Annotated in this window: 93 protein-coding genes and 1 pseudogene (1 of these 94 only partly in view); 47 read left to right on the top strand and 47 right to left on the bottom strand. The window is 74.0% G+C overall.

Going from position 1 to position 113756, the window contains the following annotated elements; genetic code table 11:
• The 4 genes from ACZ3KJ_RS23825 to allB form a co-directional block, all read right to left on the bottom strand.
• Positions 1-1083, bottom strand: the 5' portion of a protein-coding gene (locus ACZ3KJ_RS23825) for a cytochrome P450 family protein (RefSeq protein ID WP_467529819.1). The gene continues 114 nt to the left of window position 1, outside the view; 1083 of the gene's 1197 nt are visible here — the first part of the coding sequence; its start codon is at positions 1081-1083; its stop codon lies off the left edge, out of view.
• Positions 1084-1225: 142 nt separating this feature from the next.
• On the bottom strand, positions 1226-2206 hold the full coding sequence (locus tag ACZ3KJ_RS23820) for a hypothetical protein (RefSeq protein ID WP_467529818.1): 981 nt from the start codon (positions 2204-2206) through the stop codon (positions 1226-1228).
• A gap of 54 nt (positions 2207-2260) precedes the next feature.
• Positions 2261-3385 carry an allantoicase gene (alc, locus tag ACZ3KJ_RS23815; protein ID WP_467529816.1) on the bottom strand — a complete coding sequence of 375 codons (1125 nt, stop codon included), beginning with the start codon at positions 3383-3385 and terminating at the stop codon, positions 2261-2263.
• A 45-nt stretch (positions 3386-3430) separates the two neighbouring features.
• Positions 3431-4768 (bottom strand): allantoinase AllB, encoded by a 1338-nt coding sequence (allB, locus tag ACZ3KJ_RS23810; protein ID WP_467529814.1) that lies wholly within the window; start codon positions 4766-4768, stop codon positions 3431-3433.
• A gap of 283 nt (positions 4769-5051) precedes the next feature.
• On the opposite strand from allB, the gene ACZ3KJ_RS23805 reads away from it, so the two are divergent.
• Positions 5052-5849 carry an IclR family transcriptional regulator gene (locus ACZ3KJ_RS23805; RefSeq protein ID WP_467529812.1) on the top strand — a complete coding sequence of 266 codons (798 nt, stop codon included), beginning with the start codon at positions 5052-5054 and terminating at the stop codon, positions 5847-5849.
• Positions 5850-6024: 175 nt separating this feature from the next.
• Here the strand turns inward: ACZ3KJ_RS23805 and ACZ3KJ_RS23800 are convergent, their stop codons facing one another.
• Positions 6025-6339 carry a DUF5955 family protein gene (locus ACZ3KJ_RS23800; protein WP_467529811.1) on the bottom strand — a complete coding sequence of 105 codons (315 nt, stop codon included), beginning with the start codon at positions 6337-6339 and terminating at the stop codon, positions 6025-6027.
• A 185-nt stretch (positions 6340-6524) separates the two neighbouring features.
• Between ACZ3KJ_RS23800 and ACZ3KJ_RS23795 the strand changes: the two genes are divergently transcribed.
• Both ACZ3KJ_RS23795 and aceB read left to right on the top strand, forming a co-directional pair.
• Entirely contained in the window at positions 6525-7124 is a 600-nt protein-coding gene (locus ACZ3KJ_RS23795; protein WP_467529810.1) for a nucleotidyltransferase family protein, read from the top strand.
• A gap of 297 nt (positions 7125-7421) precedes the next feature.
• The gene (gene aceB / locus ACZ3KJ_RS23790; protein WP_467529808.1) at positions 7422-9047 is read left to right on the top strand and encodes a malate synthase A; all 1626 of its coding nucleotides are present in this window, start codon (positions 7422-7424) and stop codon (positions 9045-9047) included.
• 3 nt (positions 9048-9050) lie between these two features.
• On the opposite strand, the gene ACZ3KJ_RS23785 is transcribed toward aceB, so the two are convergent.
• Positions 9051-9335: an Rdx family protein gene (locus tag ACZ3KJ_RS23785; RefSeq protein WP_467529807.1), complete on the bottom strand. Its 285-nt coding sequence runs from the start codon at positions 9333-9335 to the stop codon at positions 9051-9053.
• Positions 9336-9343: 8 nt separating this feature from the next.
• Entirely contained in the window at positions 9344-10258 is a 915-nt protein-coding gene (locus ACZ3KJ_RS23780) for a HipA family kinase (RefSeq protein ID WP_467529805.1), read from the bottom strand.
• A gap of 116 nt (positions 10259-10374) precedes the next feature.
• Here ACZ3KJ_RS23780 and ACZ3KJ_RS23775 point away from each other — a divergent pair, with 116 nt between their 5' ends.
• On the top strand, positions 10375-10614 hold the full coding sequence (locus ACZ3KJ_RS23775; RefSeq protein WP_467529803.1) for a hypothetical protein: 240 nt from the start codon (positions 10375-10377) through the stop codon (positions 10612-10614).
• Between the two features lie 202 nt (positions 10615-10816).
• On the opposite strand, the gene ACZ3KJ_RS23770 is transcribed toward ACZ3KJ_RS23775, so the two are convergent.
• Together ACZ3KJ_RS23770 and ACZ3KJ_RS23765 are read right to left on the bottom strand one after the other, a co-directional pair.
• A complete protein-coding gene (locus ACZ3KJ_RS23770) occupies positions 10817-11941 on the bottom strand; it encodes a LacI family DNA-binding transcriptional regulator (RefSeq protein WP_467529801.1) in 1125 nt (374 codons plus the stop codon).
• Positions 11942-12243: 302 nt separating this feature from the next.
• Positions 12244-13851 (bottom strand): IucA/IucC family protein, encoded by a 1608-nt coding sequence (locus ACZ3KJ_RS23765; RefSeq protein ID WP_467529800.1) that lies wholly within the window; start codon positions 13849-13851, stop codon positions 12244-12246.
• Positions 13852-13924: 73 nt separating this feature from the next.
• Here ACZ3KJ_RS23765 and ACZ3KJ_RS23760 point away from each other — a divergent pair, with 73 nt between their 5' ends.
• The 3 genes from ACZ3KJ_RS23760 (at position 13925) to ACZ3KJ_RS23750 (ending at position 17867) form a co-directional block, all read left to right on the top strand.
• On the top strand, positions 13925-15607 hold the full coding sequence (locus ACZ3KJ_RS23760) for an IucA/IucC family protein (protein WP_467529799.1): 1683 nt from the start codon (positions 13925-13927) through the stop codon (positions 15605-15607).
• Between the two features lie 119 nt (positions 15608-15726).
• Entirely contained in the window at positions 15727-16989 is a 1263-nt protein-coding gene (locus ACZ3KJ_RS23755; protein WP_467529798.1) for a VWA domain-containing protein, read from the top strand.
• Entirely contained in the window at positions 16989-17867 is an 879-nt protein-coding gene (locus ACZ3KJ_RS23750) for a hypothetical protein (protein ID WP_467529797.1), read from the top strand. Before ACZ3KJ_RS23755 ends, ACZ3KJ_RS23750 begins: the two co-directional genes overlap by 1 nt.
• A gap of 116 nt (positions 17868-17983) precedes the next feature.
• Here the strand turns inward: ACZ3KJ_RS23750 and ACZ3KJ_RS23745 are convergent, their stop codons facing one another.
• Positions 17984-18616, bottom strand: coding sequence for a winged helix-turn-helix transcriptional regulator (locus tag ACZ3KJ_RS23745; RefSeq protein ID WP_467529796.1), 633 nt, complete (start codon positions 18614-18616; stop codon positions 17984-17986).
• Positions 18617-18697: 81 nt separating this feature from the next.
• Between ACZ3KJ_RS23745 and ACZ3KJ_RS23740 the strand changes: the two genes are divergently transcribed.
• Together ACZ3KJ_RS23740 and ACZ3KJ_RS23735 are read left to right on the top strand one after the other, a co-directional pair.
• Positions 18698-19906, top strand: coding sequence for a pyridoxal phosphate-dependent aminotransferase (locus tag ACZ3KJ_RS23740; protein ID WP_467529794.1), 1209 nt, complete (start codon positions 18698-18700; stop codon positions 19904-19906).
• A 59-nt stretch (positions 19907-19965) separates the two neighbouring features.
• Positions 19966-20424, top strand: coding sequence for a hypothetical protein (locus ACZ3KJ_RS23735; protein ID WP_467529793.1), 459 nt, complete (start codon positions 19966-19968; stop codon positions 20422-20424).
• A gap of 36 nt (positions 20425-20460) precedes the next feature.
• On the opposite strand, the gene ACZ3KJ_RS23730 is transcribed toward ACZ3KJ_RS23735, so the two are convergent.
• Positions 20461-20892, bottom strand: coding sequence for an ATP-binding protein (locus ACZ3KJ_RS23730; protein WP_467529791.1), 432 nt, complete (start codon positions 20890-20892; stop codon positions 20461-20463).
• Between ACZ3KJ_RS23730 and ACZ3KJ_RS23725 the strand changes: the two genes are divergently transcribed.
• The 3 genes from ACZ3KJ_RS23725 to ACZ3KJ_RS23715 are packed head-to-tail and all read left to right on the top strand — an operon-like array spanning position 20843 to position 22308.
• Entirely contained in the window at positions 20843-20989 is a 147-nt protein-coding gene (locus ACZ3KJ_RS23725; RefSeq protein ID WP_467529789.1) for a DUF397 domain-containing protein, read from the top strand. The genes ACZ3KJ_RS23730 and ACZ3KJ_RS23725 overlap by 50 nt on opposite strands.
• Positions 20990-20992: 3 nt before the next feature.
• Positions 20993-21598 carry a histidine phosphatase family protein gene (locus ACZ3KJ_RS23720; protein ID WP_467529787.1) on the top strand — a complete coding sequence of 202 codons (606 nt, stop codon included), beginning with the start codon at positions 20993-20995 and terminating at the stop codon, positions 21596-21598.
• A 56-nt stretch (positions 21599-21654) separates the two neighbouring features.
• Positions 21655-22308 (top strand): hypothetical protein, encoded by a 654-nt coding sequence (locus ACZ3KJ_RS23715; RefSeq protein ID WP_467529785.1) that lies wholly within the window; start codon positions 21655-21657, stop codon positions 22306-22308.
• A gap of 1 nt (position 22309) precedes the next feature.
• Here the strand turns inward: ACZ3KJ_RS23715 and ACZ3KJ_RS23710 are convergent, their stop codons facing one another.
• A complete protein-coding gene (locus ACZ3KJ_RS23710; protein ID WP_467529783.1) occupies positions 22310-22744 on the bottom strand; it encodes a winged helix-turn-helix transcriptional regulator in 435 nt (144 codons plus the stop codon).
• 110 nt (positions 22745-22854) lie between these two features.
• Between ACZ3KJ_RS23710 and ACZ3KJ_RS23705 the strand changes: the two genes are divergently transcribed.
• Entirely contained in the window at positions 22855-24291 is a 1437-nt protein-coding gene (locus ACZ3KJ_RS23705; protein WP_467529781.1) for an MFS transporter, read from the top strand.
• Positions 24292-24450: 159 nt separating this feature from the next.
• On the opposite strand, the gene ACZ3KJ_RS23700 is transcribed toward ACZ3KJ_RS23705, so the two are convergent.
• The 8 genes from ACZ3KJ_RS23700 to ACZ3KJ_RS23665 all read right to left on the bottom strand — a co-directional run bounded on the left by ACZ3KJ_RS23700 (position 24451) and on the right by ACZ3KJ_RS23665 (position 31499).
• Complete coding sequence (locus tag ACZ3KJ_RS23700; RefSeq protein WP_467529779.1) at positions 24451-25278, bottom strand: glycoside hydrolase domain-containing protein; 828 nt, start codon at positions 25276-25278, stop codon at positions 24451-24453.
• A 237-nt stretch (positions 25279-25515) separates the two neighbouring features.
• Positions 25516-26895 carry a nucleobase:cation symporter-2 family protein gene (locus ACZ3KJ_RS23695; protein WP_467529777.1) on the bottom strand — a complete coding sequence of 460 codons (1380 nt, stop codon included), beginning with the start codon at positions 26893-26895 and terminating at the stop codon, positions 25516-25518.
• 315 nt (positions 26896-27210) lie between these two features.
• Positions 27211-28590, bottom strand: coding sequence for an 8-oxoguanine deaminase (locus ACZ3KJ_RS23690; protein ID WP_467529775.1), 1380 nt, complete (start codon positions 28588-28590; stop codon positions 27211-27213).
• Positions 28591-28704: 114 nt separating this feature from the next.
• Entirely contained in the window at positions 28705-29634 is a 930-nt protein-coding gene (pucL, locus tag ACZ3KJ_RS23685; protein ID WP_467529773.1) for a factor-independent urate hydroxylase, read from the bottom strand.
• Between the two features lie 4 nt (positions 29635-29638).
• Entirely contained in the window at positions 29639-30097 is a 459-nt protein-coding gene (locus ACZ3KJ_RS23680) for a hydroxyisourate hydrolase (RefSeq protein ID WP_467529771.1), read from the bottom strand.
• Positions 30098-30099: 2 nt separating this feature from the next.
• On the bottom strand, positions 30100-30612 hold the full coding sequence (gene uraD, locus ACZ3KJ_RS23675; RefSeq protein WP_467529769.1) for a 2-oxo-4-hydroxy-4-carboxy-5-ureidoimidazoline decarboxylase: 513 nt from the start codon (positions 30610-30612) through the stop codon (positions 30100-30102).
• Positions 30613-30882: 270 nt separating this feature from the next.
• Positions 30883-31251 (bottom strand): helix-turn-helix domain-containing protein, encoded by a 369-nt coding sequence (locus ACZ3KJ_RS23670; RefSeq protein WP_467529767.1) that lies wholly within the window; start codon positions 31249-31251, stop codon positions 30883-30885.
• Positions 31248-31499 carry a hypothetical protein gene (locus ACZ3KJ_RS23665; RefSeq protein ID WP_467529765.1) on the bottom strand — a complete coding sequence of 84 codons (252 nt, stop codon included), beginning with the start codon at positions 31497-31499 and terminating at the stop codon, positions 31248-31250. The genes ACZ3KJ_RS23670 and ACZ3KJ_RS23665 overlap by 4 nt, the downstream gene beginning before the upstream one ends.
• 338 nt (positions 31500-31837) lie before the next feature.
• On the opposite strand from ACZ3KJ_RS23665, the gene ACZ3KJ_RS23660 reads away from it, so the two are divergent.
• From ACZ3KJ_RS23660 to ACZ3KJ_RS23645, 4 genes are all read left to right on the top strand, one after another.
• On the top strand, positions 31838-32677 hold the full coding sequence (locus ACZ3KJ_RS23660; RefSeq protein ID WP_467529763.1) for a TIM barrel protein: 840 nt from the start codon (positions 31838-31840) through the stop codon (positions 32675-32677).
• Positions 32678-32706: 29 nt separating this feature from the next.
• Positions 32707-33624 (top strand): 2-hydroxy-3-oxopropionate reductase, encoded by a 918-nt coding sequence (locus ACZ3KJ_RS23655; RefSeq protein ID WP_467529761.1) that lies wholly within the window; start codon positions 32707-32709, stop codon positions 33622-33624.
• Positions 33625-34221: 597 nt separating this feature from the next.
• Positions 34222-34470 (top strand): hypothetical protein, encoded by a 249-nt coding sequence (locus tag ACZ3KJ_RS23650; protein ID WP_467529759.1) that lies wholly within the window; start codon positions 34222-34224, stop codon positions 34468-34470.
• A gap of 324 nt (positions 34471-34794) precedes the next feature.
• Positions 34795-35412 carry a TIGR04222 domain-containing membrane protein gene (locus ACZ3KJ_RS23645; RefSeq protein ID WP_467529757.1) on the top strand — a complete coding sequence of 206 codons (618 nt, stop codon included), beginning with the start codon at positions 34795-34797 and terminating at the stop codon, positions 35410-35412.
• A 136-nt stretch (positions 35413-35548) separates the two neighbouring features.
• Here ACZ3KJ_RS23645 and gcl read toward each other — a convergent pair whose 3' ends face one another.
• From gcl to ACZ3KJ_RS23630, 3 genes are all read right to left on the bottom strand, one after another.
• Positions 35549-37333, bottom strand: a complete 1785-nt coding sequence (gene gcl / locus ACZ3KJ_RS23640; RefSeq protein ID WP_467529756.1) for a glyoxylate carboligase — start codon at positions 37331-37333, stop codon at positions 35549-35551.
• A 491-nt stretch (positions 37334-37824) separates the two neighbouring features.
• Positions 37825-39462 (bottom strand): AMP-binding protein, encoded by a 1638-nt coding sequence (locus ACZ3KJ_RS23635; RefSeq protein WP_467529754.1) that lies wholly within the window; start codon positions 39460-39462, stop codon positions 37825-37827.
• On the bottom strand, positions 39459-41135 hold the full coding sequence (locus tag ACZ3KJ_RS23630) for an AMP-binding protein (RefSeq protein ID WP_467529753.1): 1677 nt from the start codon (positions 41133-41135) through the stop codon (positions 39459-39461). Before ACZ3KJ_RS23630 ends, ACZ3KJ_RS23635 begins: the two co-directional genes overlap by 4 nt.
• A 784-nt stretch (positions 41136-41919) precedes the next feature.
• On the opposite strand from ACZ3KJ_RS23630, the gene ACZ3KJ_RS23625 reads away from it, so the two are divergent.
• The 5 genes from ACZ3KJ_RS23625 (at position 41920) to ACZ3KJ_RS23605 (ending at position 50018) form a co-directional block, all read left to right on the top strand.
• Positions 41920-44739 (top strand): helix-turn-helix transcriptional regulator, encoded by a 2820-nt coding sequence (locus tag ACZ3KJ_RS23625; RefSeq protein WP_467529751.1) that lies wholly within the window; start codon positions 41920-41922, stop codon positions 44737-44739.
• Between the two features lie 343 nt (positions 44740-45082).
• Positions 45083-45874, top strand: a complete 792-nt coding sequence (locus ACZ3KJ_RS23620; RefSeq protein WP_467529749.1) for a S1 family peptidase — start codon at positions 45083-45085, stop codon at positions 45872-45874.
• 191 nt (positions 45875-46065) lie between these two features.
• Positions 46066-47460, top strand: coding sequence for an MFS transporter (locus tag ACZ3KJ_RS23615; RefSeq protein ID WP_467529748.1), 1395 nt, complete (start codon positions 46066-46068; stop codon positions 47458-47460).
• A gap of 53 nt (positions 47461-47513) precedes the next feature.
• Entirely contained in the window at positions 47514-48416 is a 903-nt protein-coding gene (locus ACZ3KJ_RS23610) for a PaaX family transcriptional regulator (protein ID WP_467529746.1), read from the top strand.
• Between the two features lie 153 nt (positions 48417-48569).
• Positions 48570-50018, top strand: a complete 1449-nt coding sequence (locus ACZ3KJ_RS23605; protein ID WP_467529744.1) for a family 43 glycosylhydrolase — start codon at positions 48570-48572, stop codon at positions 50016-50018.
• 40 nt (positions 50019-50058) lie between these two features.
• Here ACZ3KJ_RS23605 and ACZ3KJ_RS23600 read toward each other — a convergent pair whose 3' ends face one another.
• Positions 50059-50655, bottom strand: coding sequence for an HAD-IIIA family hydrolase (locus ACZ3KJ_RS23600; RefSeq protein ID WP_467529742.1), 597 nt, complete (start codon positions 50653-50655; stop codon positions 50059-50061).
• On the bottom strand, positions 50652-51647 hold the full coding sequence (locus tag ACZ3KJ_RS23595) for a glycosyltransferase family 2 protein (protein WP_467529740.1): 996 nt from the start codon (positions 51645-51647) through the stop codon (positions 50652-50654). The genes ACZ3KJ_RS23600 and ACZ3KJ_RS23595 overlap by 4 nt, the downstream gene beginning before the upstream one ends.
• A 559-nt stretch (positions 51648-52206) precedes the next feature.
• Between ACZ3KJ_RS23595 and ACZ3KJ_RS23590 the strand changes: the two genes are divergently transcribed.
• Both ACZ3KJ_RS23590 and ACZ3KJ_RS23585 read left to right on the top strand, forming a co-directional pair.
• Positions 52207-52647, top strand: coding sequence for an SRPBCC family protein (locus tag ACZ3KJ_RS23590; RefSeq protein ID WP_389515031.1), 441 nt, complete (start codon positions 52207-52209; stop codon positions 52645-52647).
• A gap of 246 nt (positions 52648-52893) precedes the next feature.
• Positions 52894-54339 carry a lanthionine synthetase LanC family protein gene (locus tag ACZ3KJ_RS23585; protein ID WP_467529738.1) on the top strand — a complete coding sequence of 482 codons (1446 nt, stop codon included), beginning with the start codon at positions 52894-52896 and terminating at the stop codon, positions 54337-54339.
• Here ACZ3KJ_RS23585 and ACZ3KJ_RS23580 read toward each other — a convergent pair.
• The 4 genes from ACZ3KJ_RS23580 to ACZ3KJ_RS23565 all read right to left on the bottom strand — a co-directional run bounded on the left by ACZ3KJ_RS23580 (position 54291) and on the right by ACZ3KJ_RS23565 (position 59485).
• Positions 54291-55442, bottom strand: coding sequence for an XdhC family protein (locus tag ACZ3KJ_RS23580; RefSeq protein WP_467529736.1), 1152 nt, complete (start codon positions 55440-55442; stop codon positions 54291-54293). The two genes, ACZ3KJ_RS23585 and ACZ3KJ_RS23580, sit on opposite strands and share 49 nt — an antisense overlap.
• 145 nt (positions 55443-55587) lie before the next feature.
• Positions 55588-57984 carry a xanthine dehydrogenase family protein molybdopterin-binding subunit gene (locus ACZ3KJ_RS23575; protein ID WP_467529735.1) on the bottom strand — a complete coding sequence of 799 codons (2397 nt, stop codon included), beginning with the start codon at positions 57982-57984 and terminating at the stop codon, positions 55588-55590.
• A 2-nt stretch (positions 57985-57986) separates the two neighbouring features.
• Positions 57987-58595, bottom strand: a complete 609-nt coding sequence (locus ACZ3KJ_RS23570; RefSeq protein WP_467529733.1) for a (2Fe-2S)-binding protein — start codon at positions 58593-58595, stop codon at positions 57987-57989.
• Positions 58595-59485 carry an FAD binding domain-containing protein gene (locus ACZ3KJ_RS23565; protein ID WP_467529731.1) on the bottom strand — a complete coding sequence of 297 codons (891 nt, stop codon included), beginning with the start codon at positions 59483-59485 and terminating at the stop codon, positions 58595-58597. The genes ACZ3KJ_RS23570 and ACZ3KJ_RS23565 overlap by 1 nt, the downstream gene beginning before the upstream one ends.
• A gap of 531 nt (positions 59486-60016) precedes the next feature.
• Between ACZ3KJ_RS23565 and ACZ3KJ_RS23560 the strand changes: the two genes are divergently transcribed.
• A complete protein-coding gene (locus tag ACZ3KJ_RS23560) occupies positions 60017-61717 on the top strand; it encodes a PucR family transcriptional regulator (protein ID WP_467529729.1) in 1701 nt (566 codons plus the stop codon).
• Positions 61718-62166: 449 nt separating this feature from the next.
• The gene (locus ACZ3KJ_RS23555) at positions 62167-62925 is read left to right on the top strand and encodes a hypothetical protein (protein WP_467529727.1); all 759 of its coding nucleotides are present in this window, start codon (positions 62167-62169) and stop codon (positions 62923-62925) included.
• An 804-nt stretch (positions 62926-63729) separates the two neighbouring features.
• Here the strand turns inward: ACZ3KJ_RS23555 and ACZ3KJ_RS23550 are convergent.
• A complete protein-coding gene (locus tag ACZ3KJ_RS23550; RefSeq protein WP_467529725.1) occupies positions 63730-64548 on the bottom strand; it encodes a GntR family transcriptional regulator in 819 nt (272 codons plus the stop codon).
• Between the two features lie 160 nt (positions 64549-64708).
• Between ACZ3KJ_RS23550 and ACZ3KJ_RS23545 the strand changes: the two genes are divergently transcribed.
• Positions 64709-65566: a (2Fe-2S)-binding protein gene (locus ACZ3KJ_RS23545; RefSeq protein WP_467529723.1), complete on the top strand. Its 858-nt coding sequence runs from the start codon at positions 64709-64711 to the stop codon at positions 65564-65566.
• A gap of 325 nt (positions 65567-65891) precedes the next feature.
• The gene (locus ACZ3KJ_RS23540) at positions 65892-66959 is read left to right on the top strand and encodes a DUF2637 domain-containing protein (protein WP_389515051.1); all 1068 of its coding nucleotides are present in this window, start codon (positions 65892-65894) and stop codon (positions 66957-66959) included.
• A 74-nt stretch (positions 66960-67033) separates the two neighbouring features.
• On the opposite strand, the gene ACZ3KJ_RS23535 is transcribed toward ACZ3KJ_RS23540, so the two are convergent.
• The gene (locus tag ACZ3KJ_RS23535; protein ID WP_467529722.1) at positions 67034-67519 is read right to left on the bottom strand and encodes an ATP-binding protein; all 486 of its coding nucleotides are present in this window, start codon (positions 67517-67519) and stop codon (positions 67034-67036) included.
• A gap of 1109 nt (positions 67520-68628) precedes the next feature.
• On the opposite strand from ACZ3KJ_RS23535, the gene ACZ3KJ_RS23530 reads away from it, so the two are divergent.
• Positions 68629-68997, top strand: coding sequence for a hypothetical protein (locus tag ACZ3KJ_RS23530; RefSeq protein ID WP_467529720.1), 369 nt, complete (start codon positions 68629-68631; stop codon positions 68995-68997).
• A 33-nt stretch (positions 68998-69030) separates the two neighbouring features.
• On the opposite strand, the gene ACZ3KJ_RS23525 is transcribed toward ACZ3KJ_RS23530, so the two are convergent.
• The gene (locus tag ACZ3KJ_RS23525; protein ID WP_467529719.1) at positions 69031-70773 is read right to left on the bottom strand and encodes a pyruvate dehydrogenase; all 1743 of its coding nucleotides are present in this window, start codon (positions 70771-70773) and stop codon (positions 69031-69033) included.
• 75 nt (positions 70774-70848) lie between these two features.
• The gene (locus ACZ3KJ_RS23520; RefSeq protein WP_467529717.1) at positions 70849-72930 is read right to left on the bottom strand and encodes a protein phosphatase 2C domain-containing protein; all 2082 of its coding nucleotides are present in this window, start codon (positions 72928-72930) and stop codon (positions 70849-70851) included.
• A gap of 465 nt (positions 72931-73395) precedes the next feature.
• Between ACZ3KJ_RS23520 and ACZ3KJ_RS23515 the strand changes: the two are divergent.
• Positions 73396-74387, top strand: a pseudogene (locus tag ACZ3KJ_RS23515) (helix-turn-helix transcriptional regulator).
• Between the two features lie 66 nt (positions 74388-74453).
• Positions 74454-74936, top strand: a complete 483-nt coding sequence (locus ACZ3KJ_RS23510) for a DUF456 domain-containing protein (protein WP_467529715.1) — start codon at positions 74454-74456, stop codon at positions 74934-74936.
• Positions 74937-75012: 76 nt separating this feature from the next.
• Here the strand turns inward: ACZ3KJ_RS23510 and ACZ3KJ_RS23505 are convergent, their stop codons facing one another.
• The 3 genes from ACZ3KJ_RS23505 to rsgA all read right to left on the bottom strand — a co-directional run bounded on the left by ACZ3KJ_RS23505 (position 75013) and on the right by rsgA (position 78114).
• Entirely contained in the window at positions 75013-75489 is a 477-nt protein-coding gene (locus tag ACZ3KJ_RS23505) for a methylated-DNA--[protein]-cysteine S-methyltransferase (RefSeq protein WP_467529713.1), read from the bottom strand.
• A complete protein-coding gene (locus tag ACZ3KJ_RS23500) occupies positions 75476-76861 on the bottom strand; it encodes a bifunctional transcriptional activator/DNA repair enzyme AdaA (protein WP_467529712.1) in 1386 nt (461 codons plus the stop codon). The genes ACZ3KJ_RS23505 and ACZ3KJ_RS23500 overlap by 14 nt, the downstream gene beginning before the upstream one ends.
• A gap of 134 nt (positions 76862-76995) precedes the next feature.
• The gene (gene rsgA, locus ACZ3KJ_RS23495; RefSeq protein ID WP_467529710.1) at positions 76996-78114 is read right to left on the bottom strand and encodes a ribosome small subunit-dependent GTPase A; all 1119 of its coding nucleotides are present in this window, start codon (positions 78112-78114) and stop codon (positions 76996-76998) included.
• A 464-nt stretch (positions 78115-78578) separates the two neighbouring features.
• Here rsgA and ACZ3KJ_RS23490 point away from each other — a divergent pair, with 464 nt between their 5' ends.
• The 3 genes from ACZ3KJ_RS23490 to ACZ3KJ_RS23480 all read left to right on the top strand — a co-directional run bounded on the left by ACZ3KJ_RS23490 (position 78579) and on the right by ACZ3KJ_RS23480 (position 81692).
• On the top strand, positions 78579-78863 hold the full coding sequence (locus ACZ3KJ_RS23490) for an STAS domain-containing protein (RefSeq protein ID WP_467529708.1): 285 nt from the start codon (positions 78579-78581) through the stop codon (positions 78861-78863).
• Complete coding sequence (locus tag ACZ3KJ_RS23485; RefSeq protein WP_467529706.1) at positions 78860-79789, top strand: anti-sigma factor RsbA family regulatory protein; 930 nt, start codon at positions 78860-78862, stop codon at positions 79787-79789. Before ACZ3KJ_RS23490 ends, ACZ3KJ_RS23485 begins: the two co-directional genes overlap by 4 nt.
• Positions 79790-79940: 151 nt before the next feature.
• Positions 79941-81692, top strand: coding sequence for an alkaline phosphatase D family protein (locus ACZ3KJ_RS23480; protein ID WP_467529704.1), 1752 nt, complete (start codon positions 79941-79943; stop codon positions 81690-81692).
• 16 nt (positions 81693-81708) lie between these two features.
• Here ACZ3KJ_RS23480 and ACZ3KJ_RS23475 read toward each other — a convergent pair whose 3' ends face one another.
• Together ACZ3KJ_RS23475 and ACZ3KJ_RS23470 are read right to left on the bottom strand one after the other, a co-directional pair.
• Positions 81709-83211: a cellulose binding domain-containing protein gene (locus tag ACZ3KJ_RS23475; RefSeq protein ID WP_467529702.1), complete on the bottom strand. Its 1503-nt coding sequence runs from the start codon at positions 83209-83211 to the stop codon at positions 81709-81711.
• 213 nt (positions 83212-83424) lie between these two features.
• Positions 83425-84756 (bottom strand): radical SAM protein, encoded by a 1332-nt coding sequence (locus tag ACZ3KJ_RS23470; protein WP_467529700.1) that lies wholly within the window; start codon positions 84754-84756, stop codon positions 83425-83427.
• A 145-nt stretch (positions 84757-84901) separates the two neighbouring features.
• On the opposite strand from ACZ3KJ_RS23470, the gene ACZ3KJ_RS23465 reads away from it, so the two are divergent.
• The 8 genes from ACZ3KJ_RS23465 (at position 84902) to ACZ3KJ_RS23430 (ending at position 95199) form a co-directional block, all read left to right on the top strand.
• Positions 84902-86146, top strand: a complete 1245-nt coding sequence (locus ACZ3KJ_RS23465; RefSeq protein WP_467529698.1) for an FAD-binding protein — start codon at positions 84902-84904, stop codon at positions 86144-86146.
• A gap of 173 nt (positions 86147-86319) precedes the next feature.
• Positions 86320-87570 (top strand): ROK family transcriptional regulator, encoded by a 1251-nt coding sequence (locus tag ACZ3KJ_RS23460; RefSeq protein WP_467529696.1) that lies wholly within the window; start codon positions 86320-86322, stop codon positions 87568-87570.
• 237 nt (positions 87571-87807) lie between these two features.
• The gene (locus tag ACZ3KJ_RS23455; RefSeq protein ID WP_467529695.1) at positions 87808-89070 is read left to right on the top strand and encodes an ABC transporter substrate-binding protein; all 1263 of its coding nucleotides are present in this window, start codon (positions 87808-87810) and stop codon (positions 89068-89070) included.
• Between the two features lie 20 nt (positions 89071-89090).
• The gene (locus ACZ3KJ_RS23450) at positions 89091-90056 is read left to right on the top strand and encodes a carbohydrate ABC transporter permease (RefSeq protein WP_467529693.1); all 966 of its coding nucleotides are present in this window, start codon (positions 89091-89093) and stop codon (positions 90054-90056) included.
• A complete protein-coding gene (locus ACZ3KJ_RS23445; protein ID WP_467529691.1) occupies positions 90053-90943 on the top strand; it encodes a carbohydrate ABC transporter permease in 891 nt (296 codons plus the stop codon). The genes ACZ3KJ_RS23450 and ACZ3KJ_RS23445 overlap by 4 nt, the downstream gene beginning before the upstream one ends.
• A 97-nt stretch (positions 90944-91040) precedes the next feature.
• On the top strand, positions 91041-93929 hold the full coding sequence (locus ACZ3KJ_RS23440) for a glycoside hydrolase family 2 TIM barrel-domain containing protein (RefSeq protein WP_467529689.1): 2889 nt from the start codon (positions 91041-91043) through the stop codon (positions 93927-93929).
• Positions 93930-94088: 159 nt separating this feature from the next.
• Entirely contained in the window at positions 94089-94616 is a 528-nt protein-coding gene (locus tag ACZ3KJ_RS23435) for a hypothetical protein (RefSeq protein WP_467529688.1), read from the top strand.
• 106 nt (positions 94617-94722) lie between these two features.
• Positions 94723-95199, top strand: a complete 477-nt coding sequence (locus ACZ3KJ_RS23430; protein WP_467529686.1) for a hypothetical protein — start codon at positions 94723-94725, stop codon at positions 95197-95199.
• Between the two features lie 3 nt (positions 95200-95202).
• Here the strand turns inward: ACZ3KJ_RS23430 and ACZ3KJ_RS23425 are convergent, their stop codons facing one another.
• Complete coding sequence (locus ACZ3KJ_RS23425; RefSeq protein WP_467529684.1) at positions 95203-95715, bottom strand: hypothetical protein; 513 nt, start codon at positions 95713-95715, stop codon at positions 95203-95205.
• Positions 95712-97430 (bottom strand): PHP domain-containing protein, encoded by a 1719-nt coding sequence (locus tag ACZ3KJ_RS23420; RefSeq protein ID WP_467529682.1) that lies wholly within the window; start codon positions 97428-97430, stop codon positions 95712-95714. Before ACZ3KJ_RS23420 ends, ACZ3KJ_RS23425 begins: the two co-directional genes overlap by 4 nt.
• A 250-nt stretch (positions 97431-97680) precedes the next feature.
• Here ACZ3KJ_RS23420 and ACZ3KJ_RS23415 point away from each other — a divergent pair, with 250 nt between their 5' ends.
• Positions 97681-99000 carry a jacalin-like lectin gene (locus ACZ3KJ_RS23415; protein ID WP_467529680.1) on the top strand — a complete coding sequence of 440 codons (1320 nt, stop codon included), beginning with the start codon at positions 97681-97683 and terminating at the stop codon, positions 98998-99000.
• 83 nt (positions 99001-99083) lie between these two features.
• Here the strand turns inward: ACZ3KJ_RS23415 and ACZ3KJ_RS23410 are convergent, their stop codons facing one another.
• Positions 99084-100211, bottom strand: coding sequence for a hypothetical protein (locus tag ACZ3KJ_RS23410; protein ID WP_467529679.1), 1128 nt, complete (start codon positions 100209-100211; stop codon positions 99084-99086).
• A 256-nt stretch (positions 100212-100467) separates the two neighbouring features.
• On the opposite strand from ACZ3KJ_RS23410, the gene ACZ3KJ_RS23405 reads away from it, so the two are divergent.
• Positions 100468-101082: a TetR-like C-terminal domain-containing protein gene (locus ACZ3KJ_RS23405; RefSeq protein WP_467529677.1), complete on the top strand. Its 615-nt coding sequence runs from the start codon at positions 100468-100470 to the stop codon at positions 101080-101082.
• Between the two features lie 6 nt (positions 101083-101088).
• On the opposite strand, the gene ACZ3KJ_RS23400 is transcribed toward ACZ3KJ_RS23405, so the two are convergent.
• From ACZ3KJ_RS23400 to ACZ3KJ_RS23390, 3 genes are all read right to left on the bottom strand, one after another.
• The gene (locus ACZ3KJ_RS23400) at positions 101089-101460 is read right to left on the bottom strand and encodes a VOC family protein (protein ID WP_467529676.1); all 372 of its coding nucleotides are present in this window, start codon (positions 101458-101460) and stop codon (positions 101089-101091) included.
• Between the two features lie 63 nt (positions 101461-101523).
• Positions 101524-103218: a DUF2264 domain-containing protein gene (locus ACZ3KJ_RS23395; protein ID WP_467529674.1), complete on the bottom strand. Its 1695-nt coding sequence runs from the start codon at positions 103216-103218 to the stop codon at positions 101524-101526.
• Between the two features lie 316 nt (positions 103219-103534).
• Entirely contained in the window at positions 103535-104611 is a 1077-nt protein-coding gene (locus tag ACZ3KJ_RS23390; protein ID WP_467529672.1) for a rhamnogalacturonan acetylesterase, read from the bottom strand.
• A gap of 197 nt (positions 104612-104808) precedes the next feature.
• On the opposite strand from ACZ3KJ_RS23390, the gene ACZ3KJ_RS23385 reads away from it, so the two are divergent.
• Positions 104809-106491 (top strand): rhamnogalacturonan lyase B N-terminal domain-containing protein, encoded by a 1683-nt coding sequence (locus ACZ3KJ_RS23385; RefSeq protein ID WP_467529670.1) that lies wholly within the window; start codon positions 104809-104811, stop codon positions 106489-106491.
• 12 nt (positions 106492-106503) lie between these two features.
• On the opposite strand, the gene ACZ3KJ_RS23380 is transcribed toward ACZ3KJ_RS23385, so the two are convergent.
• On the bottom strand, positions 106504-107916 hold the full coding sequence (locus ACZ3KJ_RS23380; RefSeq protein WP_467529668.1) for an RICIN domain-containing protein: 1413 nt from the start codon (positions 107914-107916) through the stop codon (positions 106504-106506).
• Position 107917: 1 nt separating this feature from the next.
• Positions 107918-108925 (bottom strand): glycoside hydrolase family 43 protein, encoded by a 1008-nt coding sequence (locus ACZ3KJ_RS23375; RefSeq protein WP_467529667.1) that lies wholly within the window; start codon positions 108923-108925, stop codon positions 107918-107920.
• 275 nt (positions 108926-109200) lie between these two features.
• On the opposite strand from ACZ3KJ_RS23375, the gene mmuM reads away from it, so the two are divergent.
• The gene (gene mmuM, locus ACZ3KJ_RS23370; RefSeq protein WP_467529665.1) at positions 109201-110136 is read left to right on the top strand and encodes a homocysteine S-methyltransferase; all 936 of its coding nucleotides are present in this window, start codon (positions 109201-109203) and stop codon (positions 110134-110136) included.
• Positions 110137-110165: 29 nt separating this feature from the next.
• Here mmuM and ACZ3KJ_RS23365 read toward each other — a convergent pair whose 3' ends face one another.
• The gene (locus ACZ3KJ_RS23365; RefSeq protein WP_467529907.1) at positions 110166-111734 is read right to left on the bottom strand and encodes a carboxylesterase/lipase family protein; all 1569 of its coding nucleotides are present in this window, start codon (positions 111732-111734) and stop codon (positions 110166-110168) included.
• Positions 111735-112311: 577 nt separating this feature from the next.
• On the opposite strand from ACZ3KJ_RS23365, the gene ACZ3KJ_RS23360 reads away from it, so the two are divergent.
• Complete coding sequence (locus ACZ3KJ_RS23360) at positions 112312-113355, top strand: LacI family DNA-binding transcriptional regulator (protein WP_467529663.1); 1044 nt, start codon at positions 112312-112314, stop codon at positions 113353-113355.
• Positions 113356-113756: the final 401 nt, after the last annotated feature.

Genomic DNA, 113756 nt, shown 5'->3' with positions numbered 1-113756 from the left:
GATCCGGGCTTCCAGGCGGGCCAGGGGCGCGCCCAGGCAGTAGTGGACGCCGTGGCCGAAGGCGAGGTGGCCGCGCGGGTCGCGGCGGACGTCGTACCGGTCGGGGTCCTCGTAGCGCAGGGCGTCGCGGTCGGCGGAGGCCAGGCCGATCAGCACCGGATCGCCCTTTCCGATCGCCACGCCCGCGATCTCCAGCGGCTCGACGGCGAACCGGTACGTGGCGTTCTCCACCGGCCCCTCCCAGCGCAGCGTCTCCTCCACCACGCCGTCGACGAGCGCCGGGTCGGCGCGCAGGGCCGCGAGCTGGGCGGGGTGGGTGAGCAGGGCGTGGACGGTGTTGGTGATGAGGTGGACCGTGGTCTCGTGTCCGGCGATGAGCAGGAGGAACGCCATGCCGCGCAGTTCCTCGGCGGAGAGCCGGTCGCCGTCCTCGGCGGTGGTGCGGATCAGGTCGCTGAGCAGATCGCCGTCCGTTGACGGCGATGGCCCGGCGCACCGCTTGTCCTCGATCAGTTCCGTGAGATAGCCGCCGAGCCGCGCGAACGCGTCGTAACCGCTGTCCCCGCTGGTGGGGGCGACCACCTCGGTCGACATCTCGCGGAACGCCGCCCGGTCGATCTCGGGGACGCCGAGCAGTTCGCAGATGACGGTGAGGGGCAGCGGGTAGGCGAAGGACTCCACCAGGTCGGCGCGGCCGCGCGGCAGCATCGCGTCGAGCAGTTCGTCGGTGATCTGCTGCACGCGCGGGCGCAGCCCCTCGACGCGGCGCATGGTGAACGCGCGGGAGACGAGGGACCGCAGCCGGGTGTGCTGCGGCGGGTCGGTGATCAGCAGGTGCTTGCCGACCAGCTCCTCGTCCATGAGCGTCATGCCGATCCGCTCCCCGTCCTTGACCAGCAGGGGGTCGGCGAGCGCGGCCCGCGCCTCCTCGTACCCGACCACGAGCCAGGTCGCGTAGTACCCGTCGGATCCGGGCGGGCGCACCCGGTGCACCGGGCCGCGCTCACGCAGCCGCGCGTACACCGCGTGCGGGTCGCGCCGGAACTCCTCGCCGAACGCTTCGAGGTCGATCACATCGGTCATCACGTTCCCCCTGCCGTCACCGCGTCAACGCGCGAGGGTACCGATCAGTGCCCGTCCCCCTGCGCCCCTCGGCGACTCGCGACTCCTGCGCATGCGGGCCCGGACGCACCGGCGGCAGCACCGCCCTGTGCCGTCCGATCCGTCAGGTCAAGGTCCGTTCCACCCGGCACAGGTAGCTGAAGTCGTGGTCCGTGAAGGCCCTCCTCAGGGGGCGGACCTCCCGGGTGGCCACGTTCAGCGCGTAGCCGCCCACTGCTCCCAGGACCCAGGCCAGACCGGGCTGCGCCAGCGCTCCGCCGGACGCCCCGAGCGCCACGGTCACCATCAGCGAACGGTTGACCCACGCCATCCGGCTGCTTCTGGCGGCGGCGTGGTGGTCCGCGACGGCCTGGTCGATCTCCCGGCGCAGCTGGGCCAGGACGCCGGCGGGGTGCTCGTAGTCGTGGCGCAGCCGGCCGAGCAGGTGGTGCAGGGCCCGCATGAGGCGCTGCCGTTCGTCCGCGTACCGCTCCCGGAAGGCGAGGACGTCGGCGGTCGCGGTGCCGGGGGCGGGGACGGGGAGCAGCCGTCCGAGTTCGATGTCCCAGCCGGTCTCCGCCTCCCCCGCGACGGGGCGCAGGGCGCGGACGTGCGCGTCCTCGCGGTCGGTGCAGGGGAGGTACGCGACCGTACGCATGTCGGCGGCGATCTCACGGGCGGCGACTCCGATGATCAGCTGCTGGACCTCGTGCGGTACGACGAGGCGCCAGAAGTCGCGGCGGTAAGGGCGGGCGAGGCCGAGGCTCAGCAGCTCCTCCTGCATCCAGTAGCTGAGCTTGGAGCCGTAGAGGAGGGCGTCCGGCGGCGACCGCCGCTCCTGGTTCTCGGCGAAGCAGCGCAGTTCCCGGCGCAGCGCCCGGCCGACGGGACCGGTCTCGCTCAGAGTTCCCAAGGTGTGGGCCGTGAGCGGCAGCGGGGTGTAGAGCGACCGGTCGCGCAGGTCCCTCAGCTCCGGTGGGACGGCGGCGGCGTACTCCAGGGGCTCGCGGGGCGTGATGGACGCGATGCCGTCCCAGTACAGCAGTCCCTGGTGGATGATCTCCTCCGGTGGCCGCACCAACGGGTGGTAGAGCAGGACCGCCATCACGCCTCCCCGTGAACACCCCTTTTATGGCAGGGGTGTTCACGGTAGCGGAGGTCAGCCGCCCAGTTCCCGGTGCCGTGCCGCGAGGTGGTTCGCGCCCTCGTCGGTGAGTGAGCCGAACAGCCGGATCCGGGAGATGCCGCCGTCGGGGAAGATGTCCACGCGCGCGTGGGTGCCCACGGCCGGGGCCGGCAGGACGAAGCGGTGATCGGTGTCCGGCTGGAGGCGGGTGCGCGGCAGGATCTCCCGCCAGGCGCCCTCGCCCGTGTCCTCCCCGTCCCGCACCGACACCGACGCCCAGCCCGCGCTGTTTCCCTTCAGGTACGCCGTGTCGATCTCCACGGCGCGGATCTGCGCCTGCGCGGCCAGGCGGTAGCGGATCCAGTCGTGGCCCCGGTCGCGGCGGCGGCGCGTCTCCCAGCCGTCGTCCATCTTGCGGGAGCGTCCGGGCTGGATGGTGTTGGTGGCCGGCGAGTAGAAGCGGTCGGAGGCGTCCTCGACGCGGCCGCCGTTCTCCAGGGCGACGACGTCGAAGGTGCCGAGGGCCGCGAGCCAGGCGGGGTCGGGCGCGACCTCGCCGTACACGCGCAGGCGGGCGATGCCGCCGTCGGGGTGCTGCCTGACGCGCAGGTGGGTGAAGCGCTGCTCCACCGCCACCGGGAAGCCGTTGGCCGCGTGGCCGCCGACCGGGGTGCGGGGGACGAGCGTCGTCCACTTCACGTCGTCGCCCAGCAGTTCCTCCGGGGCGGGGGAGCCGGTGACCGAGGTGCCCTCGACGGACACCGCCTGCGGGTAGTTGCCGCGGAAGTGGGCGGTGTCGACGACGATGCCCCGGATCACTCCGGGCGCGCCGAGGCGGACCAGCGCCCAGTCGTGGTCGTCGGCGGTGGGCCAGGGGTGGTCGGCGGACACGCCGCGGCGGCGGCGCGTCTCCCAGCCGTCCATGATCTTGCCCTTGTGGCCGAAGTGCTCGGGGTCGAACTCCGCGCGCCCGGGTATCAGGAGGTTCTCCCGCTGGGCGAAGAACTCGTCGTTGGCGGCGATCACCGAGGCGCCGAGCCGCCGGTCGGCGAGGTCGGCGTGGTGGGTGAAGGGGAAGTCGGCGGTGCGGTAGTCCGCGTACGGGTCGCCGCCGCCGTAGGGGTTCGCGTCGCCGGTGAAGCTGGGTGTCGCCGTCACGGGATGTGCCTTTCGGAGTCGGCCGCTGCGGGTGCGGGTCGGTGGTCAGTGGTCGCGGGTGAGCAGTCGCCCCCGGGGCGCGGTGAACGCGCCGTCGGCGACGACGCGCTCGCCGCGCAGCCAGGTGGACTTGACGACGCCGTACAGGGTCCTGCCGGCGTACGCGGTGACGCGGTTGCGGTGCTGGAGGGCCGCCGGGTCGACGGTGAACGTCTCGTCGGGGGCGAGGACCGCGAAGTCGGCGTCGCGGCCGGCCTCGATCGCGCCCTTGCGGCCGAGGCCCACGAGGGCGGCCGTGCGGGTGGACATCCACCGGACGACGTCCTCCAGGCCGTGGCCGCGCCGGCGCGCCTCGGTCCAGACGGCCGGCAGGCTGAGCTGGAGGCCGGAGATGCCTCCCCAGGCCGTGGCGAAGTCGTCCGTCTTGAGGTCGGCGGTCGACGGGGAGTGGTCGGTGACCACGCAGTCGATGGTGCCGTCCGCCAGCGCCTGCCAGAGCAGGTCCTGGTTGGCGGCCTCGCGGATGGGCGGGCAGCACTTGAACTCGCTGGCGCCGTCGGGGACCTCCTCGGCGGTGAGGGTGAGGTAGTGCGGGCAGGTCTCGACCGTGATGCGGACGCCGTCCTCCTTGGCCCGCGCGATGAGCGGCAGCGCGTCGCTGGACGACAGGTGCAGGACGTGCACGCGCGCGTGGAGGCGTTTCGCCTGGTCGATGAGGTGCGCGACGGCGGTGTCCTCGGCGTCGCGGGGGCGGCTCGCGAGGAAGTCCGCGTACCGGGGTCCGGGCCGCTGGGGAGCCGCGTCGAGGTGGTGGGGGTCCTCGGCGTGCACGATCAGCAGGCCGCCGAAGCCGGCGATCTCGGCGAGGGACCGGGCCAGCCCGTCCTGGTCCAGGTGCGGGAACTCGTCCACGCCCGACGGCGACAGGAAGGCCTTGAAGCCGAAGACGCCGGCGTCGTGCAGCGGGCGGAGGTCCTTGACGTTGTCGGGCAGGGCGCCGCCCCAGAAGCCGACGTCGATGTGCGCCTTGTCGGCGGCCACCCGCCGCTTGGTGTCCAGGTGGTCGACGGTGGTGGTGGGCGGGAGGGAGTTGAGCGGCATGTCGACCAGGGTGGTGATGCCGCCGGCCGCCGCCGCCCGGGTGGCGGTCCAGAAGCCCTCCCACTCGGTGCGGCCGGGGTCGTTGACGTGCACGTGGGTGTCGACCAGGCCGGGCAGCAGGACGTCGTCGCCGAAATCCTCCAGCCGGGCGCCCGACGGCACCTCGGCGTCGTACGGCAGGACGGCCGTGATGGTGCCGGCGAGGACCGCGACCGAGGCGGCGCGCGTCCCTTCCGGAGTGATGACGCGCGTCGAGCGCAGCACCAGTTCAGCGTCGGACACCCGGACCCCTCTCTGCCGCCGTTCTGCTTCCGCAAGACGGGAGTAACTCCCGCGTGACTTCCGCGTAACGGAATTCAACGTTCTGTTGAAGGAGTCTTCACTCCTTGTCGCGCCGCCGTCAAGGGTGCGCTTCTCCGCGGCGCCTCGCACGGCGCCGGTCTGGACGCTTCCACCAAGCGGAATTATCATTCCGACAGGCAGAACGTAGTGACGCACCAGCGGGGAGTCAACCGACCGCCGGGTAGGCTTCAGCTCTTCCCGCCAGTTTCGAAAGGAACGCGCCGTGCCGACGTCCAGCGCCAGCACCACCGACTCCGCCAGGTCCGCCGGCGGAGGGGTCCAGTCCCTAGAGCGCGCCTTCGACCTGCTCGAGCGGATGGCGGACGCGGGCGGCGAGGTGGGACTGAGCGAGCTGTCCGCGAGCAGCGGGCTGCCCCTGCCCACCATCCACCGGCTGATGCGCACCCTGGTGGCCTGCGGATACGTCCGTCAGCAGCCCAACCGCCGGTACGCGCTCGGCCCCCGTCTGATCCGCCTCGGCGAGTCCGCCTCCCGCCTGCTGGGCACCTGGGCCCGCCCCTACCTGGCCCGCCTGGTCGAGGTGACCGGCGAGACGGCGAACATGGCGCTGCTGGACGGCGACGAGATCGTGTACGTGGCGCAGGTGCCGTCCAAGCACTCGATGCGGATGTTCACGGAGGTCGGCCGCCGGGTCCTGCCGCACTCCACGGGCGTCGGCAAGGCCCTGCTCGCGGGCTTCCCGGACGACGAGGTGCGCGCCCTGCTGCACCGCACCGGGATGCCCGCCGCGACCGAGAAGACCATCACCACCGCGGACGGCTTCCTGGCCGCGCTCCGGGACGTGCGCGCCCAGGGCTACGCGGTCGACGACAACGAACAGGAGATCGGCGTCCGCTGCCTCGCGGTCCCGGTCCCCGACTCCCCCACCGCGGCGGCCATCTCCATCTCCGGCCCGGCCGGCCGCGTCACCGAGGCCGCCACGGAGACGATCGTGCCGGTCCTCCAGCAGGTGGCGGTGGAACTGTCGGAGGCCCTGACGAACTCCGGCCCGGCCGCCTAGCCCCACCCGTCGGGGACACCGGCCCCACCCGAGCCGGGACACCGCCTCCCGTCCGAGCCCGGGGCTTCGGCGCCATCCGAGCCCGAGGCTTCGGCGCCATCCGATTCGGGACACCGCCCCGCCCCAGCCCGGGGCTCCGCCCCCCATCCCCCAGCCGGGGCCCGCCCGCCCGCCCTCACCCCCGCTGCGACCGTCCGAACAGCTCCACGGCGTCGCGCACGTCCGACAGGCCGCGCGACAGCGCGCTCACCGAGCCGATCGCACCCGCGATCAGCAGCAGGGAGCGGCGCAGCCGGAGGATCTCCGGGGTCCCGTGGGCCGCCATCGCCGCGAGGGCGGCCAGTTCGTCCTCGGCGACGCCCCGGTCCGGGAACTCGGCCGGGAGCGCGGCGAGTCCGCGGCGCAGCCGGGACACCGCGGTCCGCAGTTCCGCCACCCTCGGATCCTCGTCGCTGCCGGTCACTGGTCTCTGCCCCACGCTCCGCAACACAGCTCTCCCCCCTGGCACACCCTTGTGCACAAGCGCTCGTGTCCCCGCCCCGCCCCGGGCGCTGGTCGGGCACCGCGGGACGCGCGGGTCAGTAAACGCCACCGCCGCGCGGCGCGCCACCGCGCGGACCGAAATTCAGTCCTGGGAAACCGCGTCGCCGGCGCCGCGTCAGGTATGCAGAACGTATGACGCACACGGAGGACGAGGTCGCCGGGCTGCTCCTGGCGGCGGGCGGCGGGCGCCGGCTCGGCGGGCGCCCCAAGGCATTGTTGACGCACCGGGGGCGGCCGCTCGTGGAGCACGCGGTGGAGGTGCTGCGCACGGCCGGCTGCGCGCGCGTCCACGTGGTCCTGGGGGCCGCCGCCGACACCGTACGGGAGCGGGCGCGGCTGGACGGATGCGTGCTGGTGGACAGTCCGCGGTGGGAGCTGGGCATGGGGTCGTCGCTGCGGGCCGGGCTCGGTTCGCTGGCCGGGACGGGGGCGCGGGCCGCGCTGGTGTCGCTGGTCGACCAGCCGGGCATCGGGGCGGAGGCGGTGGCCCGGGTGCTCGCCGCGTACGAGGACGAGTCGTCGCTGGTGGCGGCGGCCTACGGCGGGGTGCGCGGGCATCCCGTCCTGTTCGGCGCCGCGCACTGGGCGGGCGTCGCGTCGACTGCGACCGGCGACCGGGGGGCACGCGCCTATCTGAAGACCCACGACGAGGCGGTCCGGCTGGTCGAGTGCGGGGACGTGGCGAGCCCGTACGACATCGACACCCCCGAGGACCTGGCACACCTGGAGTGAGTGCGCACCTGGAGTGAGTGCGCACCTGGAGAAGGGGAGGCACGCCGCGCCGTCCTGCCTCGACCCGGAGAATCTCGACATCAACAAACCATTGAACTTCCACGATGAGGAAACTAGTATCCACTGATCAGAAGCACTCGCCGGCACCCGGCAGCGCTCGGCGGTTCCCGGCGGCCCTCGACGACCGCCGGCGGCCCCCGGCCGCGTGCGACGGCTCCGCGCCGCCCACGGGTGCCCTCCGCCCCACCCGGGTCTCCTGGCACCCGGTGCCCCGCTCGCTGAAGGAAGTGACAGCTCATGTCCGCACCAGCGCCGTCCCCGCTGGCCATCGTCGACGCCGAGCCCCTGCCCCGGCAGGAGGAGGTCCTCACCGATGCGGCCCTCGCCTTCGTGGCCGAGCTGCACCGCCGGTTCACACCGCGCCGTGACGAACTCCTCGCCCGCCGTGCGGAGCGCCGCGCCGAGATCGCCCGCACCTCCACCCTCGACTTCCTCCCGGAGACCGCCGCCGTCCGCGCGGACGACTCCTGGAAGGTGGCCCCCTCCCCCGCGGCCCTCGACGACCGCCGGGTCGAGATCACCGGGCCCACCGACCGCAAGATGACCATCAACGCCCTGAACTCGGGCGCCCGGATCTGGCTCGCGGACTTCGAGGACGCCTCCGCCCCGACCTGGGAGAACGTCGTCCTGGGCCAGCTCAACCTGAGCGACGCGTACACCCGGAACATCGACTTCACGGACCCGGCCTCGGGGAAGTCGTACGCCCTGCGCCCGGACGAGGAGCTGGCGACCGTCGTCATGCGTCCGCGCGGCTGGCACCTGGACGAGCGGCACCTGGCCGACGCCGACGGCACCCGGGTCCCCGGCGCCCTCGTCGACTTCGGCCTCTACTTCTTCCACAACGCGCGGCGCCTGCTCGACCTCGGCAAGGGCCCCTACTTCTACCTCCCGAAGACCGAGTCGCACCTGGAGGCCCGCCTCTGGAACGACGTCTTCGTCTTCGCGCAGGAGTACGTCGGCATCCCCCACGGCACCGTCCGCGCGACCGTCCTGATCGAGACGATCACGGCCGCGTACGAGATGGAGGAGATCCTCTACGAACTCCGCGACCACGCCTCCGGGCTGAACGCCGGCCGCTGGGACTACCTGTTCTCCATCGTGAAGAACTTCCGTGACGGCGGCGCCCGGTTCGTGCTGCCCGACCGCAACGCGGTCACGATGACCGCCCCGTTCATGCGGGCGTACACCGAACTCCTCGTCCGCACCTGCCACAAGCGCGGCGCGCACGCCATCGGCGGCATGGCGGCCTTCATCCCCTCCCGCCGCGACCCGGAGGTCAACAAGGTCGCCTTCGAGAAGGTCCGCGCCGACAAGGACCGCGAGGCGAACGACGGCTTCGACGGCTCCTGGGTCGCCCACCCCGACCTCGTCCCGATCGCCATGGAGTCCTTCGACAAGGTCCTCGGCGACCGGCCGAACCAGAAGGACCGGCTGCGCGAGGACGTCCAGGTCGCGGCGGCGGACCTGATCGCGATCGACTCGCTGGACGCGAAGCCGACGTACGACGGTCTCGTCAACGCCGTGCAGGTCGGCATCCGGTACATCGAGGCGTGGCTGCGCGGCCTCGGCGCGGTCGCCATCTTCAACCTCATGGAGGACGCGGCCACCGCCGAGATCTCCCGCTCGCAGATCTGGCAGTGGATCAACGCGGGCGTCGAGTTCGAGAACGGCGAGAAGGCCACGCCGGAACTGGCGCGCGCGGTCGCCGCCGAGGAACTGCGGAGCATCCGCGCCGAACTCGGCGAGGAGGCGTTCGCCGCCGGTCACTGGCAGCAGGCCCACGACCTGCTGCTCGAGGTCGCGCTCGACGAGGACTACGCCGACTTCCTCACCCTGCCGGCGTACGAGCAGCTCAAGGGCTGAACCTCAGGGAGCCGGCGTGTCCGAGTGGCCCAGGGACCTCCCCGGGGCCACTCGGTCGCGTACGGCCCGCTTGACGGCCGTCGGCTCCGGGAAGCCCTGCTCGCGGCGGTCCCACACCACCTCGTCGTTCACGCGCACCACGAAGACCCCGCCGGTGCCCGGCCGGAGCGCCAGCTCCGTCAGCTCGGCCTCGAAGGTCGTCAGCAGCTCCTGCGCCAGCCAGGCGGCGCGGGGCAGCCAGCGGCACTGCGTGCAGTACTCGATCTCGACCCGCTGTGCGTCCGTCATCCCGTCCGTCATCCCAGGTGCACCGACCAATCCTGTTCCGCCGCCGGCTTGCCGTGCAGGTCCGGGACCCGCTTGAGCCAGTCCGGGCGGCCCTGCTGGGTTCGTGCCGCCCGGAGGGCCTCCTCGGCGGCGAGTTCCTCCCGCGCGGGGAAGTCGGTGGGGAGCCAGGCCGCGGAGGCCCGCACGCGCGCGTGGAGGTGGTCCACGTACACCGCGCGGACGTCGTCCGGCGTCGTGAAGCCCTCCTCGACGGTCAGCCAGGCGTCCGGTACCTCGGCCGCGATGTCCCGCAGCAGGTCCCGGGTCACCTTCGGCGCCAGCTCGGCGTCGGCCGCCCGCACGTCGGGGGCGTAGTGGCCGAGGGCGTGGTGGCGGAAGTCGTAGGCCTTGGCGGGGTCGGCGCCGTCCCAGCGGTGGTGGAAGACGAGCGCGGCACCGTGGTCGATCAGCCACAGGCGCGGCGGAACGGTGCCCAGCGTCGGCCAGACCATCAGGTTGGAGCTGTGGACGGTGCGGTCGACGTTCACCGTGAGGGCGTCCAGCCAGACGATCCGGCCCGCCTCCAGCGGATCCACCCGGAAGTGCCGGGCGACCTCCGGGGTGAAGTCCCGGGCGCCCGGGAGGTGGTCCATGCCGAGGTTGACACCCGCGCTCGCCCGGTGCAGCTGCCGCACCTCCTGGTGCGGCTCCGCCTCGGCGATCGCCGGGTCGAAGCGCACCAGCACCAGCTCGGGGAAGCGCAGCCCCAGCGCCCGCGCCAGCCCGCCCACGATCACCTCGGCGACCAGCGCCTTGCGGCCCTGCGCGGACCCGGTGAACTTCACGACGTACGTGCCGAGGTCGTCGGCCTCGACGAGGGCGGGGACGGAACCGCCGGAGCGCAAGGGCTCGACATAGCGGGTCGCGGTAACCTCTCGCAGCATCTTCCAAGGCTCCACGGGTCGAATACCTTACTCAGCCTCACGGGTCCAGGCCGGCGGCCGGAGCACCGGTCCCGGAGCACCGTGGGCTTCCAGGAGCCTACCTGGGGAATCCCGGGTTGGAGGCGGAGTCTCAGCGCCCCCTGTCGGACGACGATCCCGATGCCGGCTACGGGGCCTACTACGGCGGCAACCGGCTCGACGAGACCGAGCCGAACAGGGGCCCCGCCTGGCTGGACCCCGCCGCGCTCACCGGCAAGGTGACGATCACCATGGACACCCTCCATCTGGACGGCGACCAGGACCTCCCGGCGCTGCGGTTCGTCGCGAGCCGGTCGCTGTTCGAGGTCGATCCGTAGGTGGTCCCCGGCGCCTTCGCGGAGGACCTGGCCGCGGCGGGTCTCCCTTCCACGTGCGTCATCCGAGGCGACGCGCCGGCGCGCCTCCTGGACCGCATGGGAGGAGGCGGGATCTCTGGTGACCCAATGGATCGGGGCTGTGGACCAGTACACCGTCTCGGTGGTGCGGCACACCGGTTCCCCGTGAGCCGTCGTCGCCGGGTCAGGCCCCCGGGGCGGACCCGCAGGAGGACCGGACCACCAGACGCGGGTGGAGGAAGAGGCGGCGCACGGGAACGCTGTCGGGATCCGGGGCGTCGAGGCGGTCCAGGAGCAGCCGCGCGGCCTGTTCGCCGAGCTGGTGCTTGGGCGGCGCCACGGCCGTCAGGGGGACGTCGGCGAGCGCGGCGATCTCGTCGTCGTAGGCGATCAGCGCCATGTCGTCCGGTGTGCGCAGTCCGTGGACGCGCAGACGGCGCATCAGCTCGATCGCGTCGTGGTCGGACAGGACGAGCGCCGCCCGGACACCGCCGGACAGGCACTCCTCGACGAACCGGTCGTAGTGTTCGGCGGCCTCCGCGGAGCCCATGGTGGGGCGGCCGCTGTCGTGCACCGGCGCGCCCGCCTCCAGCGCAAGCCGCCGCACGGCCGCCTCGTGTCCTTCGCGCACCAGGCCGGCGGTGGGGCTGCCGTTGGTGAACAGGCCCACCTTGGTGTGCCCGAGCCGCGCGAGGTGCCGTACGGCGGCGAAGGCGCCCTGCCGGTGATCGGTGGCGACGAACTCGCAGGAGGCGAAGGGGTCGTGGGGCTGACGTTCCATCAGGACGAACGGCAGCCCGGTGGCCGCGAGCCGCTCGAGCGTGCCGTCCGACAGGTCGTGGCCCTCGGGGGAGGCGACGAGCAGCCCCGTGGCGCCGGAGGCCCGCAGCTCCTCGACCCGTTCCAGGGCGTCCCCGTGGGCGTAGTCGCTGAGGCTGATCACCACGCGGGCTCCCCGCTGGGCCGCGACGGCCTGGACCCCGGCGACCACGCGCGGGTAGTAGTACGTGGCCGACGGGACCAGCAGCCCCAGGGTGCGCTCGGCCGCCGGGGGCGCGGCGGTGGCGGCGGACGGCGCACCGGCCGGCGCCGCCGGGTCCCGCGGGGCGCCGGGGCCGGGCGTCGTCAGGACGGCGCCGCCCCGCACCCGGCTCAGCCGCCCCTCCGCCTCCAGGTCGAGCAGGTCGCGGCGCACGGTGGCGCGCGAGACGCCCAGGCGTGCGGCGAGGTCGACGACCTTCAGACCGCCGGACGTCTCCAGCTCGCTGAGCAGCCGCTCATGCCGCTGGGCGACGAGCAACTCGGCCATGGCCCCTCCCTGAACAGATTCTGCGCATCTTAAAGGAAGGTGACCCATTCTGCGCCGGGGAGGGCGTGGCCCGGCTCCGGGCCCGCGTGCGGGCCCACGTCGGCGCGCGGCCGTTGACATCGGTCGGCGCGGGGCCGATGGCGCCGGCTGCTAAATGTTCACATTGCTGCACCCGATGGCGCCCGGTTGTCCGGTGACCGACCGGCACCGGCACCGGCACGGCTCCGCTCACCCTCCTCGGAGGACGAGGCACGCCCACACAGCTCTTCCTGGCGGGTGCCCGTGCCCGGCGGGGCGTCAGCTCAGGCGCCGGCCAGGGGGTTGGGCAGGGGCAGGTAGCGGGCGTCGGCGCCGTCCGCGTCCGTCCAGCGCAGCAGGAGGTTCGTCTTGCCGGGCAGGGTGGGTGCCGTGAGCAGGGCGTGGACCTCGGGGAGGTCGTGCCGGGCCAGTTCGCGGCGGGCGGCGGGCCAGGGGTCCAGGCCCGGGTGCCGTTCGGCGAGGACGGCCGCGATCTCGGTGAGGTGGTTGACGACCAGGCAGTACACGAGCCGCTCCCAGCCGGCGGCGCGGGGCACGTCCGCCGACAGCTTGACGCCCTCGGCGTCCCGGAACAGGGCCTGCACCGGAAGGCCTGCGGCGTCGACGGCGACCAGCGTGTTCTGCAAGTGGGCCTCGAGGACGACGCCGTGGTCGGCGAAGACGGCCAGCGTCGGGGGGACGACGGCGGCCAGGTACGCCTCCCACCAGGCCACCGGGTCCGCCCCGACGACCGGCAGGCCGTCGGGGGAGCCGCCGGGTGAGCCGTGGGGTGAGAGCGAGCCGCCGGGGCGGCCGGCGATCGGCCCCTCCACGAGGCTCGCCGCGAGCAGGGGGGTCGCGCCGGGCAGGACGTGGTCGCGCAGGCCGTCGCGGACCAGGACGGCCAGTTCCTCGAAGGCGAACGCGGCGGTGCGGTAGCCGCGGTCGCTCAGCCAGGCCGCCGGACCGCCGAGGGCGGCGAAGGCCGCCGTGACGGCCGCGTCGGTCCGCCGCAGCTTCAGCAGGTCGTGGCGCCACAGCCGGCGGATGTCGTTGGTGATGCGCACGTCGAGGCTGAACTTCAGGAACAGGTCCTGCCCCGGTGCGTACAGCGTGCGCACGGCGGCCGTCGGCCACGCCTCGGGCCCGGTGGCGCCGAGCCGGACCAGACGGCCGTCGGCGAAGGCGGGCGCGAGGGCGGGGGCGGCGAGGTCGAGCTGCCAGGGGTGGGCGGGCAGCAGCCGGTAGCCGGGCGGGGCCTCGCCGAGGGCGTCGAGCGCGGAGGTGTCCCCCTCCTCGACGACCTGGTCCTCGCGCAGACCGAGGAGGGCGAGCGGGAAGCGGGCGTGCGCCTCGGGCGCGTACGGCAGCCAGTCGGCGGCCGGGCCGCCGCCGCGCGCCTTGGGTGCGGGGTGGTGGGGGTGGCCGGTGACGAGGGACTGCTCGGACCGCAGGTAGGGGTCGGCGGGCGGGACGGCCCGCGCGCGTGCCGTGAGCAGGGCGGCCACCGCGTCCCTGCTGGCGAGCATCTCGGCGGGGAGCTCGCCGTTGGCGAGTCCGGTGTGCCGGCGCAGCTCCTCGGCGACCAGGGCGACCAGGGCGGTGTGGTCGAGGCGCTGCCAGGCGCCGGCCGCGTACACCTCGGGTTCGGCGGGGCGGCGGGCGCCGAGGACGCGCAGCGTACGGCCGGAGGGCAGCCGGTGCGCGAACCGTCCGTCACGCTCGGGCAGCGGCTCGGCCACCTCGCGCAGCAGACAGTTCAGCAGCGGCGCGGCCGCGTGGGCGTCGGCGAGGGCTTCCGGGCCCCGGGGGGCGGTGCGGTCGGCCGGCGCCCCGGCCTCGACGGGCGGGGGGATGAGGTCCACGCGTTGTACTCGTTCCCTACGGTTCATGCGGGCGGAGACGTTCAGTATCGCTGTCGTCGCGGCCCGCCCCGACGTCCTACTCGTACCCGAGGAGACCCCCGTGCACCATCCCCCCACCGCGGACGGCGAGTTGGGCGCCGAGCTCGCCGCCGTGCGTCCCGCGCTCGGACCGCGGTTCGCGGCCGCGCTGCCCGGCGCCCGCGCGGCGGTGCTGACCCGCCTGTGGCGGGCGCTCGCCCATGAGCCACTGCCGTGGATCGTCCGCCGCGAACAGGTCAGGGAGGGCCTCGTGCTGCACCTGGCCGACGGCCGCCGGCTGCACGGCCCGCGCCCCGACCCGTACACGACGGCCGCCTATGTGACGGTCGTCCACCTGTCCGGCGCGGGGCACGGGCGGGGGGTCGGGTACGACGATCCGGCGCGCCTGATGGGCGACCTCGCGGTGCCGCACGGCAGTGGCTTCGCGGCCGAACTCGGGCACAGCGCGGCGTCGTTGGCACTGTCACGGGCCGCGCAGGGGACGTCGGTCCCTCACTCGATGGAGTGGACCTCCCACGCCACCGGGTCGAGCGCGGACGCCGTCGGGTCGACCGCGGACACCCCCGACCGGACCACGCACACCGCCGAGCCGGCCTCGGACACCCCCGGCCGGACCGCGCACACCACCGACCGGACCGCGCACACCGCCAGGTCAGCCGTGCACGACTGGGAGTGGGAGCAGCGGGTGGTCGACGGGCACCCGTACCACCCGAACTGCCGGGCCCGGCCTGGCTTCTCGGTGGCCGAGCAGCTGGCGTACGCGCCGGAGCACCGGCCGTCCTCGGTACGGCTGGGGCTGCTGCCGGTGCCGGCCGGTGAGTGCCTGGTGTCGGGGGTGTGGCCGTCCTCGCTGCGGGACGGTGGGCGGCTGGTGATCCCGGTGCACCCGTGGCAGGCGCAGCACGTGCTCAAGCGGTCGTCCCCGGAGGGGCTGGCGGCGCATCCGCTGATGTCGCTGCGGACGCTCGCGCTGCCGGACGGGCCGCATGTGAAGACCGCGTTGAGCACCCGGCTGACGTCCTCGGTGCGGGACATCTCCATCGGCTCGATCACCGCCTCCGCGGCGCTGTCGGCGTTCGGCAAGGAACTGGCGGAGCGCACCGACGGGCTGCTGCACGTCACCCGCACGCTGGGCGCGGTCACCGCCCACTCCCCCGACCTCGCGGCCGTACTGCGCGAGCCGCCGGCCGCGTACGCGGGGCCGGGCGAGCACGTCGTACCGGTCGCCGCCCTCACCACCACGCGCCTGGCGGCGTCGCCCGACTGGACGGCGCGGTTCGCCGCGCTCGCGCTCACCGTGGCGCTGCGGCTGCTGGAGATGGGCGTGGCCCTGGAGGCGCACGGGCAGAACCTGCTGGTCGTGCTGTCGGCGTCGGGTGAGCCACTGCGGCTGGTCTACCGGGATCTCGCCGACATCCGCGTCAGCCCGGCCCGGCTGGCCCGCCACGGGCTGCCGGTGCGGGACCTGCCGGAGCGGATCCTCACGGACGACGTGACCGCGCTGCGGCGCAAGCTGTTCGGCTCGCTGGTGGCGGGCGCGCTGGCGGGCACGGCCGGCGGCCGGGACGCGCTGCGGGCGGTGCTGGGGACGGCGGTACGGGAGGTGCCGTCCACACCGGACCTCGGCGCGCTGTGCGGGGAGCCGCTGCCGGTGAAGGCGCTCACGCTGATGCGGCTGTCGCCGGGGGCGGCCGGCGACCGGTGGACGCTGCTGCCCAACCCGCTGGTTCACGGTCAGGGTTGACACGGGGCGGCCCCCGTTTGCGGTCCTCGTTTGCGGCCCCCGTTTGCGGCCCCCGTTTGCGGTCCTCGTTTGCGGTCCTCGTTTTGTGGGCGGACACCTCTGATCAATAGGATCCGCCGATGATCAGAACACAACGGCTGGCGGCGGGCGTGGGTGCCCTGCTCGCCGCGCTCGCGGCCGGGATAGCGTTCCCGGCCGGGGCGGTCGCCGACGAGACCACAGCGAGCGCGCCGAAGGTCGACCTGGTTCTCGACGTCAGTGGTTCGATGCGGACCAAGGACATCGACGGCGGGACGCGGATGGCCGCGGCCAAGCAGGCGTTCAACGAGGTGCTGGACGCGACCCCCGAGGAGGTCCAGCTCGGCATCCGCACGCTGGGCGCCAACTACCCCGGCGACGACCAGAAGACGGGCTGCAAGGACACCGCGCAGCTCTACCCGGTCGGCCCGCTGGACCGTACCGAGGCCAAGACGGCGGTGGCGACCCTGTCCCCCACCGGCTGGACGCCGATCGGCCCCGCGCTGCTGAAGGCGGCCGACGACCTCGACGGCGGCACCGGCTCCAAGCGCATCGTGCTGATCAGTGACGGCGAGGACACCTGCGCGCCGCTCGACCCGTGCGAGGTGGCCCGCGAGATCGCGGCCAAGGGCATCGGCCTGACCATCGACACCCTGGGCCTGGTGCCCAACACCAAGATGCGGCAGCAGCTCAGCTGCATCGCCGAGGCGACCGGCGGAACCTACACCTCGGTCGAGCACACCGACGAACTCACCGACAAGGTCAACCAGTTGGTGGACCGCGCGGCCGACCCCGTGGTGACGCCGGTCGCCACGCAGGGCGCGGACTCCTGCGCGAAGGCGCCGACGCTGACGTCGGGTCTGTTCACCGACCGCGAGGAGTTCGGCCAGGAGCGCTGGTACCGGGTGGAGGTCGAGCCGGGCCAGGAGCTGCGCGCCTCGGTGAGCGTGTCCGCGGACCGGACCGTGAACCCCGACTACGGGGTGCTGCTGCGGGCCGTCACGACGCACGGCCGGGAGATCGTGCGCGGCGAGGCGGCGGGCAACGGCCGTACGGACGTGATCTCGACCGGCCTGCGCCATCCGACGGCGGAGAGCGACGAGGAGGACGCGCCGGCCGAGACGGTGTGCCTCCAGGTGACCAACTCGTTCTCGGCCGGCGCCGGCGTGAAGACCACGCCCGGCCTGCCGCTGGAGCTGACCGTGGACGTCGTCGACGGCCCGTCGCAGGCGGACGACGTGGCCTCCTTCGGCCTGGGCCGCGGCTGGTGGCTGCTCGGCGCACTGATCCTGACCGGCTTCGTCGCCGGTCTGCTGTGGGGCTGGCTGTCGCGCTGGCGCGTCGCGGTGTGGAGGACCAACTGATGGGGATCACACGGGTGCGGATGACACGAGTGCGGATCGCACGGGTGCGGATGACACGAGTGCGGATCACACGGGTGCTGAGCACCGCACTGCTGGCGCTGGGGCTGGGGCTGGGGTCGGCCGCGGGTCCGGCCGCCGCCGACTCCACCCCCTCGGCGAGCCCGTCCGACGACGCCTCCGCGCCGACCTCGGCCGGTACGTCGTTCCGTACGGCGACGGAGGTCGAGCAGGGGCAGACCGCCACCGCGAGCGCCTCCACCGGCGACTACCTGTACTGGTCGTTCCCCGCGGACGCGGAACAGCGTCCCACCGTGCGGGCGACGGTGAAGCTGCCGGACGAGCACGTCGCCCAGACCTGGCAGATCGACGTGTACGACGGTCTGCGGCGCCGCCAGGCCTGCCAGTACGGCGCCCAGACGCGCACCGCCGCCCAGGGCGCGGCGTCCGTCGAGGTGGCCTGCGTGCTGCGCACGGTCCGCTCCTGGTCGGAGGAGTGGGCGAACGACCCGCTGCCGGGCACGTACTACGTCCGTCTCACGGCCGTCGGCCTGAAGGCGGCGGACCTGGGTCTGCCGGTGAGCGCCGAACTGCGGGTGGACTCCAAGGACATCGGCGGGTCGGCCGCGGTGGACGGCTGGCTGGCCGAGCCGCTGGTGCCGGGCGTCGCGGTCACCTCCGCGGCGCAGGAGGACGACGACGGCTCGGACTCCGCCGTGCTGTCGAGCCTCGAACCGGACGACGGCTGGTCGTCCGGCTGGTGGTCGGACCGCTGGGTGTGGACGGCGGTGGGCGGCGTGCTGGCGGCGCTCGCCGGCATCGGCGGCTACGCGCTCACCCGCGGGTCGGGCCGCCCGGCCAGGGTGCCGCCGGGCGCCTGACGCGCCCCCGAAGGCAGCACCTGACGTCCCCTCGGAAGGCCCACCGCGACACCCGCGGCGGGCCTTCCGTCCGTCCGGCCCGCACCACCGGTCACACGCTTCTGAGCCCCTCTCGCCTACCCCTCCCGCAGCGCCTTGGCCAGGATGCCGTCGCCCTCCACGGCGATCCGCCCGTCGCGGACCGCGTCGAGCAGGCGCACCTCGCCCCGCGCCAGCGCCGTGCAGGTCTCCCCGTCCAGGGTGAGGCGGGCGTCGGGCTCCCCGGGGGCGGGTCCGTCGCCGTACACGGCCCCCTCCTCGGCGCCGACGCGCAGATGGAAGTCCCCCTCCTCCAACCGGACTTCGACGACCCCCGCCTCCACCGCCTCCAGCGCGCGCAGCAGGGGCAGCGCGAACCAGTGGGCGCGGACGGCGTCGGTGGGCCGCCGCTCCCCCAGCTCCGCCTGCCCCCACGCCCCGAGCGCTTGCAGGACGGGCAGCAACTCCCGTCCGCGTCCGGTGAGTTCGTACACGTAGGCCGCCCCGGGCGGCGGCAGCCGGCGCCGGCCGGCGAGCCCGTCGCGCTCCATGTCCTTCAGCCGCGAGGCGAGTACGTCCGTGCTCACGCCCGGCAGGTCGGCGTGCAGGTCCGTGTAGCGGCGCGGGCCGGCGAGCAGCTCCCGGACGATCAGCAGGGTCCAGCGGTCGCCGACGACGTCGAGCGCGCGGGCGGCGGAACAGTACTGGTCGTAGCTTCGGCGAGGTGACATGCGACGCAGTCTAGACATGTCATTGGACTTTCCAAGCTGGAACTTGGTAAAACCAAGCAACACCAGATACCGGAGGGGCGCATGGAGTTCCGGCAGTCGAACAAGCTCAGCGAGGTCTGCTACGAGATCCGCGGCCCGGTGATCGAGCACGCCAACGCGCTGGAGGAGGCGGGCCACAGCGTGCTCCGCCTGAACACCGGCAACCCCGCGCTCTTCGGCTTCGAGGCGCCGGAGGAGATCATCCAGGACATGATCCGGATGCTTCCGCAGGCCCACGGCTACACCGACTCCCGCGGCGTCCTCTCCGCCCGCCGGGCGGTCGCCCAGCGATACCAGACCCGCGGCCTGGAGGTGGACGTCGACGACGTCTTCCTCGGCAACGGCGTCTCGGAACTGGTCTCCATGGCCGTCCAGGCACTGGTGGAGGACGGCGACGAGATCCTGATCCCCGCCCCCGACTTCCCCCTCTGGACGGCGGTGACCACGCTCGCCGGCGGCAAGGCGGTCCACTACCTCTGCGACGAACAGGCCGACTGGTACCCGGACCTGGACGACATGGCGTCGAAGATCACCGACCGCACCAAGGCCGTCGTGATCATCAACCCGAACAACCCCACGGGCGCCGTCTACCCGAAGGAGATCATCGAGGGCATCCTCGACCTGGCCCGCCGGCACGGCCTGATGGTCCTCGCCGACGAGATCTACGACCAGATCCTCTACGACGGCGCCGTGCACCACTCGGCCGCCGCGCTCGCGCCCGACCTGGTCGTGCTGACCTTCTGCGGCCTGTCGAAGACGTACCGGGTGGCGGGCTTCCGCTCCGGCTGGCTGGTCGTCACCGGCCCCAAGCAGCACGCCAGGAACTACCTGGAGGGCCTCACCATGCTGGCCTCCATGCGCCTGTGCCCCAACGCCCCCGCCCAGTACGCCATCCAGGCCGCCCTCGGCGGCCGCCAGTCCATCGACGAGCTGACCGCGCCGGGCGGTCGGCTGCGCGAACAGCGGGACGTCGTCTTCGAACGGCTCAACGAGATCCCGGGCGTGTCCTGCGTGCAGCCCAAGGGCGCCCTGTACGCGTTCCCCCGCCTGGACCCGAAGGTGCACCGGATCCACGACGACGAGAAGTTCGTCCTCGACCTGCTCCTGCGCGAGAAGATCCAGGTCGTCCAGGGCACCGGCTTCAACTGGCCCACCCCCGACCACTTCCGCATCCTCACCCTGCCGCACGCGGAGGACCTGGAAGCGGCGATCGGCCGGATCGGCCGCTTCCTGGGCGGGTACCGGCAGTAGGGCTCCCGTGCCGTGCACGACGCGCCGCCACCGTCAGCCTCCGCCCCTACGATCCGGCCATGAAGTGGACATGGGTGGGGGCCGTGTGCAACGCGGTGGGGATGTTCGCCGTGAGCTGGGGGCTGGCGGGGCTGCTGGAGACGGGTTGCGCTCCTTCGTCGAGGAGTGGCTGCGCGGTACCGGACGGAGCCGGTGGGTACTTCGCCGCCTTCTTCGTCCCGCCGTTCCTGCTGGCGATCCCCGCGGCACTGGGTCTCTACGCGGAGGACTGGAGACCGACGCTCGGCTTCTGCGCCGGCGCTCCCGCCGGCTGCGCGGCGGTCTTCTCCACCGGTACGTCGGCGGGGTACTGGCTGCTGGCCGCCGCCCTGCTCGCGTTCGGCTCGGTGACGCCCCTGGCCGCACGCCGGTACTGCGCGGCCGCCCAGCGCAAGGCGCGCAACGTCGCCAGACAGCAGGAAGAACGCCGCCTCGCGAGACAGCGGCGGACCGAACGGAGGCAGCGGCGGGGGCGCTGACCTCAAGCCCCACTGGATGACAGCAGGCACCGGCACTCACCCGAGCACGACCTCGCACCACACCGTCTTGGTGTACCCGTCCCCCCACGTCGCTCCCCAGTGGCTCGACAGGGCCTCGACGAGGTGGAGGCCCCGGCCGGACTCCGCGTCGGCGGCGGGTGGTCGAAGCGCGCCGGGAGTGGGCGGCCGGTGGCCGGGGCGGGCGTCCGTGACCTCGATGCGGAGGGTGGCGTCCTCCGGGCGGAGCGTCAGGCGGAGCCTGAAGTCGCGGCCGCCTTCCCGGCCGTGCCGTACGGCGTTCGTCGCGAGTTCGGCGACGAGGAGCGCGACCGTGCCGTTCGCGTCCGTGGCGTGGGGCCAGCCCCAGGCGTCGAGTTGTCCGGCTGCCAGCCGTCGCGCGAGGCGGGCACCTCTGGGGGTGGCGGAGAAATGCGTCGAAGTAGCCTTCGTCCCCGGCACCGTCCACATACGCGACTCGAAGAACGAACAGGGCCCCCGACTCTCCTTCGGGTCCCACGAATGGGCCGCCTTCGTCGCGCACACCGGGACCTGTGCGAACCTGTGACGCATGGGTGATCTTTTTCTCGTCCGGCACGGTGAGACCGAGTGGTCGCGGTCCGGGCGGCACACCGGATCGACGGACGTCCCGCTCACCGAGCACGGCCGGGAGGAGGCGCGGCGGCTGGTGCCGCTGATCCGCTCGCACCGGATCGGGGCCGCGTTCGTCAGCCCGTCGCAGCGGGCGCGGGAGACGGCGGAGCTGATCGGGCTCGGGGTGCACGATGTGCGGGTCGACCCCGATCTCCGGGAGTGGGACTACGGCGGGTACGAGGGCGTGACCACCGTCGAGATCCAGCGGGAGCGGCCGGGCTGGTTCCTGTTCACGGACGGCGTCGCGCCGGGGCCGCCGGAGCATCCCGGGGAGTCGCCGGAGCAGGTCGGGGAGCGCGCCGACCGGATGCTGGCCAAGGTGGACGCGGCGCTCGCCAACACCGAGGGGTGTGTGGTGCTGGTGGCGCACGGGCACTTCCTGCGCGTCCTCACCGCGCGGCGGCTCGGGCTGCCGCCCGCCGCGGGCGCCCATTTCCAGCTGGCCACGGGGACGCTGTGCCGGCTGGGCACCGAGCACGCGCGGCCGGTGATCGCCACCTGGAATGTCAGACCCGGGTCGTAGCCTTCGAGGTGGTGGGGACGGCACCGACCGTGCCCGGCACCGGAAGGAGAGCGCCCGTGACCCGACCGCCGACCGCCGCCCAGCGGCGGGTGATCGACGCCGCCGATCCCGCCACCGGGCGCCTGAAGGGTACGGAGGCCCAGCTCGCGGCGCTCGTCGCGCGGGGGCTCGCCTTCCGGCACCCGCGCCCGCCGCACGAGCACTTCCTGACGCCGGCGGGACACCGGACACGGGAGGGGACGCCCGAAACTCCCCCGAGTGGGGACGGGTCCGCGGCTCCCGCGTCGGGAACCCCTGATGCGGACACCGGCGTGTTCGCCGCGCGCGTCGGTGGTGAGGAGCGGCCGGACGGCGGGCCGTCGCGCGTGCGTGAGGTGCGCAGCGCCTGGCAGGGGCTGCTGGAACTGCGCAGGATGACCAACCCGGACGGCTCCGTGGACCGGCCGTGCGGCTGGGAGCGTACGCACCTGGTGCGGGCCGCCGCGCTCGCGCTGGAGGCCGCCGGACACCGCCCCGCCGGGCCGGACGGCGGCGACGGATACCGGGTCCGGGCGACCCCGCAGCCGGAAGCCGTCGCCGTGCACGGCCCGGACGACGCGGCGCTGCGGGCCTGCTCGGCGACGCTGGAGGAGGCGGGCTGGCAGACGGGCGAGCACACCGACCCGCGCACCAGGGCGCGCTATGTATTGGCGTCCCCCCGCCGGGCGTGAGCTACGGGGTCGGCTGCCCGGCCGGCCGCGCGGGCTGCGCGTCGACCAGGTCCGGCCGGTGCTCGGTGTCGTAGGCCGCGCGGGACTCCGCGATGTAGCCCCGGTTGCGTTCGGCCCAGTCGGTCAGGCGTTGCAGGGTGTCGTACAACTCGTGGGCGACCGGGGTGAGCGCGTACTCGACCTTCGGCGGCACGGTCGGGTGCACGGTGCGGGTGACAAGGCCGTCGCGCTCCAGGTTGCGCAGGGTGAGGGTGAGCATACGGCGGCTGATGCCCTCGATGCCGCGCTCCAACTCGGTGAAGCGGATGGGGCCTTGCGCGGCGGCGACGAGGATCTGCACGCTCCATTTGCCCGAGACCCTGTCAAGGACTTCGCGCACCGGGCAGGCGTGCGCGTTCACCACCTGCGGGGTAACACCGGTGTTCCTCTGGGACATCCGACTGCCTCCTTACACCTGCTCCCATGGTCACCCACGATGTTCTCCGTTACAAGACGTGCACCTAGGGCACGTACGGTTCCTACGGAGATTGCGGAGGCCGGCAGGCCATGTCCACCACGGTCGAGTCCCAGACCCCGACACCCCCCTCCCGGACGCACTCCCGCTGGGCGTCCCTCGTCGTCCTGTGCGCGGGCACGCTGATGACGGTCCTGGACGGCAACATCGTCACCGTGGCGATGCCGGCGATCCAGAGCGACCTGGGCTTCAGCGGTCCCGGCCTGGCCTGGGTGGTGAACGCCTATCTGATCGCCTTCGGCGGTCTGCTCCTGCTGGCCGGCCGGCTCGGCGACCTCGTGGGCCCCAAGCGGATGTTCACGGCGGGCCTGGCCGTCTTCACGGCGGCGTCGGTGCTGTGCGGGGTCGCCACCGGCCGGTCGACGCTCATCGCGGCGCGGGCGCTCCAGGGCGTGGGCGGCGCGATGACCTCGGCGGTCGTCCTCGGCATGCTGGTCGCGCTCTTCCCCGAGCCGCGCGAACGGGCGCGCGCCATCGCGGTGTTCAGCGCGATCGGCGCGGCGGGCGGCGCGCTCGGCACCTTTCTCGGCGGGGCGCTGACCCAACTCCTGAACTGGCACTGGATCTTCCTCATCAATGTGCCGATCGGCGTGCCGGCGTGGCTCGCGGCCGTCCGCGTGCTCGCGCCGGGGCGCGGCGCCGGGTTCGGCAAGGGCGCCGACTACCCCGGCGCGGCCCTGGTCACCGGCGCCCTCATGCTCACCGTCTACGTCATCGTCGGCGCCGGCGACCGGGGCGCCACCGGCACCGCGCTCCTGGCGCTGCTCGCCGTCGTCCTGTTCGCCGCGTTCGTGCTGCGCCAGGCGCGGGCCGCCCGCCCCTTGCTGCGGCTGCGGCTGTTCGGCTCGCGGCTGCTCAGCGGGGCGAACGCCGTGCAGATCCTGATGATCGCGACGATGTACGGCTTCCAGTTCATCGGCGCGCTGTACCTGCAACGCGTCCTGGGCTACGGCGAACTGGCGACGGGCCTGGCGTTCCTGCCGGCGCCGGTCGCGATCGGTCTGCTGATGCTGGGCCTGTCCGCGCGCACGATCGCCCGGTTCGGCGCGTACCGGGTGCTGCTGGCCGGGCTGGTCCTGATCGCCGCCGGAACGGCACTGCTGGGCCGCGTCCCGGCCGGGGGTTCGTACGCGGCCGACGTCCTGCCGCCGATGCTGCTGCTGGCCGTCGGCTTCGCCGCGGCGATGCCCGCGCTGACCGGGCTCGCCATGGCGGGCGTGCGGGAGGACGACACCGGACTGGCCTCCGGGCTCTTCAACACCACCCAGGTGGTCGGCGGTTCGCTGGGCCTGGCGGTGCTGTCGACGCTGGCGGCGGGCCGGACCGAGCACCTGCTCGGCACGGGCGCCGACCCGGTCCCGGCCACGGCCGACGGCTACCGGCTGGCGTTCCGGGTGGCGGCGGTCGTCTCCCTGGCGGCGCTGGGGCTGGCGGCGGCGGTCCTGCGGGAGCGGCGGACCGCGGAGTGAGCGGGTGGTCCCGCAGCACGGGTGCGCGGTGGAGCGTCCGGGACGGGACACCGGGGTACGGCGGGGCGGGACGGACCCGCTCCGCCCCGCCGTACGCCCGACGGCGACACGGCCGACGGTGACACGGCCGGCCGGTGCGTGCCGGCCGGCGGCGTCAGGTCAGCCGACGATGGCGACGGGGGCGTCCCAGGCGTTGCGGTCGACCGTGATCGTGTAGCCGCCGCGGGTTTCCTTGCTGTTGACGATGTACTGGTGGCCGCGGCTGTGATCGGTGAACAGCTTGGGGTCCCAGGGCCAGTCCGTGGTGGTGGTGTTCTTCTTGTCCCACAGCGCGTACCAGAGGTTGCCCGGCAGGTCCGTCTTGTTCGTCGCGGTGGCGACGGCCTTGGCGCTGGAGCTGCTGAAGCCGTAGTAGCCGGCGCGGTAGGTCTTCGCGCGCAGGGTCTTGGTGAAGGAGCGGACGTAGGTCAGGACGGCGTCGTTGCACGCCTTGTCCGTGATGTCGTAGGGCTCCATGTCGAGGTAGACGGCGCTGCCGGCCTTCATGCCGAGTGCGGCGGCCTTGGCGACCGCGTCGGTCGCGTTGCTCGCGCCGAGGGAGGCAGCGGTGGCGGCGGTGAACTTCTCCGGGTTGGTGCCGGTCTGGCAGGGCGGCTGGGCGCCGACGTAGAGCGGGATGAGCTTGTAGCCGAGGGAGTTGACCGATTTCACCCAGGACGCGGTCAGGTTGGGCTGCGCGCAGCCGCGGTTCTTGCCGCCGATGTAGACGGCGGCGGCGCCGTAGAAGCCGGTGTTCCAGGCCTTCATCGCCGCGAGGGAGGGCGCCGTGCAGGTGTCGAACGCCCGGCCCGTGTAGGTCTTCTGCGCCGGCCAGGCCGTGGCCGCCATCGAGGTCTGCGCCGCGATCCCGGCGCCGGCGACCACGACGACGCCCGCCGTCGACCAGGCGATGTAGCGGCCTCTTCTGGACAGCCGGTGACTGGACATTCCCCACCCCGTTCGACGCGCGGCCCACGGCCGCGGCTGGTGCGCCCGCGGCGGCCGGCGCGTGCGGTGGCACCCCGTGGGGTGCGGTGACACTCCACGGGGTGCGGTCGCGGCGCTCGGTGCCGCCTGCGGTGGCGCGGTACGGCTCCGGTGCCCGAAGCGGTCCGAAGCGGTCCGACCCTATCCAAGACCTGTGAGCCGGAGTACGTCGGCCCTGCCCGGGCCTGCCGACGGCCGTCAGAGCGCTTTCGCCGTCACCCCCGCGATCTCCTCGCCCGCCTCCATCGGATGGGTCACGTCCTGCGCGTCGCGGCTCGTGCCGAGGTGGTTGAAGACGAGGTTGAGCAGGACGGCCGCCACGCAGCCGGTGGAGATGCCCGAGTCCAGGACGATCCTCGCCGTCTCCGGGAAGGCGTGGTAGAACTCCGGCGCGGTGATCGGGACGATGCCGACGGCGAGGGAGACGGCGACGATCAGGACGTTGTTGTCCTTGTCCAGGCCGGCCCGGACGAGGGTCTGGATGCCGCTCGCCGCCACCGACCCGAACAGGACCACGCCCGCCCCGCCGAGGACCGGGCGCGGTACGACGGCGATGAGCGAGGCGGCCACCGGGCACAGGCCCATGAGGACCAGGAAGCCGCCGCCGGCCGCCACGACGAAGCGGCTGCGGATCCTCGTCATGGCGACGAGCCCGATGTTCTGGGCGAAGGCGCTGCACATGAAGCCGTTGAAGACGGGGCTGAGGGCGGAGCCGAGGGTGTCGGCACGCAGGCCCGCCGCGATCGTCCGCTCGTCCACGGGACGGTCGACGATCTCGCCCAGCGCCAGCATGTCCGCCGTGGACTCGGTCATCGAGACCACCATCACCACGCACATCGACAGGATCGCCGCGAGCTGGAACTGCGGTGCGCCGAAGTGGAAGGGGGTGGGGAAGCCGACCACGTCCGCGTCCGCGACGGGGCCGAAGTCGGTGACGCCGAACGGGATCGCGACCAGCGTCCCGGCGACCAGGCCGAGCAGGACGGCGATCTGCTTGACGAAGCCCCGGGTGAAACGGCGCAGGAGCAGGACGAGCAGCAGGGTGATGCCCGCCAGGGCGAGGTAGGTCGACGACCCGTAGTCGTCCGCCGCCGGATCCGGGCCCTGGGCCCAGCCGAAGGCGACGGGCAGCAGGGACACGCCGATCAGGGTGATCACGGTGCCGGTGACGACGGGCGGGAAGAAACGGACCGCCTTGCAGAAGACGGGGGCGGCGAGGAAGCCCAGCAGTCCGGCGACGATCACCGCGCCGAAGATGACCGGCAGGGCGTCGGACTTGTCCTCGGTGGAGGCGACGATGGCCGTCATGGGGGCGACGCCGGCGAAGGTGACGCCGTTGACGAAGGGCAGCCGGGCGCCGATCTTCCAGATGCCCAGGGTCTGAAGGAAGGTCGCGAGACCGGCGGTGAAGAGACAGGCGCCGGTGAGGAAGGTGAGGTCGGTGCCGGTGAGGCCGATGGCCGCGCCGACGATCAGGGGCGGGGCGACGACCCCCGCGTACATGGCGGCCACGTGCTGAAGGCCGCTCGTCGCCATTTTCAGGGCGGGGAGTTTCTCGTCGACAGGGTGGGCGGACACGGCGGCTCTCCTCCGGTCGGATACACGGCAGCTCTGGCGTGGGTTTCTGGGAGGTGGTGCGCGGTCGTGCGGGACCGGGAAGCGGGACGGCGGGGGGAACCGTCTCGGGGTGGGGGACGGAGGTGGGCCGTCCCGGCGTACGGGACGGCGGGGGAACCGGCCCGGGGCGCGCGCGTCCACGCGCGCCCCGGTCACGGCGTCCGGTCGAGGGCCGTCCCCCTCGGCCGGAGTCCTGGGCCGCTCAGTCCTGGGCGGCGATCCGGGCAGTCCTGGGCCGCTCAGTCGTGGGCGGCGATCCGGGCAGTCCTGGGCCGCTCAGTCGTGGGCGGCGATCCGGGCGAGCCGTCGCGCCTCCGCGCGGGTGGCGCGCGCGATGGCGTCCTCGTCGGCGGTGAGCAGGCGGCCGTCCTGGACGATCTGACGGCCGTTCACGAAGGAGGCGGTGACCGGGGCGGCCGCGCCGAAGACCAGGGCGGTCACCGGGTCGGCGATGGAGGCGTGGGCGAGGGTGTCCAGCTTCCACAGCACCAGGTCGGCGAGCTTGCCCGGCTCCAGGGAGCCGATCTCGGCCGCCCGGCCCAGGACCCGGGCGCCGCCGTGGGTGCCGAGGCGCAGCGCCTGGCGGGCGTTCAGGGCGGCCTCGTGGTGGGGGCCGAGGCGGTTGACGAGGAGGGCGTTGCGCAGTTCGGTGTGGAGTTCGCCGGACTCGTTGGAGGCGGTGCCGTCGACGCCGAGGCCGACCGGGACGCCGGCCGCGAGCATGTCGGGGACGCGGGCGATGCCGGCGGCCAGGCGGGCGTTGGAGGACGGGCAGTGGGCGACGCCCGTCCCGGTGCGGGCGAAGGCGGCGATGTCGGAGTCGTTCATGTGGACGCAGTGCGCCATCCACACGTCCTCGCCGAGCCAGCCGGTGGACTCGAAGTAGTCGGTCGGGCCCATGCCGAACAGCTCGTGGCAGAACTTCTCCTCCTCGACCGTCTCCGAGCCGTGGGTGTGCAGGCGCACCCCGAGGCGGCGGGCCAGTCCGGCGCCTTCGCGGAGCAGTTCGGTGGAGACGGAGAACGGGGAGCAGGGGGCGACGGCGACCTGGGTCATCGCGTCGAAGGAGGCGTCGTGGTGCTGCCGTACCGTCTCCTCGGTGGCGGTGAGGGCGCCCTCCAGGGTCTCGACGGCGAAGTCGGGGGGCAGACCGCCGTCCTTCTCACTGCGGTCCATGGAGCCGCGGGCGAGGGTGAAGCGCACGCCCATGTCGCGGGCGGCGCCGATGATCGCGCCGGAGAGGTCGCCGGTGCCCCGGGGGAAGACGTAGTGGTGGTCCATGGCGGTGGTGACGCCGCCGCGGGCCATCATCGCGAGCGAGCCCTCGGCGGCCGCGCGGACCATCGGCTCGTCGATGCGCGCCCAGGTGGGGTAGAGGGCGACGAGCCAGTCGAAGAGGTTGTGGTCCGTGGCCAGGCCCCGGGTGATCCACTGGTAGAAGTGGTGGTGGGTGTTGATCAGACCGGGGGTGACCAGGTGCCCGGTGGCGTCGATACGGCGGTCGACGTCCGTCAGGCCTTCGGGGGCCCTGCCCGCGCCGAGCGATTCGACACGGTTGCCGGCGATGACGAGGTGACCGTCCGCGTACTCGGTGTCGTGGGCGTCGACGGTCGCGATCGCACAGTTCTCGATGACGATACGCCGGTCTGCTGCCATGGTTCGTCCTTGTTCGCTGAGGTTCGGCAGTGGAGTGGGCACGGCAGGACCCTGGGGTGTCGAGTGCCGTGGCCGGGGACGCGTTCCCCGGCCACGGGTGCCGAGAGGAGGGACCTACAGGTTGGTGAGGTCCACCGGGATCCGCGCCTCGCAGCCGTCCCGCAAGACGGTGGCCTCGATCAGGCCGTACGGGCGGTCGGCGGCGAAGTAGACGGCACCGTCGGCGGTGTCGTTCTTCAGCCCGAACGGCTCCAGGTCGACCAGGAAGTGGTGCTTGTTCGGAAGGGAGAAGCGGACCTCGTCTATCTCATCGCGCTGGTCGATGATCCGCGTGCCCATCGCGTAGAGGGTCTGCTGGAGGGAGAGCGAGTAGGTCTCGGCGAAGGCTGCGAGCAGATGCGTGCGCGTCTGGGCGTAGGAGGCGTCCCAGTCGGGCGCCGGCTGCCCGTCGTCGGTCCAGTTGAACCGCCAGCGCGCGGAGACCTCGGTGGCGAGGATCCGGTCGTACGCCTCGGGCAGGGTCGTGTACTTGTCCTTGACGAAGCCCCAGAATTCGGAGTCGGTCGAGTTCATCACGACGAGGTCCTTCAGGCCGGAGACGACCTCCCACGACGTGCCGTCGTAGGTGATCTGCGTCAGCCGGGTCTCCTGGCCCTTGCGGGCGAAGGAGTGCGCGCTCTCCCCCGCGTGCTCGATCCGCTCCCAGGCGTACTCCTCGATGCGGATGCGGGCCCGGTGGATCGGCTCCTGCGAGGTGACGAAGTGGCGGGCGAGGTGGATGCCGAACTGCTCGGCGGACTCGATGCCGTGCTCCTTGGCGAACGCGTACACCGTGTTCTTGGTGGTGTCGGTCGGCAGGACGTTGGCGTTCGAGCCGGAGTGGTGGACCTCCTCCATGTCGCCGCTGAGCGACACGGAGACGTTGAGGTCCTTGATGTGGTGGGTGGCGCCGTCCCGCGTGATCTTGACGACTCGGTTCTCGGCCTTGCCGTACTGGTTCTGTCCCAGGACGACAGGGCGGTCGGGGCGGGAATGGGCAGTCATCTAGCTAGCTCCCTCGGTAAACGGAGTAGCCGAACGGGTTGAGCAGCAGCGGTACGTGGTAGTGCTCGCCGGGGTTCACGGCGAAGGTGATCGCCACCTCGGGGAAGAACACGGCACCGCTGTCCCGATTCGCGGGGGCGTCCTGCTGCGCATCGGCTTGCTTCTTCTTCTCGTTCTTCTCGTGGTTCTCGTGCTTCTCGTGCTTCTCGTGGTTCTCGTGCTTCTTGTTCTTCTCGAAATACGGCTCCACGGCGAAGTCGAGCCGTACGTGGGTGGTTCCCTCCGGCGGCGCCGGGAGGTCCTTGCACCGGCCGTCCGCGTCGGTCGCGGAACCGCCGAGCGCCCGCCAGTCGGCCTCGCGCCCGGCGCGGGCGGAGAGCCGTACGGCGACGCCCCCGGCGGGGCGGCCGACGCTGGTGTCCAGGATGTGCGTGGACACGGAGGCGGTGGTGCTGGTGCTCATGGTCAGGCGTCCTCTTCGACGAGTCGGGCGAGCCGGATGCGGTTGATCTTCCCCAGCTCGGTGCGGACGATCTCCCGCTCCTGTTCCGACGCGTTGCCGATCCGCTCCTTGACCGCGTCGCGCATCTGCTCGCCGGTGCGGCCGGTGGCGCAGATCAGGAAGACGTGGCCGAACCGCTCCTGGTAGGCCAGGTTGAGTTCGAGCATCTCCGCCCTGAGCTCGTCGGAGGCGCCGGCCATGCCGCGCTGTTCGCGCGCCGAGGCCGGGTCGCCGGGCTTGGGGCGGCCGATCGGAGGGTGCCCGGCCATCGCCTCCGCGAGGTCCCGCGCGGTCAGCTCGGCCATGGCGGCGTCACTGGCGGCGTAGAGGGCGTCGGCGGTGGCGTAGGGGCGGGCCGCGAGCAGTCGGCCGGCCCAGGCCGTCGAGGCGCACGCCTCGTGGAGCGCGGCGGCGGCCGCGGACTCCTCGAGTTCGTTGAACCGGGCCAGACCCGGGGGCAGGGAAGTCGACGTCACGGGAGCCTCCGTGGCCGCGTGGGCCTTCGTGCTGAACGGGCTGCGGCTACTTAACGCCCTTCAGAAACACCCCGTCAACACTTTGTTGAAAATTCCGGGTAACGAAACCCGGGTGCCGCGACAGGGCGCCGCGGCCGCGCCCGGCATGCCCTCCGGGCGCGTGTCCGGGGCCGCGGCACAGGGGGCCGTCGCCCCCGCCGCCGCCGGTGCGACCGGACGCACCGCCCGCGCCACCGGTCCCCTCGCCGGCCCCCGGCAGCGCGCCTGCGCTCAGTTGCCCTTCTCCCGGTTGAGGTAGTTGTAGACGGTGAAGCGGCTCACGCCGAGCGCGCTCGCCACGGTCTCCACGCCGTGCCGGACGGAGAAGGCGCCGCGCGCCTCCAGCGTCCGCACGACCTCCTGCTTGGCCTTGCGGTCCAGGTCGGCCAGGGGCTTGCCCTTCTTGCGCTCCATGGCGGCCAGGATGTGGTCGAGCGAGTCGGCGAGCTGCGGCAGGCGCACGGCGACGACGTCGGCGCCCTCCCAGGCCAGGACGACATCGTCGGGGCCGGCCTCGTCCGGCGGGAGGATCTCGCCGCCCATGGCGTCGACCAGCGGCTTCACCGCCGTGATGAAGGGCTCGTCCCCGGCGCCGGTCACTTCTCGCCCTCCCCCAGGACGTTGACCTGGAGGGTGACCCGGGTGGCGCCGGCCGCCAGGGTCCGGCGCAGCAGGGCGCCCACGGCGTTCAGGACCGCGTCGGCGCCGCCCTCCGCGGTGTTGCCGAACGGGCCGACGTCGACGGCGTCGAGGTCGGCGGCTTCGACGACCTCGCGGGCCACCAGCGCGTGCGCGGGAGCCTCGTCGAGGTCGAAGGGCTCGGTGGTGAACTCAACTCTCAGACGCATCGCGCCGCACACCTCTCTGACCTGCGCGTCGTGGCGCCCTCCGGCGGGAGGGCGGATCCGGGCCCGGCACGCGGTCGTGAACCGGTTCCCGACGCCCGGACCCCGACCTTAACGGACCGCGCCGCGCGGCCATCGGGCCCTCCGACCCGGCACCCTCCGGTCGGCGACGGCCGCCGAGGGCGCGCACGGCCGGAGAGGGCCGCCCGCCCCTCTTGACAAGCCAGGACACCCGGCGGCAGTCTTCCAATAAGCAGAAAGCTAATTCCGCATTACGGAAAATACGGCACGCCGGGTCACTGGACACACCCGGTAGCGACACGGAAGGAGCGCGGCACCCGATGGGATTCGCAGACCAGCGCTTCAACGTCAACCTGTCGATCCTCTTCACGGAACTCCCGCTCCTGGAGCGCCCCGCGGCCGCCGCCGCGGCCGGCTTCACCGCGGTCGAGCTGTGGTGGCCCTGGATCGACTCCCCCACGCCCGAGCGGTCCGAGCTCGACGCGCTGAGGACGGCCGTCGAGGACGCGGGCGTACGGCTGACCGGCCTGAACTTCTACGCCGGGCGGCTCCCCGGCCCCGACCGCGGCGCCCTGTCGGTCCCCGGCGAGGAGTCGGAACGGTTCCGCGCCAACATCGACGTGGCCGCCGGTTTCGCCGGGTCGCTGGGCTGCACGGCGCTCAACGCGCTCTACGGCAACCGCGTCGACGGCGTGGACCCGGCCGAGCAGGACGCGCTGGCCCTGGAGAACCTGGCGCTCGCCGCGCGGGCCGCCGACCGGATCGGCGCGACCTTGCTGATCGAGGCCCTGAACCGCCCCGAGTCACCGCTGTACCCGCTGGTGTCGGCACCGGCCGCCGTGCAGGTCGTGGACCGGGTCAACGAGGCCACCGGGCTCGGCAACGCCCGCTTCCTGATGGACCTCTACCACCTGTCCATGAACGGCGAGGACCTGCCGTCGGTGATCGAGCGGTACGCGGCGGTGACCGGGCACGTCCAGATCGCCGACAACCCCGGCCGCGGCGCCCCCGGCACCGGCTCGCTCCCCCTGGAGGACCTCCTCGACCAGCTGGCGAAGGCCGGATACGAGGGCTGGGTGGGGCTGGAGTACAAGCCGGGCGACCGTCCGAGCTCCGAGGCGTTCGACTGGCTCCCGGCCGCGGCGCGCGCCGCCCGCTGAACATCCCGTCACCGAGAGGCTTCCTCACCATGAGCAACAACCTTGCAGCCGGTTCCCGCCCGACCCGCCCGACGATCGCCTGGATCGGCCTGGGCATCATGGGCTCCCCCATGTCGGAGAACCTGATCAAGGCGGGCTACGACGTCACCGGCTTCACCCTGGAGCGGGAGAAGCTGGACCGCCTGGCCGCCGCCGGCGGCACCGCGGCGGGCTCGATCGCCGAGGCCGTCCGGGACGCCGACGTGGTGATCACGATGGTGCCCGCCTCCCCCCAGGTCGAGGCCATCGCGTACGGCCCCGACGGCATCCTGGAGAACGCTCGCTCCGGCGCGCTGCTGATCGACATGTCCTCGATCACCCCGCAGACCTCCGTCCGCCTGGCGGAGGCCGCGCGGGACAAGGGCATCCGCGTGCTGGACGCGCCGGTGTCCGGCGGCGAGGCGGGCGCGGTGGAGGCGGTGCTGTCCATCATGGTCGGCGGCGAGCGGGCCGACTTCGACGAGGCCCGTCCGGTCTTCGAGGCGCTGGGCAGGACCATCGTGCTGTGCGGTCCGCACGGCTCGGGCCAGACCGTGAAGGCCGCCAACCAGCTGATCGTCGCCGTGAACATCCAGGCGTGCGCCGAGGCCGTGGTCTTCCTGGAGAAGTCGGGCGTGGACCTGAAGGCGGCGCTGGACGTCCTCAACGGCGGACTGGCCGGCTCGACCGTGCTGACCCGCAAGAAGGACAACTTCCTGGACCGCGACTTCAAGCCGGGCTTCCGCATCGACCTGCACCACAAGGACATGGGCATCGTCACGGACGCCGCCCGCGCCGTCGGCGCGGCCCTGCCCGTCGGCGCCGTGGTGGCCCAGCTCGTGGCGAGCCTGCGCGCGCAGGGCGACGGCGGCCTCGACCACTCCGCACTGCTGCGGGCCGTGGAGCGCCTGTCCGGCGCCCAGGTCTGACACCCCGTTCTCCGGGCGGCGCCCCCGCCGACACCTGTCCTGTCGCGCCCGAGGCGGCGGCGCCGCCCGGAACCACCCACCGGACGTCAACAGACTGTTGACGTCCGGTTCACCCCGAACCTAGGCTCCACGAAGCGGAAGAATCTTTCCGCTTTCCCTCCAGGAAGGTCCACGATGTCGAAGCGCGTGCCCACCGCCCGTACCCGTGCCACGGCGGTCCGCGCCCCGCGCGCGGACTGAACCCCCGGCCCGCGCACGGGATCGACGGGAGGCCGTGATCCCGTGCGTGTGACCCGCCGCCACCGCGTGATCCGCATGAGGGGTGATCACGGGGGCGCGGCGGGCGGGGCGAGGACCGCGGCGGTGTGCGAGCCAGTGCGGTGGTGAAGGACCCGCGGTGCCCTTCCGGCCAGAGGGAGGACACCCCGGCTCCGTCGCATCCGCCGCGGTCCCGGCCCCTCGACGGCCCCCGCTACCCCGTCCGGCGGCGCGAACGTCCCGTCGCGCCCGGTCTCGCGCCGTCGGACGGCCACCCCCTCCCCGCGGCTCCGGCGCCCTCCGCGTGCGCGTCGGCCCGGCCCGCAGCAGCCTGAAGGCATGGGCGATACGACGCAGCACCCGCACATCGTGGTCCACCCTCCGGCCCTGGACGGCTCGCGCCGGGTCACCGCAGGTGACGTCACCCTGGGACTCGCCACCCACCTCGACGACGTCGTCGAGATCCTCCGGCTGGCCGACCTCGACCGGATCGAGGTCGAGGAGAGCGACCTCGTCGAGTGGCAGGGCGGCGGCCCGGACGACTGGCCGGGGCTGTCGGAACACCACGAACAGCAGCACGAACCGTAGGTGGCCGGAGGGACGCGGGCCGGGGCGGGCCGGACCTCGCGTCGGTCCATCCGACCTCGTGTCGGTTCATCCGACCTTGTGCCGGCGATGCGAGCCGCAAGTCGGCGTCCCGAACCTCAAGTCGGCAGCATTCCGAACCTCAAGTCGGCGGCATTCCGAACCTCAAGTCGGTGGCGTTCCTAACCTCAAGTCGGTGGCCCCGAACCTCAAATCAACCTCTGAACTTGGTTCAGCGGGCTTCAGATCCCGCCGAAGCCGGGCCCATCCTGGTCACGCGGGGCCCGCCTGCACGGGGGCGGCGGGCTCCGCTCCAGGGGGTGCGCCATGAGTGGGGACACGGACATCCGGCTCCAGCCGCACGAGGTCGCGCTGCTGCGGGGCGGTCCGCGCGCCGCCGTGACGGTCGCCGTGGTCGGCCTCCATCTGCGGGGTGCCGTGGAAGCGGGCCGGCCGGGGACGATGAGGACGCCGCGACCGCTCGTCGCGGACACGGTCCCGGGACAGCCGCCGCCTCCCCTCCCGCCGCTGGAGAACGCCGTGCGCGCGTCCCTCGCCGAGCCCTGCGGGCTGCGGCAGTTGGTGCGACGGCCCGACGTCCGCCTGGCGGTCGCCCTGATGCGCGTCCCCCTGGCCGAGGCCGGTCTGCTGCGCTACCCGCTGCTCGGCCCGACCCGCGCCGCCCGCCGCCATGTGCGTGCCCTGCGGGAGCGCCATGCCCTGCCCGCGGAGCGGCGCGGCCTGACCGACCACGACGGACTGCTCGCCGTCGCGCTGCACGGCGAGGCGGCCCTGCGGGTGCTCGTCCCGCGCTTCGCCCTGCGGGCGGGACTGGTCGGCCGGGCCCCGGTGGCGGACAAGGGGTTCCACTCCCGGTCGCCCCGCGGCGGCGGCACGGGCGGAACCCCGTACTCCTGCGGCGGCGGGGGCGGCGGCTCGGAGTGAGGAGCGCGCACGCCCCGGACCGCGTCTGAACCCGCCCGCCACGGGAAGGGCATGCGGAAGAGCGGCCCGTCCCCCGACGAGCCGCTCCCGTTCCCCCGCTCCCACGCTCCCCGCTACGACTCCAGAACGCCGCGCGTCAGACCTTCAGCGTCCTGATCGCCGTCGGGGCGTGCCCCGGTTCCGTGGCGGTCTCCTCGAACTCCACGACGGCGCCGATGTCGTTGGTGACGCTCATGGAGATGTTGGTGACGCGCTCCAGGATCGCCTCCACGACGACCGGCACCCGGAACTCGGCGGCGAGCTTCCCGGCCTGCTCGAAGGCGGCGGCCAGGTCGTTCGGGTCGGTCACGCGGATCGCCTTGCAGCCGAGGCCCTCGGCGACCTTGACGTGGTCGACGCCGTAGACGCCCAGCTCCGGCGAGTTGACGTTCTCGAACTCCAGCTTGACCTGGAAGTCGATGTCGAAGGCGCGCTGCGCCTGGCGGATGAGGCCCAGGTAGGAGTTGTTGACCAGGACGTGGACGTAGGGGATCTTGTGCTGCGCGCCCACCGCCAGTTCCTCGATCATGAACTGGAAGTCGTAGTCCCCGGAGAGGGCGACGACGGTCGCCTCCGGGTCGGCCGTGGCGACGCCGAGGGCGGCCGGGACGGTCCAGCCGAGGGGGCCCGCCTGGCCGCAGTTGATCCAGTGGCGCGGCCGGTAGACGTGCAGCATCTGGGCGCCGGCGATCTGCGAGAGGCCGATGGTGGAGACGTACCGGGTCTCCGGGCCGAAGGCCTTGTTCATCTCCTCGTAGACGCGCTGCGGTTTGATCGGGATGTCGTCGAAGTGCGTACGGCGCTGGAGCGTGGCCCGCTTCTCCTGCGCCGCGGCGGCCCAGGCGGAGCGGTCGGGCAGCCCGCCGGCCGCCTTCAGCTCGCGGGCCGCCTCGACGAACAGCTCCAGGGCCGCCTTGGCGTCGGAGGCGATGCCGTAGTCGGGGGCGAAGATCCGGCCGATCTGGGTGGGCTCGACGTCGACGTGGACGAAGGTGCGGCCGGCGGTGTAGACGTCCAGTTTCCCGGTGTGGCGGTTGGCCCAGCGGTTCCCGATGCCGAGGACGAAGTCGGACTCCAGGAAGGTCGCGTTGCCGTAGCGGTGCGAGGTCTGGAGGCCGACCATGCCCGCGTTCAGGTCGTGGTCGTCGGGGATCGTCCCCCAGCCCATCAGGGTCGGCACGACCGGCGTGCCGGTCAGTTCGGCGAACTCCACCAGGAGGTCGGACGCGTCGGCGTTGACGACTCCGCCGCCCGCGACGATCAGCGGGCGTTCGGCGGCGTTCAGCATGCCGAGCGCCTTGTCGATCTGGGCGCGGGTCGCGGCCGGCTTGTAGACGGGCAGCGGCTCGTAGGTGTCCGGGTCGAACTCGATCTCGGTGAGCTGGACGTCGATCGGCAGGTCGACGAGGACCGGGCCGGGGCGGCCGGAGCGCATGAGGTGGAACGCCTGCTGGAAGACGCCGGGCACCTGGGCGGCCTCCAGGACGGTCACCGCCATCTTGGTCACCGGCCTGGCGATCGAGGCGATGTCGACGGCCTGGAAGTCCTCCTTGTGGATCACGGAGGTCGGGGCCTGGCCCGTGATGCACAGGATCGGGACGGAGTCGCCGATGGCCGAGTACAGGCCGGTGATCATGTCGGTGCCGGCGGGTCCCGACGTGCCGACGCAGACGCCGATGTTGCCCGGCCGGGCACGGGTGTATCCCTCCGCCATGTGCGAGGCGCCCTCGACGTGGCGGGCGAGCGTGTGGGCGATGCCGCCGGAGGCCTTGAGGGCCGCGTAGAACGGGTTGATCGCCGCGCCGGGGACACCGAACGCGGCGGTGACGCCCTCGCGCCTGAGGATTTCGACTGCCGCGCGGGCAGCGGTCATTCGAGCCATCGAGTACTCCAGCTTCGGCTGTCGGATGCGCTCTCCCGTCGCGCCCCGCGGCGAGCGCCTCCGCTACGAATTTCGCATTGCGGAAAACTACTTCTACTATCTGGAAGCAATGTAGGGGGGTGGGGGGAGACCGTCAAGAGACGGACGGAAGGCATGCGCACCTGCGGGGGGGCCACCCGTGCACCGGAATCGTCGGGAGAAGGCAGACCGGCCGAACCACCCGGACTCGGCCTGGAGCCCCCGCCCGTCCGGGGAGGGTGCCGCCGGACGGGCGGGGGGACTGGGGGATGCGGCGCGGCGGGGCCCTGCGGCGGGCCGCCCGCTCACGGCCGGTCCGTCGCCCTCGACAGCCGACGAGGGCACTATGGGAGCGCTCCCACGCACAGGCTGTGCCGGTGACTGTAGGAGTCCGGCACGCCCCTGACAACCCGTCGGGGCCGAACACGCCGGACGGACGCCGGCGCGCTCGGCCCCGACGGGCCGGCGGCGGGTCAGGCCCCGTACCGCTCCCGCAGTTCCACCTTGCGCACCTTCCCGGAGACGGTCATCGGGAAGGTGTCCAGCACCTGGAGCCGGCTGGGAATCTTGTAGTGGGCCAGCCGGCCCTCGCAGAAGCCGCGCACCTCCTCGAGCGCCGGCGGGTCGGCCCGGTCCGCGGGGACGACGCAGGCCAGCACCTCCTCGCCGTACTTCTCGTGCGGCACCCCGACGATTTGGACGTCCGCGATCTTCGGGTGACCGTGGAGGAACTCCTCGATCTCGCGCGGGTAGACGTTCTCACCACCCCGGATGATCATGTCCTTGATGCGGCCGACGATCTCGACGTACCCGTCCTCGCGCATCACGGCGAGGTCGCCGGTGTGCATCCAGCGTCCGGCGTCGACGGCCTCGGCGGTCCGCTCGGGTTCGTCCCAGTAGCCGAGCATCACGCTGTAACCGCGGGTGCACAGCTCGCCCGCGGCGCCCCGGGGCAGGGTGACCCCGGTCGCCGGGTCGACGACCTTGACCTCGATGTGCGGCAGCACGCGGCCGACGGTGGCGGTGCGGTGCTCCAGGTCGTCGTCGCGGCGGGTCTGGACGGAGACGGGCGAGGTCTCCGTCATGCCGTAGCAGATGGACACCTCCGCCATGTTCATCTCGGCGACCACCCGCTTCATCACCTCGACCGGACAGGGCGAGCCCGCCATGATGCCGGTGCGCAGCGACGACAGGTCGTAGGCGGCGAAGTCGGGGAGGTTCAGCTCCGCGATGAACATGGTCGGGACGCCGTACAGGGAGGTGCAGCGCTCCCGCTGGACGGCCTCCAGCGTGGCCGCCGGGTCGAAGGAGGGGGCCGGGATCACGATGCACGCGCCGTGCGAGGTGGCCGCCAGGTTCCCCATGACCATGCCGAAGCAGTGGTAGAAGGGCACCGGCACGCAGATCCGGTCGCGCTCGCCGTAGGCGATCATCTCGCCCACGAAGTAGCCGTTGTTGAGGATGTTGTGGTGGGAGAGGGTCGCCCCCTTGGGGAAGCCCGTGGTGCCCGAGGTGTACTGGATGTTGATGGGGTCGTCGCAGGACAGCTCGCGGCCGCGCGCCGCCAGTTCCGCCCGGTGGGCCGGGGTGGCGCGGCCGAGCAGCGCGTCCCATCCCGGGTCCCCGAAGAAGACCGCCTCCCTCAGGTCCGGGCACCTGCCCCGCACCTGTCCGACCATCGCCCGGTAGTCGCTCGACTTGTGGCCCGGGGAGGCGAACAGGAGGGCGACCCCGGCCTGCCGGAGCACGTACTCGACCTCGTGGGTCCGGTAGGCCGGGTTGACGTTCACCATGATCGCGCCGATCCGGGCGGTGGCGTACTGCACGAGCACCCACTCGGGGCAGTTGACCGCCCAGACGCCCACCCGGTCGCCCTTGGCGGTGCCGCTCGCGAGCAGGGCGCAGGCCAGCCGGTCCACGTCCGCGACGAACTCGGCGTACGTCCAGCGCCTGCCGGACGGCACGTCGACGAGCACCTCGCGGTCCGGCCACCGCGCCGCCGTCCGGTCCAGGTCGGCGCCGATGGTGTCGCCGAGCAGCGGGGTCGTGCCGGTGCCGTGCGCGTAGGAGGCGGGCGGGGTCACCGGGGTCACCGGGGTCACCGGGCTCATCGGAAGTCCTCCTCGCGGTACTCCGCGGCCGAGCCGGCCGCCGTGGCCTCGCGCAGTTCGACGCGGCGGATCTTGCCGGAGACGGTCTTGGGCAGCGGCGCGAACTCCAAGCGGCGCAGGCGCTTGTAGGGCGCGAGGACCTCGCGGGAGTGCTCGAACAGCGCCTTCGCCGTGTCGGGACCGGGCTCCCAGCCCTCTGCGAGGACGACGTACGCCTTGGGCACGGCGAGCCGCAGCGGGTCGGGGGCGGGGACGACGGCCGCCTCGGCGACGGCCTCGTGCTCCAGCAGCGCGCTCTCCAGCTCGAAGGGGCTGATCTTGTAGTCGGACGCCTTGAAGACATCGTCACTGCGCCCGATGTAGGTGATGTATCCGTTCTCGTCCCGGGTGCCGATGTCGCCCGTGCGGTAGTAGCCGCCCGCCATCGCCTCCGCCGTGCGGTCGGGGTCGCCGTGGTAGCCGGTCATCAGGCCGACCGGCCGGTGCGACAGGTCGAGCGCGATCTCGCCCTCCGTCGCGCCGGGCACGCCGGACACCGGATCGAGCAGTTCCACCCGGTAGCCCGGGCTGGGGCGGCCCATGGAGCCGGTCTTGAGGGGCTGGCCGGGGCTGTTGGCGATCTGCACGGCCGTCTCCGTCTGGCCGAAGCCGTCCCGGACCGTCACGCCCCAGGCCCGCCGTACCTGTTCGACGACCTCGGGGTTCAGGGGCTCCCCGGCCGCCACGGCCTCGCGCGGCGGGGTGCGCAACTGGGTGAGGTCGGCCTGGATGAGCATGCGCCAGACGGTCGGCGGGGCGCAGAAGGTCGTCACGCGGGCGCGGTCCATCTCGGCCATCAGCCGCGCCGGGTCGAAGCGCGTGTAGTTGTGCAGGAAGACGGTCGCCTCGGCGTTCCACGGGGCGAAGAGGTTGGACCAGGCGTGCTTGGCCCAGCCGGGCGAGGAGATGTTCAGATGCACGTCGCCGGGCCGGAGCCCGATCCAGTACATGGTGGCGAGGTGCCCGACCGGGTACGACACGTGGGTGTGCTCGACCAGCTTGGGGCGGGCCGTCGTCCCGGAGGTGAAGTACAGCATCAGCGGGTCGCCGGCGAGGGTCGGGCCGTCGGGCAGGAACGCGGCGGAGGCGGTGTACGCGTCCTCGTACGGCTGCCAGCCCTCCGGGACCCCGCCGACGGCGAGGCGCGTGTAGTCGCCGGGCACGTCGTCGAACTTGCCGGTGTCCGCGGCGCGTACGACGACGTGCCGGACCTGCCCCCGCTCCACGCGGTCGCGCAGGTCGGCGGGGCCGAGCAGGGGGGTGGCGGGGATGACGACGGCCCGCAGCTTCATCGCGGCCAGCGCGGTCTCCCACAGCTCGGCCTGGTTGCCGAGCATGACGAGGATCCGGTCGCCGGGGCCGACACCGCGCTCACGCAGCAGGTTGGCGACCCGGTCGGACCGTTCGGAGAGGTCGGCGAAGGAGAGCCGGACCTCGGAGCCGTCCTCCTCGACGATGTGCAGCGCGGTCCGGTCGTTCCCGTCCGCGATGGCGTCGAACCAGTCCAGGGCCCAGTTGAAGTGCTCGGGCCGGGGCCAGACGAAGTCCCGGTGCGCCGTGGCGTAGTCCTCGCGGTGCTCCAGCAGGAAGTCCCTGGCCCTGCGGAACTGTTCCGTCGCCGTCGCCGTCGTCATCTGTCCTCCTAGGTGCCGGACCACTGCCCGGCGGCTCCCCGCCATCGTGTAAGCCGCGACCCGGATCCCACTACCCCTGAACGGGGGGTACTGCGGCGGACGAGCGGGGCGTACGGCCGGGCGGTGGCCGGACGGGCGGTGACCGAGCACGCGGTGACCGGGCACGCGGTGACCGGGCACGCGGTGACCGGCCGGGCGGTGACCGGGCACGCGGCCCGGCGAGCGAGCCGGGCGGACCGGCTGGCGGCAGGGCGCGTGAGCCGGGCGAGTCTGGCGGGTCGGCAGACGGCAGGGCGCGTGAGCCGGGCGAGCGTGGCGGGCCGGCAGGAGGCAGGACACGCGAGCCGGGCGGGCCGGCAGACGGCAAGGCGCGGTAGCCGGGCGGGCCGGCAAACGGCAAGGCGCGCGAGCCGCGTGAGTCTGGCGGGCCGGCAGACGGCAGGCGGGGAGCCGGGCGAGCGGCCCGGTGCCTGAGCTGGCCAGGCGTTCCGTCGGGACAGACGAGCAGGGCGAGCGGGCAGGCCGGCCAACCCGGACGGGCAGGGCGGGCCGGGCGGGCAGGGTCGGGGCGAGCAGGCCGGGCCGAGCAAGCCGGGCAGGCCGAACAGGCCGAGCACGGCCGGTCAGGGCCCTGGCGCGCCCGTCCCTGACGACCGTCCATTCACGGCCCGCCCCGATGAATTGCCCCATGCGCCCGTTGTTGTCTCCCTCACCATGCCGTCCCTCCGAATTCCAATGCGCCAATGCCTAGAATTTGCCCCGGACACGACACTCGGAGGGAGCGGTGACCGTGCGACGGGACTTCAAGGAGTCTGCCAGCCGCCGCCCCGACCTGGTCGTCGGCCGGGAGGAGCTGTTCACGGCGGCCCGGGAGCAGCTGGCGCGCGGCGGCAGCGTGCTGCTGCACGGCCCCGCCGGAATAGGGAAATCGACCGCGCTGCGGGCATTGGCCGCCGATTACGGCGAGACGGCCCGCACCGTGTTGCGCTGCTCGGCCACCGAGTCCGAATCCCACCTCCCCTTCCTGGCCCTGGCCGATCTGTTCGGCCTGGTCCTCGACGAGGTCTCCGGCCGGCTGCCCGCCGCCCAGCGCACCGCGCTGGAGGCGGCCCTGACCGGCCGCGGCGAATCGACCCTGCAACGCGACGGCCTCGCCCTGCGGCTGGCCGTGCTGTCCGCGCTGCGCGCCCTCGCCGCCGCGGGTCCCGTCCTGGTGGTCGCCGACGACCTCCAGTGGCTGGACTCCGCCAGCGCCGAGCTCCTCGGCTTCGCCGCCCGCCGGCTGGGCGACACGCCCGTCCAGCTGCTCTGCGCGGTCCGGACCGAGGGGCAGGAGTACGACCGCCATCTACGCGCGTCCCCGCCCGACACCCTCGCCGTCCGCCTCAACCCGCTCTCCCGCGCCCAGGTCTCCGCCCTGCTCGACCACCGCGGGTACACCGACCTGCCCCGCTCCACGGTCCGCGAGATCCACCGCACCAGCGGCGGCAACCCGCTGTTCGCCCTGGAACTGGGCCGCGCCCTCGGCGAGAGCACGACCCCGCCGCGCCCGGGTGAGCCGCTGCCTGTGCCGACCTCGCTGCGCGCCCTGGTGCTCAGCCGTCTGGAGATGCTCTCCGACGAGGCCCGCCGCACCCTGCTCGTCGCCAGTGCGGGCGCCCGCCCCACCCTGGCGCTGCTGCACGCGGCCGGCCGGGAGAACGCCGAGGCCGAGACGGCCCGGGCGGCGTCCCTGGGGCTGCTGGCGACGGAACCGGAGGGGCCGGCCGTACGGTTCGCGCATCCGCTGATCTCGGCCGCGCTGTACGCGGAGGCTCCCGCGCAGGAACGGCGGGCCGCGCACGCCGCGCTGTCCACGGCGGCCTCCGATCCGATCGAACGGGCCCGCAACCTCGCCCTGGCGACCACCGGCACCGACCCGGAGGTGGCCGCCCGGCTCGCCGAGGCCGCCACGCTGGCCCGGGACAGGGGCGCGCCTTCGGTGGCGGCCTCGCTCGGTCTGCTCGCGGCCCGGCACGCCCCGCCGGACGGCACCCCCGGCCCGGACGGGCACCGGTTGCAGGCCGCGGAGGACGCCATCACCGCCGGCGAGGTGGACCTCGCCCGGGACGTGGCGCGCGAGGTGCTGTCCCGGGTCACGGTGCCCGCCGAGCGGGTACGGGCGTGGGAGGTGGTGATCGAGGCGGCCGGGCAGTCCCTCGGCGAGGTCGACGCCGCCTTCCCGCAGGCCCTGGCCGACGCCGGCGACGACCCGCGGCTGCTCGCCCTGGTCCACTACCGGCTGGCCTGGCGCAAGCTGGTCGTCGAGGGCGACTTCGCCGAGGCCCGGCAGGAGGCCGCGCACACCGCCGACCTGGCGGCGCGCGGCGGTGACCGGCGCACCGAGCTGATGGCGCTGTCCTTCCAGGCCTCGACCGAGACCCTGATGGGCCATCCGGACGCGCCCGCGACCATCAAGCGCGCCCTGGGGGAACCTCAGGACCCCTACGTGGCCTGCCACCACAACGGCGCCGGCACGGCGCGGTTCCGCTGGCTGCTGATGAGCGACCAGCTGCCCGAGGCCCGCTCCACCATCACCGCGCTGCTGCGCGAGGTGCGCCGGCGCGGCATGGTCGAGAGCGAGGTGCACTTCCAGCGTTTCCTCGCGGACACCGAACTGCGCTCCGGGCACTGCGGACGCGCCCTGGACCTGGCCCGCGACAGCCTGCGCCTGGCCCGGGACTCCGGTATCGGCCTGGGCGCCTCCGCCATGCTCACCTCCCTCGCGGAGGCCTCCGGCGGCGATGTCGACCGGGCGCTGGCGCTGGCCCGGGAGGCCGCGGACCGGGCCGAGGAGGACGGCGACCAGATGTACCTCTCCCGGGCCCTGGCCGCGCTCGGCTACGCCCAGTCGGTGGCCGGGGACGCGGCGGGCGCGGTCTCCAGCCTGCGCCGGGTGCGGGAGCTGGAGCGGGGCATGGGCATCACCGACCCGGCACGCGGGCGCTGGCAGGGCGATCTCGCCGAGGCCCTGGTCCGTGTCGGTGAGCCGGGCGAGGCGCAGGACCTCATCGACGTCACCCGCGCGCACGCGCTGCGGCTGGGCCGCGAGGGTGTGCTGGCCGTGCTGGACCGGGCGGAGGCGCTGGTGCGGGCCGCGCGCGGCGACCGGGAGGGCGCGGTGGCGCGGCTGACGTCCGCTCAGGACCGGCTCGCGGGACTGGGGTACGGCCTGGAGGAGGCGCGGGCCGCGTTCGCGCTGGCCCGGCTGCGCACCGGGCGGCCCGGACCGACGGCGTACGAGGAGGCCGCGCGGCTGTTCCGGCGGTGCCGGGCGCTGCCGTGGCTGCGGCAGGTCGACGCGGCGGTGGCCGCGGCGGGCGGGGCCGGTCCGGTGGAGCCGCCCGCGCCGGCTCCCGCTCCGGACGCGCTGGAGGGGCTGGCCGCGATGGAGCGTCAGGTCGCCGCGCTGGTCATGGAGGGCGCGACCAACCGGGAGATCGCCGCGCGCCTGTTCATCAGCGTCAAGACGGTGGAGGCGACCCTGACCCGGGTCTACCGCAAGCTGGGGATCCGCTCGCGGGTGGACATCGTCCGACTGGCGGCGGGGCGTCACGCGAAGTAGCGATTGCGCGGGTTAACTGCCAGCGCGGGCTCACGGCACGGGTGGACCGCGCGGGGTTCGCCGCGCGTGGTCTCCCGCGCGGGGGTTTGCCGCGCGCGGTGTGCAGCGCGGGGTTCGCCGAGCGGCGACCGAGGGTTTTCCCTCCCCAACTCCCTTAGGGGGTTCCCTCATTGGGAGACGAGGGTCCGGCCCCTAGCGTAAGGGGCGTGCCGCTCGCCCGGTCACACGGGGAACGGCCCCTCCCCCACTCCCGGCTCCGTCCGAGGGGGAAGGGCGCCCGCCCCCGTGCACACCCCCACACCCGCGCGACCCCCCACCGGCAACTCCCCCAGCAAGGAGATCCATGTTCGGGCTCACCCGTGCGAAGAAGACCGCGGCCGTCGTCGCCGCGACCGCTGCCGCCGCCGCGACGGCGTTGCTCAGCGCCCCCACCGCCGCCGCGGCCCCCCAGCCGATCGTCGGTGGCACGACGACCACCACGACGGCGTACCCGTTCATGATGCAGATCACGGACGCCTCGCAGAACCAGTTCTGCGGCGGCACGCTCGTCGCTCCCACCAAGGTGGTCACGGCCGCGCACTGTATGGTCGGCGAGACCACCAGCAGCGTGAGAGTCGTCGGCGGCCGCACGTACCTCAACGGCACCAACGGCACGGTCAGCCGGGTCAGCAAGATCTGGATCAACCCGGACTACACGGACGCCACCAACGGTGACGACGTGGCCGTGCTGACCCTGTCGACGTCGATGTCGTACACACCGGCGTCGTACGTGACCTCCAGCCAGACCGGCGTGTACGCGGCCGGCACCACGGCCCGCGTCCTCGGCTGGGGGACCACCTCCTCGGGCGGCAGCTCCTCCAACCAGCTGCGGACCGCGACCGTCCCGATCGTGTCCGACTCCAGCTGCGGCAGTTCCTACGGCTCCGACTTCGTCGCGAGCGACATGGTGTGCGCCGGATACACCTCCGGCGGCGTAGACACCTGCCAGGGCGACAGCGGCGGTCCCCTGCTCATCGGGGGCGTCCTGGCAGGCATCACTTCCTGGGGCGAGGGCTGTGCGGAGGCCGGTTACCCGGGTGTGTACACCCGGCTGACCACCTTCTCCAGCCTCGTGGCGGCGCAGGTCGCCTCCTGACCCGGAAGAACTCCTGAGTACCCCTCAGGTGCACGACCAGGGGGCGTTGCGGGCCTCCACGAGCGGCCCGCAGCGCCCCCTCTCCATGTCCTCGCACGGTCCCCCGCGATTCGATGTTGTGCACTTTCTTGACGGCAGTCGATTCTGAGCCTACTTTCGCGGTGTCCTTCCCCCGGTCAAGGGAGACCGCGATGCCCCCGTCCCCCGTCGCCCCACCGCCTCCGAGCCCCGAACGCCTCCGCCAGCTCCGCCGGGTCGCCCTCTCCGGGCTGCTCGGCACCGCCGTGGAGTTCTACGACTTCCTCGTCTACGGCACGGTCGCCGCCCTCGTCTTCGGCGAGCTGTTCTTCCCGGGCGCCGACCCCGCCGTCGGCACCATCGCCGCCTTCGGCACCTTCGCCGCCGGTTACGTGGCCCGCCCGGTGGGCGGCGTCGTCTTCGGGCACTTCGGCGACCGGCTCGGCCGCAAGTCCATGCTGCTGCTCACCATGGGCCTGATGGGCGGCGCGAGCTTCCTCATCGGCCTGCTGCCCACGTACGGCACGGTCGGCGTGTGGGCGCCGGTCCTGCTGATCACCCTGCGCGTCGTGCAGGGCGTCGCCATCGGCGGCGAGTGGGGCGGCGCCACCCTGATGGTCGTCGAGCACGCCGGAGAGCGGCGCCGCGGCCTGTGGTCCAGCTTCACGCAGCTGGGGGCCCCGCTCGGCTCCCTGCTGTCCACCGTCGTCGTGACCCTCGCGGTGGCCCTGCCCCGGGACGAGTTCGTGGCCTGGGGCTGGCGGGTGCCGTTCCTGCTGAGCGTGGTACTGCTCGGCGTCGGGCTCTTCGTCCGGCTCAAGGTGGTGGAGAGCCCGCTGTTCGCCGAGGTGAAGAAGGACCGCGCCGAGGCGCGGCTGCCGGTCCTGGAGGTGCTGCGGCACCCGCGTCCGGTGCTGCTGGCCTGCTGTGTCGGCATCGGCGCCTTCACCGCCCAGTCGCTGCTGACCAGTTACCTGATCGCGTACGCCACCGGCATCGGCTACGCCCGCCCGCAGGTGCTGACCGCGCTCACCGTGTCGGCGTGCGTCGCGCTCGTCGTCCTGCCGTGCGCCTCCGCGCTGTCCGACCGGGTGGGCCGCCGCCCGGTCGTCCTCGCCGGGGCCGTCGCCTCCGCGGTGCTCGCCTTCCCGGTCCTCGCGCTGGTCGACTCCCGGTCGCCCGGGCTGCTGATCCTCGCCGTGGTCCTCGGGCACGGCGTCGCCCAGTCCACGATGTACGGCCCGCTGGGCGCCCTGCTCACCGAGATGTTCGGCACCCGGGTCCGCTACACGGGCGCGTCCCTCGGCTACCAGGGCGCCACCCTCATCGGCGCCGGCTTCTCCCCGATGATCGCCGGCAGCCTGGTGGCCGCCAGTGGCAGCGGCACGCCCGTCGCCCTGCTGCTGTGCGGGGGCGCCGTCGTCACCGCGCTGACCGTCCGCTGTGTGCGGGAGACCAGCCGGACCTCCCTCGCCGGCCCCGCCGAACAGCCCGCCGGCCCCCACGCCGAGGAGGATCCCTCCGGCCTCCCCGTGCTGCCCGGCACCCGTACCGCCGACGGCCGGTGAACGCCGTACGGCCGCCCGCCGCGCCGCCGGTGGACGGCCGTACGCTTGCCACCGTGGAGGACGACGACATCCTGGACCCCTCGAACGACGGCGGCGCGGGCGGCCACGCCCCGGGCGGCGACGGCGACACCGCGGACGGACCGCAGCCGCGCCCGCAGTCGCTCCTGCTCGCCTTCTTCGGCAACCACGTGCTGGACGACGGGGACCTGTGCGTCTACTCGGGCAGCATCATCGACGTCCTGGGCCGCGTCGGCGTCGGCGAACAGGCCGTGCGCTCCACGCTGACCCGCATGGTCAACCGGGGCATGCTGCGGCGTCAGCGGGAGGGTCGCAGGATGTACTTCGGGCTGACGCCGCAGGCGACCCGCGTACTGGAGGACGGCCGCACCCGCATCTGGACGCAGGGCGCCGTCAACGACGACTGGGACGGTTCCTGGACCCTGCTCGGCTTCTCCCTGCCCGACTCCTGGAAGCGCCAGCGCCACGACCTGCGCTCGCGGCTGACCTGGTCCGGGTTCGGCGCGCTGTACAGCGGGCTGTGGATCGCGCCCGGTGACGTCGACGTCTCCGCCCTGGTCGCGGAGCTGGGACTCACCGCCCACGTCAAGATCTTCCACGCCCGGGCCGACGAGGCCACCGACATCGCCCTGATGGTCCGCGACACCTGGGACCTGGAGAGCATCGCCGCCCGCTACGTCACCTTCGACAAGCGGTGGACCGCCCATCTGAGCGACGGGGCCGGGGACGACCCGATCGGCACGCGGCTGCGCCTGGTCAGCGAGTGGCTGGGGACCATCCGCACGGACCCCCGGCTCCCCGCCCGGCACCTGCCCCCCGCCTGGCCGGCCCGCCCCGCCCAGGACACCTTCCGGCGCGTCGCCGAGGAGACCGCGGAGCCCGCCCGCCGGACGGCCCGCGCCCTGCTGGAGACCATCGGGGCGCGCCGGACGCACTGACCCACGTCGCGGCACGTCCAGATTATTGACGAGTGCATGTCCAACGCTTAAGTTCTGGCCGGATTCGCGAACCGTGTTCGACATCACGGACGAAGGAGTGGCGGCTCGTCCCCACCACTTGACCCCCTCCTCCCCTCCCCCTGGAGAACTCCTTTGCGACGTAACGCCGTCCGGCTGCTCCTGGCCGTCCTCGTGGCCCTCACGGCCGCCCTCACCGGACCGGGCGCCACCGCCCGGGCCGCCGTCCCCGACTCCCCCGCCGTGACGTACACCAACCCGATCGCCGAGCAGCGGGCCGACCCGCACATCGTCCGGCACAGCGACGGCTACTACTACTTCACCGCGACGGTCCCCGAGTACGACCGCATCGTGCTGCGCCGGGCGACGACCGTCCAGGGCCTGTCGACGGCCCCGGAGGTCACCATCTGGACCAAGCACACCAGCGGGGTCATGGGCGCCCACATCTGGGCACCGGAGATCCACTTCATCGACGGCAAGTGGTACGTGTACTTCGCGGCCGGCGCCGCCGACGACGTGTGGGCGATCCGCATGTACGTCCTGGAGGGCGCCGGAGCCAACCCGCTGACCGCGACCTGGACGGAGAAGGGGCAGATCAGGACCGCCTGGGAGAGCTTCTCCCTGGACGCCACCACCTTCGTCGTGGGCGGCGTCCGCTACCTCGCCTGGGCGCAGCGCAACCCGGCCGAGGACAACAACACCAGCCTCTTCGTCGCCAGGCTGGCCAACCCCTGGACGATCACCGGCACCCCGGCGGAGATCTCCCGGCCGACGCTGTCCTGGGAGACGGTCGGCTACGAGGTCAACGAGGGCCCGGCGCTGATCCGGCACGGCGCCAAGGTGTTCCTGACGTACTCGGCGAGCGCGACCGACGCCAACTACTGCCTGGGGATGCTGACCGCGTCCTCGACCGCCGACCTCACCGATCCCGCCGCCTGGTCGAAGAGTGCGTCGCCGGTGTTCCGGTCGAACGACGCGACCTCGCAATACGGGCCGGGCCACAACTCGTTCACCGTGTCCGAGGACGGCGGCTCCGACCTCCTCGTCTACCACGACCGCAGCTACAAGGACATCACCGGCGACCCGCTGGCCGACCCCAACCGCCGTACCCGCGTGCAGAAGCTGTACTGGAAGGCCGACGGCACCCCCGACTTCGGCATCCCGGTCGCCGACGGGGTCACCCCGCAGCGCTTCTCCTCGTACAACGTCCCCGACCGTTTCGTCCGCCACTGGGAGTACCGCGCCCGCGTCGATGCGGACGTCAGCCCGCTCGCGGACTCGCAGTTCCGGGTGGTGACCGGCCTCGCGGGCAGCGGCACGGTGTCGCTGGAGTCGGCCGGCTTCCCCGGCTACTACCTGCGGCACCGGAACTTCGAGGTGTGGCTGGAGAAGAACGACGGCACGGCGCAGTTCGCGTCCGACGCCACGTTCCACCGCAGGGCGGGTCTCGCCGACGCGGCGGGCGTCTCCTACGAGTCGTACAACTACGCGGGCCGCTACGTCCGGCACTACGACTACCTGTTGTACGTGCAAACGCCGAGCACCGCGACGGACCGGGCGGACGCCACGTTCTACGCCCAGTGAGCCGGCGGTCCGGTCCGTCGCCCGGCGGTCCGCGGCAGGTTCAGGGCCGCCGTTCGGCCCCGGCCTCCCGGTACGCCCGTGCGATCGCCCGTTCGTCCGCCAGCACATGCTGCCTCGGCGGACCGGTCAGCACCGCGCGCACGGCGGTGAGGAGATCGGGAGCGACGTGCTCGGCGGTCGCCGTCTCCCGCGGGTCCGCCGCCGGGGCGGGGACGAGGATGCCGTGGGCGCCGGCCCGGCACGCGGCCTCGACGGCGTCCGGGGCGCCGGCGATCACGGCGATCCGCTCCGGTGGCGTGCACACGCGCTCGGCGGCCCACAGCACCAGACCGGGCTGCGGCGGGCGGCAGTGGCAGCCGTCGTCGGGGCCGTGCGGGCAGACCGCCCAGACGTCGAAGGGGCCGAGGAGGCCGTCGATCCGCTCGTCGACGCGGCGCAGGCCGGCCTGGGTCGGCAGGCCGCGGGCGACGCCCGGCTGATGGGTGAGGACGCCGGTGCGCACGCCCCGCGCGCGGAGCAGGCCGAGCGCCTCTGGGGCGTGGGGGGCGGGGCGGACCGGGCCGGGGTCGGCGTTGTGCGGGACGTCCTCGACGAGCACGCCGTCACGGTCGAGGAGCACGACGCGGACGCGGTTCACGGCGCCACCTCCTGCCAGGGCGCGGCGTTGCGGTGCCGCCAGCGGCCGCTCATCCGGTGCCAGGCGGCCACGGGCGGGATGAGCACGCTCGTGGTGAGCACGGTGGTGACCTCGTCGCGGGTGCGCGGGCCGGGCGCGATGCGCGCCCACGCGAACGCGCCGGTGCCCAGCGCCCAGCCGAGCGCGGCGGCCGCGGCGGCCCGGCGGTGGCCGGACACGGCGTACGCGCCGGCCGCCAGTCCCGCCGCGCTGGTCGCCAGGTGGGAGCGGATCCGGCCACGCGGCGCGAACGCCCGGTGCCGCCAGCCCGGCCCGTGCAGTCGCCGCATCAGGGCGTCGTCGGCGTTGCCGCGCTCGGCGCGCAGGGACTCCCAGCGGTCGGCGGGCGGGACGGGCCGGCGGGTGGTGCGCCGCCCCTGCCGGATGCGCCATCCGGCGTCCAGCAGCCGCAGGGCGAGGTCGGTGTCCTCGTGGAAGGGGTCGCCGAAGCGTTCGTCGAAGCCGCCGGCCTGCTTGAGCGCCTCGGTGCGGTAGGCCATGTCGACGGTGATCCAGCGGGCGCGCGCGAGGCCCGCGGTGGTGCGCTCCCGGTCCGTGGGGCGGCGCCCGCCCGGCAGGGGCACGGCGAGCACGCCCTGCACCCCGGCGGTGTCCAAGGTCGCGTCGGACAGGTCGTCGGCCAGCTGCTCGCCCCAGTGGGGTCCGACCTGGACGCCCTCGTCCAGCAGGACGACCCAGGGCGTACGGACCAGGCGCAGGCCGGCGTTCCGGGCGGCGGGCCCGCTGCCGGCGCCGCGCAGCACGGTGGTGCGTTCGCGCAGGTATCCCAGGACGCTCAAGGGGTGCTCCAGCGGGGCCGGTCCGGGCTCGGGCCGGTCGTCGACGAGGACGATCTCGGCCGGCGCGGGCCCCTTGGCGGCGGCGAGCGCGGCGAGGCAGTCGGCGAGCGGGGCCCGCGCGCGAGTCGGGATCACGACGGTGTAGGCGGTCATGCGTACGCCTTCCTCCGCCCCGGACGGCGGCTGGACGGCTCCGGACTCTCCGGGTCCCAGATGACCACCACCTCAAACCCGCGCCGCGCGGTGCGGCGGGGTGCGGGAGTGTTCGGTGGGGTGGGTGGCGGCAGGTGCGGCCGGGCGGGTCCGGCTCCAGCCGCCGCCCGGGTCCGCCGCCCCCACCGCGCCGAGCGCCGTCCCGTCCGTCCGCTCGGCGGAGGCCGCGGCCGGTGGCGTGCGCGCGGGCGGGCGGGTCGTCGCGCGCGCTCCCGGCGAGCGGCACTCCGAGGAGCGCCCGCGGCCCGCGCGGCGACGGACCGGCGGACGCGGCGCCACGCGGGCTCCCGTGACGGCAGGGGGGCGGACGCCCGCCGACGGGGCGTCCCCGACCCTGTGGGACGGGCGACCCGGCGGGGGCGCGCGTACGTCTTCGTCAGGCGTCCGCGGCCGGGAAGGCGGGCTCGTGGGGGCTCGGCCGCCGGCACCCGGCTGGGCCAAGTGTGTGACCCGCCGGGGAACCTGCCGCCGGGCCGCCCGGAGTCCCTACGATCGCTACGTGGTCACCTTCCAGTTCGAACGTACGGCGCCGCTCCCCCTCGAGGAGGCCTGGCGCCGGCTCACCGAGTGGCCCCGGCACGGTGACGTGGTGCCGCTCACCCGCGTCACCGTGGTCACCCCCGGGCCGACCCGCGTGGGCACGGTGTTCGTGGCCCGTTCCGGGGTCGGGCCGTTCGCCGTCGACGACCGGATGGAGGTCACCGTCTGGTGTCCTCCGGCCGAGGACGAACCGGGGCTGTGCCGGCTGGAGAAGCGCGGCCGCGTGGTGCGGGGCTGGGCCGAGATCGAGGTGCGGCCCGGGCCGGGCGGGCGGACCCGGGTCATCTGGCGCGAGGAACTCCGGCTGCGGCCGCTGCCGTCCCTGTGCGATCCACTGCTGCGGACCGCGGGCCGGGCGGTGTTCGGGCGGGCGGCCAACCGGCTGCTGCGCCGCCCGTGACGTGGTGGCGTCCGTGACGCGGCGCCGACGGTGACGCGCTGCCGTCCGTGACGCGCTGCCGTCCGTGACGCGCTGCCGACCGACCCCGCGCATCGGCATCGGCAGAGCGTCGACAGGGCTGGTCAGGGAACCGGGTCCGGCGTGCCGCCCCGCGCCACCGCGTGCCACTCTGCGCCGCCTCGCGCCCCCGGCTGCTCCCGGACCGGCCCCCTGGGCAGGTGTCGTGGCCCGTGCCAGGGTGGATCCATGACAGCGGTGGACAGGGGCGGGGCGGCACCGGCGGTGGACGAGGACGCCACACCGGCGGTGGACGAGGTCGAGACACCCGCGGTGGGGGAGGCCGAGACACCCGCGGTGGAGGAGGTCGAGACACCGGCGGTGGAGGACGCCGAGACGCCGGCGGTGGACGAGGTCGAGGCGCTGGCGGTGGAGGGGCTGCGCTGGCTGCTGGGGGTGGCGCGGCAGACGGCGGGCGGCGGGCTCGGCTGGCCGGACCGGCCCTCGGACACCGAGGTCGAGGTGACGCTCTACCACGGCACCGCCGGGATCGTGCCGACGCTGCTGGAGGCGCGCCGGCACTTCGGGGACGACGTCTACGGGGACGCCGCCCTGCGCGCGGCCCGCGGTCTGGCGGTCGCGGCCGAGGAGTGCCGGGACGACTCGCTGTACTTCGGGCGCACCGGGGTGGCGCTGGTGCTGCGGGCCGTCCACCGCGAGCTGGGCGACGCCGCGTCCGGCCGGGCCGCCGACCGGGCCCTGGCCCGGGTGCGGGAGCGCTTCGACGGGACGCGCTGGGGCGAGCTGTTCGAGCTGATGGGCGGCAACGCGGGCATCGGCCTCGGCGCGCTCGCGGCCGGCGACCCCGAGCTGGCGGTGCTCGCGCTGGAGCCGTATCTGCGCACGGCCGAGGAGTCCGCGGGGGGCGTGCAGTGGGCGCACCGGCCCGGGGTGGAGGCGCGGCTGCACCACCTCTCGCACGGCACGCTCGGGATCGTGTACGCGCTGGCCGCCGTGGGAGCGGCCACGGGCCGCGCGGACTTCACGGAGCTGGCGCGGGCCGGGGCGGCGGGCTTCGTGGCCCGCGACGAGGCGGGCCCGGAGGGCTTCCTCGTGCCGCACTCCGATCCGCCGCACCTGCCCGACCTGATCGAGCGGTACAGCTACGGCTGGTGCCACGGGCCGGCCGGTGACGCGCAGGTCTTCCGGCTGCTGCGGGACGTCTGGGCCGAGCCCTCCTGGCAGGCGTCGGCGGACCGCTGCTGGCACACCGTGACGCACTCCGGGCTGCCGCGCCGGCTGCGGCCCGGGTTCTGGGACAACAACGCCCGCTGCTGCGGCACGGCGGGCGTCCTGGCGCTGGCCTGCGACCGGATGGCCGAGCAGGGCGACGCCCCGGGCTTCGCCCGCGTCCTGGTCGCGGACCTGCTCGCCCGCGCCACCCGGGACGCCGGCGGGGCGCGCTGGTCGAACGTCGAGCACAGGGTCACCCCGAGCACGCTGGAGGCGCGCACCGGCTGGGGCGCGGGCACCGCCGGCATCGTGCGGGAGCTGCTGCGCTTCGTCCGGCTGAGCGAGTCGGGCGATCCGCACTACGCGTTCGCCTGGCCGGACCAGCCGACGGTGCGGCGGACCGCGGTGCCGCCTCAGGCGACCGATCCGATCCGCCCCGGCGGCAGCGGCGTCACGTCGTGATGGATCGGCGTGTGCGCGCCGGTCAGCGGGACCCCGCTGCCGCCCCGCCGGGCGGCGACGATCTCCGCGGCGATCGACAGCGCGGTCTCCTCGGGCGTACGGGCGCCCAGGTCGAGGCCGATGGGTGACCGCAGCCGCGCCAGCTCCAGCTCGGAGACGCCGGCCTCCCGCAGCCGTTCCTCGCGGTCGAGGTGGGTGCGGCGCGACCCCATGGCGCCGACGTAGGCGACGGGCAGGCGCAGGGCGAGGCGGAGCAGGGGGACGTCGAACTTGGCGTCGTGGGTGAGGACGCACAGGACGGTCCTGCCGTCCACGCCGGTGCGCTCCAGGTAGGTGTGCGGCCATTCGACGACGATCTCGTCGGCGTCCGGGAAGCGGGCCCGCGTCGCGAACACCGGGCGCGCGTCGCAGACGGTGACCCGGTAGCCGAGGAACCTGCCGACGCGCACCAGTGCCGAGGCGAAGTCGATCGCGCCGAACACGATCATCCGCGGCGGCGGCACGGAGGACTCGACGAACACGGTGAGCGGGGCCCCGCAGCGGGAGCCCTGCGCGCCGATCTCCAGGGTGCCGGTGCGGCCGGCGTCCAGGAAGGCGCGGGCCTCGGCGGCGACCGTGCGGTCCAGCTCGGGGTGGGCGCCGAAACCGCCGTCGTGGGAGCCGTCGGGGCGGACCAGGAGGGCGCGGCCGACGAGGTCCGGCGGGCCCGCGGCGATCCGGGCCGTCGCCGTCGCCCTGCCGCGGGCCGCGGCGGCCAGGGCGGCCGCGACCACCGGGCGGACCCGGTCCGCGGCCCGGACCGGAGTGACGAGGACGTCGATGACCCCGCCGCAGGTCAGGCCGACGGCGAAGGCGTCGTCGTCGCTGTAGCCGAAGCGCTCCAGCACCGGCTGGCCGTCCTCCAGGGCTTGCCGGCACAGCTCGTAGACCGCGCCCTCCACACAGCCGCCGGAGACCGAGCCGATCGCCGTGCCGTCGGTGTCCACGGCGAGCGCGGCCCCCGGCCGGCGGGGTGCGCTGCCGCCCACGGCCACGACGGTGGCGACGGCGAAGTCACGGCCCTGCTCGACCCACCGGTTCAGCTCCTCGGCGATGTCCAGCATGTCTCGGTCTCCTTGTCTGCGGTCCTGTGGACGGTGTTCCACGGCAGGGCCCGACGCACGCCCGGCCGGCCGGCGAAGGATGCGTCCGTGCGCTCCGGGCGGCGCGCGGGGCGTGATACGTCCGTCGCGCCGCCCGGAGGGGCTGTCAGGTGGTTCCGGTGAGGTGTTCCGGCCGGACCGGCGTCCTGTTCAGCTCCAGGCCCGTCGCGTCGCGGATCGCCGCGAGGACCGCCGGGGTCGACGACAGGGTGGGGGCCTCGCCGATGCCGCGCAGCCCGTACGGGGCGTGGTCGTCGGCGAGTTCCAGGACGTCGACGGGGATGGTGGGCGTGTCGAGGATGGTGGGGATCAGGTAGTCCGTGAAGGAGGGGTTGCGCACCTTCGCGGTCTTCGGGTCGACGACGATCTCCTCCATGACGGCGATGCCCAGGCCCTGGGTGGTGCCGCCCTGGATCTGGCCGACGACGGACAGCGGGTTGAGCGCCTTGCCGACGTCCTGGGCGCAGGCCAGCTCGACGACCTTGACCATGCCGAGCTCGGTGTCGACCTCGACGACGGCCCGGTGGGCGGCGAAGGAGTACTGGACGTGTCCGTTGCCCTGGCCGGTGCGCGGGTCGAAGGGCTCGGTCGGCCGGTGCCGCCACTCCGCCTCGACCTCCACGGCCTCGTCGCCGAGCACGTCGGCCAGGCCGGCCAGGACCTCGCCGCCGTCGGTGACCACCTTGCCGTCCTCCAGCAGCAGTTCGGCGGTGGCCCAGGCGGGGTGGTGGGAGCCGAGTTTCCGGCGCCCGATCTCCAGCACCCGCTCGCGGACGAGCGCGCAGGCGTTCCTGACGGCCCCTCCGGTGACGTACGTCTGGCGCGAGGCCGACGTCGAGCCGGCGCTGCCCACGCGGGTGTCCGCCGGGTGGATGGTCACCTGGTCGACGCCCAGCTCGGTGCGGGCGATCTGCGCGTGGACGGTGACACCGCCCTGGCCGACCTCCGCCATGGCCGTGTGCACGGTGGCGACGGGCTCGCCCGCGACGACCTCCATGCGGACCCGGGCGGTGGAGTAGTCGTCGAAGCCCTCGGAGAAGCCGACGTTCTTGATGCCGACCGCGTAGCCGACGCCGCGGACGACGCCCTCGCCGTGCGTGGTGTTGGACAGACCGCCGGGCAGCTGCCGTACGTCGGCGCCCTCGCTGCTCTCCCACTGGCGCTCCGGCGGCATCGGCATCGCCTTGACGCGGCGCAGGAGTTCGGCGACCGGTGCCGGGGAGTCCACGGGCTGGCCGGTCGGCATGAGCGTGCCCTGTTCCATGGCGTTGAGCTGCCGGAACTCCACCGGGTCCAGTCCCAGTTCCTTCGCCACCTTGTCCATCTGCGCCTCGTAGGCGAAGCACGCCTGGACCGCGCCGAAGCCGCGCATGGCGCCGCAGGGCGGGTTGTTGGTGTAGAGGGCGACGGCCTCGATGTCGACGTCGTCGACGGCGTAGGGGCCGATGCCGAGGGAGGAGGCGTTGCCGACGACGGCGGGGCTGGCGGAGGCGTACGCGCCGCCGTCCAGGACGATGCGGCACCTGACGTGGGTGAGCTTGCCGTCGCGGGTGGCGCCGTGTTCGTAGGACAGCTTGGCCGGGTGGCGGTGGACGTGGCCGAAGAAGGACTCGAAACGGTTGTAGACGATCTTGACGGGCTTGCCGGTGCGCAGGGCCAGCAGGCAGGCGTGGATCTGCATCGACAGGTCCTCGCGGCCGCCGAACGCGCCGCCGACGCCGGCCAGCGTCATCCGCACCTTCTCCTCGGGCAGGCCGAGGACCGGGGCGATCTGGCGCAGGTCGGAGTGGAGCCACTGGGTGGCGATGTAGAGGTGGACGCCGCCGTCCTCCTCGGGCACGGCGAGACCGGACTCGGGGCCGAGGAAGGCCTGGTCCTGCATGCCGAAGGTGTACTCGCCCTTGACGATCACGTCCGCCCGCTCGGCTGCCGCGGCCGCGTCGCCGCGGACGATGGGCTGGCGGTGGACGATGTTGGGGTGCGGGACGTGGGTGCAGTGGTGGTCGGTGCGGTTCTCGTGGACGAGGACCGCGTCCGGGGCGGTCGCGGAGGCCTCGTCGGTGATGACCGACAGTTCGCGGTACTCGACCCTGATCTTCGCGGCGGCGCGGCGGGCCGTCTCCGGGTGGTCGGCGGCGACGAGGGCGACCGGCTCGCCGTGGTGGCGGACCTTGCCGTGGGCGAGGACGGGGGTGTCCCGGATCTCCAGGCCGTAGTGCTTCACGTCGGCCGGCAGGTCGTCGTACGTCAGGACGGCGTACACGCCCGGGGTGGCGAGGGCCTCGCCCGTGTCGAGGGAGACGATCTCGGCGTGGGCGACCGTGGAGCGCAGGATCTGGCCCCAGAGCATGTCCTCGTGCCACAGGTCGGAGGAGTACGCGAACTCGCCGGTGACCTTGAGGGCGCCGTCCGGGCGGAGGGTGGGCTCGCCGATGCCGCCGCGGGTCCGCGAACCCTGGGTGATCTTGGTGGGAGCGCCGATGGGGGCGCCGTCGGGAGACATCGTCAGACCGCCTCTCCCTGCCGGGCGGCCGCCAGGCGGACCGCGTCCATGATCTTCTCGTAGCCGGTGCAGCGGCACAGGTTGCCGGAGAGCGCCTCGCGGATGTCCGCGTCGGACGGGTCGGGGGTGCGCTCCAGCAGCTCGTCGGCGGCGACCAGCAGACCGGGCGTGCAGAAACCGCACTGGACGGCGCCGGCGTCGATGAAGGCCTGCTGGACGGGGGAGAGTTCCGTGCCCTCGGCGGTCCGCGCGCCGGTGTCCCCCTCGGCGGTCCGCGGGCCCGTGTTCCCCTCGGCGTCCCGGCGCCCGGCCTCGTCGAGGGAGGTGCCGCCGCCGCGGGCGCCGGTGGTGCGGGAGCGCTGTGCGGCGTACTCCGCCAGGCCCTCCACCGTGACGACCTCACGGCCCTCCGCCTGCCCGGCGGCGACCAGGCACGCGCACACCGGCACGCCGTCGAGGCGGACCGTGCACGAGCCGCACTCGCCCTGCTCGCAGGCGTTCTTGGAGCCGGGCAGGCCCAGGCGCTCCCGCAGCACGTACAGGAGGCTCTCGCCCTCCCACACGTCGTCCGCCTCCTGCGGTCGTCCGTTGACGGTGAAGTGGACGCGCATCACGCGGCTCCCTCGACGGCGCGGCGGGTGCCGCGGTACGACTCCCAGGTCCAGGTCAGGGTGCGGCGGGCCATGACGCCGACCGCGTGCCGGCGGTAGCGCGCCGTGCCCCGGACGTCGTCGATCGGGTTGCAGGCGGCGGCGCACAGGTCCGCGAACCGCCGGGCGACCGACGGGGTGATGGTCCTTCCGTTGTCCCAGAAGCCGCCCTCGTCGAGCGCGGCGTTCAGGAACTCCTCGGCCGTCGTCGCCCGGACCGGGGTGGGGGCGGCGGAGCCGATGCCGGTGCGGACCGTGCGGGTCCTCGGGTGCAGGGCCAGGCCGAAGGCGCAGACCGCGATGACCATGGCGTTGCGGGTGCCGACCTTGGAGAACTGCTGGGGTCCGTCGGCCTTCTGGATGTGGACGGCGCGGATCAGCTCGTCGGGCGCCAGCGCGTTGCGCTTCACGCCGGTGTAGAAGGCGTCGATCGGGATGCGGCGGCTGCCGCGCACCGACTCGGCCTCGACCTCGGCGCCGGCCGCGAGCAGCGCGGGGTGGGCGTCGCCGGCCGGGGAGGCGGTGCCGAGGTTGCCGCCGACGCCGCCGCGGTTGCGGATCTGCGGGGAGGCCACGGTGTGGGAGGCGAGGGCCAGGCCGGGCAGCTCCGCCCGCAGGTTCTCCATGATCCTGGTGTAGGGGACGGAGGCGCCGAGCCGCACACTGTCCTCGCCGACCTCCCACTCCTGGAGGTCGGCGACGCGGCCCAGGTCGAGGAGGTACTCGGGCCGCCGGTGATCGAAGTTGATCTCGACCATCACATCGGTGCCGCCCGCGATCGGCACAGCGGTGGGGTGCTCGGCCTTCGCGGCGAGCGCCTCCTCCCAGCTGGCGGGGCGAAGGAAGTCCATGACCGGCTCTCTTCCTGGTCTCGGGGGTTCGGATCGAGCCGGAGTCGGGTGCGGCGGACCCGGCTCTTGCATGACCTGTTCACGCGCTGTGGAGCCAGTACACCGCCGCGTACTCCGACGGGGTCAGTCACCGAAACCATGAAGGAGTTCGCTGGTCGGGGCGGGCATCTTGTAGATTCGTATGAACGGAGGCCATCAGTAACCTCCCGGTTTTCCTGTGGAAACGTGGGAAACAGCCCGGCAGGCACAGAATGCGGCTGATGAGGGCCCGGAACCGTCGGCGGACCTCCTCGACCCGGCGGCCCCCGGCCCGCCCCTCACGCCTCATCGTGGTTTGCGTGGGCTCTGAGGTCCTTCGGGGACTGGGACTCAGGGGGCCTTCGTGGACTCAGGGGTCCTTCGTGGACTCTGTGGTCCTCGTGGGCTCTGGCCTTCGGAGACTCTGTGGTCTTCGTGGGCTCTGTGGTCTTCGTGGGCTCTGTGGCTTCGGGGACTTCGTGGATTTCGAGACAAGGAACGGCGGCGACGAGAATGCGGCTGCGCGCACTGCTGGACACCGATGCGCTGGGCCTGCGGCTGCTCGGCGGCGAGGACGAGCTGGACCGCACGGTACGGGGTGTGATGACCACCGACCTGCGGGACCCGAGCCGCTACCTCTCCGGGGGTGAGCTGGTGCTGACGGGCCTGGCGTGGCGGCGGGACGCGGCGGACTCGGATCCTTTCGTGCACATCCTGGTGCAGGCCGGCGTGACGGCGCTCGCCGCCGGCGAGGCCGAGCTCGGCGCGGTGCCGGACGACCTGGTCACCGCCTGCGCCCGGCACCGGCTGCCGCTGTTCGCGGTGCACGAGTCGGTGGCGTTCGCGACGATCACCGAGCACGTCGTGCGGCAGGTGTCCGGCGAGCGCGCCGGGGACCTCGCGGCCGTCGTCGACCGGCACCGGCGGATGATGACCTCGGGCCCGGCGGGCGGCGGCCCCGACGTGGTCCTGGACCTGCTCGGCTCCGACCTGGACCTGCGCGCCTGGGTCCTCTCCCCCACCGGGCGGCTCATCGCCGGCCCCAAGGTGTCGGGCCCCGGACCGGCGCCGGAGGTGTGCGCGCAGCTCGCGGCGGAGCACCTGGCGGCCGCGCGCACCGGCCGCCGCGGCCCGCACCGGGTGGTCGTGGGCCAGAGGACGTACTCCCTCTTCCCCGTCCGCTCCGGCGGCTCCGGCGGCTCCGGCGGGCGTTCCCCGCGCGCGCCGCGGGACGAGCGGGACGTGCGCGAGACGGTGCTGTCGGAGTGGCTGCTGGCCGTCGAGGCGGACGCCGGGGACTGGGCGGAGGAGCGCCTCGACCTGCTCCAGGGCGTCACCCAGCTCATCGCCGTCGAGCGGGACCGGCGCGACGCGGCGCGCACCGTGCGCAGGCGGCTCGCGCAGGAGGTGCTGGAGCTGGTCCAGACCGGCGCGGCCCCCGCCGAGATCGCGGCGCGGCTGCGGGTGGCGGCGCCGGTGCTGCTGCCGGGCCTCGGGGCCGCCCCGCACTGGCAGGTGGTGGTGGCGCGCGCCGAGTGGGACGGCGGGGAGACGCAGGGCGGTCCGGTCGCCCAGGCGCTGCTGGAGGAGATCCTGGTGGACCCGCGTGCCACCGGCCCCGAGCCCTCCGACCGCATCGCCGTCGCCCAGATCGGGGACGAGGCCGTCGCCCTCGTCCCGCTCCCGGCGGTCTCCACCGAGCACGACGGCCCGGAGCCGGGCGTTCTCGCCGACGCCCTCCTCGCCGCCGTCCGGGAACCGCTGTCGGCGGGCCTGGACGACGACGGCCGGGTCACCGTGGGCGTCAGCGCGGCGGTGCACTCGGCGGAGGGGCTGCGCGGCGCCCTGGAGGAGGCGCGGCACGCCCGCCGGGTGGCGGCGGCACGCCCCGGCCGGGTGTGCGCGGCGGGCCACCAGGAGCTCGCCTCCCACGTGCTGCTGCTGCCGTTCGTGCCCGACGACGTCCGCCGGGCCTTCACCGCCCGTCTGCTGGACCCGCTGCGCGACTACGACCGCCGCCACCGCGCGGAGCTGATCCCGACGCTGGAGGCCTTCCTCGACTGCGACGGCTCCTGGACGCGGTGCGCCTCCCGGCTCCACCTGCACGTCAACACGCTGCGCTACCGGGTCGGCCGGATCGAGCAGTTGACGAGCCGTGACCTGTCGCGGCTGGAGGACAAACTGGACTTCTTCCTGGCGCTGCGGATGAGCTGACGGTCGGTTGACAGCTCGGCTGAAGGATCGGCTGACGGTCGGCTGACGGATCGGCTGAAGGATCGGCTCACGGCTCGGCTCACGGATCAGCGGCCGTGGGGCCGAAACCTGTGGGCCCCGGGAGTCCCACGACTTTGTGAAATCCTTCACCCGCCCCCTTGGCCCGGCCGGGGCAGTCGTGCTGAGATGCGGCCACCACTCACAGCTCGACGGCGCGCTTGGGCCTGCCCTCCGGATCAGGCCGACGAGGAGGGACGGTGCCTGGTGACGCCGGTGAGCGGGGCTTGGTGCGTGCGGCCTCGGGGCGCGGGCGGGCGCCGGTGCGGTGCACCGGCGGCCGGCGACACCGCCGAGGACGCCCCCCTCCCGGGGAGCGCGCGCCCCGTCCCGTGACCCCGGGCTGAGCCGAAGGACCGGACCTTGGGGAGGGCAACGTGGCGTATACCGCCATGTCTGGTAACGGAACGACCGCTGGTGACGATCCCCTCCGGACCGCGGTATGGCGGTTGCGCTCGCGGGGCTGCTGGGCCGACGCCGCGGCCCTGCTCCCGCCGGGCACCGCGGCGGGCGCCATCCAGCGGGCCGCACTGCTCGTGGAGCGGTGCCTGTACACCGAGCAGGGCTGGCAGGACGCGGAGGACGCCCTGCGGTCGGCCGAGGCGCTGGCGCACTCAGACGAGGAGCGGGGCGCCGCCGCCTGCGAACGCGGGCACCTGGCGTACGCGGCGACCGTGCACGGGGTGCGCGACCGCGTCGACGAGGCGCGGGCCGCGCTCGGGCGGGCGGCGGCGCTGATCCCTCCGGAGGCTCCGGGCCGGGCGCTGCTCGACTTCCGGCGCGGCCTGCTCGCCGAGAACATCGCCCGCTCCCCGCAGGCCGCCCGCACCGCCTACCGGCGCGCCCACACGGCCGCCGCGGCCCACTCCGACGCGCTGCTGCTCTCCTTCACCTGGCGCCACCTCGCGGGCCTCGCGCTGCGCGACGGCGACCTGTCCGAGGCACGGCACGGTTTCGCCGAGTCCCTGCGGATCCGGGAGGAACTGGGCTTCCTGGTGGGCACGGCACCGGCCCTGGCCTCCCTGGCGGACGCGGAGACCGAACCGGAGGCGTCCCGGCTGCGGGAGGAGGCCCGCCGGCTGTTCCGTCTGCTCGGCGGCGTCCCCACCTGGCTGGCACGGGAGTTGTTCCCGCCGGCGGCGACGGCGTAGCGGCCCGGCAGACGCGCCAGGGCACCCCCGGCCCACACCCCGGGCAGCCCCGGCAGGCGCGCCAGGGCGACCCCGGGCAGCCCCGGCCCACGCCCCCCGGGGCCACGCCCGGGCAGCCCCCCGCACGGCCCCCGGGCCACGCCTCCGGCAAACCCGTCGCACGCCCCCGGGCTGCCACGGCACACGCGCCCGCGCCGCCGTCTCTCTCATCCGGGCGGCCTTCGACGCGTGCGCCGGGCCGCCCGCGGTCGCCTGGGGGGCCACGCCGTCGGCCGACCCCGGCCGCGGCACGCCGCCGCGAGTGCGGCACGCCACCGGGCCGTGCCGGGCGGCGCCCTGCCTCGGTCCCGCCGACCCGCGGCGGGGCACCACGACGGGACATCACCCGGCGCCCCCCGCGCGAACGGCGCCCGGCAGGGCCACCTACGACCCTCGCCCGTCGCGAGACGCCGAAGGCGTGCACGGGGCCGCCGACCGACCCCGACCCGGCGCCGCGAGTGTGGCGGCCGCCCTGGCCCTGCCAGACGGCGCCCTGCCCGCCGCTCCCGCCCACACGCCGCGGGAGCACCACGACGGCCCCGTGCGAACGGCGCCCGGCAGCGGCCACCTGGCGGCAGCGCGCCGCAGGCGGACAGCCGCAGGCGTGCACGGCGCAGGCGGACAGCCGCAGGCGTGCACGGCGCAGGCGGACAGCCGCAGGCGTGCACGGCGGTGCTCACCGCGCCGACAGCCCAGGGCTCACCGAACGCGGGCACGGCCGCACTCACCGCGTCCCGGGTCCCGGGTGCGCCCCCGGCGGCGCGTTCAGCTCGCCCCCGTGAAGTGCTCCCGCACCAGGGCCTGCGCCACGTCCGGGTCGCCCGCCGTCAGCGCCTCCAGCAGGGCCGTGTGTTCCGCCGCGTCGGCGACGAGGTCCGCGGGGTCCCGGGAGACCGGGCCGCCGACCAGCGGCCACTGCGAGCGGCGGTGCAGGTCCTCGGCGACGCCGACGAGCTGTTCGTTGCCGGACAGGGCCAGGACGGCGCGGTGGAAGGCCCGGTCCGCCTCGGCGTAGGCGGCGCGGCAGCCGGAGGCCGCGGCGCGGACGGTGTCCTCGGCGAGCGGGCGCAGGTCCGCCCAGCGGGCCGCGGGGACCGTGCGGGCGAGCCGCAGCATCACGGGCACCTCGATCAGCGCGCGCACCTCGGCCAGTTCGGCCAGTTCGCGGGCGCCGCGCACGACCACCCGGAAGCCCCGGTTGGGCACCACCTCGACGGCGCCCTCCAGGGCGAGTTGCTGCATGGCCTCGCGGACCGGGGTCGCGGACACCCCGAAGCGTTCGCCGAGGACCGGTGCCGAGTACACCTCGCCCGGGGTGAGGTCGCCGGTGACCAGCGCGGTGCGCAGGGCGTCGAGGATCTGGCCGCGCACGGAGGCGCGCTGGACGACGGGACGCGGCCGCGGGAGGGGCACCTCGCCGTGCGTGTGCTCACCGCGCACCGCGCCGGGTGCGGACGCGTTCCCGACGGGGCCGGCCACGCCTCGTCCACGTTCCGCCGCGCGCGGGACGCCCGGCACGCCGGCGGATCCGCCGCCCCCTTCGGGGATCCCCGTCCCGGCAAAGCCCTGCGCGCTCGGCTCCACGGGGGTCCTCCTGAGGGACGTTTCGGTACTTGGGGTCATTACGGCGGGTTGTTACTCGCCCGTCAAGCACCTTAGGCCCCCTGGCCGCCAGTTCAAATCCACACCACAATGAGTAAGGTAAGGCTTACCTCTTCGACACTCCTGGATCGGTGGTCCCGGCATGCCCGTACGCCCTTCGGCCCCCTCGGCCGTGACGGACGCCTACCGGCGCCTCTCCGAGGTCTTCCCGGGCTTCACCGTCCTGGAGCTGGAGGACGGGGACCCGGCGCCCCGGGGCGGCGGCTGGGTCGCGGCCTCCGAACTCGCCGAGGGCGGACCGGCCCTGGAGTCCTTCCTGGCCTGGGACGACGCCCAGGTGCTGCGCGACTACGGACAGAAGGCCCGCCCGGACGTCGTCGCGAGCTTCGGGCTGCACCGGTACGCCTGGCCCGCCTGCCTGCTCGTCACCGTCCCGTGGTTCCTGCACCGCCGCGTGCCCCGCTTCCCCGTGACCCACGTGTCGTACGACCGCACGGGTGAGGGCATGCGGATGGCCGTCCGCGCGCCCGCCTCGTTCGCCTGCCTGCCGGGCGACCCCGCCGCGGCGCTGCCCGGCGCCCGGGTGGTCCCGGACGAGGAGGCACTGCGGGCCGAGGTGCGGGCGGCGGTCGCCGAACACCACGAGCCGGTCCTGGCCGGCTTCGCTCCGCGGGCGCGGCGGCGCGGCCGCGCCCTGTGGGGCATGATCACGGACGAGGTCGTGGAGGGGCTCTGGTACATAGCCCATCTGCTCGGCGAGGGCGAGCAGGAGCGGGCACGGCACGAGCTCGAACTGCTGCTGCCGGGGGCGACCCGGCCGTACGTCGGATCGGCGGCCTTCCGTGAGCTGACCGGACCGGACGGGCAGGCGCTGCCCACCCGCGACCGGGCGAGCTGCTGCATGTTCTACACGGTGCGCCCCGCGGACACCTGCGCCACCTGCCCGCGCACCTGCGACGCGGACCGCGTCTCCAAGCTCACCGCCGTCGCCGCGAGTTGAACACCCCTCAGGAAACCGTCCCGGGACGCCCCGGGGGCGACTCCCTCATCAGGGTCACGTAAGATCACCCGAACGAGACTCCCGCTCGGTCACAGGCACTTCACAATCCCCTCACCCGGCGCAGGAACTTTCCGCGGAACCACCCGTGCGGGTAGTCTTATTAGAACTCAACTCCCGCCCCTCACGCGGCAGTTCGAGCAGAACGTCGCCCTGGGCATCCCCTTGCACCTCCTTGGCGGCCTCTTGCCCCGAAACCCCCTGAGGGCCGGCGGGATTGGTCCACTATGGCGGGCGTTACGCCCTATCCCAATGCAAGGGACCCCAGATGAGATTGACCGACATATCGCTGAACTGGCTGCTTCCGGGCGCCGTACTGCTCCTGGGCATGCTGGCGGCGGTGGCGGTGCTCCGGCGCGGCAAGAACTCCTCGGGGAAGGACACCAGCGCGGACGACTCGTGGGAGCGCAGCGAGGAGCGGCGCAGGCGCAAGGAAGCCATCTACGGAATCGCTTCCTACGTCCTGCTGTTCTGCTGCGCCGCCGTGGCTGCCGCGCTCTCCTACCGAGGACTCGTCGGCTTCGGCCGCGAGAACCTGAGCCTTTCCGGCGGCTGGGAATACCTGGTCCCCTTCGGCCTCGACGGCGCGGCCATGTTCTGCTCCGTCCTCGCGGTCCGCGAGGCCAGCCATGGTGACGCGGCGCTCGGCTCCCGGATACTGGTGTGGACGTTCGCGGGTGCCGCCGCCTGGTTCAACTGGGTCCACGCACCCCGCGGCCTCGGTCACGACGGCGCTCCGCAGTTCTTCGCGGGCATGTCCCTGTCCGCCGCGGTGCTCTTCGACCGCGCGCTGAAGCAGACCCGCCGCGCCGCGCTGCGCGAGCAGGGCCTGGTGCCCCGTCCGCTGCCGCAGATCCGCGTGGTGCGCTGGCTGCGGGCCCCCCGTGAGACGTACAAGGCGTGGTCGCTGATGCTCCTGGAGGGCGTGCGCAGCCTGGACGAGGCCGTCGAGGAGGTCCGCGACGACAAGGCCCGCAAGGAGGAGACCAAGCTGCGCCGTCGCGAGCAGCAGCGTGTCGAGCGGGCCCAGCTGAAGGCGATCAGCCGCGGCCACGGCCGCTGGCCCGGCCGCGGTGGCGGCGGTGGCGGCGGCACCCGCCAGCTGGAGGCCCAGGCCACCCTGGAGCGGGCCACCTCCGAGCGCGTTCCCGCGGAGCCTGCCATAGCCAACTCGGCCGAGCAGCTGCCGGTCCGGCCGCGCCCCTCCCTCCAGCCCGTCCGCCACGGTTCCGACGCACTCACCGTCGACCTCACGGCGGAGGACGACACCATGGCCCTGCCGCGACTGGACTCCCTGGAGCGCAAGCTCAAGGACCTGGAGCAGCAATTCGGCTGACCGGTGAGCGGTAACGGGAAGGGGGCGCGGCCATGCGGGCCGCGCCCCCTTCCCGTTGCCCCGTTCCCGTTGTCTCAGGCCGCTCCCGCCTCCAGCTCGAACCACACCGCCTTGCCGACCCCGTGGGCCCGGACACCCCAGGCGTCCGCGAGGGACTGCACCAGGAGCAGGCCCCGGCCGTGCGTGGCGCCGTCGGTGGCCGCCGGGCGCGGCTGCGGAGGGCGGGAGACGAAGTCCCGTACCTCGACCCGCAGGCCGGCCGGTCCCACGGTCGCCGTGAGGACCGCGTCGTGATCGGTGTGCACGAGCGCGTTGGTGACGAGCTCGCTGGTGAGCAGTTCCGCTATGTCCGTGCGTCCTGTCCGGCCCCAGTGCCGCAGCATCTCGCGCAGCGCCCGCCGTGTCTCGGGGACGGCTCTCAGGTCCGCCCGCCCGAGTCTGCGGCGCAACTGGGGCGCCCGCGCGTGCCCCTCGGCTCCGTCGGCCCCGTCCTCCGCCGTCTGCTGCGCCGAGGTGTTCGCGATCACGGTCGCACCGCTGCCTCGTGCCTGCCTCTTCATGACCCCCGCCCGCGTGCCGATTGTCGGTTCCCCCCTGCTCGAACACGTTCATGGGGATGCTTGCCCCGTGGGTCCGGGGGCAGTCATGCCGGATCGTCGACGACCAGGTGTTCGGCCACGGCCACGGGCCCTCGCCCGGCCCCTCGCCCGGACCCTCCTGCGGGTCCCGGCCGGGACCGCGGGCGCGGGACACGGCGGTGCGCGCGCCGTGTGCGCGGCGTTCGCCGCGTGCGCCGCCGGGCCCGGGTGCCGCCGGTGCCGTCCCCCCGGTGGGGCGGGCGGAGGAGGCGGGCCGCGGGGCCACCGGCCCCTGGGCCCCGGCCGGCGTCCGAGGGCGGCCCACGCGCTCCTCGTCCACGGCTCGTCGCACGAAGAGCCTGGTCGACGCGGTGGCCGCGGACGGACGGGCGGTCGTACGGCGGGCGGGAGGACCGCCCGGCCGCGGACCGCCGTCTCGCCGCCGTCTCCCCGCGGCCCCCGCCGTCCGCCCGCCGTCTCGCCGCCGCGCCCCGGCGGCGGCCCCGGCCCGCGCGACGCAACCGCCGTGCGACGGCCCGGGCGTGCCCGTGCGGGGCGTGCACCGGAGCCGCCGGTGCGGGAGGGCCGCCGGCCGCGGCCGGCCCGCGCGTCGTCGCGCCTAGGTGCCCGGGGATGTGCCGACCGCCCGGGGTGCGCCGCCCGGCCGATGCGTGTCTGCCGCTCCGGCCGTAGTCCGGGAAGAGGTGGGGCGCGAGACCTCGGCCAGGGACTCCGCGGGCGCCGGCGGCCGGTTCCGGCGGGCACCGACGGGCCCCACCCGCGCGCCGGGCCCGCCGACACCCCCTCCGCGCCGCCGCCCCGGCACGGCTCGCGAAGTTGGCCGGAATCCGGTGGTGCCCGACCGGGCGCACCCGTCGCGTTCGGCTGCGGTCACGACTACGTCCTCGCCGAGCCGCCCGCGCGGGTCCGGCCGCTCCCGGCGCCGCAGGACGCCGCGGCGTGGGCCGCGGCGCAGGGGGCCGTGCACGGGCGGGACACCACCGTGGAGATCTCGGTCCAGGGGCGCAGCTCCACGGCCGTGGTTTTGACCGCGCTGCGGGTCCGCGGCGTCGGCCGCGGACCCGCAGCCCGTGCCGGGCCACGCCTACGCCATGGACCAGGGCTGCGGCGGCGCGGTCAGTCCCCGTCACTTCGCCGTCGACCTGGACCAGGACCGGCCGGTCGCCCGCGCGGTCCCCGGCGACGACTCCGGCACACCGCTCCCGGCGGTCCGGCTGCCGTACCGGGTGTCCGCCGAGGACCCCGAGGCGCTGCTGGTGACCGCGTCGACGCGGGGCTGCGACTGCTCCTGGTACCTGGAGCCGGACTGGTCCTCCCGGGGCCGCGCCGGCACGGTCCGCGCCGACGACCGCGGCCGTCCGTTCCGCACCCGCTCCCTCGAGGGCCTGCCGCGCCACGCGTACGACATCTCCGCCCGCCGCTGGGTCCCCTACGGGTAGGGGCGCCGGTCGGCCGAGGCCGTGCGTCGGCCCTCACGGGCGCGGGACGTTGCGGAGGTTGGAGCGGGCCATCTGGAGCATCCGGCCGACTCCGCCGTCCAGCACGATCTTCGACGCGGACAGCGCGAACCCGGTCACCATCTCGGCGCTGATCCTGGGCGGGATGGACAGCGCGTTGGGATCGGTGACGACGTCGACCAGGGCCGGGCCCTTGTGCCTGAAGGCGTCCTTCAGCGCGCCGGCGAGGTCCTTGGGCTTCTCGACGCGCACCCCGTGGGCGCCGCAGGCCCGGGCGACGGCGGCGAAGTCGGGGTTCTTGTTGGCGGTGCCGTGCGAGGGCAGCCCGGCGACCAGCATCTCCAGTTCGACCATGCTGAGCGAGGAGTTGTTGAAGAGGACGACCTTCACCGGCAGGTCGTACTGGACGAGGGTGAGGAAGTCCCCCATGAGCATGGAGAAACCACCGTCGCCGGACACCGACACGACCTGCCGCTTCCGGTCGGTGAACTGGGCTCCGATCGCCATGGGCAGCGCGTTCGCCATCGAGCCGTGGGAGAAGGAGCCGATGATGCGGCGGCGCCCGTTGGGCGAGAGGTAGCGGGCCGCCCAGACGTTGCACATGCCGGTGTCGACCGTGAAGACCGCGTCGTCGTCGGCGAGTTCGTCGAGGACGGAGGCGACGTACTCGGGGTGGATCGGAACGTGTTTGTCCACCTTCCGGGTGTAGGCCTTGACGACGCCCTCCAGCGCGTCGGCGTGTTTCTTCAGCATCTTGTCGAGGAAGCGCCGGTCCTTCTTCTCCCGCACGCGCGGGAGAAGACAGCGCAGGGTCTCGCGCACGTCGCCCCAGACGGCCAGGTCCAGCCGGGAGCGCCGGCCGAGGTGCTCGGGCCGTACGTCGACCTGGGCGATCCGGACGTCGTCGGGCAGGAAGGCGCTGTACGGGAAGTCGGTGCCGAGCAGGATCAGCAGGTCGCACCCGTGGGTGGCCTCGTAGGCGGCGCCGTAGCCGAGGAGGCCGCTCATGCCGACGTCGTACGGGTTGTCGTACTGGATCCACTCCTTGCCGCGCAGGGCGTGCCCCACCGGGGACTTGATCTTCTCGGCGAACCGCATCACCTCGGCGTGCGCGCCCGCGGTGCCGCTGCCGCAGAACAGGGTGACCTTGTCGGCCGCGTCGATCATCCCGACCAGCCGGTCGATCTCCTCGTCGCCGGGGCGGACGGTGGGGCGGCTGGTGACCAGGGCGGTCGCGGCGGTCTGCTCGGGAGCGGGCTCGGCGGCGATGTCGCCGGGGAGCGAGACCACGCTGACGCCGCTGCGGCCGACCGCGTTCTGGATGGCGGTGTGCAGCAGTCTCGGCATCTGCTGCGGGCTGGAGACGAGTTCGCTGTAGTGGCTGCACTCCTGGAAGAGGCGGTCGGGGTGCGTCTCCTGGAAGTAGCCGAGGCCGATCTGGCTGGACGGGATGTGGGAGGCGAGGGCGAGGACGGGCGCCATGGAGCGGTGCGCGTCGTACAGGCCGTTGACGAGGTGCAGGTTGCCCGGCCCGCAGGAGCCCGCGCAGGCGGTGAGCTTCCCGGTGATCTGGGCCTCGGCGCCCGCGGCGAAGGCGGCGGTCTCCTCGTGGCGGACGTGGACCCAGTCGATGCCGGCGTGGCGGCGGACGGCGTCCACGACCGGGTTCAGGCTGTCCCCCACGACGCCGTACAGGCGGGTGACCCCGGCGCGGACGAGGATGTCGACGAACTGCTCGGCGACGTTCTGTTTGGCCATGGTGCTCTGGTGCCCCTTCGGTACCCGTCGATCCCTTCGGACCCTCCGGGTTCCATGAATCCACAGGGGCGGCCGTCATGCCTCCCAGACGGCGGCGGCCGTACGGTCGTCGGCGTACCCCTTGACCCGCGCCTGGGTGTCGGCGAGGAACGCGGCCAGTCCGGGCGGGACGGCCTCGGACCACCGTTCCGCCAGGTGGCCGAGGAGCGCGGGCTCACCGCGCAGCGGGTCGGCCAGGCCGCCGGTGCACAGCAGGAGCGTGTCACCCGGGCGGGCTACGGAGGCCCGGAAGCGGAAGGGTTCACGGGCCGGCCCGGAGACCGGCCCGGAGACCGGCCCGGAGACCGGCCCGGAGGACGGCCCGGAGGATGGACCGGAGACCGGGCCGGAGGAGGGGCCGGAGGACGGCTCGTACGGGTTCGGGGCGGTCGGGATGCCCAGGTCCATGGTGAGGCGGTCGCCCTCGGGGGTCTCGGCCGGCGGGGAGCCGAACCCGACGACCGGCTCGCCGGTGACCTCACCGGCCCGCGGTTCGATGTCCTGCCACGCGCCGTCCCGCAGCCGGAACAGCCCGCCCGGTCCGACACCGAAGAAGACCCGCGTACGGCACGCCGGGTCGGCGGGCAGCAGCAGGCACCGCAGGGTGGCCGCGTACTCCTGCGGTTCCAGGCCCTGTTCGGCGGCGCCGGCGCGGAGCCGGCCGAGGCTGCGGTCCGTGAGTCGGTGCAGGCCCGACTTCAGGTCGCCGCGCCGGCCGGCCCTTATGTCCTCCGCGAGCCGGACGTGACTGCGGCCCACGGCCCGCCCGATCCACCGGCACACCTCGGCGGCCGCCCGGTGCGCCCCCGGCGTGGCCCGGGCACCGGTCGCCATCGCGACCAGCAGCAGCGCCTGCTCGCCGGTGCCGAACCGCGCGGTGAGCAGCGCGTCGCGGCGCGGCTCGCCCCGGTAGCGCGCCGAGTCGCCCCGCACGGACGCGGCCCGCAGCGTGCAGACCCCGTACCGGGCACCGTCCAGCACGGTGTCGGCCACCACGTCGTCGAGCGCGTCCGGGTCGGCGGGCGGCAGCGCGGTCGGCTCGGCGTCGTACGTGGGCGGCCCGGACCCGACGTAGGGCTGCACGGCGGGTCGCGCGGCGTGCCGGGGGGCGGATCGCGGCGCGGCGACGGCCGGCGGGAAGGGGGCCGCCGCGCCGGTGGCGGAGGCGGTGGGGGCGTGCGGGGGTACGGGGGGCGCGTAGGGGTGTGCGGGGGCGGGAGGGGGCGCGGGGTGGGTGCCGGGGGCGGTGGATTTCGGGGGTGCCGGGGGTGCCGGCTGGGAGGGAGTGGACGCGGTCTCCGGCATCGGCTTGGGCTCCGGCTCTGGTGCGGACACGGGCTCGGGGGCGGGAGGGGCGGGGGCGGACAGGGGCTCGGAGGCGGGCTCCGCCAACGGCTCCGGGGGCGTACGGCCGGAGGAGGCGGAGGGTGCGGGACGCTGGGCCGCCCGCTGGTCGAAGCCCGGGGGCAGTGGACCGGGCGGGAAGGTGGTGGGGCCGGGCGGGGTTGCCGACGGGGGCTCCCAGGGGGCGTGCCGGCGCTGTGGTGGGGGTGGGCCGGTGGGGGACGCGACGGGGGGCTGGGCGGGAGCGGGGGCCGGCCCGGCGGCGGTGCCGCTGCGCGGCGGCGGGACGGCGGGTGCCGTCCTCGGAGGGGCGGCCGGCCGGGGCGGAGCGGTGGCGGGCGGCGGCGCCTCCCCCCGCGCCCACCAGTCCGCCTGCCCGGCGCGATCGCCCTGCTGTGCGCGGTCGGCCCGTTCGGGCTGCGCGGCCCCTTCCGCCCCCTCGGACGCCTCGGCCCCCTCCGACCACCCAGGTCCCTCCGACCGCTGGGCCCCCTCAGATCCCTCGGGTGCTTCGGTTCCGTCCGCCTCCGTCCCTGCGGGGCGCGCCGCCCCCGCGAGGCGCGCCGTCCCCTCGGGGCGCACCGTCCCCTCGGGGCGCACCGTCCCCTCGGGACGCACCGCGCTCTCGGGGCGCACCGCACCCGCCGCCGACGCGAAGCGGTCGTCGAGCGAGTCGCCGGCCGCCGCCGGCCCGTGGTCCTCGGCGGAGTCGTCGTACAACTGCCCCCACCAGTCGTCCTCGTGACCGGTGGGCCTACCCCCCTGCTGGCTCATGTCCCCGATTGTCCACGGCACGGCCCCTGGGGGAACGGGGCATCGGGAAAATGCGACCGGCCTGCCGGGGCCCGACGGGCGACCGGCCGAACGGGAGTGCGACGAGTGGGTGGAGGGGCCGCCGGGCGGTCCCACCCCCCACGGGAGGACCGCCCGGCGGCCTCGGGTGACCCGGGCTCAGATCCCCTAGGCGCCCCTGCGCGTCATGAGCCCGCGTCACGTTCCGGGTGCCCGCCGATGCCGTGCCGATGCGGCCGACGGTCACACGTGTACGCCCCGGATCGAGAGGGGGTCCGCCGTGACGGACGATCGCGGTCGCGGTCACGGCCGCGGATGATCAACGGCGGCCGCCCCGCCACACCATGGCAGAGCGCCCCCGGGTAGGGCGATGATGTGCGGCGGCGGGATGGCGCCGTGGCGGTTTCCCGCCATGGGCGACGGAGTGGTCAGGGAGGGCGACGGCGGATGCTGGGAGCGATCGGGCTCGACGGGACACACGAGTCGGCGTACCGGGAGCTGGTGTCCGTGGGCGCCGCCGACGTACCGGACCTCGCGCGCCGGCTGGCCCTGGGCGAGCACGACACCGAACGCGCGCTGCGCCGGCTGGAGCGGCACGGGCTGGTCGCGCAGTCCTCGGGACGGGCCGGCCGCTGGGTCGCCGCGCCGCCCGGTGTGGCCCTGGCCGCGCTGCTCACCCAGCGGCGGCACGAGCTGGAGCAGGCGGAGCTGGCGGCGGCGCTGCTGGCGGAGGAGTACCGGGCGGCGGCGGCCGAGCCGTCCGTACACGATCTGGTCGAGGTGGTGACGGGCGCGGCGGCGGTCGCGCAGCGCTTCCTGCAGATCCAGCTGGGCGCGAGCGACGAGGTGTGCGCGCTGGTCACCGGGACGCCCGTGGCCGTGACCGGCGTGGAGAACGACGCGGAGGAGCAGGCCGCGGCCCGCGGGGTGCGCTACCGCGTGGTGCTGGAACGGGCGGTCCTCGACCAGCCGGACGGCGTGACGGAGCTGACGGCCGCGCTCGGCCGGGACGAGGAGGTGCGGGTCGTGGACCGGGTGCCGACGAAGCTCGTCGTGGCGGACCGCTCGCTCGCCCTGGTGCCGCTCACCGGCCGCTCGGCGGAGCCCGCCGCGCTGGTGGTGCACGCCAGCGGGCTGCTGGAGCTGCTGTCGGGGCTGTTCGAGTCGGTGTGGCGGGAGGCGCTGCCGCTGCGGCTCGGCGCGGACGGCGTCGTCGACCGGGACCCCGCCTGCCCCGACGGCCCGGACGCCGCCGACCTGAGGTCCTGTCCCTGCTGCTGGCCGGCCTGACCGACGCGAGCGTCGCCAAACAGCTCGACCTGGGTCTGAGGACCGTACAGCGCCGGGTGAAACGGCTGATGGAGCTGACGGGCGTGACGACCCGCCTCCAGCTGGGCTGGCACGCGTACGAACGCGGATGGGTGACCCGGGAACACTAGAACCCCCGAACCCCCGGGCGCCCGCCTTGACCTGCGCCTTCGCCCGCTCTCCGGCAGGCTGGGCAGATGGGCGTGTGGGAACTCCTGCTGGTCGGGCTGGTCATCCTGCTCGGCCTGTGCGGAGTGCTGGTGCCCGGTGTTCCGGGGTCGTGGCTGGTGTGGGCCGCGGTCCTGTGGTGGGCGCTGAAGGACCCGCAGCCCGTGGCCTGGGCGGTGCTGGTGGGGGCGACGGTCGCCCTGTTCCTGTCCCAGGTGGTGCGCTGGGCCCTGCCGCCCCGCCGGCTGCGCGTGGACGGCACCACCCGGCGGATGGCGCTGTACGCGGGCGCGGGGGCGTTCCTCGGCTTCTTCCTGCTGCCCGTGTTCGGCGCGATCCCGGGATTCCTGGCCGGCGGCTACCTCGCCGAGCGCCTGCGCCTCGGCCGGTCCGACGCGGCCCGCGCGTCCCTGCGCACGGCGATGCGCGCCGGCGGCTCCAGCGTCCTCGCGGAACTCTTCACCTGCCTGCTGGTGATGGGGGCGTGGCTGGGCGCGGTGCTGTGGGGGTGACGGAGCTGTGCACGGTGGAGGAGCCGAACGCCGCGGAGGCTGGGTGGGCGGCGGCGTGGCCACGGCCTCGGCCTCCTCACCACGCCCCCTCCAGCCCGAGCAGCCGCATCTTGCGCTCCAGGCCGCCCGCGTAGCCGGTGAGGGAGCCGTCGGCGCCGATGACGCGGTGGCAGGGGCGCACGATGAGCAGGGGGTTGGCGCCGATCGCGCCCCCGACGGCCCGTACGGCGGGCCGGGAGGCGCCGATCCGGGCGGCGATCTCGCCGTAGGTGGTGGTGGCGCCGTAGGGGACGGTGTCGAGGGCGGCCCACACCCGCTCCCGGAAGGCGGTGCCCTCGGTCCGCAGCTCCAGGTGGAACTCCTTGAGTTCGGCGGCGAAGTAGGCGGCGAGCTGTTCCTCGGCGGCGCGGAAGGGTCCGCGGTCGTGCCGCCGGCCGTCCGGGACGGGCCGTGCGCCCTTCTGGCCGGGCACGGACAGCGAGGTCAGCGCGCCGTCCGGGGCGGCGGTCAGGAGCAGGGGGCCGAGCGGGCTGTCGACGCTAGTCCAGTACATGGGTTTCCTTCGCTGCGTGCAGGTGGTGGAGGGCGTACGTCCGCCAGGGACGCCAGGTGTCGGGCACGTCGGCGCCGGGCGGTGCGACGTCGGGGTCGCCGAGGGCCCTGGCCCGGACGTCAGCGACCGTGCGCCCGTCCAGGCCGGGCAGCGCGAGCAGCGCCGCCTGGGCGTCGTCCCGGTCCGCGCCCGCGTCGAGGCGCACGGTGCCGTCGGCGAGGGCGGTGGCGAGGGTGCCCACGGGGCCCGGGACCCCCGCCAGCGCCGCCGGTTCGGGAAAGAGGTGGGTGAGGCTTCCGCTGGGGGCGTCCAGGGCCTTGCCGTGGGCGGCCACCAGGTGTGCGGTGGCGCTCCGGCCCGCCAGCGCCCGCACCGCGTACTCGTCCGGGTCGGCGGCGCCGGGGGCGCGCAGCCCGGGCCGGGCGGCGACGAGCGGGGCGAGCCGCGGGTCCGCGCCGAGCCGCTCGTCGACGGCGTAGGGGTCGGCGTCGAGGTCGAACAGCCGCCGCAGCCGCTGGACGGCGGTGGTGAGGTCGCGTGGGTCGGTGAGGTGCAGCCGGGCGGGGAGCCAGCCACCGGGGTGGACGGCGGAGGCGGGCGCGGAGCCCGTCCGTTCCTCGACGGCGGCGATTCCGGTGCCGTACGGCAGGCGGAGCGTGCGGCGGTAGGTGCGGTGGCCGGGAGGGCCGTCGACCTCCTCGACGCCGGTGACGGCCTCGCGTCGCAGCAGGTCGAAGACGGCGGCCGCGTGGAACGGGCCGCGGTGGGCGAGCCGTAGCGGGATCCCGCCGCCCGGGGCGGCCGTACGGCCCCGGCGGGGGGCGGCGTCCCGCAGCCGGGTCGGGGTCAGCGCGTACACGGCGCGGATGGTGTCGTTGAACTGCCGGACGCTCGCGAAGCCCGAGGCGAAGGCGATCTCGGTGACCGGCAGGTCGGTGGTCCGGAGCAGCACCCGCGCGGTGTGCGCGCGCTGCGCCCGCGCGAGGGCGACGGGCCCGGCCCCCAGCTCGGCGGTGAGCTGGCGCTGCACCTGGCGGGCGCTGTAGCCGAGGCGTGCGGCGAGCCCGGCGACGCCCTCCCGGTCGACGACGCCGTCGCCGATCAGCCGCATGGCCCGCCCGACCACGTCGGCGCGCGCGTTCCAGTCGGCCGAGCCGGGCGCGGCGTCCGGGCGGCACCTCCGGCAGGCCCGGAACCCCGCGCCCTGCGCGGCGGCGGCCGTCGGGAAGAACCGCACGTTGCGCCGTTTCGGGGTGACGGCGGGGCAGCTGGGCCGGCAGTAGATCCCGGTCGTCGCGACGGCGAAGAAGAACGCGCCGTCGAAACGGGCGTCCCGGCTGCGCACCGCCTCGTACCTGGTCTCCTCGTCCATCACGGGTTCCAGTCTTCGCCCGTGCGGAGGGCGACGCTAGCGGGATTCGGACGGGGTGGTGGGCGGCGGCCGCTCACCGCCCACCACCCCCACCGGCCGCCGTGCGCTCACCGCCCCCGCCGGCCGTCGTCCGTTCACCGCCACTGCCCGCGTTTGGCCCGTCCGGCCGCCCGGCCGTCGGCCTGCTTGCGCTTCCAGTCCTGCCGGGCGTCGGCGCGGACCCGGGCGTCGGACTTGGCGGTGATCCACTGGTTCTCGCGGACGAGCTTGCGGTAGCTGTCCAGACGGCGCGGGGACAGGTCGCCCGCGTCGAGGGCGGCCACGACCGCGCAGTCCGGCTCGTACTCGTGGGCGCAGTCGTGGAAGCGGCAGCCGCGGGCGAGTGCGTCGATCTCCGAGAAGACCTGGCCGACGCCGTGCCCGGCGTCCCAGAGCCCGACGCCGCGCAGTCCCGGCGTGTCGATGAGCACCCCGCCGCCGGGCAGCGTCAGCAGGTTCCGGGTGGTGGTGGTGTGCCGGCCCTTGCCGTCCAGGTCGCGGGTGGCCTGGACGTCCATGACGTCCTCGCCGACGAGCGCGTTGGCGAGCGTCGACTTGCCCGCGCCGGAGGCCCCGAGCAGCACGGAGGTGCCCCCGCCGAGGGCGTCCGTCAGCTCCCGGACGCCCTCGCCGGCGAGGGCGCTGACGGTGTGGACGGGCACCCCGGGCGCGCTGCGCTCGACGTCCTCGACGAGGTACGCCCGTACGGCCGGGTCGGGCACGAGGTCGGCCTTGGTGAGGACGACGACCGGCCGGGCGCCGGACTCCCAGGCCAGGGCGAGGAACCGCTCGACCCGCCCGAGGTCGAGTTCGACGGCCAGGGACAGGGCGATGACGGCGCGGTCGGCGTTGGCCGCGAGGATCTGTCCCTCGGACCGCTTGGAGGAGGTGGAGCGCACGAAGGCGGTGCGGCGCGGCAGACACGCCCGTACGTAGCGCGGGGTGCCGTGGGCGTCGACGGCGACCCAGTCGCCGGTGCAGACGACCCGCAGGGGGTCGTGCGGGGTGACGAACGCGGTGTCCGCCCGTACGACACCGTCGGCGGTGACGACGTCGCACTGCCCGCGGTCGACCCGGACGACGCGGCCGGGCAGCAGGCCCCGCTCGGCGTGGCCGGTGAACTCGGCCTCCCAGTGCCCGTCCCAGCCGTAGGGAGCGAGCGGGTGGGGGGAGGGCGAGAGGGAGGGAAGGCCGGAGAGGTCGGGGAGGTTCAAGGAGGACCCTTCACAGGGCGGTCCCGGGTGGCGCGCGCGGCGCGCGGAAGTGACAGGTGGTCAGCCGGAGACCGCGGAGGTGGAGTGGACAAGCGTCTGGTCGCTGTGGACAGCACCCGTGGTGGCGACGGTCATCGGTCACACCTCCCGTTCCTCGTACGGCTGTCGGCGGCGGCATCCCGCCCCCGTGTGAAGCGAGGCCCATCATAGGAGGCCCGGGCGCCCGGCGCGATCGGATTACGCCCCGGAGGAGTTACGACGGTGCCCGGCCGCGGGCGTACGTCGATCCCGGCGGCCCCGGGCGGCACGGTAGGCTGCCTGCCGGGATGGAATTGGGGCGTCTTCCGTCGGACTCGGCCGGGACGGCGGGCGGCGGACCGTTGAGGAGACCGAGTGTGGAGGCCGCACGCGACACGGGGGAACGTGCTCCGGGGCAGGGCGGGGCCGTGCTGGAGGTGAGCCCGTTGCCCGGTCGTTCCGGGATACGCGTCAGCGGCGAGATCAGTGTCGCCACCCGCCTCTCCTGGGAGGCGGCCCTCACCGAACTGGCCCGGCGGCACACGGACGTGTCGTACGTGGAGCTGTCACGCGTCGGGTTCGTCGACGTGGCCGGGGTGTCGGCGCTCGCGGTCACGGCCATGAACCTGCCGCGCGGACGGATGGTGGTGGAGCACCCGCCGCCCCAGGTGCCACGGGTGCTGGCACTGTTCTGGCCGGCCCTGCGCGGGATCGAGGTGGCGCCCCGATGAACTCCGTGGCAGGCGACGGGGTGTTCGCCCACCCGGCCCTCTTCTACCGCACCGCGCGGGAGTACGCCGAGCGGACCGTGTCGTTCGTCCGGGACGGCCTCGCCGCGGGCGAGCCCGTGGCGGTGGCGGTGCCCGGTCCCCGGCTGGAGCTGATCAGGTCCGGGCTGGGGGCCGACGCCCGGGACGTCCGCCTCCTGGACATGACCGAGGCCGGCCGCAACCCGGGGCGCATCATCCCCGGCGTCCTCAAGGCGTTCGCCGACGCCCATCGGCAGAGCCGGGTGCGCATCATCGGCGAGCCGGTCTGGGCGGGGCGCAGCCCGGTGGAGTACCCGGCGTGCGCGCAGCACGAGGCGCTCATCAACGCCGCCTTCGAAGGCCGCGCGGTGACGATCCTGTGTCCGTACGACGAGTCCCGGCTGGACGCGGAGGTCCTGGCCGACGCCCGGGCCACCCACCCCACCGTCATCGCCGGCGGCCGCGAACGGCCGAGTGACGTCTACGACTGGCAGGCCGTCGTCGCCCGCTACAACGAGGCGCTGGTGCCCGCCGCCGACGCCGCCGTCCGCGCCTTCGAGGCGGAGGAGCTGCCGGCGGTCCGTCACTTCGCCGTGGACCGGGCCGCACGGCTGGGCCTGGCCGGGCAGCGGTTGCAGGACGTCGAGCTGGCGGTGGCGGAGCTGACCACCAACAGCGTGGTGCACGGCGGCGGACGCGGCACGCTGGCGGTCTGGGCCGAGGGCGGCCAGGTGGTCTGCGAGGTCCGCGACGAGGGACGGCTGACCGATCCGCTCGCCGGACGCAGGCCGCCCGAGCACGGACAGATCGGCGGCCGTGGCCTGATGCTGGTCCACTACGTGGCGGACCTGGTGCGCGTGCACACCTCCGAGAAGGGCACCACCGTCCGCTTCTACCTCACGCGCTGACACGGTTCGGTCCCGGTGCACTCGGCCGGAGGCCCGCCGCCACGCCTGCCGGAATTATGAAGTTCGTCTGCTTAGCATCTGAATGCCTGCCGCCCGCAGGCTCCGGCCCGTGGGCCGCAGACGCACCCCTGCCCCCCGGGAGCCCAGGCCGATGCGCCCGACAGGCCGTCACACCCCGTTGCCCGCACGGTCCCTGACCGAGCGGCCGCTCCTGACCCCCGAGCGGTCCCTCACCCCGTACGGTGACGGTCACGAGCCGAGGCGGAGTCACGGCCCCGGTGACCGCCGCGGCCCGCACGGACCGCGCGCCGCCGCCGGGCACTTCGGACGCCGGCGTTTCCTGACGATCGGCGCCGCCGCCACGGCCCTGGCCTTCGCCGGCCAGGTGCCCGCGACGGGCGCGGCGGCCGCCCGTGAGCTCGACGGGGCGCGGATCGCCGGTGAACCGTTCACCCTGGGCGTCGCCTCCGGGGACCCGCTGCCGGACGCCGTGGTCCTGTGGACGCGGGTGGCACCGGACCCCTACGAGCCGGGCGGGGGGCTGGCCGGGCAGTCCGTCTCCGTCGCCTGGGAGGTGGCGCGGGACGAGCGGTTCGCCACGGTCGTGCGCAGCGGTACGGCCCTGGCGTTGCCCGAGTACAACCACACCGTCCACGTCGACGTCGACGGACTGGAGCCCGGCCGTACCTACTGGTACCGGTTCAGGACGGGCGCCTGGATCAGCGAGACCGGCCGCACCCGTACGGCGCCCGACCCCTCCTCCGCCGTCGCGTCCCTGTCGTTCGCCGCCGTCTCCTGCCAGGCGTACCACGACGGGTACTACACGGCGCACCGGCATCTGGCCCAGGACGACGTGGACGTCGTCTTCCACCTGGGGGACTACCTCTACGAGTACGCCGTGAACTCCGCCGGTGGCGCCCGCGGCTACACCGACCTGGTGCTGCCCGACGCGTTCAACCGGGAGACCGTCACCCTGGAGGAGTACCGGCTGCGGTACGCCCTCTACAAGAGCGACCCCGATCTGCGGGCCGTCCACGCGGCCCACCCCTTCGTCGTCGCCTGGGACGACCACGAGACCGAGAACAACTACGCCGGTGCCGTCGACGAACACGGCAGCCCGGCGGCCGAGTTCCTGCTGCGCCGGGCCGCCGCCTACCGCGCGTACTGGGAGCACCAGCCGCTGCGCGCCGCACAGCAGCCCGTCGGGCCCGACATGCGGCTCTACCGCCGGCTGCACTGGGGCACCCTCGCCCAGTTCGACGTCCTCGACACCCGGCAGTACCGCTCCGACCAGGCCTACGGCGACGGCAAGCACGTCCCCGGACCCGAGTCGGACGACCCGGCGCGCACGATGACCGGGGCGGCCCAGGAGCGGTGGCTGATCGACGGGTGGCGGGCGTCGCAGGCGCTGTGGAACGTGATGCCGCAGCAGGTCTGCTTCTCCCAGCGCAAGCTGGACCTCACCGCGCAGCCGCTGATGTCGATGGACGCCTGGGACGGCTACCGCGCCTCCCGCGGCCGGATCCTGGCCGGGGCGCGGTCGGCGGGGGTGGAGAACCTGATGGTCCTCACGGGCGACGTCCACGTGGGGTACGCCTTCGACATCAAGGCCGACTTCGACGACCCGGCGTCGCGGACCCTGGGCACCGAGATCGTCGCCACGTCGGTCGCCAGCGGCAGGGACGGCGCCGAACGCCCCGCGAACTGGCAGACGTACCTGACCGCCAACCCCCACCTGAGGTTCTACGACGGCCGCCGCGGCTATGTGCGGGTCCGGCTGGACCGCGCCCTGGCCCGGGCCGACTTCCGGACGGTCGCCGCGGTGACCGTCCCGGACGCCCCCGTCTCGACGGCCGCGTCCTTCGTGACGGAGGCGGGCAACCCGGGGCTGGTGCCGGTGTAGGGCCTGGGGGTGCCGTTCAGGACGCCGTGCAGCCGAGCCCGTCGAGGCTGAAGTCGTACGGTGCCGTGTTGCGGTCCTGCCAGGAGGCGAGGAAGCCGAAGGAGAGGGAACCGCCGGCGGGGACGGACCGGTTGTAGTCGGCGGCGGTCGCGGTGACGCGGGAGCCGTCCTGGGAGAAGCCCGCGTCCCACATCTGGTCGACCCGCTGGCCGTCGCGGAAGGACCAGGCCACGCTCCAGGAGCCGAGGGCCCGGTCGGTGGTGACGGTGACCGCGGCCTGGAAGCCGTCGGGCCACTGGTTGACCAGGTCGTAGCTGACCGTGCAGGCCACCGCCTCCCCGATGCCGCCGGCGCCGGCGGTGGACGAGGTGGTGCCCTGGGGTTCCGGGTCGGGGTCCGTCGTCGTGGGCGAGCCGGCGTCCGGGGAGGCGGAGGGGGCCGGGGAGCCGGTCGACGGTGCCGGGGAGACGGAGGGGGCCGACGGGCCGGGGACGGCGGCCGACGGCGAGGCGGAGACGGCGGGGCCGGCGACCGGGCTGCCGCCGGCGGGCGCGCCGCCCCGGGCGGAGCCGTCACCGCCACCGCCGGACGGCATCAGCGTCACGGCGAGGGCCAGCGCGGAAACGGCACCGGCGGCGAGCAGCAGCCCGCCCCGCCGGACGCGGGCCCGGCTCGCGGCGGCGTCCGGCGCGTCGCCGTCCGGGTCGGGCGTGCCGGGGCGGCCGGCCGCCATACGGACCTCGGCGGCGCGGCGGCGGCGCTCCAGGTAGGCGAGGCCGCCCCAGCCGATGACTCCGCCGGCCAGGGCGGCGGGCAGTCCGCCGCCGTGCAGGCGCAGGCAGGCGGCGGCCTCCGCGCACTCCACACAGGTGGCGAGGTGCCGGGAGAGGTCCTCGGGGGTCTCCGCGACGGGCGAGCGGGTGACGGCGTCGAGCAGCCGGACGTAGCTGCGGCACTCGGCGTCCATCGGCGTGTCGAGGTGGTTGCGGTGGCAGCGGTCCCGGAACAGGCCGCGGACCTGGTTGAGTTCCTCCGTCGCGGCGGCCGGGTCCAGCCCCTGCCGGCGGGCGACGGCCCGCAGCGGCAGCGCCTCCACCTCCGCGAGCCACAGCAGCGTCGCGTCCGGCTCCTGCATGTCGCGCAGTCCGCGCAGGGCGATCGGGCGGCGCAGGGGCGGCCCGGTGTAGCGTGCGGCCTTCTCCGAGTTCAGCCACAGCCGCAGATCGGGGTCGAGCCGGTGGCCCTGGCCCTGCGCCTCCCAGGCGGCCGCCGTGGTGCGCACGGCGGTCAGCAGCAGGGGGATCCGGGGCAGCCGGGACGCGCGGCGGCCGACGCTGTGCCGGGACCCGTCCTCGGCGGCGCGGGCCTCGCGGATGCCGAGCGCGAACGCCTCGCGGGCCAGCTGGTTGGCCGCGGTCGAGCCGGACGTGCACAGGTCGGCGTACGACAGCACGGCGTCCCAGCACTCCGAGAACAGCGCGGCCTCGGCTGCGTCCTTCGGGATCGGCAGGTCTGGCATGAGTCTCCTGCATCCACAGGCGAGGTCAACTCACCTTGAACGCAATGGAGTTGGGGGGAACCTCGCGGCAGGGCCAGAGCTTTTCACATCTCCCGCACAACTGACAAGCGCCCTGTGCGGATGTCAGGACAGCCCGGACGGACCCCGGCGACTCCCCCGACGGCTTTCCCGCCGGGGCCGCCGCCGGGCCGTAGCCGGGCCGCTCCCGGCCCGCTACCGGAGCCCCGACGGCCCCTCCGGCTCCTTCGCCGGCAGGCTGTCCATGAAGGAGCTGACCGAGAAGACGGCGTGGCCGGGGCCGGGCGGGCCGTAGCCGGGCGGGGACGAGAGGCCGAAGTCCTCCATCGTCTGCCGGTACGCCTGGAGCAGCCGGATGTGGTACTCCAGCGGGGCACCCGCCGGGTTGGCCTTGCCGAGCGGGGTGGTCGGCTCCGGGCACCAGGTGGTGAACCGGGGGGTGATGCCGTGCGACATGAAGAAGCGCAGGCCCTCCGTCGTCGACGCGATCGCCTCGTCGACCGTCTTGAAGCCGAACGGTTCGGCCATCTCCACGCCCGCGACGAAGTTGGGGATCACGTTGCGCGCGCCGAAGATCTCCGCCGAGTCCAGGATCCGCTTGTGCCACTCGTCGCGGCCGACGTACCGCTCCTTGCCGGGGCAGTACATCTTGAAGAGGTACTCGTCCCACACCTCGTAGTTGGGGTGGTAGATCTGCACCCCGTAGTCCTTGAAGCGCTGCACGTCGTCGCGCGGGAGGGCCTGGGCGACGACCTTGCCGATCCAGCGGCCCGGGAAGCGCTCCTCGATGGCCTTGGCGTAGTGGCCGTAGAAGTCGGCCTCGTCGCGGCCGGCGACCGTCTTGGTGATGGCGCCGCCGGTGAGGGTGTAGGCGGTGGACGCCTTGGCGGTGTCGTACCGGTCGATGATCTCGAGGGCCTCCAGGACCTCCTCGACGTCCTTGACACCCGTGTAGGGCCGGCCGGCCGCCTTGTGCTGGCGCCAGTTGTGGTTGATGTCGCAGTACTGGCACTCCTCCTTGGCGCCGAAGTACTGGCAGACCCGGAAGACGGTGAGGTAGATCAGGTAGCCCCACTGGATGGTGGGGGCGACCTCCATCACGGACTTCCCGTTGGAGAGGGTGTGCCGGTAGTACTCGGGCATGGGCGGCACACCGACGTCGGCGATCCGCTTCCCGTCGAGGTAGAGCCCGAGGAGCCCCTCGTCGTCCGCGGCCACCCGGTACGGCGAGGAGGGATTGACGCGCACCGACACGACCGTCCGGCGCAGGTCGTAGGGGCCGCCGGTGAGGATGATCTCCTCCGGGGGGCGCCGCAGCGCGGCCTCGCCCAGTTCGGGGAGGGTGCCGTGGTCGAAGGAGAAGATGAAGTACGACTTCGGCTTGACCTCGCCCGACTCGTTGTCGCTGAGGGCGGAGGGGTCGAAGGCCACTCCCCCGCGCAGCAGGTCCTCCTTGAAGACCGCCTCCCGCGGCACGTGCGGAAAGCGCTCCATCAGATCCTCGACCAGCGCGGTACGGCTGCCCATCCGTCTCTCCTCCCGGCTCAGGCGTACGACTCCTCACGGTATGCCCCTGCCCCGCGGGAGGTGGGGGCGGGGGTCCTGTGTCGCCGGCACGGTAGGTTCACCTGGGAATACCGGGTTCTGGTTCTCCTCGGGGAAGGGCGACGGCATGGGCGAGACCGTGACGAACTGGGCGGGCAACATCACCTTCGCGGCCAAGGAGCTGCACCGGCCGCCCACGCTCGGTGCGCTGCGCGCGCTCGTCGCGGGGAGCGCGCGGGTGCGGGTGCTGGGCAGCGGGCACTCCTTCAACGAGATCGCCGAGCCGGGCGACGGCGGGGTGCTGCTGTCGCTGGACGCCCTGCCCGTGGAGGTCGACGTCGACACGGCGGCGCGGACCGTACGGGTCGGGGGCGGCGTGCGCTACGCCGAGCTGGCGCGGCGGGTCCACGCGCACGGGCTCGCGCTGCCGAACATGGCCTCGCTGCCGCACATCTCGGTGGCCGGGTCGGTGGCGACCGGCACCCACGGGTCGGGGGTGCGCAACGGGTCCCTCGCGGCCGCCGTGCGGGAGGTGGAGATCGTGACGGCGGACGGGTCCACGGTCGTGATCGGGCGGGGGGACGAGCGGTTCGGCGGGGCCGTGACCTCGCTGGGCGCCCTGGGCGTGGTGACCGCGCTGACCCTGGACCTGGAGCCGGCCTTCGACGTCGAGCAGCACGTCTTCACGGAGCTGCCGCTGGCGGGGCTGGACTTCGAGACCGTGGCGGCGGCCGCGTACAGCGTCAGCCTGTTCACCGACTGGCGGGCGCCCGGGTTCCGGCAGGTGTGGCTGAAGCGGCGCACCGACGAGCCGCTCGCCGGCTTCCCGTGGGCCGCGCCGGCCGCCGAGGCGCTGCACCCGGTGCCGGGGATGCCCGCGGTCAACTGCACCGAGCAGTTCGGCGTGCCGGGGCCGTGGCACGAGCGGCTGCCGCACTTCCGCGCCGAGTTCACCCCGAGCAGCGGCAGCGAGCTCCAGAGCGAGTACCTGATGGCGCGGGAGCACGCCGTCGACGTGCTGCGCGCGATCGACGGGATACGGGCGACGGTCGCCCCCGTGCTCCAGACCTGCGAGGTGCGCACGGTCGCCGCCGACGAGCAGTGGCTGAGTCCGGCGTACGGACAGGACTCCGTCGCCGTGCACTTCACCTGGGTCGAGGACACACGGGCCGTGCTGCCGGTCGTACGGGAGCTGGAGGCCGCGCTGGAGCCGTTCGCGCCGCGCCCGCACTGGGGCAAGGTCTACGCCGTGCCGGCCGGCGTGGTGCGCGGGCGGTATCCGCGGATCGGCGACTTCCGGTCCCTGGTACGGGAGCTGGACCCGGCGGGGGCCTTCACCAACGCGTTCGTCGCGGACGTCCTCGGCGACTGAGGGACGCTGCCGGGGAACGCCGCTGGGGGAACGCTGCCGGGGAACGGGCGCGCCGGACTTCGTACGGCCCCTTTCCTAAGGCCTTGTCGAACCGTGTCGCACGCCATAGCCTGACGCCGCGCCGGTGCCCGACCGCTCCGGCGCGGCCGCACGGACGGGAGGGGGGCTCCCCGGTGAAGCGCACGTCACGCGACATCCGCACCGCGAACCGCTACGAGGTGCTGCGCCAGATCATCGCCCGGTCGCCCACCTCCCGGCAGGAGTTGGCCGCCGCCACCGGCCTCAGCCTCGCCACCGTCGCCACCCTCGTCGGCGAGCTGCTCGACCTGCGCATGATCACCGAGGTCGGGTTCGAGGACTCGGCCGGCGGGCGCCCGCGGGGCCTCGTCGCCGTCGACACGTCCGGGGGCACGCTGATCGGCGTGGACATCGCGGAGACGTACGTCCACGTCGAGCTGTTCGACCTCGCGCTGAACGTCCTGGCCCGCGCCGAGGAGGACATGCGCCCCGGGGAGAGCCGGCCGGAACAGGTGGTCGGCCATGTCGCGGCGGCCGTCGGGGCGGTGGCCGCGCGGGCCGGCGTGGAGCCGGCCCGGGTGCTGGGCGTCGGGGTGAGCGTGCCGGGGCAGGTGGACCGCTCCACCGGTGTCTGCGAGTACGCGCCCAACTGGGACTGGCACGACGTGCCGCTGCTCGACCTGCTCTCCGCGCACATCGCCCACCCGCTCCACCTGGACAATCCGCTGCGCGCCTGCGCCGTGGCCGAGCTGTGGTTCGGGGCCGCGCGCGGGCACGGCGACGCCGTGGTCGTCAACCTCGGGACCGGGGTCGGCGCGGGCCTGGTGCTGGGCGGCGGGGTGCACCGGGGGGTCAGCAACAGCGCCGGCGAGTGGGGGCACACCACGCTCGTCCTCGACGGACGGCTGTGCCACTGCGGCAACCACGGCTGCGTGGAGACGTACGTCGGCGCGCCGGGCATCATGCAGAACCTGCGCGAGATCGGCCCGCGCAGCCCGCTGCTGCACCCCGAGGACCAGACCGCCACGGTGGACGCGCTGGCCCGTGCGGTCGCCGCGGGGGATCCGGTGGCCGTCAAGGTGGTCCGGGACACCGCCCGTTACCTGGCGGCGGGCATCGCCGACCTGGTCAACCTGCTCAACCCCGAGGTCGTCGTGTTGAGCAGCTGGGTCGCCGCCCGGCTCGGCGAGCCCCTGCTCGACGAGGTGCGCGAGGCCGTCGCCCGGCACGCGCTGCGCCGGCCGCTGGCCGCGACCGCCATCGTCCTCTCCCCGATCCCCGGTGACCCGGTCTGCCTGGGCGCGGCGACGTTCGCGCTCGAAGGGGCGTTGCAGTCCGTCGGGCAGCGGAGCGCGCAGCGCACCGCCGACGCCGGCCCGAAGGGCCGCGGCAGGCCGGGGCCCTGACCCGGCGGCAGCGCCCCGGACGGTTCCCCGGCACCGGGCCCCGTCGTCCGGTCTCCCGCTCTCACCCCGTCACGTCCGGTATCCCGAACGTCACGCAACGCTTCGAACGGGCTTCGTCCAACCCCTTGCCGAAGCCTTAGGCGAAGGTTAACGTCCCGCACCGCAACGCCTTTCCGAGCCATCTGGCGCTGATGCCGTACAGCGAGCCGCAGCCGACCTCGAGACAAGGACGTCACCATGCCGGCACCGAGCAACAGCAACTGGTCCCGCCGCTCACTCCTCCGGTCCGCCGCGGGCCTGGCCGCCGCCGGCGCGCCGGCCGCCTGCGGGAGCAACAACGGCCGGGGCGGCGGGAGCGCGGGCGGCGGACTCGTGCAGTACTTCCACGCGTACGGCGAAGCGGGCACCGAGCAGGCGATCAAGAAGTACGCGGTCGCGTACGACGGGGCGAAGGTGACGACCCAGTGGATCACCGGGTCGAACTTCGAGAGCAAGCTCTTCGCGAGCCTGCTCACGGACAACGCGCCCGACGTCTTCGAGTTCCACCCGCAGATCCAGCTCGTCAAGAGCGGTCAGGTGGCGGACCTCACCGACCTCGTCGAGCCGGTCCGGGACGACTTCAACCAGGCCGACATCCGGTCGCACACGGTCGACGGCAAGGTCTACGGCGTCCGCATGATCGACGACCCGCAGTTCTTCTTCTACCGCAGGTCGCTGCTGGAGAAGGCCGGCGTGGGCGTGCCGCAGACCCTCGACGAGCTGATCGCGGCCGCCGCCGAGCTCACCACGGACAAGGTCAAGGGCGTCTACCTCGGCAACACGCTCCAGGCGGTCATCCGCCCGATGATCTGGGCGGCCGGCGCCGACACCCTCGACGACCGGAACCGGCCCGCCTACCACACGGACGGTGTCGTCGAGGGGCTCGGGAAGATGCGCACCCTGTTCACCAGCGGCGACCTGCTCCTCGACGCCCCGGCCGACTACTGGGACCCGTCCGCCCTCAACCAGGGCCTGACCGCCATCCAGTTCTGCGGCATGTGGGCCATGCCGGCCATGCAGCAGGCGCTCGGCGACGACCTCGGCGTCTTCCCCTTCCCGAAGGTCACCGACGCCGGCGAGCCCGCCGTCTACAACGGCGGCTGGTCGATGTTCGTCAACGCCAAGAGCGACCGGGCCGAGGAGGCCAGGGAGTACGTGAAGTGGCTGTGGATCGACCAGAAGGAGTACCAGGAGGACTGGGCGCTCTCCTACGGCTTCCACATCCCGCCGCGCACCTCGATCGCCGCGTCCGCCGACAAGCTCCGGTCCGGCCTGCCCGCCGACGGCGTCGAACTCTTCACCGAGTACGGGCACTTCGACAACATCGGCTGGACCCAGGCCATGATCAAGGCGACCGAGGACGTCTTCGCCGACTGCGTACGCAAGGACGGCGACCCCGAGGCCGCGCTCGACACCTGCGACCAGGTCGTCGGCGCCGAACTCGACAAGCTCTTCGGATAGCCCGGCGGACGGACCACGCCATGCCGACGACCACCACGCGCGGCCCCGCGCGCCCCGCCCCGGCGAAGACCGCCGCGGGCCGGTCGCGGCGCGGGCCGCGGCGCAGCGGCACCCTCGCCTTCTGGCTCTTCACCGGCCCGTTCCTCACCGGCCTGCTGGTCTTCGTCTACGTCCCGATCGGCTGGAGCCTGTGGCTCAGCTTCTTCGAGGCCCGCTTCACCGTCACGCCCAGCACGTTCGTCGGGTTCGACAACTACCGGTACATGCTGGAGAACGGCACCTTCACCGGCGCCCTCGTCACCTTCACCGTCTTCGCCGCGATCATCGTGCCCGCCACCTGGGCGCTCTCGCTCGGGCTGGCCCTGCTGGTGCACCGGCTGCGGTTCCTGCGGGCGTTCTTCCGGTCGGTCTTCTTCCTGCCGACGGCGTGCAGTTACGTCGCCGCCTCCCTGATCTGGAAGATGTCCCTGTTCAACGGCGTCCGTTTCGGCCTGGCCAACACCGTGCTCGGCTGGTTCGGCGTGGAGAACATCGCCTGGCTCGCCGACCCCGACCCGCCGTGGTACTGGCTGGTCATCGTCAGCGCCCGGCTGTGGCTCCAGTCCGGCTTCTACATGATCCTGTTCCTGGCCGCGCTCCAGAACATCCCCGGCGAGCTGTACGAGGCGGCCGCCCTGGACGGCGCCCGGCCCGGCTGGCAGACCTTCCGCCACATCACGCTGCCGCAGCTACGGGCGACCTCGACGGCCGTGGTCCTGCTGCTGCTGATCGCGGCGTACCAGGCCTTCGACGAGTTCTTCAACCTGCTGTCGAAGACCACCTGGGGGCGGCCGCCGCTCGTCGAGCTGTACTACACGGCCCTGGGCGACAGCCAGGACTACGGCGCGGGCAGCGCGGGCGCGGTGATCCTCACCCTGCTGATCGTCGTCGTGACCCTGTTCCAGGGGAAGGTCATGGGCTTCGGACGGGGGGAGGGATCCAGGTGACCGCCACCGCACCCGAGCTGGGGGAGGCCGCTCCGGCCGCCGCGCCGCGCCGTACCGGCCGCCGCGGGGTGATGGGCTCCGCCGGGCTGTACACGGCCGTCGGCGTCGCCGCCCTGCTCTTCCTCGTCCCGTTCTACGTCCTCGTCCGCAACGCCCTCTCGACGGACCCGGAGATCACCGGTGAGGAGTGGGCGTTCCTCCCCGCCGACATCCGGTGGGGCAACGTCACCGAGCCGTTCGACGACCCGACGGTCGACTTCGGGCGTGCCCTGAGGAACTCGCTGGTCGTCGGTGTGCTGCACACGGCCGGCACCCTGCTGGTGTGTTCCCTGGCCGGCTACGGACTGGCCCGGATCCCCTACCGGCACGCCGACAAGGTCTTCTACGCCGTCCTGTTCACGCTGATGGTGCCGACGGCCGTCACCTTCGTGCCCGGCTTCGTCCTGGTGTCGTCCCTCGGCTGGATCGACTCCTACCGCGGTCTGATCATCCCGGGCCTCTTCAGTGGTTTCACCTGCTTCCTCTTCCGGCAGTACTTCCTGGGGTTCCCCAAGGAGCTGGAGGAGGCGGCGCGCGTGGACGGACTGAACCACTGGGGCGCGTACTGGCGGGTCGTCGTGCCGAACTCGCTCAACTTCTTCGCGGCCATCGCGACGATCACCTTCATCAACGGCTGGAACTCCTTCCTGTGGCCGCTGGTCATCGGCCAGGACCCCGGCGCCTGGACGGTTCAGGTGGCGCTGTCGTCGTACATGACCAACCAGACCGTCAACTACCACCTGATCTTCATGGCCACGGCCCTCTCCCTCCTGCCCCTGCTGCTCGTCTTCCTCTTCCTCCAGCGCTGGCTGGTGCAGGGGATCGCCCGGACGGGCATCAAGGGCTGACGCCCAACGACCACCGCCCACCACCCACCGCCCACGACCAACGACCCGCATCCCACGACTCACGACTCACGACTCACGACTCACGACCTGGAGACCGATGTCTTTGCGCACCACCTTCCCGTCCGCCCGCTACGTCGAGGACGTCTCGCCGGGCCGCGGGGCCCTCGCGCCCCGCGCCTGGTACGCCTCGTCGGACGCGAAGTCCCTGTCCCTGAACGGCAGCTGGCGGTTCCGCCTGTCGGCGACGGCCGACGCCGAGGACGACTCGTTCGCCGCGGAGGGGTACGACGCCGGCGGCTGGCCCGAGGTCACGGTCCCCGGGCACTGGGTCCTCCAGGGACACGGCGCCCCCATCTACACCAACCACCTCTACCCCTTCCCGGTCGACCCGCCCCACGTCCCCACCGAGAACCCGACCGGCGACCACCTGCGGGTCTTCGACCTGCCCGACGACTGGCCCGACCTCGCCGACGGCGGCGCCGTCCTGCGCTTCGACGGCGTGGAGTCCTGTGCCCGGGTGTGGCTGAACGGCACGGAGATCGGCGAGTTCAAGGGCTCGCGGCTGCCGCACGAGTTCGCGGTCGGCGAGCTGCTGAAGCCTTCCGGCAACGTGCTGGCGGTCCGGGTGCACCAGTGGTCGGCCGGCTCCTACCTGGAGGACCAGGACCAGTGGTGGCTGCCGGGCATCTTCCGTGACGTGACGCTGCTGCACCGGCCCGCGGGCAGCGTGCGCGACTTCTTCGTGCACGCCTCCTACGACCACGTCACGGGCGAGGGCACCCTGCGCGTCGACTCCGACGTCGACGGACGGGTGACCGTGCCCGCGCTGGACATCGATGTCGTGACGGGCGCGACGGTCACGGTGCCGGTCCAGCCGTGGAGCGCCGAGACACCCCGGCTGTACGACGGTGAGCTGGTCACGGCGGGCGAGCGGGTCCCGCTGCGGATCGGGTTCCGCACGGTCGTCCTGGCGGACGGCCTGATCAAGGTGAACGGCAGGCCCGTCCTGTTCAAGGGGGTCAACCGGCACGAGTGGCACCCGCGCACGGGCCGTGCGCTCGACCTGGAGACCATGCGCGAGGACGTGCTGCTGATGAAGCGGCACAACGTCAACGCCGTCCGCACCTCCCACTACCCGCCGCACCCGGCCTTCCTGGACCTGTGCGACGAGTACGGCCTGTGGGTGATCGACGAGTGCGACCTGGAGACGCACGGCTTCGTCGAGCAGGACTGGCGGGACAACCCCGTCGACGACGACCGCTGGACCCCGGCCCTGCTGGACCGCGCCGCCCGCATGGTCGAACGGGACAAGAACCACCCGTCGGTGGTGATGTGGTCCCTGGGCAACGAGGCCGGCACCGGACGCGGCCTGACCGCGATGGCCGAGTGGATCCACGCCCGTGACACCTCGCGCCCCGTGCACTACGAGGGCGACATCGACTGCCGCGACACGGACGTCTACTCCCGCATGTACGCCTTCCACGAGGAGGTCGAGCGGATCGGCCGCGGCCTCGACGGCGGCACCCACAAGCGGCGCGCGCTGCCCTTCCTCCTGTGCGAGTACGGCCACGCCATGGGCAACGGGCCCGGCGGCCTCGCCGACTACCAGCGGCTGTTCGAGGCGCACGAGCGGCTCCAGGGCGGCTTCGTCTGGGAGTGGATCGACCACGGCATCGAGGACGAGCGGTACGGCTACGCCTACGGCGGCGACTTCGGCGAGGAGCTGCACGACGGGAACTTCGTCTGCGACGGCCTGCTCTTCCCCGACCGCACCCCCTCCCCCGGCCTCGTGGAGTACAAGAAGGTGATCGAGCCGGTCGCGATCGCGGGCGACGGCGCGGGCGGCACCGTGCGCGTCACCAACCGGCACGACTTCGCCGACCTGTCGGCACTGTCCTTCGAGTGGGAGTTCCAGGCGGACGGCGAGACGGTGGCGTCGGGCCCGCTGCCGGTGCCGGCGCTCGCGGCGGGCGAGTCGGCGGAGGTGAAGCTGGGTCAGCCGCCGGAGGACGTCCGGGCCGGAGCGGAGACCGGGTGGACGGTGCGGGCCGTCCTGGCCGAGGACACGGCGTGGGCGCCGCGCGGCCACGTGGTGGCGTGGGGGCAGCTGCCGGTCGCGCCGCGGGCCCGGCCGACGGTGGCCGCGACCGGGGCACCGGTGGCCGGCGACGGCCTGATCACCCTGGGCCCGGCCGTCTTCGACGCCCGCACGGGCGAGCCGCGCGCCATCGGCTCCGTGGCGGTGACCGGGCTGCGGCTGGACGTGTGGCGGGCGCTCACCGACAACGACGAGGGCGCGGCGTGGCAGTCCGACGTCCGCTACGGCGAGCTGTGGCGCAAGCTGGGGCTGCACCGCATGCGGCACCGGGTGGACGCGGTCGAGCCCGGCGAGGACGCGCTGACGGTGCGGACCCGGGTGGCGCCCGCCGCGTCGGAGGTGGGTCTGTCGGTGGTCCACCGGTGGACGTCGGACGGCACCCGGGTGCGGCTGGACGTCTCCGTGACGCCCGAGGGCGGCTGGACCGTGCCGCTGCCCCGGCTGGGGGTGCGCTTCGGGCTGTCCGGGGCCGACGCGGTGACCTGGTTCGGCGGCGGCCCCGGCGAGGCGTACCCGGACACCCGGTCGGCGTCGCGGATCGGCCGCTGGCGGTCGACCGTCGACGGCCTCCAGACGCCGTACGTCCGTCCGCAGGAGAACGGCGCCCGCGCCGACGTGCGCTGGGCCGAGCTCGGCGGGCTGCGGATCGAGGGCGAGCCGGAGTTCTGGTTCAGCGCCCGGCGCTGGACGAGCGAGCAGCTGGACGCGGCGCGGCACCTCACCGACCTGGTGCCGGGCGAAACGGTGTGGGTCCACCTCGACCACGGCCAGCACGGCATCGGCTCGCAGTCCTGCGGTCCGGGCCCGCTGCCCCGATACTTCCTGGACGTGGCGCCCGCCGCGTTCTCCTTCGTGTTCTCGGAGACCGGCCCGGACGTGCGCGCCTGATCCGGTCCCGGGGCCGGCCGCGCACCGCCCGGCCGGCCGGCCCCGGCTGCCCCGCACCGCCGTCCCGGCCGTCGGGGGATGGCCGAAACCATGGGGGTCGCCGTCCGCCGGTCCCCGGTGGAGCCATCACGCCCGGCGGACCGGGGAAGGATCGACCGCATGACCGATTCCGCCCTGTGGATCTCCTCGTTGACCGCGGGCACGGCCGTGCTGGCGAGCTGGGTCACCAGCCGTGGCACCGCCCGCGCGGCACAGATCCAGGCGCACACGGCCGAGCGGACCCAGCGTGCGGTCCGGGTGAGCGAGGCACGCCGGACCGCCTATGTCAGCCTCATCGAACAGGCCCACAGAATGGCCGAGTTGTACTGGAGGATTTCGGACATCCACCAGTCGGCGGCCCCGCGGAGCGAACAGCTGCCCGCCCTGAAGGAGGTCCGGGCCGGTCTGCGCGTGGAGTACCCGAAGCTGCGGCACTTCATCTGGGTCATCACCCTGGAAGGTCCCGACGACGTGGCCGAGGCGGCGGAGAACCTGCGGCTGTCGACCAGGCCGCCCTACCGGGCGCTCGAGGCGGCCATCACCGGGGATCCCACCGCCCTCTCCTCGTTCGACCAGTACTACGACCCGTTCTGGCTGTCGCTGACGGACTTCGTCACCCGGGCCCGTTCGGCGGTCCACGGGCTGTAGGACGGGCGGTGCCGCACCGACCGGGTGGACCGGCCGTGCGGGTGCACCGGCCGTGCGGGTGCACCGGCCGTGCTGTGGCCTCCGCCGGTGGTGGAGGATGACGGCCATGGACGGATACGACGGCGCCCCGCGCCCCCGCGAGGTTCGGCCCGGCGAGTACCCGCTGTGGGACCGGGCGCTGGACCTCGTCAACCGGGACCTGGCGGCACTGCTGCCGGACGCCGGTCCGCTGCGCCTGCTGGCCCTGCCGCCCTGGGCGGAGGAGGACACGCGCGAGCACGTGTACGTGGCCCTGCCCGACGGGCGGTGGCACGGCGACGACCTGGGGCACGGCTCCACGGCCTCCGTCACGGCCGCGAGCGCCGAGGTCGCGGAGGCCGCTCAGGAGACCGTCATGGAGGTCCTGTGGCAGGTCTGGCCGGTCTGCGCCGAACACCGCCTCGGCCTGCACGTGGGCCAGGGCGAGGACCGCGCGGTGTGGTGGTGCGCGGGCGGCGAGCGGGACCCGGCCCATGCGCGGGCCGAGGTGGGCGGGTTGGACGCGCCGCACCGCCCGCGCACGGGTCGCCGCGCGCGGCCGTGAGGGTCAGTGGTCCGCGCAGCAGGGTGTCGGGTCGGGCACCTCGAACGGCACGAGGGCGCCGCCGACGGCGGGCATGGCGGTGAGGACCAGTTCCCCCTCGTGCCACTGGGGCCGCACATGGTCCCGGGTCACCAGCCGGGCGTCCGGCGCCGGCCGTCCCGCGGCTCCGAGCACCGTCACCCGGTCGATCGCGGAGACGGACAGGACCTCCGCGACCGTCATCGTGCCCCGGAGGACGTCCGCCCCCGGGTAGAGGACCGCCCGGCCGACGGGGTCCGGGGCGCCGTCCGCCGGCTCGTACCCGCGGGCCGCGAGCTGCCCGCGCACCGTCGCCGCGGCCGCTTCCGTCGGCAGCGCGAGGGAGACGGCGACGCGCGGCCGGTCGCCCCGCACGAGGTGGGTGCAGCCGAACACTCCCCCGTCGAGGGCGAGTTCGGCTGCCAATGTGCGGAGCAGGTGATCGGCCGCGCGCAGATCGCGCGGACCGGCGTCCACCGTGAGCACGTACCGGGTCACGACGGCAGGACCCACACGGGGTTGGAGTAGAACCACAGGTCGCGCCACGGGTCGGCGTCGCCGACGACGTCGATCGCCGGGCCCGCCGGGTCCACGGCCGCGCCCATCGCGCCGACGGCGGAGCGGTTGCCGTCGGTGCCGCGCAGACGGACGTACAGCGGCTCCTCCACGCGCCCGAGCCGGTAGGTGAGCCGGACGGTGCCGGTGGACCTGTCCACCTCGTAGGACTTCACGACCCTGGCCGTCGGCGCGGTGAAGGTGTCCCGGTCGGTGACCGTGCCCGTCACGTCGCCCTGGATGACGTCGACCCGCGCGAGCCGCGGGACGAAGCCCGCCCAGTTGGGGCCGCCGGCGAGGGCGACGTCGACCGTCAGCGTCACGTCCGTGCCCTTCTCGACGTGCAGGGCGCCGCCGAGGGTGGCCCAGCGGCTGCCTCCGGTCACCCGGACGTCGAGGCCGCTGACGAGCTGCCCGTGGTCCACCCAGACACGGCCGGCGCGGATGCCGTCCATGACGGCGGCGTAGGAGAAGCCGTCGGCGCCGACGTGGGTGCGGCTGTACTGGCCGGGCCAGTAGTCGCCCTGGGTGATGTCGATCTGCCCGCCGTAGACCGGGTCCGCGTACCGGCCGTCGGTGGCGAAGTCGCCGCCCGTGCCGCGCACGGCGGTGTCGGCGTACACCTGGTGGGAGTCGGAGTTGGCGGTGATCCACCAGGGCTTGCCCTCGGCGAGGAGGCTGTCCCACAGGCCGCCGACGGTGGCGGTCATCCAGTCGAAGCCGCCCCAGGTGCGGTAGCTCTCCAGCGGGTAGCCGGCGAAGGAGTTGGCGCTGGGGCTGTTGTCGTAGATGCCGCGGGCGCGGGCCGGGCCGAGGGGGGCGGGGAGGCCGGCGGCCTGGTGGCCGGGGGCGCCCTCGAAGCCGATGGCGATCTGGTGGCCCGGGTCGGTCGCGTCCCGCCAGGCGCGGATCTCGTGCGGGGAGTCGACACCGCGCCGCGCCGGGTGGTTGGCGAGCATCAGCGCGTCCTTGACCTTGCGGCGGCGGACCTGCTCGCCGAGGAAGGCCAGGCCCGCGACGGCGAGGGCCTCGTTGGCGGGCGTGGAGTCGGAGGCGTTCTTGACGCTGCCGTCGTAGTCGGTCTCGAACTGCTTGAGGACGGAGACCTCGTTCTTGCCGGGGTGCACGAAGACGGTGCCGTGCTCGGCGCCCGGGATGTTCCACTCCAGTCCCTGGAAGACGAGGGTGTCCTCGTGGGCGGAACGGGCCTCCTGGATGTCCGGGTTGACCTTCTCCACGCCGATCCTGGCGTGCGTGGCACTGCCGTGGTCGGTGATGACCAGCCAGTCCATGCCGTGCCGGGCGCCCTGCCGGACCTGGTCCACGACGCGGTACTTGCCGTCGCTGCTGTACTGGGTGTGGATGTGGTGGTCGCCGGCCAGCCAGAGGAAGCCGTTGCCGCGGCGGCCGTCGGTGGCGGCGTACGCGGGCGCCGAGGCCGCGCGGCCGAGGACGCCGGCGGCGGTCAGGCCGGCGCCGAGCAGACCGGCGCGGCGCAGCAGGGTGCGGCGCGACTGCTGCTCCGGGCTGAGGGCGTCGTCGGGCACGGAGGCGTCGAAGGCGGCGGGCAGCGCCGAGGCGCCCGGGGTGCCGTGGTCGTGTCCGTGGTCGTGTCCGTGGTGGTGATGGTGATGCCCGTGCGCGTGACCGTGCCCCATGGTGCCCTCCTGGTTGCCGCTGCCGTCCGCGGCCGGTGTCCGCGCGGCGCGAGTGCGCCGCGTGGGGAGGATCGAGCCAGAAGATGAACCTGGAACGGCTTTCGGGTGAGCGGCGACCGGCGCGGACGCGTCCGGCTCGCCCCGTCCTCCACTGTTCCCTCAACTGCCCCTGGAGCTCACACTGTTGGCCATCACACGCGAGCAGTGTTCCTCTTCCCGTCCGTTCCCCGCGTCCCCCGGAGCTCCCCCCATGAGACGACTCCTCGGCACCCTCGCGGCCGCCGCCCTGGCCCTCACCGGCCTCGCCGGCACCGGCGCGACGCCCGCCGCGGCCGCCGCCGGCGGCACGTTCACCGTCCTGACGTACAACGTGGCCGGCCTGCCCGAAGGCCTGAGTTCCAGTCACCCGGCGACCAACACCCCCCTGATATCGCCCCGTTTGGGCGCCTACGACCTCGTCAACGTCCAGGAGGACTTCAACTACCACGCGGCGCTGTACGCGGGCGACGACCACCCGTACCGTACGGCCACCAGCGGCGGCGCCGGCATCGGCGACGGCCTGAACACCCTGTCGGACCTCCCCTTCGAGGACTTCGAGCGCGTCCGCTGGAACGACTGCACCGGCACCGACTGCCTGACCCCGAAGGGCTTCACCCTGGCCCGGGTCCGCCTGGCGGAGGGCGCGTTCGTGGACCTCTACAACGTCCACACCAACGCCGGTGACACGGACGAGGAACTGGCCGCCCGCCGCGCCAACGTCCAGCAGCTGTCGGACTTCGTCCAGGCCAACTCCGCCGGCAACGCGGTGATCGTGATGGGGGACACGAACACCCGCTACACCCGCGCCGGCGACACCATCCGCACCCTCGTCACCGAGAACGGCCTGACGGACGCGTGGGTGGACCTGGTGAAGGGCGGCACCGCGCCGGCCCAGGGCGCGGACGCGCTGCTCTGCCCGGCCACCGCGCCGCCGGACGACTGCGAGGTCGTGGACAAGATCCTCTACCGGAGCGGTGCGCTGCTCTCCCTGACGGCCACCGGCTACCACAACGAGTGGGCGGCCTTCCTGGACTCCGCGGGCGGCAACCTCTCCGACCACTTCCCGCACACGGCCGGCTTCTCGTACACGCTCGACCCGGAGCTGACGGCGAGCGACTTCTTCGGCGGCCCGCACGGCACGGCGTTCAACGACGCGGACGACCTGCCGGCGGCCGTCTCCCCCCGCACCCTGACCCTGAGGGGCGGCGCACGCCTGGACGCGGTGTCCCTGACCCACGACGGCGGCACCACCCTGACCCACGGCGGCACCGGCGGCACCGCGGTGTCCCTCACCCTCGGAGCGGGCGAACACCTCACGAGCGTCCGCCTGGCGCAAGGCCAGAAGGACGGCCGGACACGGATCTTCTCGGCGTCCTTCACCACGGACCAGGGCCGCACCCTGTCGGCCGGCACGGCCACCGCGGACACCAAGACCTTCACCGCTCCGGCGGGCCGGCAGATCGTGGGCTTCACGGGCCGCGCGGGCGACGAGGTGGACAAGCTGGGCGTGGTGTACGCGCCGATCGGCTGAGCCCGGCGCGTCCCCGGGGAGTCCGTCCGGGCCGCCCCGGTGCGGGCCGTCCGGACGGAGCCCGCGGCGCGCGGGGCCCGCGGTCAGACGCGGGACACCGTTCCGCAGCCCTCGAAGGCGTCGGCGCCGACCTCCTTGCTGCGGTCGTACGGGTCGGTGGCCGGGCCGGAGGGCCGGGGACCCGTCGGTTCGGCCGTCGCGAACTGCGGGTGCAGGAAGCCGTCGTGGACCTCACAGGCCGAGTTGGCGAGCTCCTGGTCGTAATGGCGGACGAGCAGCCGGCCGGACGTCACCTGGTAGCGCGCCGGGTCGGCGAGTTCCGCGTCGATCACGCGCCGCACGATCGTGCGGGTGACCTCGGTCGAGCCGTCGGCGCGGACGACCGGATAGACGAAGGTGTAGTCGGCGTGCACGGAGACGCCGCCGGACTCGCCCTTCGCGAAGGTCATGCGGCCGCGGGTCTTGACCACGTCGCCGACGAGCCGGACCTCCTCGGGGTCGAAGCGGCTGAACAGCTCCAGCGGGTCGTGGTCCTCGTCGGGGGCGCGCAGGGAGGTGTCCAGGTGCTCGACGAGCTCCGGTTGCAGGGGGTCGAGCACCGCGAACGCGGCCGTGGGGCGTCCGCCGCGCAGCGTCTTCTCGTCGAGGTTGGCGCCGACCAGCAGTTGCCCGGTCAGACGCAGCGCCTGTTCGACCCGCTCCGCGGAGACGGAGCCCACCGCCCGCGCGGCCGGCAGGACGACACCGGCCTCGCCGTCGGCCCAGCCGAGGGCCGGGGAGCCGGCGAACGGCCGGTCGAGGGTGGGGGTCTCCTCCGGGGCCTCGGCGGGCGCCCCGGTCGGCGCGGCCGTCTCCGGGGGCAGGGGCGAGGCCGCGACGGCCTCCGGCTCCCCCGCGCCGAAGAGGTCCCCGGGCAGCAACGACGGCTTCAGCGCCACGGCGAGCAGACCGAGCGCCGCGGCCATGCCGAGGACGGACCAGACCTTCCGGCGCCGAGCGGCCCGTCCGTCCAGCTCCCGCCAGGCGGGCCCGGTACGCCACCCCTCCGGCTCACCCTGCCGCCGCAGCCGCTCGGTGACCATCCGGGCGCGCGCCGACGGCTCCTGGGGGGCGGAGGCCGCGCCGCGTTCGCTCTCCTCCAGGAACGCGCGCAACGCGTCGTCGGACAGGGACGAACCGTCCTCGGGCTCTTCGGGGGATCTGCCGACCACGCTGCTGTGTTTCCTTCCTCGGGCCGGGTTCCACCGGCCGGGAGCGAGACCGGGAAGAACCGCCCACCCCGAAATGATCACGAGTGGGGAAGATCTAAGGGATCTCCCGGCGAAAGCACAAGACGTTCACAGGCACCCTCCGGGTGAAGTGAGCATGATCACGCCACAACTGCCGCGAAGCGGCAGCTTCCCGGCACCCTCTAGGATTCCCCTGACCTGCCCAGAGACCCCGTTCCCCTACCCGTGAGGCGACCCCATGCCCCGAGCCGGCCTCACCGTCGACCGCCTGGTCGCGGCCGCCGCCGATCTCGCCGACGAGGTCGGGTTCGACAACGTCACGCTCTCCGCGCTGGCCCGCCGGTTCGGCGTCAAGGACGCGAGTCTCTACTCGCACGTCAAGAACCTTCAGGACCTGCGCAGCCGCGTCGCGCTGCTCGCCGGGGGCGAGATGATCGACGCCATCGCCGAGGCCGTCGCCGGGCGCGCCGGCCGGCAGGCGCTCGCCGGGTTCGCCGGGGCCTACCGGGAGTACGCGCTCCGGCATCCGGGACGGTACGCCGCGACGCAGATCCCCGTCGACCAGGCCTACCGGGACCTCGTCGCCGACGCCCCCGCCTTCCGCCGCACCACCGAGATCACCTACGGCATGCTGCGCGCCTACGGCCTCGAGGAACCCGACCTCACCGACGCCGTCCGCCTGCTGCGCAGCACCTTCCACGGCTACTGCGCCCTGGAGGCCGGCGGCGGCTTCGGCGCCCCCCGGGACGTGCGGGTCTCGTGGGAGAAGGCGGTCGACGCCCTGCACACGGCCCTCGTCCACTGGCCGCGCGAGGAACGCGAGGAAGAGGAGGAGGGGAAGCGGAAGGGCTGACCTGTCTCAGTCCTCCCCCCGCTCCCCCGCGCTCCGCTCCACGCAGAACTCGTTGCCCTCCGGGTCGGTGAGGACCGCCCAGCCGGTGCCGTCGGGGTTGCGGCGGTCGTCGGCCAGGGTGGCGCCGAGGGCGATCAGCCGTTCGACCTCCTCGTCGCGCGTGCGGTCCTGCGGCTCGAGGTCGAAGTGGATGCGGTTCTTGGCCTTCTTGCCCTCCGGGACCGTGACGAAGAGCAGGCCCGCGCCCTCGATCAGCGCCCACTCGTCGCCCGGCTCGCCGTCCGTGTGGAGGGGCCGGTCGAGGACCCGCGACCAGAAAGCGGCGAGCGCGTGGGCGTCGGAGCTGTCGATCGTCACATGGCGGATCGTGGAGGTCATGCGGGGATTCTCGTGCAGGCCCCGACGCCGGGCAACAAGATGCGAACGGCGTCGGCACCGGCGTCAGGGCTGCTCGGCGACCACCCGTACGGTGTCCCCCGAGAGGTCCACCCGGACCTCGGGGCCCCCGCTCCAGCGGACCCGGAGCCCGTGGGCCCCCTCCCCCCGGACCGACGCGGTCTCCGCCAGCGGGACGGGATCCGGTTCGGCGGTCAGCCGGGCGAGGGCGACGAAGAGGCTGTCGCCGTCGCCGGTCGTCCCGGCCGGCGACTCCCCCAGTCCGAGGACGGGCAGGATCTCGGCGCGCGCCTCCCCCTCCGCCGCCCACCCGGTCACCCGTACCGGCGTGCCCGGCGCGGCCCCCGTCACCAGATGGACCCGCACCTCGGCCGCCCCGCGCACGAGCACCACGCTCGTCACCCGCGCCCCGCCGCCCGCCGTGTGCCGGGAGGCCGCCCAGCCCTCGCCCACCCCCAGCGGCTCGATGCCGGTACGGCTCGGGTCGTCCCCGACGATCACGCTGTTGTCGTACGACGAGGACGGCGCCGTCACCGTCGAGTAGGCGAGCCGCGTGTAGTACGGGTCGTAGCGGACGTCTTCGCTGCCGTGGTTGTGGAGGCGGACCACGCCGTCCGAACGCGTCGACTGGAGCAGCCAGTTGGGCGCGGCGATCGGGGTGGACGCGTCCGCGCGCTCGGCCGGGCCCGGCGTCTCCGGCGCCGTCCACACGGGGTGCTCGGGCGGGAGCAGCAGACCGAGGAAGCCCTTGCTCGCCCAGTAGGGGGAGGCCGGGCCCGAGTAGCCCTGGAGCACGGAGGGGTCGGGGCCGTGCCAGCCGAGGGTCAGCAGGCCCCGTCCGTCGACGGCGCCCCGTTCCAGGAAGTACTTCAGGGCGCCGGAGGCCAGCCGGCGGGTCTCGCCGGGCGGCAGCGGGGTGTGTCCGGTCAGGGCGCCGAGCCAGAGGGGGGCCGTCGTGGCGAACCGGTAGGTGAGGGAACGGCCCTGGCGCACCGGGGCGCCGTCGCCGCCGAACAGGCGGGCGTGGTCGGCGAGGTGGCGTGCGAGCCGGCCGCCGTAGAGGTCGAGCAGGCGGGGGTCGTCGGCGAGCCAGGCGTGCAGGACCGGGTAGAGGTGCATCGCCCAGCCGTTGTAGTAGTCGAAGGCGCGGCGCTCGCCGTCCGTGTACCAGCCGTCGGCGACGTACCACTGCTCGATGCGGTCCAGGCCGCGCTCGACGGCCGCGCGCGCGGCGTCCGTCGCGCAGCCGGCCGCGTCCAGGAAACCGCCGACCGTCACCGGGAACAGCTCCCAGTTGCAAGGCCACGGCCGGGCGGTGAGCGCGTCGGCGAGCCAGCCGGCCGCCCGCTGCCGTACGCGGTCGTCCAGGCGGTCCCACAGCAGGGGCCGGGTCAGCCGCAGGGCGAGCGCGATCGAGGCCGCCTCGACGAGCGGCTGGCCGTGGTCCTCGATGCGCGGCCAGACTCCGGACACGCCGGCTTCGAGGCCCTCCGCGTAGCGTTCCAGGACCGTCTCGTCACGGCGGAAGGCGGCGAGGAGGAAGGTGCGGGCGTAACCCTCCAGGCCGTCGGAGAGCCGGCCGGACCAGCTCTCGCGGTCGCCGGGAAGGTGGTAGAGGGCACGGTCCGCGGTGGCGTACGGCTCCACGGCGGCGAGCAGGCCGTCGGCGGCCGCCTCCCAGTGGGCGCGGGTGTAGCCGGTGCGGGGGCTGAGGGCGTGGTCGGGCGGGGGCAGGTGCATCGGCGCTCGCTTCGTCGGGGCTGGGGCGGACCGACCCCGGGGGTGTTCCCGGTTTCCGGGGCCGGTCCGGCCCCGGGGGTGGTCCGGCCCGGGGGTGATCCGGCCCCGGGGGTGATCCGGCCCCGGGAGTGGTCCGGCCCCGGGTGCGTTCCGGCCCGGGTGCGTTCCGGTTCCGGCGTGCCGACACCGGCGGGACCGGTTCCGGCGGCCCCGCACCGGGCGTTCCGGGACCGGGCGTCTCGGCACCGGATCCTGGTGCCGGGCCGGGGCCAGGGCCTGGGGACGTCCCGGTTCCGGTCGGGGCGCCCCCAGGGTCTCATCCCACCCGCACCTTGCCCCTGGGCACCAGACGCAGGTCGAGGAGCGCGTCGCGGACCAGGCCCGCGTACACGGTGGCGCCGTACACGGAGGTGTGGGTGTTGTCCCGTTTCTCGTTGTAGAGGTACAGCGCCTTGGAGCCCTCGACGCCCAGGGACTCGACCAGCGCCTTCGTCAGGGCGGTGAGGTCGATCAGCGGGACGTCCTGGGCGGCGGCGACCTCGCGGATCACCGCCGGGTGGTCGACGCCGAGGCCGTTGACCAGCAGGGCCGTGCCGTTGTTCAGCGTGCCGTCGGCGTTGAACCAGCGGCGCACGATCGGGGTGACGAGGACCGGCTCGCCGCCCTTCTCGCGGACCCCCGCCACCAGCGCCTCCAGGTTCGCCCGGTAGGTCGCCTCGTCGGTCGTCTTGTCGTTGTGGGCCAACTGGATCAGCACCAGGTCGCCCCGGTGGATCTGGGGCTGCACGGTGGCCCACAGCAGCGGGTTCCCCAGGTAGGAGACCGTACTCTCCCCGGAGTCCGCGTAGTTGGCGACCGAGACGCCCTTGCGCAGGTACTGCGGCAGTTGCTGGCCCCAGCCGGAGTAGGGGTCGCCGGGCTGGTCGCAGACGGTGGAGTCGCCGACCAGGAAGATCTGGCGGGTGGCGGAGGTTCCGCCGCGCGAGGTGCCGGCGAGGCGGGCCGGGGTGACGCGGACGTCCGCGAGCGCGGGGGCCGAACCGCCGAGGACGAGGTCCAGGCCGGCGGTCCCGTCGGCACCGGTGGGTTCGCCCTCGGGGGTGCGGACGTTCACCGTGAAGCTGCGGGCGACGCGTTCGCCGGCCGGGACGGCGGTCTCGGGCAGGAGGGAGCGCCGGGTCTCCCCGCCGACGGCGGTGCTCGACGCCGCCTCGCCGCCGAGGAGGACGGTCACGTCGTAGGTGCCGGGCGGGACGTCGAAGTGGCAGGCGGTGGCGGCGCAGTTCTCGATGCCGAGACCCGGGCCGCCGTCATGGGCCTGGGCGGCGGGGACGGCCGTCAGGGCGGTGGTCAGGGTCAGCGCCGCCAGCACGGCTGGGGTGAAACGTCTCACTGCGGCTCCTCGGTCACGGGTGACAGGGCTGGCGGCTGGACGGTACCGCCTTCGGCAAGCGCTTTCTAGACCCTTGACTCAAATCCAACAATCGCCAACTCCCCGCGCGTGAAAGCCCTTTCGCGAAATCGATTCAACTGCCACGCTGACCCCTCACCCGCACCCCGTACCCCACACCTCCCGAAGGAGGCACCCCCATGTCCGGATCCGAGAGCCACCGGCCGGTCCGACGCCGCGCCTTCGTCCTCGGCGCCGCTGCCGCCGCCGGCTCGGCCGCGCTCGCCGGTCCGCTCGCCGCCCCCGCCGCCGCGGCGAGCTTCGGCTACACCGACGACGGCTCGAACTACGTCGTCGACACCGGCGCCAGCCTCGTCTTCAAGGTCAGCAAGACCAACGGCGACCTCACCTCGCTGGTCTACAAGGGCACCGAGTACCAGGGCTACGACGGCAAGAACTCGCACATCGAGTCCGGCCTCGGCACCTCGACGGTGACCGTCACCCAGTCCGGCTCGACGATCCTGATCTCCGTCACGTACGGCACGCTCAAGCACTACTACGCGGCCCGCAGCGGCGAGAACAACATCTACCTGTGGACCAACAAGGCCGACAGCTCGGTCAGCGCCACCCGTTACATCGTGCGCGTCAAGGCGGGCCTCTTCCTCAACGACGAGCCCGACTCCTACACCTACGCGCCCACCACCATCGAGGCCTCGGACGTGTTCGCGAAGTCCGACGGCCAGACCCGTTCGAAGCACTACTCGAAGCTGCGGGTGATGGACTACGACTACATCGGCTGGACGACCGGCAGCGTCGGCCTGTGGATCGTGCGCAGCAACCACGAGAAGGCGTCCGGCGGGCCCTTCTACCGCTCGCTGCTGCGCCACCAGAGCGCGGACGGCGGCGGCCTGTACGAGATCCTGTACTACGGCCAGAACCAGACCGAGTCCGAGCGCTACGGCCTCCAGGGCCCGTACGTCATCGCCTTCACGGACGGCGGCGCGCCCTCCTCCTCGCTGTACCCGGGGACCCTCACCACGTCGTGGGCCGACTCGCTCGGCCTGTCCGGCTACGTGGCCTCGGGCGGCCGCGGCCGGGTCGCGGGCGTCGGGATCACCGGGCGGAACACGGCGTACGCGTACACCGTGGGACTCGCCAACTCCGCAGCGCAGTACTGGGGTTCGGCACGCTCCTCGGACGGATACTTCTCGATCACCGGCGTCCTGCCGGGGACGTACACGCTGACCGTCTTCAAGGGCGAACTGGCGGTGTACACCACGTCGGTGACGGTGTCCGCCGGCGCAACGACCACGCTCAACAGCATCGCGATCCCCTCCTCGAACGATCCGAGCAACGCGAGCGCGATCTGGCGGATCAACGACTGGAACGGCACGCCCAGCGGCTTCAAGAACGCCGACCTGATGACGTACGCCCATCCCTCCGACGTGCGCGCCTCGGCCTGGACCGGCAACGTCGTCATCGGCAGCGGCACCGAGACCTCGGCCTTCCCCTGCTACCTCTGGAAGGACGTCAACAGCGGACTGCTGGTGTACTTCAAGCTGACCGCGGCCCAGGCCGCCGCCGCGCACACGCTGCGCATCGGCGTGACGACGGCCTACGCCAACGGCCGTCCCCAGGTCGTCGTCAACGACGCCTGGACGTCGTCGATCCCCTCCCCGCCCACGCAGCCGAGCACCCGGTCGCTGACCAACGGGTCCTACCGGGGCAACAACTACACGTTCACCTACAGCGTTCCGGCGAGTGCCTGGCTCACGGACACCAGCCAGTACAACGTGCTGAGGATCGACGTGGTGAGCGGTTCGGGGACGACGGCCTATCTCAGCGCGGGCACCTCGATCGACGCGATCGACCTGCTGGCCTGATCGGGACGGGCGTCATGTACCGCGCGTCCACTGCTGGTTGGCCGCTCCGTTGCAGGTGTAGGTGATGACCGCGGCGGAGTTGGCGGTGGACGCGCCGTTCACGTCCAGGCACTCGCCGGTGGCGCGGGCCTTGACCAGCCAGTAGCTGCCGGAGGCGGTCAGAGACCACTGCTGGGCGGTGGCGCCGGCGGCGCAGTCCTCCTGGGTGACGTCGGTGGAGTTCTCCTGGAGGCACAGGGAACTGCCGCGGCCGACCAGCTGGTAGTAGCCGGTGCCGAGGTCCTTGAACCACCACTTCTGGTTGGTGCCGCCGTTGCAGGTGTACTGGCTGATCGCGACGGCCTGCCACAGCGACTGGTTCGGCACGTCCGCGCACTTGGAGCTGTTCCGGGCGATCAGCGTGTGGTAGGTGGCGCTCGTCCCGCCGACCGTCCCGGCGGTGGTGTCGACCGTGACCTCCGGGTACCAGGACATCGACAGCGTGGTCGTGGTCGGGAAGGCCAGCGGCAGCCACACGTACCGCGAGTCGTCGACGGTGCCGCCGAAGGAGTTGCCCCAGCGGTCGCCCAGGTAGAGGTAGGAGGTGCCCGAGGACCCCGTCACCGGCAGCACGTACGCGGTCTGCGATCCGTACGCCGTCGAGTCGCCGACGTTGGTCATCGAGCTCCACGGGCCGGCCAGGGAGGTGGCGGTGGCGTACTGCTGCTGGTTGGCGCTCCAGCCGGTGGCGCCCGAGGTCAGCATGAAGTAGACCCCGCCCCGCTTGAAGAGGGCCGGGGCCTCCCGGTGGCCGCCCGCCCAGGGGTTGGCGACCAGGCTGTCGATGCCGAGGTAGTCGGCGGTCAGCTTGTACAGGTGCAGGTCGTAGTTCTCGTTGGCCGCCGAGACCATGTAGCCGGTGCCGTCCGTGTCGACGAACGTCGTGATGTCACGGGACATGTAGGTGCCGAACGGCCGGAAGCTGCCCTGGTAGGTGTAGTTCCCGTCGACGGTGTCGGAGACGGCGACGGCGGCGCGGGCCTCGCTGTAGTCGGTGCCGTTCTCCTTGTGCATCCACATCACGTACGTGCCGGTGGCGGCGTTGTACACGACCTTCGGGCGCTCGATGTTGGCGGTGGCCAGCTCCGGGTCGCTCGCCTGGGTCAGGACGTGGTTGCGGAACTCCCAGGTCTTCAGGTCGGTGGACCGGTAGGCGTCCACGTACCGGAAGGTGTTGTCGGCGTTGCGGTGCTCGCCGAACCAGTAGTAGTACGAGCCGGCCTTGAGGACGCCGCCGCCGTGGGCGTGCACGGGGCTGCCGGTCGTGTCGGTGAACTGCGTGCCGTTGGCGATCGTCTGCGGTGCGGCCTGGGCCGGTCCGGCGGTGGCGAGGGCGCCGGCCAGCGCCAGACAGAGGGCGAGCAGGATCGCGTACGCACGTCTCATGTCACGCACTCTCCTTCACGGTGTCGGCGGCCGTGTCCGCCACGGGGACGCCGAAATGCGGGGTGCCGTCCGGGTTCCAGCCGAGCGCCTGGAACCGGGTGTGGCGATGGGGGTCGTCCAGGGGTTCGCCGTCGATCTCCCGGTACGAGCGGGCGTGGTAGATCAGGACGTCGGTCTCGCCGTCCTCGGCGACCGTGAACGCGTTGTGGCCCGGGCCGTAGACGCCGTTGGCCTCGCTGGTGGTGAACACCGGGACCGGGGACTTGGTCCAGGCGGCCGGGTCGAGGAGGTCGCCGTCGGCGTCGGCGGTGAGCAGACCGAGGCAGTAGCGGTGGTCGGTGGCGCTCGCCGAGTAGGTGAGGAAGACCCGGCCGTGGCGCTTCAGGACGTACGGGCCCTCGTTGACCCGGTGGCCCCGGCACTCCCAGTCGTACTCCGGCGCGGACAGGCGCACCTGGGGTCCGGTGAGCGTCCAGGGGTCGGCCATCGCCGAGAGGAGGATCACGGTGTTGTGGCCGCCGAGGGAGGGGTCCTGCTGGGCCCACGCCAGGTACCGGGTGCCGCGGTGGGTGAAGGTGGTGGCGTCCAGGGAGAAGGTGTCCCAGGCCGTCCCGACGCGGCCCTTCTCCGTCCAGGTGCCCTCGAACGGGTCGGTGGCGGTGTTCTCCAGCACCCAGATGCGGATCGCCCACTCGTCGTCGGCGGGCGCGGCGGCGAAGTAGACGTACCAGGCTCCGTCGATGCGGTGGAGCTCCGGCGCCCAGATGTGCGCGCCCATGTCGCCGGTGGGGTGGGCCCGCCAGATCACCGACTCGGCGGCGGTGGCGAGACCGGCCAGGGTGCGGGAGCGGCGCAGGACGACGCGGTCGTAGTCCGGGTGGGTCGCCGTGAAGTAGTAGTGGCCGTCGGTGTGGCGGTGGACCTGCGGGTCGGCGCGGTGCGGGACGAGGGGGTTGGGGTGCACGGGATGGCCTCTCGCCGGAGTGCCGTTCGGTCCTGCGAACGGCATGTGGGATGACGAACGCCGAAAACGTAAGGGCGGGGTGGGAGCGGGTCAACGGGTAGGACGGGGCGGCTGTGGGGGGCGTGTGGCGGGGGCGGGAGCCGGGCGGGCAGGGGCGGGAGCCGGGCGGGCAGGGGCGGGAGCCGGGCGGGCAGGGGCGGGAGCCGGGCGGGCAGGGGCGGGAGCCGGGCGGGCAGGGGCGGCCTGTCCGTATGGTGGGCGGCCTGTTCGTACGGCGGACGCCGTGGGTCGTGCTCAGCCGCGTCGACTAGCGTCGTCACATGAGCAGCGACATCCCCGCATTCTCCGCCCCCCTCGCCGAAGCCCTCGCGGCCGGGCCGGTCGTCCTGGACGGCGGCCTGTCCAACCAGCTGGCCGCCGCGGGGCACGACCTGAGCGACGAGCTGTGGTCGGCGCGGCTGCTGGCGGAGCGGCCCGAGGCGATCACCGAGGCGCACCTCGCGTACTTCCTCGCCGGTGCGGACGTGGCGATCACCGCCAGCTACCAGGCCACCTTCGAGGGCTTCGCCAGGCGTGGGATCGAGCGCGAGAAGGCGGCCGGGCTCATCGCCCTGAGCGTCGAGCTGGCACGGGACGCCACGCGGGAGGCGTGGGCGCGGGGCGTGCGGCGGCCGCTGTACGTGGCGGCCTCGGTCGGGCCGTACGGCGCGATGCTCGCGGACGGCTCCGAGTACCGGGGCGGGTACGGGCTGGGCGTCGCGGAGCTGGAGGCCTTCCACCGGCCCCGCCTGGAGGTGCTGGCCGCCGCCGGACCCGACGTGCTGGCCCTGGAGACGATCCCGGACACCGACGAGGCCGAGGCGCTGCTGCGGGCGGTGCGCGGGCTCGACGTGCCGGCCTGGCTGTCGTACTCCGTCGCGGGCGACCGCACCCGTGCCGGGCAGCCCCTGGAGGAGGCGTTCGCCCTGGCCGCGGACGCGGCGGAGGTCATCGCCGTCGGTGTGAACTGCTGCGCGCCCGAGGACGTCGACGGCGCGATCGGGATCGCCGCCCGGGTGACCGGCAAACCGGTCGTCGTCTACCCCAACAGCGGCGAGACCTGGGACGCCGGGGCCCGCGCCTGGAACGGCCGCTCCACCTTCGCCCCCGAAGAGGTCCTCGGGTGGCGGGACACGGGCGCCCGGCTGATCGGCGGCTGCTGCCGGGTGGGCCCGGAGGCGATCACGTCGATCGCCCGGACGCTGGCGGCGGGGTAGGCGCGGCGGCGGTCACGGCCGCCGGGCGGTCAGTGGCGGCGGGCCCCGCCGACGCGGCGCAGGCGGCGGACCGCCGACCGGAGTTCGCTCGCGCGCAGGGGGCGGGCGACCAACGCGTCCGGCGAGACGGGAGCCGCGGGCGGCGTGGCCGTGGGGTCGCTCGCCCACAGGGCCAGTTCCCGGTCGCGCGGACCGTGGACGGTGTGCGCGAGCCGTTCGCCGTCGCCGAAGACGCACACGGGGTGCGTCTCGTCCCAGGCCTGCCAGCCCGGATCGCCGGTCTCCGCGAACCGCACCCAGGCCCGGTGCATCGCGTCGGCCAGTGACCGGGGGGCTCCCTCGCCCGCGAGCTGCGCCGACTCGGGCACGTCCCCGGTGTCGAAGACGAAGCCCAGCTCCAGGGCGTGGCAGGCGCCGAGGCCGGGCCGCAGGGACGGCCAGGCGAACTCGTACACGTACGACGAGCCGGGGCGGGCGTCGGCCAGGCGGTGCAGGGGCAGGCGCAGCAAGTGGTCGGTGACCATCTGGCCGACGGTCTCGGCGGTGCCGGCCTCCGGGTGCAGGGCGCGGTAGCCGCGCGGCACGTCGTGACCGCAGTGGCAGCGGGCCATGGCGCCGGCCAGCGCGACGGCGCCGAGGCGGTCGACGCGTTCCAGCAGGCCGCCCGGGACCAGCCACAGCCGGTACTCGTCGCGGGTCCAGCCCAGCAGCAGGTCGGTGCCGCGCGCCGCGTCGCCGTCGACGAGCGCCTTCAGGGGGTCGCGGGGGACGAGGTCGCCGTCGATGACGATGCCGAAGGCGGGCCCGCCGAGCACCGGGCTGCTGAGCCGGCTGATGTCGGCCTGGGCGCGCAGCAGCTGGTCGCGGTCGACGGCGGCGAACGCCTCCGCGGTGGCCGGGATCCGCAGCCGGTTGGCCATGCGGCGGACCATGCGCCGCACCTTGTCCCGCTCGAAGGCCTCCGGCGCGCCGCTCTGGAGAATGGCCCGCCGGAACAGGCCCTGCGCCGGGGGCGCGGCGATCAGCGCGCCGGTGCTGATGGCGCCCGCGGACTGCCCGGCCAGGGTGACCCGCGCGGGATCGCCGCCGAAGGCGTCGATCGACTCGTGCACCCAGCGCAGCGCGGCGAGCTGGTCGCGCAGTCCGGGGTTGGCGGGGGCGTCCGGGAACAGGCCGTACCCCTCCACGCCCAGCCGGTAGTTGACGGAGACGAACACGACGCCGTCCCGCGCGAAGTGCCGCCCGTCGTACACGGGCACCGCCGAGGAACCCCTGGTCAGTGCGCCGCCGTGCAGCCACACCACGACCGGCAGCCGGGCGCCCGGACCGGGCTCGGGCGTCCACACGTTGAGGTTGAGGCAGTCGTCCCCGTCCACCACCGGGTCGGACAGGTACCGCGCGAAGACCTCGGAGTACGGCGGTTTCGGCGCCGTCGGCCCGAAGGCGCCCGCGTCCCGCACGCCGTCCCAGGGCTCGGGCGGCTCGGGCGGCCGGAACCGGCGGGGCCCGAAGGGGGGCGCGGCGTAGGGGATGCCGCGGAAGACGGCGACGCCGTCCTCGTGGCGGCCGCGCACGGCTCCGTACGGGGTGCGGACCACCGGGTCCGCCGGGTCCGCCGGGTTCGCCGGGTCCGACGGGTCCGACGGGTCCACCGGGTTCGCCGGGTCCGACGGGTCCGACGGGTCCGACGGTTCCGACGGGTCCACCGGGTTCGCCGCCACGGGGTTCGTCCGGCCTGCCGTCATGAGCCCACCAGCCCTTCGCCGCGCTCCTTCGCCGGTTACACCAGAGCACCACAGCGATGCCCGGTATTCCGGTGCGCGAGCCTCCCGCGGGGCCGTTCGGCGTGGCCGGGGGCGCCGGAACCGGCCTGGTCGGGCCGCTGCCGACGGCGCCGTCGGCCCGCGACGGGCGGGAGCGGGCGCCATGGGCCGTCCGGGCGACGCACCCGCCACGCCCGGGCCGGCGGCGCGCCGCCGGGGCCCCGGCGGTGGCACCGTCCCGGCCACCGCCCGGCGGGCGGCGCCCCCGAACCCGGTCCCGGTGTCTTCCCGACACGCTGAGGCCCACCTAGGATAGCAAGCGCTTTCTGCGAGCCGTCGGTCAGGATCGGCTCCGAAAGGGCGGTGGTCGAACTTTCGCTGGCCCTCGGGCGGGCCGGAGAGGTGGTTCCCGATGGTCCGCACGGGCAGTGCGAGCATGACGGCCGGACCGACGCTGGCGGTGGTGGCCCGGGAGGCGGGCGTGTCCGTGCCGACGGCCTCCAAGGTGGTCAACGGCCGCGAGGACGTGGCGCCCGAGACCCGGCGCCGCGTCACCGAGGCCCTGGACCGGCTCGGTTACGTGCGCCGGCCGCGCTTCGACGCCACGAAGCCGCCCCGGCTGGTGGACCTGGTCGTGGACTCGCTGGAGAGTTCCCTGTCCGGCGCGGTGCTGCACGGCGTGGAGGAGGCGGCGCACGACGCCGGTCTGGACGTCGTCGTCTCCGCCGCGCTCTCCCGCACCCGGGCGGGCCGTCCGCAGCGCGGCTGGCTGGACAAGCTGGCCGCGCGCGGCTCGGCGGGGGTGCTGTTCAACCTCGCCGAGCTGACGGACTCCCAGTACCTGTGGCTGGAGCAGCACCGCATCCCGTACGTGATGATCGATCCGCTGGTCGAGCCTCCGCCGGGCGTGGTGTCGGTCGGTGCGGCGAACTGGCACGGCGGGGTGACCGCGACCGAGCACCTGCTGGCCCTCGGGCACGAGCGGATCGCCGTGATCGCCGGTCCGCGGCGCAGGATGTGCAGCAACGCGCGGGTGGCCGGCTACCGCTCCGCGCTGGCCTCGGCGGGCGTCGCCCACCGCCCCGAGTACCTCCGCCACGGCGGCTTCGACCAGTCCGTGGCCCGCCTCCGGACGCACGAACTCCTCGATCTGCCCGAGCCGCCGACAGCCGTCTTCGTCTGCTCCGACCACATGGCGCTCGGTGTCTACGAGGCCCTGGCGGAACGGGGGGCGAGGGTGCCGCGTGACGTCAGTGTGGTCGGCTTCGACGACCTCCCCGAGTCCCGCTGGACGACACCGGCGCTGACCACCGTGCGCCAGCCGCTGGCGGAGATGGCGGCGACCGCCCTGCGGCTGCTGGTGCGGATGATGGACGGGGAGCGCCCGGAGGGGACCCGTACGGAGCTGTCGACGCGGCTGGTGGAGCGGGCGAGCACGGCGGCCCCGGCCGGCTGAGGCACCGGCCCGCTTGCCGCCGGGGCGGGTGCCGTCGCCGGGCCCCTTCCCCCCGGACGGCAGGCCGCCCCCGCGCCACCGGCCCCGCGGCCGGTCAGCGGCCCGCTTGCCGCCGGGACCTGCCCGGAGACCACCGGATGCCCTGAGGCCGCCAGGAACCCGGAGACCACCGGATGCCCTGAGGCCGGCCGCCCGGAGCACGAAGACCACCAGGAGCCCCGAGGCCACCCGGAGCACGGAGACAGCCGGTAGCCCGGAGACCGCCGGTAGCCCGGAGCACGGAGACAGCCGGTAGCCCGGAGCCCGGAGACAGCCGGTAGCCCGGAGCCCGGAGACAGCCGGTAGCCCGGAGCCCGGAGACAGCCGGTAGCCCGGAGCCCGGAGACAGCCGGTAGCCCGGA

It is taken from the genome of Streptomyces sp. NPDC003248 (assembly GCF_055563235.1).
The sequence above is the reverse complement of the archived record's forward strand: the minus strand, read 5'-3'. Positions and strand labels throughout refer to the sequence as shown.

Excerpts from the sequence above, each read along its gene's own strand:
- ACZ3KJ_RS23480 (WP_467529704.1), top strand. The coding sequence starts at position 79,941 with ATGCGCCCGACAGGCCGTCACACCCCGTTGCCCGCACGGTCCCTGACC.
- ACZ3KJ_RS23465 (WP_467529698.1), top strand. The coding sequence starts at position 84,902 with ATGGGCGAGACCGTGACGAACTGGGCGGGCAACATCACCTTCGCGGCC.
- ACZ3KJ_RS23470 (WP_467529700.1), bottom strand. The coding sequence starts at position 84,756 with ATGGGCAGCCGTACCGCGCTGGTCGAGGATCTGATGGAGCGCTTTCCG.
- ACZ3KJ_RS23375 (WP_467529667.1), bottom strand. The coding sequence starts at position 108,925 with ATGCCGTTCGCAGGACCGAACGGCACTCCGGCGAGAGGCCATCCCGTG.
- ACZ3KJ_RS23755 (WP_467529798.1), top strand. The coding sequence starts at position 15,727 with ATGATCAGAACACAACGGCTGGCGGCGGGCGTGGGTGCCCTGCTCGCC.
- ACZ3KJ_RS23655 (WP_467529761.1), top strand. The coding sequence starts at position 32,707 with ATGAGCAACAACCTTGCAGCCGGTTCCCGCCCGACCCGCCCGACGATC.
- ACZ3KJ_RS23660 (WP_467529763.1), top strand. The coding sequence starts at position 31,838 with ATGGGATTCGCAGACCAGCGCTTCAACGTCAACCTGTCGATCCTCTTC.
- ACZ3KJ_RS23700 (WP_467529779.1), bottom strand. The coding sequence starts at position 25,278 with ATGTCCAGTCACCGGCTGTCCAGAAGAGGCCGCTACATCGCCTGGTCG.
- ACZ3KJ_RS23395 (WP_467529674.1), bottom strand. The coding sequence starts at position 103,218 with ATGCACCTGCCCCCGCCCGACCACGCCCTCAGCCCCCGCACCGGCTAC.
- ACZ3KJ_RS23400 (WP_467529676.1), bottom strand. The coding sequence starts at position 101,460 with ATGACCTCCACGATCCGCCATGTGACGATCGACAGCTCCGACGCCCAC.
- ACZ3KJ_RS23615 (WP_467529748.1), top strand. The coding sequence starts at position 46,066 with ATGCCCCCGTCCCCCGTCGCCCCACCGCCTCCGAGCCCCGAACGCCTC.
- ACZ3KJ_RS23380 (WP_467529668.1), bottom strand. The coding sequence starts at position 107,916 with ATGAGACGTGCGTACGCGATCCTGCTCGCCCTCTGTCTGGCGCTGGCC.
- ACZ3KJ_RS23520 (WP_467529717.1), bottom strand. The coding sequence starts at position 72,930 with ATGAGCCAGCAGGGGGGTAGGCCCACCGGTCACGAGGACGACTGGTGG.
- ACZ3KJ_RS23580 (WP_467529736.1), bottom strand. The coding sequence starts at position 55,442 with ATGCTGGACATCGCCGAGGAGCTGAACCGGTGGGTCGAGCAGGGCCGT.
- ACZ3KJ_RS23450 (WP_467529693.1), top strand. The coding sequence starts at position 89,091 with ATGCCGACGACCACCACGCGCGGCCCCGCGCGCCCCGCCCCGGCGAAG.
- ACZ3KJ_RS23680 (WP_467529771.1), bottom strand. The coding sequence starts at position 30,097 with ATGAGCACCAGCACCACCGCCTCCGTGTCCACGCACATCCTGGACACC.
- ACZ3KJ_RS23820 (WP_467529818.1), bottom strand. The coding sequence starts at position 2,206 with ATGGCGGTCCTGCTCTACCACCCGTTGGTGCGGCCACCGGAGGAGATC.
- ACZ3KJ_RS23770 (WP_467529801.1), bottom strand. The coding sequence starts at position 11,941 with ATGGCCGAGTTGCTCGTCGCCCAGCGGCATGAGCGGCTGCTCAGCGAG.
- ACZ3KJ_RS23635 (WP_467529754.1), bottom strand. The coding sequence starts at position 39,462 with ATGAGCCCGGTGACCCCGGTGACCCCGGTGACCCCGCCCGCCTCCTAC.
- ACZ3KJ_RS23485 (WP_467529706.1), top strand. The coding sequence starts at position 78,860 with ATGAACTCCGTGGCAGGCGACGGGGTGTTCGCCCACCCGGCCCTCTTC.
- ACZ3KJ_RS23510 (WP_467529715.1), top strand. The coding sequence starts at position 74,454 with ATGGGCGTGTGGGAACTCCTGCTGGTCGGGCTGGTCATCCTGCTCGGC.
- ACZ3KJ_RS23730 (WP_467529791.1), bottom strand. The coding sequence starts at position 20,892 with ATGTGGACGGTGCCGGGGACGAAGGCTACTTCGACGCATTTCTCCGCC.
- ACZ3KJ_RS23735 (WP_467529793.1), top strand. The coding sequence starts at position 19,966 with ATGAAGTGGACATGGGTGGGGGCCGTGTGCAACGCGGTGGGGATGTTC.
- ACZ3KJ_RS23560 (WP_467529729.1), top strand. The coding sequence starts at position 60,017 with ATGCGGCTGCGCGCACTGCTGGACACCGATGCGCTGGGCCTGCGGCTG.
- aceB (WP_467529808.1), top strand. The coding sequence starts at position 7,422 with ATGTCCGCACCAGCGCCGTCCCCGCTGGCCATCGTCGACGCCGAGCCC.
- ACZ3KJ_RS23705 (WP_467529781.1), top strand. The coding sequence starts at position 22,855 with ATGTCCACCACGGTCGAGTCCCAGACCCCGACACCCCCCTCCCGGACG.
- ACZ3KJ_RS23690 (WP_467529775.1), bottom strand. The coding sequence starts at position 28,590 with ATGGCAGCAGACCGGCGTATCGTCATCGAGAACTGTGCGATCGCGACC.
- ACZ3KJ_RS23540 (WP_389515051.1), top strand. The coding sequence starts at position 65,892 with ATGAGATTGACCGACATATCGCTGAACTGGCTGCTTCCGGGCGCCGTA.
- ACZ3KJ_RS23740 (WP_467529794.1), top strand. The coding sequence starts at position 18,698 with ATGGAGTTCCGGCAGTCGAACAAGCTCAGCGAGGTCTGCTACGAGATC.
- ACZ3KJ_RS23565 (WP_467529731.1), bottom strand. The coding sequence starts at position 59,485 with ATGGACTTCCTTCGCCCCGCCAGCTGGGAGGAGGCGCTCGCCGCGAAG.
- ACZ3KJ_RS23665 (WP_467529765.1), bottom strand. The coding sequence starts at position 31,499 with ATGCGTCTGAGAGTTGAGTTCACCACCGAGCCCTTCGACCTCGACGAG.
- ACZ3KJ_RS23630 (WP_467529753.1), bottom strand. The coding sequence starts at position 41,135 with ATGACGACGGCGACGGCGACGGAACAGTTCCGCAGGGCCAGGGACTTC.
- ACZ3KJ_RS23595 (WP_467529740.1), bottom strand. The coding sequence starts at position 51,647 with ATGACCGCCTACACCGTCGTGATCCCGACTCGCGCGCGGGCCCCGCTC.
- ACZ3KJ_RS23720 (WP_467529787.1), top strand. The coding sequence starts at position 20,993 with ATGGGTGATCTTTTTCTCGTCCGGCACGGTGAGACCGAGTGGTCGCGG.
- ACZ3KJ_RS23645 (WP_467529757.1), top strand. The coding sequence starts at position 34,795 with ATGAGTGGGGACACGGACATCCGGCTCCAGCCGCACGAGGTCGCGCTG.
- ACZ3KJ_RS23405 (WP_467529677.1), top strand. The coding sequence starts at position 100,468 with ATGCCCCGAGCCGGCCTCACCGTCGACCGCCTGGTCGCGGCCGCCGCC.
- ACZ3KJ_RS23570 (WP_467529733.1), bottom strand. The coding sequence starts at position 58,595 with ATGCGCGTCCACTTCACCGTCAACGGACGACCGCAGGAGGCGGACGAC.
- ACZ3KJ_RS23795 (WP_467529810.1), top strand. The coding sequence starts at position 6,525 with ATGACGCACACGGAGGACGAGGTCGCCGGGCTGCTCCTGGCGGCGGGC.
- ACZ3KJ_RS23525 (WP_467529719.1), bottom strand. The coding sequence starts at position 70,773 with ATGGCCAAACAGAACGTCGCCGAGCAGTTCGTCGACATCCTCGTCCGC.
- ACZ3KJ_RS23650 (WP_467529759.1), top strand. The coding sequence starts at position 34,222 with ATGGGCGATACGACGCAGCACCCGCACATCGTGGTCCACCCTCCGGCC.
- gcl (WP_467529756.1), bottom strand. The coding sequence starts at position 37,333 with ATGGCTCGAATGACCGCTGCCCGCGCGGCAGTCGAAATCCTCAGGCGC.
- ACZ3KJ_RS23360 (WP_467529663.1), top strand. The coding sequence starts at position 112,312 with ATGGTCCGCACGGGCAGTGCGAGCATGACGGCCGGACCGACGCTGGCG.
- ACZ3KJ_RS23435 (WP_467529688.1), top strand. The coding sequence starts at position 94,089 with ATGACCGATTCCGCCCTGTGGATCTCCTCGTTGACCGCGGGCACGGCC.
- ACZ3KJ_RS23785 (WP_467529807.1), bottom strand. The coding sequence starts at position 9,335 with ATGACGGACGCACAGCGGGTCGAGATCGAGTACTGCACGCAGTGCCGC.
- ACZ3KJ_RS23505 (WP_467529713.1), bottom strand. The coding sequence starts at position 75,489 with ATGTACTGGACTAGCGTCGACAGCCCGCTCGGCCCCCTGCTCCTGACC.
- ACZ3KJ_RS23385 (WP_467529670.1), top strand. The coding sequence starts at position 104,809 with ATGTCCGGATCCGAGAGCCACCGGCCGGTCCGACGCCGCGCCTTCGTC.
- ACZ3KJ_RS23430 (WP_467529686.1), top strand. The coding sequence starts at position 94,723 with ATGGACGGATACGACGGCGCCCCGCGCCCCCGCGAGGTTCGGCCCGGC.
- pucL (WP_467529773.1), bottom strand. The coding sequence starts at position 29,634 with ATGACTGCCCATTCCCGCCCCGACCGCCCTGTCGTCCTGGGACAGAAC.
- ACZ3KJ_RS23710 (WP_467529783.1), bottom strand. The coding sequence starts at position 22,744 with ATGTCCCAGAGGAACACCGGTGTTACCCCGCAGGTGGTGAACGCGCAC.
- ACZ3KJ_RS23535 (WP_467529722.1), bottom strand. The coding sequence starts at position 67,519 with ATGAAGAGGCAGGCACGAGGCAGCGGTGCGACCGTGATCGCGAACACC.
- ACZ3KJ_RS23575 (WP_467529735.1), bottom strand. The coding sequence starts at position 57,984 with ATGTCTCCCGACGGCGCCCCCATCGGCGCTCCCACCAAGATCACCCAG.
- ACZ3KJ_RS23620 (WP_467529749.1), top strand. The coding sequence starts at position 45,083 with ATGTTCGGGCTCACCCGTGCGAAGAAGACCGCGGCCGTCGTCGCCGCG.
- ACZ3KJ_RS23780 (WP_467529805.1), bottom strand. The coding sequence starts at position 10,258 with ATGCTGCGAGAGGTTACCGCGACCCGCTATGTCGAGCCCTTGCGCTCC.
- ACZ3KJ_RS23745 (WP_467529796.1), bottom strand. The coding sequence starts at position 18,616 with ATGTCACCTCGCCGAAGCTACGACCAGTACTGTTCCGCCGCCCGCGCG.
- ACZ3KJ_RS23555 (WP_467529727.1), top strand. The coding sequence starts at position 62,167 with ATGTCTGGTAACGGAACGACCGCTGGTGACGATCCCCTCCGGACCGCG.
- ACZ3KJ_RS23765 (WP_467529800.1), bottom strand. The coding sequence starts at position 13,851 with ATGAACCGTAGGGAACGAGTACAACGCGTGGACCTCATCCCCCCGCCC.
- ACZ3KJ_RS23415 (WP_467529680.1), top strand. The coding sequence starts at position 97,681 with ATGAGACGACTCCTCGGCACCCTCGCGGCCGCCGCCCTGGCCCTCACC.
- ACZ3KJ_RS23585 (WP_467529738.1), top strand. The coding sequence starts at position 52,894 with ATGACAGCGGTGGACAGGGGCGGGGCGGCACCGGCGGTGGACGAGGAC.
- mmuM (WP_467529665.1), top strand. The coding sequence starts at position 109,201 with ATGAGCAGCGACATCCCCGCATTCTCCGCCCCCCTCGCCGAAGCCCTC.
- ACZ3KJ_RS23420 (WP_467529682.1), bottom strand. The coding sequence starts at position 97,430 with ATGGGGCACGGTCACGCGCACGGGCATCACCATCACCACCACGGACAC.
- ACZ3KJ_RS23750 (WP_467529797.1), top strand. The coding sequence starts at position 16,989 with ATGGGGATCACACGGGTGCGGATGACACGAGTGCGGATCGCACGGGTG.
- ACZ3KJ_RS23545 (WP_467529723.1), top strand. The coding sequence starts at position 64,709 with ATGCCCGTACGCCCTTCGGCCCCCTCGGCCGTGACGGACGCCTACCGG.
- ACZ3KJ_RS23475 (WP_467529702.1), bottom strand. The coding sequence starts at position 83,211 with ATGCCAGACCTGCCGATCCCGAAGGACGCAGCCGAGGCCGCGCTGTTC.
- ACZ3KJ_RS23440 (WP_467529689.1), top strand. The coding sequence starts at position 91,041 with ATGTCTTTGCGCACCACCTTCCCGTCCGCCCGCTACGTCGAGGACGTC.
- ACZ3KJ_RS23500 (WP_467529712.1), bottom strand. The coding sequence starts at position 76,861 with ATGGACGAGGAGACCAGGTACGAGGCGGTGCGCAGCCGGGACGCCCGT.
- ACZ3KJ_RS23455 (WP_467529695.1), top strand. The coding sequence starts at position 87,808 with ATGCCGGCACCGAGCAACAGCAACTGGTCCCGCCGCTCACTCCTCCGG.